The organism is Brevibacillus sp. M2.1A, assembly GCF_013284355.2.
Lineage (GTDB): Bacteria > Bacillota > Bacilli > Brevibacillales > Brevibacillaceae > Brevibacillus.
This window is the reverse complement of sequence record NZ_JABSUY020000001.1, coordinates 600,001-715,343: the sequence shown is the minus strand read 5'-3', so window position 1 is coordinate 715,343 and position 115,343 is coordinate 600,001. Positions and strand designations below refer to the sequence as shown.

At 47.3% G+C, this 115,343-nt stretch carries 120 protein-coding genes, 2 tRNA genes, 1 other RNA gene and 2 other annotated features (2 of these 125 only partly in view); of the genes, 20 read left to right on the top strand and 103 right to left on the bottom strand.

The window, feature by feature from the left end:
* Positions 1-92, top strand: partial view of a PCYCGC domain-containing protein gene (locus HP567_RS03390; RefSeq protein ID WP_047074514.1) — the 3' portion only. 400 nt of this gene lie to the left of the window's left edge; the window shows 92 of its 492 coding nt (coding positions 401-492); the start codon falls outside the window, past its left edge; the stop codon is at positions 90-92.
* A 377-nt stretch (positions 93-469) separates the two neighbouring features.
* Here HP567_RS03390 and nadA read toward each other — a convergent pair whose 3' ends face one another.
* The 27 genes from nadA to glmU all read right to left on the bottom strand — a co-directional run bounded on the left by nadA (position 470) and on the right by glmU (position 31,827).
* On the bottom strand, positions 470-1,414 hold the full coding sequence (nadA, locus tag HP567_RS03385; RefSeq protein ID WP_007729946.1) for a quinolinate synthase NadA: 945 nt from the start codon (positions 1,412-1,414) through the stop codon (positions 470-472).
* 135 nt (positions 1,415-1,549) lie between these two features.
* Positions 1,550-2,419, bottom strand: a complete 870-nt coding sequence (locus tag HP567_RS03380; protein WP_173612080.1) for an HAD family hydrolase — start codon at positions 2,417-2,419, stop codon at positions 1,550-1,552.
* 369 nt (positions 2,420-2,788) lie between these two features.
* The gene (gene ftsH / locus HP567_RS03375) at positions 2,789-4,747 is read right to left on the bottom strand and encodes an ATP-dependent zinc metalloprotease FtsH (RefSeq protein WP_173612081.1); all 1,959 of its coding nucleotides are present in this window, start codon (positions 4,745-4,747) and stop codon (positions 2,789-2,791) included.
* 69 nt (positions 4,748-4,816) lie between these two features.
* Positions 4,817-5,356: a hypoxanthine phosphoribosyltransferase gene (gene hpt, locus HP567_RS03370; protein ID WP_173612082.1), complete on the bottom strand. Its 540-nt coding sequence runs from the start codon at positions 5,354-5,356 to the stop codon at positions 4,817-4,819.
* A complete protein-coding gene (tilS, locus tag HP567_RS03365; RefSeq protein ID WP_173612083.1) occupies positions 5,353-6,780 on the bottom strand; it encodes a tRNA lysidine(34) synthetase TilS in 1,428 nt (475 codons plus the stop codon). Before tilS ends, hpt begins: the two co-directional genes overlap by 4 nt.
* Positions 6,752-7,204 (bottom strand): threonine/serine exporter family protein, encoded by a 453-nt coding sequence (locus HP567_RS03360; RefSeq protein WP_173612084.1) that lies wholly within the window; start codon positions 7,202-7,204, stop codon positions 6,752-6,754. The genes tilS and HP567_RS03360 overlap by 29 nt, the downstream gene beginning before the upstream one ends.
* Positions 7,205-7,209: 5 nt before the next feature.
* Positions 7,210-7,959, bottom strand: a complete 750-nt coding sequence (locus HP567_RS03355; RefSeq protein ID WP_048035581.1) for a threonine/serine exporter family protein — start codon at positions 7,957-7,959, stop codon at positions 7,210-7,212.
* Between the two features lie 15 nt (positions 7,960-7,974).
* A complete protein-coding gene (locus HP567_RS03350; RefSeq protein ID WP_229087877.1) occupies positions 7,975-8,910 on the bottom strand; it encodes a serine/threonine protein kinase in 936 nt (311 codons plus the stop codon).
* On the bottom strand, positions 8,900-9,661 hold the full coding sequence (locus HP567_RS03345) for a vWA domain-containing protein (RefSeq protein ID WP_173612086.1): 762 nt from the start codon (positions 9,659-9,661) through the stop codon (positions 8,900-8,902). The genes HP567_RS03350 and HP567_RS03345 overlap by 11 nt, the downstream gene beginning before the upstream one ends.
* Before the next feature lie 120 nt (positions 9,662-9,781).
* Entirely contained in the window at positions 9,782-12,256 is a 2,475-nt protein-coding gene (gene spoIIE, locus HP567_RS03340) for a stage II sporulation protein E (RefSeq protein WP_173612087.1), read from the bottom strand.
* Between the two features lie 253 nt (positions 12,257-12,509).
* The gene (locus HP567_RS03335; RefSeq protein WP_229087874.1) at positions 12,510-12,860 is read right to left on the bottom strand and encodes a S1 RNA-binding domain-containing protein; all 351 of its coding nucleotides are present in this window, start codon (positions 12,858-12,860) and stop codon (positions 12,510-12,512) included.
* Between the two features lie 41 nt (positions 12,861-12,901).
* Positions 12,902-13,210, bottom strand: a complete 309-nt coding sequence (locus HP567_RS03330) for an FtsB family cell division protein (RefSeq protein ID WP_173612088.1) — start codon at positions 13,208-13,210, stop codon at positions 12,902-12,904.
* Between the two features lie 18 nt (positions 13,211-13,228).
* Positions 13,229-13,801, bottom strand: coding sequence for a spore cortex biosynthesis protein YabQ (gene yabQ / locus HP567_RS03325; RefSeq protein WP_173612089.1), 573 nt, complete (start codon positions 13,799-13,801; stop codon positions 13,229-13,231).
* A complete protein-coding gene (gene yabP, locus HP567_RS03320; protein ID WP_007726414.1) occupies positions 13,798-14,082 on the bottom strand; it encodes a sporulation protein YabP in 285 nt (94 codons plus the stop codon). The genes yabQ and yabP overlap by 4 nt, the downstream gene beginning before the upstream one ends.
* Positions 14,083-14,267: 185 nt before the next feature.
* Positions 14,268-16,301, bottom strand: a complete 2,034-nt coding sequence (locus HP567_RS03315; protein ID WP_173612090.1) for a copper amine oxidase N-terminal domain-containing protein — start codon at positions 16,299-16,301, stop codon at positions 14,268-14,270.
* Between the two features lie 139 nt (positions 16,302-16,440).
* On the bottom strand, positions 16,441-18,576 hold the full coding sequence (locus HP567_RS03310; RefSeq protein WP_173612091.1) for a GDYXXLXY domain-containing protein: 2,136 nt from the start codon (positions 18,574-18,576) through the stop codon (positions 16,441-16,443).
* Between the two features lie 110 nt (positions 18,577-18,686).
* On the bottom strand, positions 18,687-18,980 hold the full coding sequence (locus HP567_RS03305) for an RNA-binding S4 domain-containing protein (RefSeq protein ID WP_012683879.1): 294 nt from the start codon (positions 18,978-18,980) through the stop codon (positions 18,687-18,689).
* Positions 18,967-20,439, bottom strand: coding sequence for a nucleoside triphosphate pyrophosphohydrolase (gene mazG / locus HP567_RS03300; RefSeq protein ID WP_173612167.1), 1,473 nt, complete (start codon positions 20,437-20,439; stop codon positions 18,967-18,969). The genes HP567_RS03305 and mazG overlap by 14 nt, the downstream gene beginning before the upstream one ends.
* Before the next feature lie 9 nt (positions 20,440-20,448).
* Positions 20,449-22,113: a putative polysaccharide biosynthesis protein gene (locus HP567_RS03295; protein ID WP_173612092.1), complete on the bottom strand. Its 1,665-nt coding sequence runs from the start codon at positions 22,111-22,113 to the stop codon at positions 20,449-20,451.
* Positions 22,114-22,221: 108 nt separating this feature from the next.
* A complete protein-coding gene (spoVT, locus tag HP567_RS03290) occupies positions 22,222-22,764 on the bottom strand; it encodes a stage V sporulation protein T (RefSeq protein ID WP_173612093.1) in 543 nt (180 codons plus the stop codon).
* 235 nt (positions 22,765-22,999) lie between these two features.
* Entirely contained in the window at positions 23,000-24,067 is a 1,068-nt protein-coding gene (locus HP567_RS03285) for a peptidylprolyl isomerase (protein WP_173612094.1), read from the bottom strand.
* A 40-nt stretch (positions 24,068-24,107) separates the two neighbouring features.
* Positions 24,108-27,656, bottom strand: coding sequence for a transcription-repair coupling factor (mfd, locus tag HP567_RS03280; RefSeq protein WP_173612095.1), 3,549 nt, complete (start codon positions 27,654-27,656; stop codon positions 24,108-24,110).
* A 146-nt stretch (positions 27,657-27,802) separates the two neighbouring features.
* Positions 27,803-28,033 carry an anti-sigma-F factor Fin gene (locus HP567_RS03275; protein WP_007726431.1) on the bottom strand — a complete coding sequence of 77 codons (231 nt, stop codon included), beginning with the start codon at positions 28,031-28,033 and terminating at the stop codon, positions 27,803-27,805.
* A 61-nt stretch (positions 28,034-28,094) separates the two neighbouring features.
* On the bottom strand, positions 28,095-28,664 hold the full coding sequence (pth, locus tag HP567_RS03270; protein WP_088910194.1) for an aminoacyl-tRNA hydrolase: 570 nt from the start codon (positions 28,662-28,664) through the stop codon (positions 28,095-28,097).
* A 106-nt stretch (positions 28,665-28,770) separates the two neighbouring features.
* Positions 28,771-29,379: a 50S ribosomal protein L25 gene (locus tag HP567_RS03265; RefSeq protein ID WP_173612096.1), complete on the bottom strand. Its 609-nt coding sequence runs from the start codon at positions 29,377-29,379 to the stop codon at positions 28,771-28,773.
* A 90-nt stretch (positions 29,380-29,469) separates the two neighbouring features.
* Positions 29,470-30,420, bottom strand: coding sequence for a ribose-phosphate diphosphokinase (locus HP567_RS03260; protein WP_007726399.1), 951 nt, complete (start codon positions 30,418-30,420; stop codon positions 29,470-29,472).
* Positions 30,421-30,441: 21 nt separating this feature from the next.
* Complete coding sequence (glmU, locus tag HP567_RS03255) at positions 30,442-31,827, bottom strand: bifunctional UDP-N-acetylglucosamine diphosphorylase/glucosamine-1-phosphate N-acetyltransferase GlmU (protein WP_173612097.1); 1,386 nt, start codon at positions 31,825-31,827, stop codon at positions 30,442-30,444.
* Positions 31,828-32,022: 195 nt separating this feature from the next.
* On the opposite strand from glmU, the gene HP567_RS03250 reads away from it, so the two are divergent.
* Positions 32,023-33,039, top strand: a complete 1,017-nt coding sequence (locus tag HP567_RS03250) for a CobW family GTP-binding protein (protein WP_173612098.1) — start codon at positions 32,023-32,025, stop codon at positions 33,037-33,039.
* 55 nt (positions 33,040-33,094) lie between these two features.
* Here the strand turns inward: HP567_RS03250 and spoVG are convergent, their stop codons facing one another.
* From spoVG to metG, 11 genes are all read right to left on the bottom strand, one after another.
* Positions 33,095-33,382, bottom strand: coding sequence for a septation regulator SpoVG (gene spoVG, locus HP567_RS03245; protein WP_007719936.1), 288 nt, complete (start codon positions 33,380-33,382; stop codon positions 33,095-33,097).
* 190 nt (positions 33,383-33,572) lie between these two features.
* The gene (locus HP567_RS03240; RefSeq protein ID WP_047074468.1) at positions 33,573-33,953 is read right to left on the bottom strand and encodes a RidA family protein; all 381 of its coding nucleotides are present in this window, start codon (positions 33,951-33,953) and stop codon (positions 33,573-33,575) included.
* Between the two features lie 6 nt (positions 33,954-33,959).
* Complete coding sequence (gene purR, locus HP567_RS03235) at positions 33,960-34,793, bottom strand: pur operon repressor (RefSeq protein ID WP_173612099.1); 834 nt, start codon at positions 34,791-34,793, stop codon at positions 33,960-33,962.
* A gap of 55 nt (positions 34,794-34,848) precedes the next feature.
* A complete protein-coding gene (gene ispE, locus HP567_RS03230; RefSeq protein WP_047074466.1) occupies positions 34,849-35,727 on the bottom strand; it encodes a 4-(cytidine 5'-diphospho)-2-C-methyl-D-erythritol kinase in 879 nt (292 codons plus the stop codon).
* Positions 35,728-35,943: 216 nt separating this feature from the next.
* Positions 35,944-36,123 (bottom strand): small, acid-soluble spore protein, alpha/beta type, encoded by a 180-nt coding sequence (locus HP567_RS03225; RefSeq protein WP_173612100.1) that lies wholly within the window; start codon positions 36,121-36,123, stop codon positions 35,944-35,946.
* 117 nt (positions 36,124-36,240) lie between these two features.
* Positions 36,241-36,513 carry a biofilm formation stimulator Veg gene (gene veg / locus HP567_RS03220; protein WP_005830485.1) on the bottom strand — a complete coding sequence of 91 codons (273 nt, stop codon included), beginning with the start codon at positions 36,511-36,513 and terminating at the stop codon, positions 36,241-36,243.
* 216 nt (positions 36,514-36,729) lie between these two features.
* Positions 36,730-37,623 (bottom strand): 16S rRNA (adenine(1518)-N(6)/adenine(1519)-N(6))-dimethyltransferase RsmA, encoded by an 894-nt coding sequence (rsmA, locus tag HP567_RS03215; RefSeq protein ID WP_173612101.1) that lies wholly within the window; start codon positions 37,621-37,623, stop codon positions 36,730-36,732.
* Between the two features lie 3 nt (positions 37,624-37,626).
* Positions 37,627-38,175, bottom strand: coding sequence for a ribonuclease M5 (gene rnmV, locus HP567_RS03210; RefSeq protein WP_173612168.1), 549 nt, complete (start codon positions 38,173-38,175; stop codon positions 37,627-37,629).
* Between the two features lie 170 nt (positions 38,176-38,345).
* Positions 38,346-39,443: a 3D domain-containing protein gene (locus tag HP567_RS03205; RefSeq protein ID WP_173612102.1), complete on the bottom strand. Its 1,098-nt coding sequence runs from the start codon at positions 39,441-39,443 to the stop codon at positions 38,346-38,348.
* Between the two features lie 358 nt (positions 39,444-39,801).
* On the bottom strand, positions 39,802-40,572 hold the full coding sequence (locus HP567_RS03200; RefSeq protein ID WP_173612103.1) for a TatD family hydrolase: 771 nt from the start codon (positions 40,570-40,572) through the stop codon (positions 39,802-39,804).
* 27 nt (positions 40,573-40,599) lie between these two features.
* Positions 40,600-42,627 (bottom strand): methionine--tRNA ligase, encoded by a 2,028-nt coding sequence (gene metG, locus HP567_RS03195; RefSeq protein ID WP_173612104.1) that lies wholly within the window; start codon positions 42,625-42,627, stop codon positions 40,600-40,602.
* 58 nt (positions 42,628-42,685) lie between these two features.
* Positions 42,686-42,941 (bottom strand) — a binding site (T-box leader).
* 447 nt (positions 42,942-43,388) lie between these two features.
* Here metG and HP567_RS03190 point away from each other — a divergent pair.
* Complete coding sequence (locus HP567_RS03190) at positions 43,389-43,637, top strand: AbrB/MazE/SpoVT family DNA-binding domain-containing protein (RefSeq protein ID WP_007719913.1); 249 nt, start codon at positions 43,389-43,391, stop codon at positions 43,635-43,637.
* Between the two features lie 59 nt (positions 43,638-43,696).
* On the opposite strand, the gene HP567_RS03185 is transcribed toward HP567_RS03190, so the two are convergent.
* The 13 genes from HP567_RS03185 to HP567_RS03125 form a co-directional block, all read right to left on the bottom strand.
* Complete coding sequence (locus HP567_RS03185; RefSeq protein WP_173612105.1) at positions 43,697-44,347, bottom strand: class I SAM-dependent methyltransferase; 651 nt, start codon at positions 44,345-44,347, stop codon at positions 43,697-43,699.
* A 130-nt stretch (positions 44,348-44,477) separates the two neighbouring features.
* Positions 44,478-45,350, bottom strand: a complete 873-nt coding sequence (gene rsmI / locus HP567_RS03180; protein ID WP_173612106.1) for a 16S rRNA (cytidine(1402)-2'-O)-methyltransferase — start codon at positions 45,348-45,350, stop codon at positions 44,478-44,480.
* Positions 45,347-45,622: a GIY-YIG nuclease family protein gene (locus HP567_RS03175; RefSeq protein WP_007719905.1), complete on the bottom strand. Its 276-nt coding sequence runs from the start codon at positions 45,620-45,622 to the stop codon at positions 45,347-45,349. Before HP567_RS03175 ends, rsmI begins: the two co-directional genes overlap by 4 nt.
* The gene (locus tag HP567_RS03170; protein WP_173612107.1) at positions 45,597-46,364 is read right to left on the bottom strand and encodes a tRNA1(Val) (adenine(37)-N6)-methyltransferase; all 768 of its coding nucleotides are present in this window, start codon (positions 46,362-46,364) and stop codon (positions 45,597-45,599) included. The genes HP567_RS03175 and HP567_RS03170 overlap by 26 nt, the downstream gene beginning before the upstream one ends.
* A 108-nt stretch (positions 46,365-46,472) precedes the next feature.
* Positions 46,473-46,844, bottom strand: coding sequence for a DNA replication initiation control protein YabA (gene yabA / locus HP567_RS03165; RefSeq protein WP_173605680.1), 372 nt, complete (start codon positions 46,842-46,844; stop codon positions 46,473-46,475).
* Positions 46,845-46,872: 28 nt separating this feature from the next.
* On the bottom strand, positions 46,873-47,688 hold the full coding sequence (locus HP567_RS03160) for a PSP1 domain-containing protein (protein WP_173612108.1): 816 nt from the start codon (positions 47,686-47,688) through the stop codon (positions 46,873-46,875).
* A gap of 3 nt (positions 47,689-47,691) precedes the next feature.
* The gene (gene holB / locus HP567_RS03155) at positions 47,692-48,672 is read right to left on the bottom strand and encodes a DNA polymerase III subunit delta' (protein ID WP_056495967.1); all 981 of its coding nucleotides are present in this window, start codon (positions 48,670-48,672) and stop codon (positions 47,692-47,694) included.
* Positions 48,673-48,688: 16 nt separating this feature from the next.
* Positions 48,689-49,135, bottom strand: a complete 447-nt coding sequence (locus HP567_RS03150) for a YaaR family protein (protein ID WP_007719898.1) — start codon at positions 49,133-49,135, stop codon at positions 48,689-48,691.
* Between the two features lie 92 nt (positions 49,136-49,227).
* On the bottom strand, positions 49,228-49,557 hold the full coding sequence (locus HP567_RS03145) for a cyclic-di-AMP receptor (RefSeq protein ID WP_007719896.1): 330 nt from the start codon (positions 49,555-49,557) through the stop codon (positions 49,228-49,230).
* A gap of 133 nt (positions 49,558-49,690) precedes the next feature.
* Positions 49,691-50,332 carry a dTMP kinase gene (tmk, locus tag HP567_RS03140; protein ID WP_173612109.1) on the bottom strand — a complete coding sequence of 214 codons (642 nt, stop codon included), beginning with the start codon at positions 50,330-50,332 and terminating at the stop codon, positions 49,691-49,693.
* Between the two features lie 39 nt (positions 50,333-50,371).
* The gene (locus HP567_RS03135; protein WP_173612110.1) at positions 50,372-51,844 is read right to left on the bottom strand and encodes an aminotransferase class I/II-fold pyridoxal phosphate-dependent enzyme; all 1,473 of its coding nucleotides are present in this window, start codon (positions 51,842-51,844) and stop codon (positions 50,372-50,374) included.
* A 104-nt stretch (positions 51,845-51,948) separates the two neighbouring features.
* Positions 51,949-52,131, bottom strand: a complete 183-nt coding sequence (locus HP567_RS03130; protein ID WP_007719893.1) for a sigma factor G inhibitor Gin — start codon at positions 52,129-52,131, stop codon at positions 51,949-51,951.
* Positions 52,132-52,191: 60 nt separating this feature from the next.
* A complete protein-coding gene (locus HP567_RS03125) occupies positions 52,192-53,187 on the bottom strand; it encodes a hypothetical protein (protein WP_173612111.1) in 996 nt (331 codons plus the stop codon).
* A gap of 208 nt (positions 53,188-53,395) precedes the next feature.
* Between HP567_RS03125 and HP567_RS03120 the strand changes: the two genes are divergently transcribed.
* A complete protein-coding gene (locus HP567_RS03120; RefSeq protein WP_173612112.1) occupies positions 53,396-53,923 on the top strand; it encodes a hypothetical protein in 528 nt (175 codons plus the stop codon).
* Between the two features lie 16 nt (positions 53,924-53,939).
* Here HP567_RS03120 and HP567_RS03115 read toward each other — a convergent pair whose 3' ends face one another.
* From HP567_RS03115 to HP567_RS03070, 10 genes are all read right to left on the bottom strand, one after another.
* Entirely contained in the window at positions 53,940-54,206 is a 267-nt protein-coding gene (locus HP567_RS03115) for a pro-sigmaK processing inhibitor BofA family protein (protein ID WP_007719887.1), read from the bottom strand.
* A gap of 12 nt (positions 54,207-54,218) precedes the next feature.
* The gene (locus HP567_RS03110; protein WP_012683849.1) at positions 54,219-54,449 is read right to left on the bottom strand and encodes a DUF2508 family protein; all 231 of its coding nucleotides are present in this window, start codon (positions 54,447-54,449) and stop codon (positions 54,219-54,221) included.
* A 15-nt stretch (positions 54,450-54,464) separates the two neighbouring features.
* Positions 54,465-55,442 (bottom strand): CPBP family intramembrane glutamic endopeptidase, encoded by a 978-nt coding sequence (locus HP567_RS03105; RefSeq protein ID WP_173612113.1) that lies wholly within the window; start codon positions 55,440-55,442, stop codon positions 54,465-54,467.
* 59 nt (positions 55,443-55,501) lie between these two features.
* The gene (locus HP567_RS03100; RefSeq protein WP_173612114.1) at positions 55,502-55,975 is read right to left on the bottom strand and encodes an SRPBCC family protein; all 474 of its coding nucleotides are present in this window, start codon (positions 55,973-55,975) and stop codon (positions 55,502-55,504) included.
* A 93-nt stretch (positions 55,976-56,068) separates the two neighbouring features.
* Positions 56,069-56,665 (bottom strand): recombination mediator RecR, encoded by a 597-nt coding sequence (recR, locus tag HP567_RS03095; RefSeq protein ID WP_017246916.1) that lies wholly within the window; start codon positions 56,663-56,665, stop codon positions 56,069-56,071.
* A 28-nt stretch (positions 56,666-56,693) separates the two neighbouring features.
* Positions 56,694-57,005: a YbaB/EbfC family nucleoid-associated protein gene (locus tag HP567_RS03090; RefSeq protein ID WP_026134079.1), complete on the bottom strand. Its 312-nt coding sequence runs from the start codon at positions 57,003-57,005 to the stop codon at positions 56,694-56,696.
* Between the two features lie 45 nt (positions 57,006-57,050).
* Positions 57,051-58,748: a DNA polymerase III subunit gamma/tau gene (gene dnaX, locus HP567_RS03085; RefSeq protein WP_173612115.1), complete on the bottom strand. Its 1,698-nt coding sequence runs from the start codon at positions 58,746-58,748 to the stop codon at positions 57,051-57,053.
* A 141-nt stretch (positions 58,749-58,889) separates the two neighbouring features.
* Entirely contained in the window at positions 58,890-60,323 is a 1,434-nt protein-coding gene (locus tag HP567_RS03080; RefSeq protein ID WP_173612116.1) for a PAS domain-containing sensor histidine kinase, read from the bottom strand.
* A gap of 238 nt (positions 60,324-60,561) precedes the next feature.
* Positions 60,562-60,826: signal recognition particle sRNA large type (gene ffs, locus HP567_RS03075), an RNA gene on the bottom strand.
* Between the two features lie 55 nt (positions 60,827-60,881).
* A complete protein-coding gene (locus HP567_RS03070; protein ID WP_173612117.1) occupies positions 60,882-62,645 on the bottom strand; it encodes an HD-GYP domain-containing protein in 1,764 nt (587 codons plus the stop codon).
* A 213-nt stretch (positions 62,646-62,858) separates the two neighbouring features.
* Between HP567_RS03070 and HP567_RS03065 the strand changes: the two genes are divergently transcribed.
* Positions 62,859-63,749 carry an EamA family transporter gene (locus HP567_RS03065; RefSeq protein ID WP_173612118.1) on the top strand — a complete coding sequence of 297 codons (891 nt, stop codon included), beginning with the start codon at positions 62,859-62,861 and terminating at the stop codon, positions 63,747-63,749.
* A 123-nt stretch (positions 63,750-63,872) separates the two neighbouring features.
* On the opposite strand, the gene HP567_RS03060 is transcribed toward HP567_RS03065, so the two are convergent.
* Positions 63,873-64,532 carry a DedA family protein gene (locus tag HP567_RS03060; RefSeq protein WP_173612119.1) on the bottom strand — a complete coding sequence of 220 codons (660 nt, stop codon included), beginning with the start codon at positions 64,530-64,532 and terminating at the stop codon, positions 63,873-63,875.
* Between the two features lie 12 nt (positions 64,533-64,544).
* Positions 64,545-65,144, bottom strand: coding sequence for a class I SAM-dependent methyltransferase (locus tag HP567_RS03055; protein ID WP_173612120.1), 600 nt, complete (start codon positions 65,142-65,144; stop codon positions 64,545-64,547).
* Between the two features lie 238 nt (positions 65,145-65,382).
* Between HP567_RS03055 and HP567_RS03050 the strand changes: the two genes are divergently transcribed.
* The gene (locus tag HP567_RS03050) at positions 65,383-65,691 is read left to right on the top strand and encodes a DUF4870 domain-containing protein (protein WP_173612121.1); all 309 of its coding nucleotides are present in this window, start codon (positions 65,383-65,385) and stop codon (positions 65,689-65,691) included.
* An 81-nt stretch (positions 65,692-65,772) separates the two neighbouring features.
* Here HP567_RS03050 and HP567_RS03045 read toward each other — a convergent pair whose 3' ends face one another.
* From HP567_RS03045 to HP567_RS03010, 8 genes are all read right to left on the bottom strand, one after another.
* Positions 65,773-66,405, bottom strand: a complete 633-nt coding sequence (locus HP567_RS03045) for an NAD(P)-dependent oxidoreductase (RefSeq protein ID WP_173612122.1) — start codon at positions 66,403-66,405, stop codon at positions 65,773-65,775.
* Between the two features lie 190 nt (positions 66,406-66,595).
* Positions 66,596-66,985 (bottom strand): rhodanese-like domain-containing protein, encoded by a 390-nt coding sequence (locus HP567_RS03040; protein WP_173612123.1) that lies wholly within the window; start codon positions 66,983-66,985, stop codon positions 66,596-66,598.
* A gap of 24 nt (positions 66,986-67,009) precedes the next feature.
* Entirely contained in the window at positions 67,010-67,276 is a 267-nt protein-coding gene (locus HP567_RS03035; RefSeq protein WP_173612124.1) for a metal-sensitive transcriptional regulator, read from the bottom strand.
* 89 nt (positions 67,277-67,365) lie between these two features.
* Entirely contained in the window at positions 67,366-67,848 is a 483-nt protein-coding gene (locus HP567_RS03030) for a DsrE/DsrF/DrsH-like family protein (protein ID WP_007719857.1), read from the bottom strand.
* An 84-nt stretch (positions 67,849-67,932) separates the two neighbouring features.
* Entirely contained in the window at positions 67,933-68,721 is a 789-nt protein-coding gene (locus HP567_RS03025; RefSeq protein WP_173612125.1) for a sulfite exporter TauE/SafE family protein, read from the bottom strand.
* Between the two features lie 339 nt (positions 68,722-69,060).
* On the bottom strand, positions 69,061-69,285 hold the full coding sequence (locus HP567_RS03020; RefSeq protein ID WP_173612126.1) for a sulfurtransferase TusA family protein: 225 nt from the start codon (positions 69,283-69,285) through the stop codon (positions 69,061-69,063).
* Positions 69,286-69,347: 62 nt separating this feature from the next.
* On the bottom strand, positions 69,348-70,499 hold the full coding sequence (locus tag HP567_RS03015) for an MBL fold metallo-hydrolase (protein ID WP_173612127.1): 1,152 nt from the start codon (positions 70,497-70,499) through the stop codon (positions 69,348-69,350).
* 13 nt (positions 70,500-70,512) lie between these two features.
* Positions 70,513-71,094, bottom strand: a complete 582-nt coding sequence (locus HP567_RS03010; protein WP_173612128.1) for a sulfurtransferase TusA family protein — start codon at positions 71,092-71,094, stop codon at positions 70,513-70,515.
* Positions 71,095-71,270: 176 nt separating this feature from the next.
* Here HP567_RS03010 and HP567_RS03005 point away from each other — a divergent pair, with 176 nt between their 5' ends.
* Entirely contained in the window at positions 71,271-71,699 is a 429-nt protein-coding gene (locus HP567_RS03005) for a DUF4275 family protein (protein ID WP_173612129.1), read from the top strand.
* Positions 71,700-71,779: 80 nt separating this feature from the next.
* Here HP567_RS03005 and HP567_RS03000 read toward each other — a convergent pair whose 3' ends face one another.
* Together HP567_RS03000 and HP567_RS02995 are read right to left on the bottom strand one after the other, a co-directional pair.
* Positions 71,780-73,081, bottom strand: coding sequence for a penicillin-binding transpeptidase domain-containing protein (locus tag HP567_RS03000; protein WP_173612130.1), 1,302 nt, complete (start codon positions 73,079-73,081; stop codon positions 71,780-71,782).
* The gene (locus HP567_RS02995; protein WP_173612131.1) at positions 73,065-73,595 is read right to left on the bottom strand and encodes an RNA polymerase sigma factor; all 531 of its coding nucleotides are present in this window, start codon (positions 73,593-73,595) and stop codon (positions 73,065-73,067) included. Before HP567_RS02995 ends, HP567_RS03000 begins: the two co-directional genes overlap by 17 nt.
* Positions 73,596-73,763: 168 nt before the next feature.
* Here HP567_RS02995 and HP567_RS02990 point away from each other — a divergent pair, with 168 nt between their 5' ends.
* Positions 73,764-74,207 carry a GNAT family N-acetyltransferase gene (locus tag HP567_RS02990; RefSeq protein ID WP_173612132.1) on the top strand — a complete coding sequence of 148 codons (444 nt, stop codon included), beginning with the start codon at positions 73,764-73,766 and terminating at the stop codon, positions 74,205-74,207.
* A gap of 63 nt (positions 74,208-74,270) precedes the next feature.
* On the opposite strand, the gene HP567_RS02985 is transcribed toward HP567_RS02990, so the two are convergent.
* On the bottom strand, positions 74,271-76,019 hold the full coding sequence (locus HP567_RS02985; protein ID WP_173612133.1) for a methyl-accepting chemotaxis protein: 1,749 nt from the start codon (positions 76,017-76,019) through the stop codon (positions 74,271-74,273).
* Between the two features lie 430 nt (positions 76,020-76,449).
* Positions 76,450-76,538 (bottom strand) — tRNA-Ser (locus tag HP567_RS02980).
* Positions 76,539-76,697: 159 nt separating this feature from the next.
* Here HP567_RS02980 and HP567_RS02975 point away from each other — a divergent pair.
* On the top strand, positions 76,698-77,417 hold the full coding sequence (locus HP567_RS02975; protein ID WP_048035529.1) for a pseudouridine synthase: 720 nt from the start codon (positions 76,698-76,700) through the stop codon (positions 77,415-77,417).
* 39 nt (positions 77,418-77,456) lie between these two features.
* On the opposite strand, the gene tadA is transcribed toward HP567_RS02975, so the two are convergent.
* Positions 77,457-77,939 (bottom strand): tRNA adenosine(34) deaminase TadA, encoded by a 483-nt coding sequence (gene tadA, locus HP567_RS02970; protein ID WP_173612134.1) that lies wholly within the window; start codon positions 77,937-77,939, stop codon positions 77,457-77,459.
* A gap of 184 nt (positions 77,940-78,123) precedes the next feature.
* Here tadA and HP567_RS02965 point away from each other — a divergent pair, with 184 nt between their 5' ends.
* The 6 genes from HP567_RS02965 to nagE all read left to right on the top strand — a co-directional run bounded on the left by HP567_RS02965 (position 78,124) and on the right by nagE (position 84,112).
* Entirely contained in the window at positions 78,124-78,621 is a 498-nt protein-coding gene (locus tag HP567_RS02965) for a ribonuclease H-like YkuK family protein (protein ID WP_173612135.1), read from the top strand.
* A 367-nt stretch (positions 78,622-78,988) separates the two neighbouring features.
* A complete protein-coding gene (glcT, locus tag HP567_RS02960) occupies positions 78,989-79,846 on the top strand; it encodes a glucose PTS transporter transcription antiterminator GlcT (RefSeq protein ID WP_173612136.1) in 858 nt (285 codons plus the stop codon).
* Between the two features lie 129 nt (positions 79,847-79,975).
* A complete protein-coding gene (locus HP567_RS02955; RefSeq protein WP_173612137.1) occupies positions 79,976-80,473 on the top strand; it encodes a PTS sugar transporter subunit IIA in 498 nt (165 codons plus the stop codon).
* Between the two features lie 36 nt (positions 80,474-80,509).
* Positions 80,510-80,767, top strand: a complete 258-nt coding sequence (locus HP567_RS02950) for an HPr family phosphocarrier protein (RefSeq protein ID WP_007719815.1) — start codon at positions 80,510-80,512, stop codon at positions 80,765-80,767.
* Between the two features lie 40 nt (positions 80,768-80,807).
* Positions 80,808-82,520: a phosphoenolpyruvate--protein phosphotransferase gene (ptsP, locus tag HP567_RS02945; protein ID WP_173612138.1), complete on the top strand. Its 1,713-nt coding sequence runs from the start codon at positions 80,808-80,810 to the stop codon at positions 82,518-82,520.
* Positions 82,521-82,672: 152 nt separating this feature from the next.
* On the top strand, positions 82,673-84,112 hold the full coding sequence (gene nagE, locus HP567_RS02940) for an N-acetylglucosamine-specific PTS transporter subunit IIBC (RefSeq protein WP_173612139.1): 1,440 nt from the start codon (positions 82,673-82,675) through the stop codon (positions 84,110-84,112).
* A 294-nt stretch (positions 84,113-84,406) separates the two neighbouring features.
* On the opposite strand, the gene HP567_RS02935 is transcribed toward nagE, so the two are convergent.
* Positions 84,407-84,619, bottom strand: coding sequence for a helix-turn-helix domain-containing protein (locus tag HP567_RS02935; protein ID WP_173612140.1), 213 nt, complete (start codon positions 84,617-84,619; stop codon positions 84,407-84,409).
* 166 nt (positions 84,620-84,785) lie between these two features.
* Between HP567_RS02935 and HP567_RS02930 the strand changes: the two genes are divergently transcribed.
* Positions 84,786-85,142, top strand: coding sequence for a helix-turn-helix domain-containing protein (locus tag HP567_RS02930; protein WP_229087872.1), 357 nt, complete (start codon positions 84,786-84,788; stop codon positions 85,140-85,142).
* 100 nt (positions 85,143-85,242) lie between these two features.
* Here the strand turns inward: HP567_RS02930 and HP567_RS02925 are convergent, their stop codons facing one another.
* Positions 85,243-85,590, bottom strand: a complete 348-nt coding sequence (locus HP567_RS02925) for a winged helix-turn-helix transcriptional regulator (RefSeq protein ID WP_173612142.1) — start codon at positions 85,588-85,590, stop codon at positions 85,243-85,245.
* Between the two features lie 196 nt (positions 85,591-85,786).
* Between HP567_RS02925 and HP567_RS02920 the strand changes: the two genes are divergently transcribed.
* Complete coding sequence (locus HP567_RS02920) at positions 85,787-86,197, top strand: DoxX family protein (protein WP_173612143.1); 411 nt, start codon at positions 85,787-85,789, stop codon at positions 86,195-86,197.
* Positions 86,198-86,264: 67 nt separating this feature from the next.
* Here the strand turns inward: HP567_RS02920 and HP567_RS02915 are convergent, their stop codons facing one another.
* A complete protein-coding gene (locus tag HP567_RS02915; RefSeq protein WP_173612144.1) occupies positions 86,265-86,873 on the bottom strand; it encodes a hypothetical protein in 609 nt (202 codons plus the stop codon).
* A 90-nt stretch (positions 86,874-86,963) separates the two neighbouring features.
* Here HP567_RS02915 and HP567_RS02910 point away from each other — a divergent pair, with 90 nt between their 5' ends.
* Positions 86,964-87,143 carry a hypothetical protein gene (locus HP567_RS02910; protein ID WP_173612073.1) on the top strand — a complete coding sequence of 60 codons (180 nt, stop codon included), beginning with the start codon at positions 86,964-86,966 and terminating at the stop codon, positions 87,141-87,143.
* Positions 87,144-87,214: 71 nt separating this feature from the next.
* Here the strand turns inward: HP567_RS02910 and HP567_RS02905 are convergent, their stop codons facing one another.
* The 3 genes from HP567_RS02905 to HP567_RS02895 form a co-directional block, all read right to left on the bottom strand.
* A complete protein-coding gene (locus HP567_RS02905; protein WP_173612145.1) occupies positions 87,215-88,396 on the bottom strand; it encodes a NupC/NupG family nucleoside CNT transporter in 1,182 nt (393 codons plus the stop codon).
* 140 nt (positions 88,397-88,536) lie between these two features.
* On the bottom strand, positions 88,537-88,944 hold the full coding sequence (locus tag HP567_RS02900) for a RidA family protein (RefSeq protein WP_173612146.1): 408 nt from the start codon (positions 88,942-88,944) through the stop codon (positions 88,537-88,539).
* A 21-nt stretch (positions 88,945-88,965) separates the two neighbouring features.
* Complete coding sequence (locus tag HP567_RS02895) at positions 88,966-90,603, bottom strand: hypothetical protein (protein WP_229087868.1); 1,638 nt, start codon at positions 90,601-90,603, stop codon at positions 88,966-88,968.
* 187 nt (positions 90,604-90,790) lie between these two features.
* On the opposite strand from HP567_RS02895, the gene HP567_RS02890 reads away from it, so the two are divergent.
* Complete coding sequence (locus HP567_RS02890; protein WP_173612147.1) at positions 90,791-91,216, top strand: DUF7832 domain-containing protein; 426 nt, start codon at positions 90,791-90,793, stop codon at positions 91,214-91,216.
* Positions 91,217-91,254: 38 nt separating this feature from the next.
* Here HP567_RS02890 and HP567_RS02885 read toward each other — a convergent pair whose 3' ends face one another.
* Positions 91,255-91,794 (bottom strand): hypothetical protein, encoded by a 540-nt coding sequence (locus tag HP567_RS02885; protein WP_370647954.1) that lies wholly within the window; start codon positions 91,792-91,794, stop codon positions 91,255-91,257.
* A 972-nt stretch (positions 91,795-92,766) separates the two neighbouring features.
* Between HP567_RS02885 and HP567_RS02880 the strand changes: the two genes are divergently transcribed.
* Positions 92,767-94,044, top strand: coding sequence for a hypothetical protein (locus HP567_RS02880; protein ID WP_173612148.1), 1,278 nt, complete (start codon positions 92,767-92,769; stop codon positions 94,042-94,044).
* A gap of 417 nt (positions 94,045-94,461) precedes the next feature.
* Here HP567_RS02880 and HP567_RS02875 read toward each other — a convergent pair whose 3' ends face one another.
* From HP567_RS02875 to guaB, 20 genes are all read right to left on the bottom strand, one after another.
* A complete protein-coding gene (locus HP567_RS02875; RefSeq protein WP_173612149.1) occupies positions 94,462-95,166 on the bottom strand; it encodes a hypothetical protein in 705 nt (234 codons plus the stop codon).
* Between the two features lie 470 nt (positions 95,167-95,636).
* A tRNA-Arg gene (locus tag HP567_RS02870) sits at positions 95,637-95,713 on the bottom strand.
* A gap of 98 nt (positions 95,714-95,811) precedes the next feature.
* A complete protein-coding gene (locus tag HP567_RS02865) occupies positions 95,812-97,464 on the bottom strand; it encodes a YcdB/YcdC domain-containing protein (RefSeq protein ID WP_173612150.1) in 1,653 nt (550 codons plus the stop codon).
* Positions 97,451-97,987 (bottom strand): RNA polymerase sigma factor, encoded by a 537-nt coding sequence (locus HP567_RS02860; protein ID WP_173612151.1) that lies wholly within the window; start codon positions 97,985-97,987, stop codon positions 97,451-97,453. Before HP567_RS02860 ends, HP567_RS02865 begins: the two co-directional genes overlap by 14 nt.
* 53 nt (positions 97,988-98,040) lie before the next feature.
* Entirely contained in the window at positions 98,041-99,558 is a 1,518-nt protein-coding gene (locus tag HP567_RS02855) for a YcdB/YcdC domain-containing protein (protein ID WP_173612152.1), read from the bottom strand.
* A 222-nt stretch (positions 99,559-99,780) separates the two neighbouring features.
* Positions 99,781-100,785, bottom strand: a complete 1,005-nt coding sequence (locus HP567_RS02850; RefSeq protein WP_173612153.1) for a histidinol phosphate phosphatase domain-containing protein — start codon at positions 100,783-100,785, stop codon at positions 99,781-99,783.
* Complete coding sequence (locus HP567_RS02845; RefSeq protein WP_173612154.1) at positions 100,779-101,579, bottom strand: DeoR/GlpR family DNA-binding transcription regulator; 801 nt, start codon at positions 101,577-101,579, stop codon at positions 100,779-100,781. Before HP567_RS02845 ends, HP567_RS02850 begins: the two co-directional genes overlap by 7 nt.
* Positions 101,563-102,582: an ABC transporter ATP-binding protein gene (locus HP567_RS02840; RefSeq protein WP_173612155.1), complete on the bottom strand. Its 1,020-nt coding sequence runs from the start codon at positions 102,580-102,582 to the stop codon at positions 101,563-101,565. Before HP567_RS02840 ends, HP567_RS02845 begins: the two co-directional genes overlap by 17 nt.
* On the bottom strand, positions 102,582-103,370 hold the full coding sequence (locus HP567_RS02835) for an ABC transporter permease (protein WP_173612156.1): 789 nt from the start codon (positions 103,368-103,370) through the stop codon (positions 102,582-102,584). The genes HP567_RS02840 and HP567_RS02835 overlap by 1 nt, the downstream gene beginning before the upstream one ends.
* Positions 103,367-104,212, bottom strand: coding sequence for an ABC transporter permease (locus tag HP567_RS02830; RefSeq protein ID WP_173612157.1), 846 nt, complete (start codon positions 104,210-104,212; stop codon positions 103,367-103,369). The genes HP567_RS02835 and HP567_RS02830 overlap by 4 nt, the downstream gene beginning before the upstream one ends.
* Before the next feature lie 36 nt (positions 104,213-104,248).
* Positions 104,249-105,082 (bottom strand): alkaline phosphatase family protein, encoded by an 834-nt coding sequence (locus tag HP567_RS02825; protein WP_173612158.1) that lies wholly within the window; start codon positions 105,080-105,082, stop codon positions 104,249-104,251.
* Positions 105,072-106,169, bottom strand: a complete 1,098-nt coding sequence (locus HP567_RS02820; RefSeq protein WP_173612159.1) for an ABC transporter substrate-binding protein — start codon at positions 106,167-106,169, stop codon at positions 105,072-105,074. Before HP567_RS02820 ends, HP567_RS02825 begins: the two co-directional genes overlap by 11 nt.
* Before the next feature lie 191 nt (positions 106,170-106,360).
* Entirely contained in the window at positions 106,361-107,650 is a 1,290-nt protein-coding gene (gene aceA, locus HP567_RS02815; protein ID WP_173612160.1) for an isocitrate lyase, read from the bottom strand.
* Positions 107,651-107,677: 27 nt separating this feature from the next.
* Positions 107,678-109,285 carry a malate synthase A gene (gene aceB / locus HP567_RS02810; RefSeq protein WP_173612161.1) on the bottom strand — a complete coding sequence of 536 codons (1,608 nt, stop codon included), beginning with the start codon at positions 109,283-109,285 and terminating at the stop codon, positions 107,678-107,680.
* Positions 109,286-109,345: 60 nt separating this feature from the next.
* Entirely contained in the window at positions 109,346-109,513 is a 168-nt protein-coding gene (locus tag HP567_RS02805; RefSeq protein ID WP_173612162.1) for a hypothetical protein, read from the bottom strand.
* Between the two features lie 191 nt (positions 109,514-109,704).
* Complete coding sequence (serS, locus tag HP567_RS02800; protein ID WP_106785127.1) at positions 109,705-110,985, bottom strand: serine--tRNA ligase; 1,281 nt, start codon at positions 110,983-110,985, stop codon at positions 109,705-109,707.
* A 55-nt stretch (positions 110,986-111,040) separates the two neighbouring features.
* Positions 111,041-111,266: a binding site (T-box leader), on the bottom strand.
* Between the two features lie 126 nt (positions 111,267-111,392).
* Positions 111,393-111,968, bottom strand: coding sequence for a pyridoxal 5'-phosphate synthase glutaminase subunit PdxT (gene pdxT / locus HP567_RS02795; protein ID WP_173612163.1), 576 nt, complete (start codon positions 111,966-111,968; stop codon positions 111,393-111,395).
* A gap of 10 nt (positions 111,969-111,978) precedes the next feature.
* Positions 111,979-112,863 (bottom strand): pyridoxal 5'-phosphate synthase lyase subunit PdxS, encoded by an 885-nt coding sequence (gene pdxS / locus HP567_RS02790; protein WP_012683798.1) that lies wholly within the window; start codon positions 112,861-112,863, stop codon positions 111,979-111,981.
* A gap of 106 nt (positions 112,864-112,969) precedes the next feature.
* Complete coding sequence (locus HP567_RS02785; RefSeq protein WP_173612164.1) at positions 112,970-114,286, bottom strand: D-alanyl-D-alanine carboxypeptidase family protein; 1,317 nt, start codon at positions 114,284-114,286, stop codon at positions 112,970-112,972.
* Between the two features lie 188 nt (positions 114,287-114,474).
* Positions 114,475-115,343: the 3' portion of an IMP dehydrogenase gene (gene guaB / locus HP567_RS02780; RefSeq protein ID WP_173612165.1), read on the bottom strand. The gene runs 592 nt beyond the window's last position; only the last 869 of its 1,461 coding nucleotides appear in the window; its start codon lies beyond the right edge, outside the window; the stop codon is at positions 114,475-114,477.

The following is a 115,343-nucleotide window of genomic DNA, read 5'->3' as shown; positions in this document are numbered from 1 at the left end:
AAGGCAAATCTACTAAAGAAATTCGTACCTACATAGACCAAACCTACGGGCAAGGCTACGGAAAACCAACTCCTACCCCGATGCCTTCCTAAGCACAGATAACAAGACTTCCCGGCGAGGAGGTCTTTCTTTTTTTCCTTTTTATGGAATAACATAGATTACCTTATGGGGCCAGGGCTTTGGTGCCTCTCTAGATGCATTGCCCGCCCTTGAGTCTGACTATATTTTTGGACCAAATGTAGGGATCGCCTTTTTCATTCTTGGCGTTATGCTGTTTCTTCGTTTGCTCCATGCCATCAGACGAGTAAAAGATGTTTACGGATCCTTGCTGTTATCCGGTATGATTGTACTCATCCTGAACATTTACCGACGAAAAGACATCCAGCCCTTAACCAAAATCTCCTAATAGAAAAAGGGAGTAAAAAGCCCCTGCGCTCTACTCCCTTTTTGCATTTGATCAGTCTGCCCCTTAAGCAGGCGCTACCGCAAGCATGCGCTCCAAGGAAGCACGTGCCGCATCTGCAACATCTGTCGGAACAAAAATCTCAGGCTTCATATTCTCCAGCGCCTCGACGCACTTCTTCAGGTTGTTCACCTTCATATTCGGGCAAACGAGGTACTTGGAAGCGAAAATGAACGTTTTGTCCGGGCTGTCCTTTTCCAGCATGTAGCGTGTGCCGTCTTCCGTTCCAATAATAAACTCTTTGTGCGAAGACTCACGGCAGTATTTCAAAATTCCGGTCGTGGAACCAACGTAGTCAGCCAGGGATACCACTTCTGGGCGGCACTCCGGATGAACGACTACCACAGCCTCTGGGTGCTGCTGCTTCAACGTCATGATGTCTTCTACAGACAGTTGGTCATGCGTGTTGCAGTACCCTTCCCAAATAATCATTTTCTTGTCCGTGAATTGGGATACATAGTGGCCGAGGTTTTTGTCCGGCACCCAAATGATCTCATCGCTGTCGATCGACTCGATCACGCGCTTCGCGTTGGACGACGTACAGCAGATGTAGGTTTCTGCCTTAACATCCGCAGAAGTATTGATGTAAGCCACTACCTTAGCATTTGGATGTTGTGCTTTGAGCTTGCGGAGCCCGTCTACGTTCACCATGTCCGCCATCGGACAGCCAGCCCGTTCATCGGGAATAATGACGGTCTTTTGGGGATTGAGAATTTTTGCACTTTCCCCCATAAAATGAACCCCACAGAACAAAATCACATCGGCATCCGTTTCTTTCGCTTTCTGCGCCAATCCAAAGGAATCGCCAATGAAGTCAGCGACTTCCTGAATCTCGGGACGTTGGTAAAAGTGAGCAAGAATGATGGCATTACGCTCTTTCTTCAACTGTAGCAGTCGTTCACGTAACTCAGCGTTGCGCTGGGCTTTTTTTTCTAACGCTAAAGCGTCCATGGAAAAAATCCCCCTACGGTGGTGTCATAATTTACGGTCATTGTAAGCGTATAACCTCACCTTGTCAACGTGGTACATTTTGAGCGAAAAAGCAGAAACCGGTCCGTACAGACGCAGCTTCTGCTCTTCATTCCCTTACTCGCCTTTTTCTCCCAGAACACGCTCCCGAATAAAGCGGGCAACGCCTTCCTCATTATGGTGTGGGGCGATATATTTGGCTACCTGCTTGATTTCGTCAGAAGCGTTTTCCATCGCGACGGAATATCCTGCGCCCGTTAATGCTTCACGGTCGTTTTCTGCATCGCCAAATGCCATTACTTTCTCTGGGGAGATTCCCCATTTTTCACAGAAGTATTGAAGACCTTCCCATTTGGATACCCCTTGAGGAATCACTTCGACATTCTGCTTTCCAGATGAAGTGATGGTCACTTGCTCGCTCCAAGGCTGTAGCTGCGCTTTCACCCACTCCAGACGATCCGGGTCATGATGCCAGATGAAGAACTTGACGATCTCTACTTCCCCGGACTCTACTTTTTCCAACATCTCTGCCAATGGCTCTATGCGAGCGAGCCTATAGTAAGGAAAATTCAAGATCGAGAATCCTTCCACAGACGCATCCTCACTCATGGTCGCTTCCAAACGTTCACGGTCTTCTTTGACCATCCAGCGATTGCTGTTGGTATCATGAAGCTCATAATAAATCGTTTCTTGCCTCAGTGCATGGATCGTACCGATTATCATCTCAGTAGGAAGGAGCGATCGACGGACCAGCGTGCCATCTCCTTCGAAAATAGCACCGCCATTGCTACAGACAAAGCCGTCAAAAGGAAAGGAATCGATCGGAATTTGAGCGGAGCCATACATCCTGCCCGTAGATAAAACGAGTTTGCAGCCTTGCTGTTGCAATTGGCGAAGTGCTTCTTTCGTGCCTTCTGTCAGCTTTGAATCGTGAGTCAGTAAGGTTCCATCCATGTCAAATGCAGCCATGCCTGGTGTAAGCAACATATCCAATCCCTCTCATTCGTTTTGGGTTTGCCTTTAAGTATGAGTCAACAAAGTGGAGGAGAAGAAAAAGCGCAGTTCTCTTCGACTCTGACACGCCAGCAAGGGGATTCACTGGCCGTCTCCACTTAAAAAAGGGGACCGTCGAGCCAAAGCCACCCTACGGGCGGAAGTTTCTCAAGGAAGAAGTGTTCGACAAGCGTGGTCCCCTTTTTTAAGTTCCGACTGGGGTGGCCTGTCAAGGTCTACGAGCCCTGCGCTTTTTCTTCTCACTAGCTTTATCGGTTCATCGACACCTTTAAAACTTAGGAGCTAAATACCCACAATATTTATACTTTCCGATATTGCAAAAAAGGGCACCTGAGGCGCCCCTTATTGTTTCGGTTCTTCGTTTGTATCTTCTTGTGTATCTTCTTGCTTTGGTTCTTCTTTTACTTCTTCCAGCTTCGGTTGAATGTTCACGACCACATCTTTATTTGCATCTGGATCGTTATCCATTTTACCTGTTTCGATCAATTGCTTGATCTGCTCAGCATCGAGAGTCTCTACACGGAGCAGCGTGTTCGCAATCAGATCGAGCTGATCACGGTGCTTCGTCAGCAATTCTGTACACTTTGCGTAGCACTCGTTGATAATATTTTGCATTTCGAGATCGATCTCGTAGGCAATCTTATCAGAGTAGTTACGCTCATTGCCATAGTCGCGGCCCAGGAATACCTGACCTTGACTCTTACCGAATTGCATCGGTCCGAGCTTGCTCATTCCGTATTCGGTAATCATGCTGCGAGCGATAGCAGTCGCGCGTTGGAAGTCATTATGCGCCCCGGTACTAATATCCCCGAGCACCAATTCTTCCGCAACACGTCCACCCAACAGGCCGACGATTTTGTCGAGCAGGTCTGATTTGGTAGCAAAGAAACGGTCTTCCTTCGGCAGCATCACGGTATATCCGCCAGCTTGGCCGCGCGGAATGATTGTTACCTTATGTACCATTTCTGCATTTCTCAAGTGGTATCCGATGATCGTATGACCAGCTTCGTGGAAGGCAACCAGACGGCGTTCGTCTTCGCTCACTACGCGAGACTTCTTCGCTGGACCCGCAATCACGCGGTCAATCGCTTCATCTACTTCGGTCATTGTGATTTGCTTTTTGTTTCTGCGGGCAGTCAAGAGAGCCGCTTCGTTCAGCAAGTTCTCCAAGTCTGCGCCCGTGAAGCCCGATGTACCACGAGCAATCACGTCCAGCTTCACGTCTTCGCCAATCGGCTTGTTGCGGGCATGAACCTTGAGCACCGCTTCACGGCCTTTGATATCAGGACGATCAACTGTAATTTGACGGTCAAAACGTCCCGGACGCAAGAGAGCCGGGTCGAGAATGTCAGGTCGGTTGGTCGCAGCGATCATGATGATCCCTTCGTTTCCACCAAAACCGTCCATCTCTACGAGCAACTGGTTGAGAGTTTGCTCGCGTTCATCGTGGCCGCCGCCGAGTCCAGCTCCGCGTTGACGACCCACGGCGTCAATCTCGTCAATAAAGATAATGCAAGGAGCATTTTTCTTAGCATTTTCAAACAGGTCACGTACGCGGGATGCACCCACCCCAACGAACATTTCCACGAAGTCAGAACCGGAGATACTGAAGAACGGCACACCAGCTTCGCCTGCAACAGCGCGCGCGAGCAAGGTTTTACCTGTACCCGGAGGACCTACGAGCAGTACCCCTTTTGGAATCCGAGCGCCAACCGCATTGAACTTACGGTTGTCTTTCAGGAAATCAACGACTTCCTCCAGCTCAGCCTTTTCTTCGTCCGCTCCTGCTACGTCGTCAAAGGTAACGCGTTTCTTTTCTTCGTTGTAAAGCTTCGCGCGGCTTTTACCGAAGTTCATCACTCGGCTTCCGCCACCTTGGGCATTGTTCAGAAGAAAGAAAAACAGGATGAAGATGATGACAAAAGGAATGATTGAGGTCAAGAACGTGAGCCAAATACTGTTGCCCTCCGCAGGATTGAACGCTACATTCTTCATCTTTTGTGCATCAATTTTCTCTTCGACTAGCTTTACAACATCTGAATCATACAAAGGAACATTGGTAAAAAATTTGTTGCTTTCCTGTCCCGGAATAGCTTTTGCCAACGTACCCTCAACCCTGTAAGTACCATTCTCTGGTCGAAGCGCCAACTCAGTGACGTTGTCAGCTTTTAGCTGTACCCGGAATTCCTGATATGTAAGTTTCCCAACCTTATCAGTACCGGAGAGGATGAAATTCACGATCCCGACCGTGACAAGAAAAATCAGTAGGTAGAACCCGGTATTACGAAAAAAGCGATTCATTCCTTACCTCCTCTCACGAACAGACACTTTTCACATTTTATCATAGAAAGTACGGTCTCCACAACAAACCTACTTCGTGTAGACCTCAGGCTTCAATACACCGATATAAGGCAGATTACGGTAGTGCTCGGCATAGTCCAAGCCATATCCCACAACGAATTCGTCTGGAACATCGTAACCCTTGTAATCCGGTGAAATATCCACCTTGCGACGCTCTGGTTTGTTCAAGAGAGTCACCACTTTTACAGAAGCGGCTTCCCGATGGCGCAACAGCTCTACCAAGCGGCTCAGCGTCAGTCCACTGTCCATGATGTCTTCTACAACCAGTACGTGTCTGCTTTGCACAGATGTATCGAGATCCTTCAAGATTTTCACCATGCCAGAGGACTCTGTTCCACTTCCGTAGCTGGAAACTGCCATGAAGTCCATTTCGCACGGAATGTTCATGTGACGGATCAGATCAGCCATGAAAATGACTGCGCCTTTCAGCACGCAGATGACCAATGGATTTTTATCCTTGTATTCTGCAGCCAGCCTCTCACCCAATTCTCGAACCTTTACCGCGATATCCTCTTCTGATAGCAAAATCTTCTCGATGTCTTGATTCATGAAAAAACCTCCCGCCAATCTTCTCCAAACTCTACCCGCACGTGTAGAAAACGCCTGGTCTGTCCATTGACAGGCGCTACGGCGGAACGGCGCACACCTGGTACCAAAATCACCTCTTCGCCCGCCGTCAAAAGCGGAAGTTTGTCACGCCATGCTCGCGGAAATTTGGCATCGATTAATAAATCCTTTAGCTTCTTTCCATCTGCTGAGCCAAACAGGGTGATGCGGTCTCCAGGTTTTCGGTTACGCAAATACAGCGATCCTGGCAACTGATCGGCATCAAAGACCGCTTCATTCGCAGGGAGTCGCTCCCAATCCATGGGACCTTCCAGGTAAGTAATATGTACCGTGGCCTTGCTCTCGTCGATCCAGGTTACACCGGGAACGGCGAGCTCGTAACTATACGTATGTATGCGATCCTGTCGCTTTCTACGACGAAAAGTGATTCGCCCGTACACCCGGTCCACTACCAGGCCATTTGGCAAATGCAATTCCGCAGAAGGGCGACTTCCCCCTAGCATGTGCAAAACGGTCTCCACATGTTGCGAAGACCATTCGGTATGTTTTGAGAGATAACTTAATATTAGAGTAATCATTCTCCTTTGTAAAGCAACGTCACAAGTTTGAAACTTGTCATTGTCCATCAAAAATGCTTCAGGTTTTTTCTCAATCGTTACCTCTTTCAGCTGCTCAATCGCCAGCCTCATTAAAAGCGCTTCGTCCTGCCGGATTGCCTCCGCGGTAGCCAAGATATGCTCCCGATATTTGTCATTCACTTTTTCCAATAAGGGCATGACATCCAGACGCAGCAGATTGCGCGTATATTTGCGCGATTGGTTGCTGCTATCCTCACGGGGGACGAGTTGATGTTCCCGACAGTAGCCTTCCAGTTCTTGACGCGTTTTATGCAAGAGCGGACGCACGAGCTCAATCGGGCAATCCGCAAGCATTCTCCGCTTCGGCATCCCTGTCAGTCCATGCAACCTGCTGCCTCGTACAAAACGAAAGAGAATCGTTTCCACCTGATCGTCAGCATGATGGGCCAATGCCAGCTTGGTCGCTCCTTGCGCCAGACCTACCTCTCGATACAGCCGATAGCGAATGTCCCGACTCGCCTCTTGCCCGCCCAGACCCGTTTTTTCCATATAAGCGGGGACGTCATACTCAAAGAGGTGGAAAGCCACGCCGAGTTCGCGGCACAGCTCTTCTGCATAGCGTGCGTCCTGCCTTGCTTCTTCCCCACGAAAGCCGTGGTTCAAATGGACAGCATGCAGCTTCCAATGATACTGGTATTGTTTATTGAGAGAAGCCAATATATGCAACAGTGCGGTAGAATCGTTGCCACCGGATATCCCGACGACAACGGTCTCACCTGGAAGCAAAAGCCCCTCGGACTCAATCTCGTTGCGCACGCTTGCCAGCATAGCGGGCTCCTTTCCAAATCGTCAGAACCGAAATTCCAAATATAAGTCCAGAAGCAATCGCGCCGGCTACCATCAATGTTTTGGTCGCCTGGGTAATTCCTCCGACATAGTCGTTGTTTACAAAAGCAAGCATGGCTTTGTAAGCCAACGATCCCGGTACCAGTGGAATAATGCCCGCAACGCTAAAATTCGTAGAAGGAACTCGCAGTATAATAGATAAGAGCTGACTGAGCAAAGAAACAGCAGCAGCAGAAACAAACGTCGACAACAAGACCTCTGCACCGTAGATAGGAAGAATCGAGTAGAAGAGAAAACCGACCACTCCGGCTAAACCACCCGCTACGATTGTTCGAACCGGCACATTAAACAGCACACACCACGCTACTGAAGAGGCGAAGCTAAGCGCCAATCCTTGTAACAACATCGTACTCACCTCGTAAACGAAAGAATAATGGCTGTGGCTACCGCTACGGAGACAGCTGTCAGCATGGCTTCTACTCCGCGTGAAACACCTGCAACCAAATCACCAGCCATCAAATCCCGAAGCGAGTTGGTGATGGCGATCCCCGGAAACAGTGGAAGCATCGCACCAATAATAATGATGCTTAAATGCAACTGCGGAAAGATCGTCACAGTCAACAACGCGAAAAGTCCTCCTAGTAAAGCGGCAGAGAACTCTGTAAAAAACTTCATCCGGACAAACTGTTCTAAATATTCCTGGCTCAGGTTCACAATCAAACCGGCCATCGCAGAAGGAATCAGACTGCCCCAATCTCCCCCTGCAAGCATAGAAAAGGAGCCGCTAGCCGTAGCGGCTGCCAGATGCTGCAACCATTTCGGATAGATCTGCTTTTTCTGATCGATCTCACGCAGCGTCCGATAGGCTTGCTCCAAATTAATTTTCCCACCGACAAACTGTCGGGAAACATCATTCACGAGCGTTATTTTATTGAGGTTAGTCGTACGTTTGGGGGTACGAACCATTCTTGTATGATCGAATCCACTGCAACGAAAGGACAGGATGATGCTCGTAGGCGTAGCCGAGCTGTTGACATCATCCATCCCCGCAGCCTTCGCAATCAATGCCATTGTCTCTTCCGTTCGGTAAGTCTCTCCACCGTTTTTCAAAATAATCGAGCCTGCCAACAAGCAAGTATCCATCACCAAATCTGAGGACACGAACCGTCACATCCTTCACATAAACCATGCGTAATACAAAGTGCCAGCCAATAGGAGCAACGAGGCGACAAAAAGACCGCTAATGCCCGCCCCTGCATTCCCTTTCTTCCGCGCTTTCTTTTGCGACTTTTGCGGTTTGGCGACCATGCTATCTTGCAAGACTGCCAACAGCTCCGCTCGCATTTCTTTCGCGGTCGCAAACTTGCCGTGAAACGCCTTCAATAAAGGCTCCCGGTAAGGGTACAGGCTGTCACTTTTTCGTATTATATCACAGAGTAATATCGTGTGACGTGGGTCACCAAGGCTGTTTTTCCACGTTTCTGCTCCAACCGTCAGACGCACCATCATCACGGCTGTCGAGAACAGGTCATAACTTACTTCAGCCCGTCTATCACCTGCGTGCCAAAAAGCTCGATCATACTCTTCTGTAAACTGCCGAACGGCGTTTCCCAGCTTGGTCACTCCACCAAAATCAATCAAGCGTACCTGCTTGTCCGTTTGGGTCACCATCACATTCTGCGGCTTCAAATCACCAAAAATATAGCCATGCTGGTGCAAAACATCCAGTCGCGCCAGCAATTGAACCATCATCACGGCCACCCAGTCCGTACCCTCTTGCTTGATATATTCATCCAATTGCAAGCCTTGAAGATACTCCATGGCATAAAACGTACAGGCCTTCCCGTTTACAACGAGATCGTCCACGTCGCACAGGAGCGGTCCCACTTTGGAATCCCGCCCCTGCTGTGTGCTTTTCAACACATTCACTTCCATTAAAATGTCTATGCCCTCCACACCGACCTTAACCGCGCGCTGTACGCCACCTTGGGATACCAAGTACACGGTCCCGTTTGCACCACGCCCCAGCTCCCGTAAGACATGGTACGATTTTTTGTTCCATTTGCCTGTAAAGTGCTTGGGCAGGTCGGGGGTGGCTGCCTTAAAAGACATGGTCACGCAGCATTCCGTTCGAATCGTCCTCTTCGTCTTGGTCGATGTAACGCTCTTGCAGCGTGCGTGGGAGCTTGTCCTGCTCAAACAGGGCAATTGCCTCTACGATGGCGGGGCCAGTAGGAGTAATTCCGCTCATCGCCAAATCACTCGTAATTTGATGGGCCTGCTCGACCTTTTCTGTCCACGGAATGCGGATATCGAGATGCTTTTGTTTCCCCGGAAATGAACCGACTGCCATTCTGCTATGGCCACTCCGCGAATGGAGACTGATACTGAAATCGTGAATCGCTTGCTGAACAGCCGACAGCTTTGGCTTCATACTTCCTGAGGTATCGACCAGCATCACGACGTTCAAGCTGCTTTTTTCACCCAACTCGTCAACCATTCCGGCAACCTGCACTCTTTTATCAGGTGCCAGCTCTTCTATTCCGGAATCGCCCAAAATCTCTTTTAATTCTTTATTAACTACTTGATGAATGGTGCGCGTCATTGCTTTTCGCGTCAGCATTTGTACCGTTTGTGCAAGCTGTTGGGGGTATACGATGTCGCAGAGTCCACCACCTGCTTCCGCAATATCCCTGATTTCCTTCTCCCCTTTCTCACCCAGCTCACTCTTGTCGATTACGCCAATCACATTGACCGTAATCCCTTGCTCTCTTGCCAGTGCCGCCGCAGCAACGGGACTCATCCCCGAGTTGGAGCAGCCGTCTGTCACTACCAGTATTTGACGAAGTGTCGCTTCTTTCACAATAATCTCCCCATTCGATCTGTTTTGTCAGTCCCAGCTCCGTGTTGCGAACGTTCATCCACTTCACTTCGCAGGATATTTTTAGCAACAGTATCGACGGGTAATGGAGAAAACATACTCCTAACTCACAATCCGTGGACGCTCGAGCTTCTCCATGCCATGTACCGCGATGGCAGCCCACTGTGGTACAAAGCGGTCAATTCGCGCCACCAGCACGGTCATGTCATCAACAATTTGTCCAGAATGCTGGCGAATGACTTTTTCCAATAGTAAATCAGCGACCTCCTGTGGATCATTCGTCTCCAGTTCGCTGATGATTCGCTTCATCCACGCTTGCCTGTTTTCAATATGGCGCGGCGCTTCATAAATGCCGTCGGACATCATGACGAGCAAATCACCCGGCTTGAGCATACGAGATACAACATCCACCTCGATTTCTTCCAAAATCCCTACTGGCAGGTTGTTGGCGGTGATCGTGATGACATCTTTATTTCTTTTGACAAAGCTCGGGGTGGAACCGATTTTTACAAAACGGGTATGAGCGGTTTGCAAATCGATCAATGCCAAGTCCACCGTCGCGAACATTTCCTCCTTGGAGCGCAGGGCGAGCACGGAGTTAACGGTTTTGATTGAAATTTTTTCGTCCATACCAGAACGCAGAAGCTGCTGGAGCATATCGAGGGCGGATTGACTCTCTATGGATGCCCGCTCGCCATTCCCCATTCCATCGCTGATCGCCAGCGCCATTTTTCCATTCCCCAAATCCATTGTCCGGAAGCTGTCACCGGATAATAGCTTGCCGTCTTTGGCTGCCCCTGCGACCCCGATATCGATTTCATACGTTTTGGCGGAAGCAAGGCACATTGTGCATGAACCGTCTTTTTGTGCTTCACAATGCCTCTCGCGTACCACAATGTTTTCTCCCAATATCTCCGTGAGCATCGGAGCCACGATTTTCGCGCATTCATCACGACCATAGCAAGTCGGCTGACTGATTTCGATATCGACCTTCCCTTCTTCCAAGCTGTGTATTTCTACGCGGCGTACCGACAGACCCAAGCCCTCCAATGCTTGTGAGACCTGCTTTTCCTGAAAGCTCAGCTCCATTCCCTCTCGCTGTATTTCCCGGGCAAAATCACTCATGACCCGAGAGACTCCCGATAGCTGGTCAGCTACGAGCATTCGGCTTTCCTTTACCTGCTTTTTCAATTGGTCAAACGACTGCTGGCGATCGTATTCCTGCTCCATCACAGTCATGACCTTTTCGGTTTTGACACACTTGCGCTCCCAGTCACGCGGCGGCGTAACGCCGGCCAAGGTACCGTTCTCGTACACTTTTTCCATTAAAAAGCGCATTCCCTCATAGGTCGATTGCGTATCCTTTTCCCAGCATTGTTCTTTTTTCCAGCATTTCTGGCAGGTGAATTCAGATACACGGCTGAGAAAGGCGTCTGCCTGTTCTTCTATTTCTTCAGGATCGGCTGTCTGGGCAAAGCTATGGGAGAGTTGCGTAAACAAATCGGAGAATTGCTGGATTTTGCCCGCGGTCACATCGCGAACTCTGCGCATGTATTCTTGATGGGATTGTAGATTCTCGGGAGTCCCGGGGATAAATCGGGCTACTTTTTTCCAAAGAGCAGCAGGGGTCAGAATGAAGAGAACAATCGCCAGAGAGGTTTCGATCAAGGAGTAGTAGAGTGTCTCTTCTGCTCCACCGTAAATCGCAAGAATAGCCGTACCAATCAACAAGCCTGCGGATACACCCACTTTGCCGCCTTCCTTCAACAAGCCAGCAAGAAGACCTGAAAAGGCAAGCAGATTGATTTGTAAAAGAGCACTCACATTAGCCAGACTGAGGATGAGACCTGTGACCACGCCAACAGCCGCACCAATCGTGCCACCACCGACAAAAGCAAAGATGAGCAGCAAATAGCGTGAGAGTACATGCTCCATCGAAATGCCTTCGACCATCCAATCCACGGTACCCGTCATCAAGGAGGCCAGTAAAATCACTAGCGAAACGATCTCTTCATTTTTGAGAGGCTCATAAGGCTTCGCCAAATGAATGATCGATAAGGACTGAATGAAGATAAGCGTCAGTACAAAGCCAAGAATCGCTTCTACTGCTACCATCACGAGCTCGTAGGTCGTTACCTGATTGGTCAGAACCGCATACAACAGACGGCTGATGAAAATCGTCCCGACAACCAGCAACGGCGTCCGTGAAAAATCTTTCTTACGCATTTTATTCATCAGCTTGCAGGCAAACAGAGCAAGTATCACGCTCAAGGCGGTTTCCAGTCCAACAGGCACCGACTGGGTAAAAGCACCGATAATAAGAGCCATCCCCGTGACAAGCAAGCAATCTCGACGAATATAAAACATGACAATGAAATACGGTATAGCAAAGGGGGTTAGCTCCTCCACGATCAGAGCTCGTCCTAATAAGAAGCCCATAAGGATGGGGAGAACATTCCACTTCTCTATGAAGTCTGCTACTTTTTCTCCCCACGTCTGGGCAGTGGTACCCATTCGATCGGACACTTGCCGCGTCCAAGCCTGTCCGGCTTGTGTTACGTTTTTGTTCGCAATCATTTCGCTCCACCCCGTTCTTGGTCAATGTGTTTCTCCATTATACGGAGGGGGCATTGTAAAATTTGTCAAAAATCCAACGTACATTCACAGAATCGTGCGACAAATTCAGTAACGAAAATGGACAAAAAAAACCGACGTTATGGCGGATAACGTCGGCTGACAGGTGATTCGCGCTTTGCGAAACGGGCTTAGGATACTTTATTCGGCAAGACTTTGAAATGACCTTCCTGTTTTTACAGTCAAAATGCGCTTTTCACGAAGAAAGAAAAGTCATAATTTTCCGAATCATATAGACCGACCGCGGCCCTTTTTCTCTACGCTTTTCTTCAAAGCCTTCCCTTCGCTCCCGCTGATTGCGGGGTGGCCGTTCCTTTTCCATTGTTTTTTTGATAGAAAGCCCGATCTTGCCCTCACGGAGGCTGAGGACTTTTACCTTTACCGTATCTCCTATTTTTAAAAATTGATGGATGTCCCGGACATAGACGTCAGCAATTTCACTAATATGCACCAGTCCGGTCACATCGCCTGGCAGCTGAACAAACGCTTCGAATTTCGTAATACCCGTGATTTTTCCTTCCAGTATGCTCCCGACCTCGATCTCCATGACGCGGAATGCCTCCCTCTCGTTGAAGATCAGATGTATACTCAATCCGGAATGATATAGATGCTTTCGCCTTGCTTGGTAAACAAAATTCGCTTACGTACCAGCTCTGCCAAGTACTCCTGATCGTTTAGCCGGCTTGCTTCATAGGTCAGATCGTCTTGCTTTTGCTGCAAGACCGCTGATTCTTGCTTCAAGACTTCCAGCTCTGCCTCCTTCTTGGACAACTCGCCACTTTGCAAAAACAAGGTATAGCTAGTCCAGACGAAAAAGCACAGGATCACAAAGAAAAAAAGACGCATTCGCCTTCTTTGCCCTTTTCGGTTAATGGAAGAGGTTCTTGCTTCCTTCATCAGTACGCCACCTCGAATCTACTCCCGCTTTTTCTTTGAGTGAAACCAATTCTTCCAATTGGTCCAAAATCCTGTTGTTTTTCCATACATTTTTTTCCCCAAATGTTGACCCCATCTGGCAAAAGGAGAGGTGACAAAACGCGTCACTTTCCACAAAAAGCCGAGGATCGCGAGCAACACGGAATACAAAAATGTCAGCACCATGATGATCACCCGGAAAAGAAAGAGCACAGGACGTACTAGCAGGATGTCTATAATTTTTACGACCGTACGGTAAAACCACTGACAGAATTTTATCACGCGGTGCAAGAAAAGGATATACTTCTTACTACCTATTAAGAAATACAACCACGCGCCAAATATCATTCCAAAAAATATCGGAAACCGAATAATCCCGTCGTTCACTTTCACCAAAATCAAGAAGACAGCGCCCATACTGCCCACCCAAAAAAGGATGTCAAAGAAAAAGACCAACCAGAGTGGCAGCCTGGCCTTGCCCTTAAATACATGGTACGTATCGAATCCCATACCCATCAGGGCACCACACATCGACATGGCCAATACCGTCTGCAACTGAATGGCGATGTTCACTTGAATAACTTGCCGAAGAATCCTCTCGACCGATCGCCGGCCTGCCCTTGCTCCAGATAGGCCATCTCGTGAACAAGCCCCTCGATCGCTACTTCTCCGGTTTCCAGACTCAGATTTTTCATATGCAGGTTTTGGCCTCGTATGGTTAAAAAGCCGCCGTCCGTCTCCAAGAGGAATTCTTCGCTGTCAAAGCTTTCGACGTTTTTTACTCCCGAAATCGCTAAGCTGCGACGATTAATCATCACGACTTCATGACGTGGCCGTCTCGTGTGATCGTTCATAATTACTCCCTCCTCACGTACCCTTCTTGTACTATCGTATGGGGAGGGATGTCCTCTTAGAACAAAAACGGTCAAAGCCGTTTTTGTTGACCGCAAGCGGACGCATTAACTCTAATGAAAAAACATCGAGATGTTTTTCACAAAAGAAACCCCGTACGTATACGGGGCTTTTGCCAAACTGCTATTTACTTGTAAACAGTGTAGTTCCCGTTCACATAGATGATTTTGTAACCGGTACGCTCCGTGATGGTTTTTAGAGGCAGGGTAGGAACGTTGTTTTTCAGCTGAACCGCTGCAGGTAGTGTTACATTTTTGCCATTGACGGTCGCTACGTTTGAACCGACCTTGAATTGCATGACTGTATTGCCGCTCACAACTTTTGCAGTTGTTTTGGTGTAGCTGATTGAAAATCCGAGGGCATCACGGAAAAACGTAGTTGGCATTAGCGTGTTGCCATTTACGGTATACGGTGCCACTGCGAGTCCGGTTGTTTTACCAGCCTTCGTAAAGGAAGCGACGCTCTGCTTGAAGCTCACGCCATTCAGCGACACGATGGTCGCCGGACGGGAGAATAGCAGTCCTCTCTCCTCGGAGTTGTAGACGCCAATGCTGTACACACCTGGAGTAGCCGGATTCACAATGCCAGCTGTCTCGGCGATATTGACCTGAGCTGCTGTTTTTGCCGGAATATCCTGGGCAGGAATAATAATCAGATTTTGTCCGCGTACACCAACAAAGCTAGCGGCCACACCGTTTACCGTTACTGTGTTCGCTGGCAAGTAGGCTGGAACACGGAATCCAACTGGGAGTACGACTTCAATGAAGCCCTGATTGCGAACAATCGGAGCACCCATTGCTTTGATGCCGATTGAAATACCAGCAGGAGTAGAGGCAGTCGCTCTCGTCAGCCCAACTGTTGCCAATGTATTATCCACCGCGACTGGTGGAGTCACTCCGGAAACTTGAAATTCCTTCGACTTATAGGTCTTGTTGTCGACTTTAGCCGTCACGGTATACGTTCCCGCTGTTCTCGGAGTGGTCAAGTAGCCTTCGAATGCAAACTTGATGCTCGCGCGATTCGTACTAGTGAATCCGTAAGGTGTGCGGAAATAAACCTTATTCCCCAACACGCTTACATTCGTCACTTGAGCACCGTTTACGGTGACGTTGTTGCTGGTAAGAATCGGCGGCACGGATACCCCACTCGGGAATTCGACCTCGATTTCTACGTTCGACCCCAGCTTGGAGGAAAGATCCATATCAAACGTATAGCTCGTACGCGCCCCCGCTGAACTGTCCGACAAAGAAACGGTGAATGGCGTATTGCTTGTGTTTGTAATCTCTACATCTTTTGACTTGTATTCCTTGCTGTCATATTCAACTTCATACGAATAGTACTTGTCTGGCTTCGACGGGTTTACAATCCCCGCAGAAGAGGTAAACTCCAGCTTTATGTAGCTATCTCCGTCTGCACCACTCGGAATCTCAATTCGAATCGAGTCGCTGTCGAGAATCGAGACGTAATCCGGTTTGTACCCGTTTACCTTCACATCAGATTTGCTGATGCTCTTTGGCAGCATGTCCTTGGAGGGGAAATTGACATAAATGTATTTGCCCTCTTTCAGCTTGCTTTTCGAAGAGAGATTAAATTTTCCGAGCGTTAAGGAGATGGTGTCCTCGGCATTTTTACTGCTATGGGAAGCCTCGAAGTCACCCTTGCTGCTGCTACTGCTGCTAGACGAAGATTTGCCGATTGTTATCTTGTCGCCCTTGTAGCTGGTTTCCGAACTTGTTTTTACTTCGATTTCGTAGCTGCCCTTGTCTTCCGGGTTGGTGATATTATCAATGGTCAGTGTAAGTACGGTACCTTTTTTGATCTTCTCATCGACTTCGATCTCGACCACATTCTTGCTTACATATACGCTGTCGATCGAAATTTCGTCATCGTCATCATCTTCTAATGTGACGTCCGATTTTTTCAATTTTTTGTCGACCGAATATTCGGATGGGAATCTAACGAAAATACTGTCTCCCGATGATAGGTCCTTATTGATTTCAAACTCAATCGTATATTCTGTTTCCTCGTCCGCACGTGTACTGTCTGCAGAAACATCCTCGATAGAGAGAGCATAAGCCGCTTTTGGCTCGAGCATCAATGGACTTGCCAGTACCGCAGTGGCCAGCAGCACTGAGATCCCTTTGTTTACGCTTTTGTTCAACGGTAACGCCTCCTTCTCTAAAGTTCCCTACTATGATAGGAAATGTTCGGCAGGAAAGGGTTACAGACTGGTAACGAATGATTTCCTTCACGCAAAAGAAGCTGCCCGATGACACAGGCAGCTTCTTCTTTTGAAATGTCTACTGGTTCGACAGGCTCTCCAGAATGGCATCGCCTTTCTCGCCAATTTTTACGATCGCGTATTTGGCATTCCGCTCGACATCAAGTCCGGTTCCTTCTGGGACAAAATAGCTTTCTATGCCATATTCCACTCGATCGCCACCGATTGTGCTTCCATTGATGATCACATCCGCTGGCTGAGGATCGTAGGCCCGATTCCATCGACCATTAAGCTCATAAAAGCCACTGTAGCTGTGCAAGCCATTTGCTTGTTGGCGGAGTACGACTCGAATCTTATCCCCTGAGTCAACCTGTACATGGTCCAATGTAGATATGGTGTAGCCAAGTCTGACGTAATCACCTTGGAGCAACGAACGCGGATCGATTGGGACTAGCTCCAGCTTCACTGTTTTTCCGTTGGCCAGGATTGTCTCACTGCTCCATACTTGATAGCCAATCAAAGCAAATTGCAGCAAAATGACAGGAAGCAACACAAGCGCTTTTTTCACGAAAAGGGGAGGCTCGCTTTTCGGCCACTCGATTTTTGCCCTTCGATCCCACCACAGAGTAGCGATAAAAAACACCAGGCTGAGCAGAAGCAGGCTCAGTGACTTGTGCAGCAAGCTCCATAGCATGTCGTAGTACTTCATGAGGAGAAAGGCAAACCAGAAACCGAGCACGATTCCGAATCTCACCTTATTTTGCTGATGCAATGTCCGGTACAGCAAATACGTGCTGACTGTGAAAAAAGCCAAATTCACGACTACATCCATGGAGCCCGATTGAAACCCTTCCTCCGTCAGGATCAAAAGCGAGAGTAAGGCGTACACCAACGAGCTATTTTGCAAAACGACCGGCAATTGCTTTACGTAATACATCGCCAGCTGCGCAACAAAGATGATCAAGAGTACATATTCAAAGGACGGCAGGTACTCATTCAGCTTCGTAGCCAGGACGACTAAAAAAGTCAGCTGTGTCAAAAGCCGCGCCGGAATGGCAGAGACAGCTTTCCAGACGTATAACAGTACCAACAGGAAAACGATCCAGTACGCTCCTTCTAAAAACAGAACAGAACCGACACCCAATATATACCCCATTGTGAGCAACGTATATCGTACCGTTGCATTCATCCGGCTCATAAACACTACAGGACCAATAAAGCCAATTAATGAAAGGAAAAACAGCAAATCAATTACTGTTTCTTCTTCAATGAGTAGAAAAAGCAGACCTGCTATCGATATAGCTCCAATGGATGCGGCGATAGTGGTGACGAGAACCGTGAATGCCTCTTGAAAAAACACCACCCATTTGCTTTTTTGATGCGCTGATTCCTTGCGCAGCCAATTAATCCCTGCAACTGCTCCCCAAACAATGAGTACAGTCAGCAGCAGCATCAAAACAAAGAAGCTCTCTGAGAAATACTTCACCATATAGGATATAAAATTAACAAGTACAAACAGCGAGAGCAGCGAGGCCGTCACAATCAGAAACCCGCGACTCGGCACCCATTTTAAAAACGTAACAAACAGAATCCCGCCCGTCAGGACATATAAAACCTCAGGGAGCGGACCATATACTTCGGTGAAGGATGAACCGAAAAGGCTGAGAGAAAACGTCAGAAACGATAAGTAGCAAATCGGCTTGGAATGCCATTTCCCCGTAGAGGTTAACCAAAACAGGACCATATTCCCCAACGCAATCAACCAAAAAATCATGAACCACCACTCGTCTTCACGCGCTACATGAATGACGGATGGATGGAGAAAGAAGTAAATCGCCAAATGAGCAAGGACATAGCTGATGACATAGAATGGCTGATAGCGCGTGAAAATCGCGAACAGCAAATTCGGTATGAGCCATACGACGAACAGCATATAGCTGTCGGCATGTGAATTGTATATTTGCCCCAACAAAGCCACACTGATGCCAAAAGCCAAGCCTCCAGCCACCAGTAGCCAATTGCTCAAAAACGAATGTCGTTTGATGAAACGCAGTCCATAGGATAATACATAAAAAAGAACGAGGATTGCCACACTGACGCCGATTTTTTGTTCCCTGACCATAAGCGGCCAGTTCGAAGCAAAAAAGTATAGGATAGATGATAACAGAAGCGAAATGGACAAAAAGTAACCCGTTCGAACCCCATTTTGTTGCATACAGCACACATCCCTTCGGAAATGCCTTCAGGTACTCTCATTATATCCTTTGGTTGGGAAAAAAGCCTAAAAAAAGACTGCCATCCCGGCAGTCTCTTTTCGTTTGAACATTACCCTTTGAGGTAGGCGTCTTCTTCTTTTTCATCACGCGGAACGGGAACTTCGCCGATGACGGTATACAGCGAAGCCGCTTCTTCCTTGCGCGGGTTTTCTTTGATGTCCTCTACTTTTACCGACACGATTTTTTGTCCGAAGCGGATTGCCAGCTTGTCGCCGATTTTCACGTTACTGGACGCCTTTGCAGGACGATCGTTGATTTCCACACGCTGTTTGTCGCACACTTCTTTTGCAAGCGTGCGTCGCTTGATCAGTCGAGACACTTTCAAATATTTATCGAGTCTCATGTTTGGCTTCCTCCCACCATTTGTCCATCTCTTGCAGGTCCGTCTGCTCAAAGGTACGGCCCGCTTCTTGCAGCTTGCTTTCAATATAGGAAAAGCGCTTCTTGAACTTGTTGTTGGTCAATGCGAGGGCTTCCTCCGGATCGAGCCCGAGGAAGCGCGCCAGATTGACTACCGCAAATAGCAAATCACCCAACTCGCCAGCGCGTTCTTCCTCTGATGCTTCTTGCAGCTCGCGGTATTCCTCTTCTACCTTTTTGTACACATCTGCAATATCGTCCCAGTCAAAGCCGACTTGGGCTGCTTTCTTCTGCAGCTTGTACGCATACATCAGTGCTGGCAAGTCGCGCGGTACTCCCGCCAACTGTGATTGAACCGTTACATCGATGCCTTTTGCTGCTTTTTCCTGTGCTTTGATTTCCTGCCAATTCGCCAGCGCTTCCTCGGAATCATTCGCGCTCTTTTCCCCGAATACGTGCGGGTGACGACGAACCAGCTTTTCATTCAACGTCGCGACAACATCATCTACCGAAAAATATCCGTCTTCGGCTGCCATCTGCGAATGGAGCATGATTTGCATCAACAAATCACCCAGCTCCTCACACATCGCATCTGGATCATCGTCGTCGATCGTCTCCAGAACCTCGTATGTCTCTTCAATCAAGTTTTTGCGGATGCTTTGATGTGTTTGCTCGCGATCCCACGGGCATCCATCCGGACTGCGCAGGATCGCCACGATCTCCTTCAAGTAGGAGAATTGGCGGTACGATACCTTCTCGTCCTTCGTCGGGGGTACATACACCAGAGACAAATTCCCGAAATGATCGAGTCTGTCCAGTTCATACAACGGCACTGTCTCAATGATTTCTTGCCCCGCTACCCCTACGGCTGTCGCTACCGTCACCTCGTAATCGTCCGGCAGCACTTCCATCAAGGTCAGCTTTACATCAGAGGCCACAAACGCATCGTACACTTGCGCGATAATCGTATGCAGACCCGGTGATACTTGATGAGCAGCGAGTGCGGTCCCATCCAGCAAAGAGAATCCCTCGATCGGGTCGATATGTAGGCGGGCAAACAACGGATCGATAAAGCTCTGTCCGCCGCCAATTTCGATTTCTACGCCACGGTTTGGTCCCTCTGCCAACAACAGCTGCACAGTACGTTCCGCCACCAAAGGATGACCTGGCACGGCATAAACAAGACTGCCCGCTTCGTTTACCCGTGAAAAAAGCCGCTCCACAATATCGGTGTACACATCGGAAAATGTATCGTGCTGCTCATATACGTCGTCAAAGGACTCAATCGTGATGCCTTCTGCGATCAACTCGGCTACAACTGGATGCTCTTTCGTGCGCAAATACAGCTGTTTGGCAGCTCTGAGCGTACGATAGATGCCATAAGGGAGTTGGTCCAAATCCCCGGCACCAAGACCGACTACGGTAATGGTCTTATTCTTCATTTCCACTTGTCACGCCTCCTTTTCGTTCATTCTTGCTTTCTCCGCTGGGAGGAGCTTGTATTTCGTTAACAGCGAAGCAATTCGCTTTCCTTTTGGCAAAAATTGAATATCGTTTCTCGTGAGTCCGCCTGTTTTCAAAAGCGCCAGCAAATAGACCAATGCTCCTGAACCGACAGCAATCAAGCCTACCAGCGTATAGAACAAACGATTTGAAAGTCCGGCACTGCCGAGCACTGTATTAGCGAGCCACTCCACAATCAGCACGACAATCGACATCACCACGACAGACACGAATGGCCTTTTCACCGTTTGGCGGAATCCGATGTGTGCTCCCGTGTATTTGATGACCGCTAGAACGTTTAGTCCCATGGCGACTAAATAAGCTAAAACGGTGGACACTGCTGCACCAGAGATACCCCAGAACGGGACGAGCGCGAGATTGAGGATGAGCTTTACCAGTACACCAATAAACAGGTTGCGGGCAGGTCGCATTACACGTCCCAAGCCTTGCAAAATACCCGCGCTGGCAATACTCACCGTAGCGAAAAGAATCGTGAAGGACTGTACAGCGAGGGCCTCAGTACCGTTGCTGTCTCCGTAGAGCATGACGTTGATCGGCTCCGCCAACAGAGCAAGTCCAAAGGAAGCAGGCAATCCCAGAAGGAAGGTCAGTCGAATCGCGACTTCGGAACGGTGAGAGATCAATTGATGCTGACGCTGGGCAACAGCTTCACTGATCGCAGGCACTAATGCCAGCGACAAGGACGTGGCGAAGAACGTACCAAACTGAATGAGTGGCTGACCACGGTCAAATGCACCTTTCAAAAGCTTGGCCAAATCCTCCGGGGTCCCGCTCCATTGCAACATATTGACGACGGTCATCGAGTCTACAAGCGGAACAAGCGGCAGAACCAATGCGCCCATACAAATCGGAACGGCATAGGTCAAGAGATGACGCAGTATTTGACGATTGGTCCATGGTTTCGCTGCCGATTGCTGAACTTGACCGACGGACAGCTGCCCCATCTTTTTGTCCGCTCTCCAATACCAAAGCAAGACGAGAATAGCAGCAATGGCACCTGGAAAAGCAGCAAAAACGGCACCTGTACCAGCCAGGTAAGGGTCCTGATACACGTTCATCGCCCAGAATGCAGCAACCAGAATGAAAATTACGCGAATGAACTGCTCAGCGACCTGAGAGACACCAGTCGGCATCATATTTTGATGCCCTTGAAAATAGCCGCGCAAGATCGCAACCATCGGCACCAATGGCAGTGACCAAGCCACTGCTCGGAGCGGGGTAATCAAATGCTCATCACCCATCATACTGGCAATAATAGGTGCCCCTCCATATAACAGTAAGAAGAAAAAGATCCCGAGAACGACCAGCGATATACTGGCTACTCGAAACGCCCTGCGCGCCCCGATCGCATCTCCGACAGCGACGCGCTCTGAGACGATCTTGGAGATGGCAATGGGGAAACCCGCCGTCGCTAGAATCAACAACGCGGTGTACAGCGGGTATACTTGCATATATACGTACAAGCCGATATCTCCGGCAATGTTTTGGTATGGGATGCGGTATACAGCGCCTAAAAGCTTGGAGACAAGACCGGCAATTCCAAGTATCGCCGCGCCTTTCACAAATTGAACGGAAGCCTTTTCTTGAGCCATGTGCGTGAAATTTCTCCTCTCCAACCTAAAACTTCGTTCATTATACCACAAGGCCATAGGCACAAGAAAAACAGCCCCGGGGTACGAGGCTGTTTTTGCTGAGCTATCCTACTGCTCCATCTGCTTTGCCAGGAAACCGGCCGCTGTTTCCGACATTTTGATCTCCAAATCACTCATCTTGGTTGACTCGTTTTTGTTGAGGAGGATCACGGACCCGATTGGATCGCCTCCTGCAACAATCGGTGCGATGACGAACGAGCCCATCGCCTCGTTCAAATCACGACAAATTTCATAAGAGCCTGCGTTTTTCTCCAGTCTGGTCTTTCTTTCCTCCAAGCATTTCTCAACAATGCTACCAATTGGTTTCTCCAAGTATTCCTTTTTGGAGGCCCCTGCCACCGCAATGACAGTATCCCTGTCTGAAATCAGTACGGTATGATTCATGCTTTCATACAAAGAGTCGGCGTATTCTTTTGCAAAATCACCCAACTCTCCAATCGGTGAATACTTTTTGAGAATGACTTCTCCGTCACGATCCACAAAAATCTCAAGCGGGTCGCCCTCACGAATGCGCAGTGTACGACGAATCTCCTTAGGAATCACGACCCGACCGAGGTCGTCAATTCGACGAACGATACCAGTTGCTTTCATGTCTTGTTGCCTCGCTTTCCCTGAGAAGTGGGTAGTGAATAGATGGTGGTTGGTTAGTTGTATTTTTTCCTCAAATTCTAATTTTAACTATGGGTGATGGTATCAATTTTTGCCAGTTACTTCAATTACTCTCCCCCGGGTGGTAGCGAGTGATAATAGTATTTGCCCACGTTTGAAGAATATGCGAGAAAACGAAAAAACAGGGAAACGAATTCCCTGTTTTTCTTTGGACTTCTTATTTCTTTGCCGGAGCATCATTTTTGGACTGCGGGATGTTGAATTTCGTAATGAGCTTGTCCAGCTCGTTCTTGCCGAAAGTATCGTACGCTTTCTCCAAAGAACTTGCGCGGAGCTGTTCTTTCATCTCATCAAAGGTCTTTTCTTTGCGATTCTCGACCTTAATAATATGGTAACCAAAATTAGTTTTTACTGGCGGGCCAACTTCACCGACTTTTTGTGTCAGGGATGCTTCTTTAAATTCTGGCACCCATTGCGTTACATCCGCATTTTCGTACAAGCCCCCAGACTGCTTGCTGCCTGGGTCATCTGTGAATTCTGTTGCCAGCTTCGCGAAGTCTTCACCCTTTTTCAGGCGCGCTTCCAAGTCGTTGGAGATTTTCAACGCCTCTTCTGGTGTGCGCTTTTCGGTAGAGATCAGAATGTGGCGAACAGAAGCAACTGTACGGGAAGCTTTGTCCATTTGATCATAGGTTTGCTTCAGCGTAGCATCATCGATATTCTTTTTCATTACATTGATGGACTGGTTGATCAGGTCCATCTGATTGACGATCATATCCTTGGTTACGCCTTGGCCTTCCATGAGCTTGGTGAACTTAGCTTCATCCTTGCCCAAAAAGCCCATGTACTGCGTTTTGATTTTCTCGAAAGTTTTCTCAGCGAGTTCTTTGGACTCTTTTTTCATGGCATCGTCGGAACGGCTAGCCAAAACCTTGGTAGCTGTATACTCACGAGCAAAAGCCTTCAGTGAGTTGCTATCAGCCATTTCAATCATGGTACCTTGTTGTGGGTTCATGAAGTTAATGACACGCAGGAACTCTTCGAACTCTTTTCCTGTTACAGTTCCTCCTTGATACTCCACAACGACCGCTTTCTGGTCTGCTGCGTAAGGCAGAGTGAGTTTAGGGAATTGTACCAAAGGATCGTTAGCAGCTTGATTGCTGCCATCTGTCTGATTCGCTGGAGTTTTTGTTTCTTGTTTCGCTTCTTCTGCTTTTCCGCCGCAACCAGACATGAGTGCCACGACCAGAACAGCCGAAGATAGAATCGCTACAGAACGTTTCATAAATAAGGTTCTCCCTTCCCGGGCAAGCCCATTTTGTCAGTTATGACACAGGACTCTCCGTACCGGTGTCTCTTCGCACCTGGTGAAATTGACGCAGCAGCTTTTCAACCAACTGCACGCCCTCATCTTCCTTTAACCCCTTTACTTTAACAGCAATCGTGATCTGTTGTCCACCCGACAGCCCTACCCTCTTGCTCCAGTTACTGGTAAGCGCAAACAGCGCTCCACCATCGATGTTGTTGTTCTGGCTAGGGTGCAGGACCAATTTTATCTCGTCTGGATTCTTTTGGCTAATTTCGGTGATGTGGTGCTTTAAGGCATACACACGCAAACGGGAAATGGTCAGCAGATTATCAACTGGCTTCGGAACTGGTCCAAAACGGTCTAGCAGCTCTTCTGCCAAATCGTCGACGTCCTCCAATGTAGACACCGCGACAAACTTTTTGTACATCTCGATTTTTTGTCGGCTGTCCGTAATGTACATCGACGGAATATAGGCATCCAGTTGCAGATTGATCTCCACAGGTGTGACAATTTCTTGTTTGACTTCGCCCTTCAGCTCATCAATGGCTTCTTTCAGCATCTGGCTGTACAAGTCGAATCCGACCGTATTAATAAAACCATGCTGCTCCGCGCCCAGCAAATTACCAGCTCCACGAATGGACAAGTCTCGCATCGCGATCTTGAAACCAGAGCCGAGCTCGGTAAATTCCTTGATGGCTTGCAGACGTTTTTCCGCTACCTCTGTCAGCACCTTGTCCCGTTGATACGTAAAGTAAGCGTACGCAATTCGATTGGAACGACCTACACGTCCACGCAGCTGATACAGCTGGGACAAGCCCATTTTGTCTGCATTGTAAATAATCAGCGTATTGACGTTCGGGATGTCCACCCCGGTCTCAATGATAGTTGTGCTGACCAACACGTCAAAATTCCCTTCCAAAAAGTCGAGAATGACGCCTTCCAGCTCGCTTTCGTTCATCTGTCCATGCGCTACAGCGATGCGCGCGTCAGGAACGAGCATGGAAATCTGCTCCGCCATCTGTTCGATTCCCTGTACTTGGTTGTAGAGGAAGAACACTTGCCCATCACGAGCCATCTCGCGCTCAATCGCTTCGCGAACCAAAGCAGGGCTGTAATCCATCACATACGTCTGTACCGGAAAACGATTTTCTGGCGGCGTTTCAATGACAGACAAATCACGCACACCGAGCATCGACATGTGCAAGGTACGTGGAATTGGCGTAGCGGTCAGAGTCATGACATCCACATTCGTTTTGATTTGCTTCAGCTTTTCCTTGTGACTCACACCGAAGCGCTGCTCCTCGTCTACGATTAACAGACCAAGCTCGCGGAATGTCAGGTCTTTGGAAAGCAGACGGTGCGTACCGATGACAACATCGACTGTGCCTTCCTTCAGTCCTTTTAGTGTGGCGTTCTGCTCTTTGCGCGAACGGAATCGACTCAATACCTCCACGCGGATCGGATACTCCGCAAAACGCTCACGGAACGTCTCGTAATGCTGTTGCGCCAGAATCGTAGTTGGAACCAAAACGGCTACCTGTTTTCCGTCCATGACAGCCTTGAAGGCAGCACGAATCGCAACCTCTGTCTTCCCGTAACCCACGTCTCCACAAACGAGGCGATCCATCGGGCGTTTGCGCTCCATGTCCGCTTTCACTTCCGAAATCGCGCGGAGCTGGTCTTGTGTTTCCTGATACGGGAACATCGCCTCAAATTCACGCTGCTCTGCCGTGTCGGGAGAGAATGTATGACCGACAGCCGATTCGCGGGCTGCATACAGTTTGATCAAATCTTCGGCGATATCCTTTACAGACGACTGGACTTTGTTTTTGACGCGTTTCCATTCGCTGCCGCCCAAGCTGTAGATCTTCGGCTGTGCCTCTTCGCTCGCCACGTACTTCTGCACATGGTCGATTTGATCAATCGGAACAAACAGACTGTCTCCTGCTGCGTATTGAATATGAAGGTAATCTTTATGAATTCCGAGAATTTCTTTGGTTTCAATTCCAAGGTATTTTCCAATCCCGTGATTCACGTGCACGACGAAATCACCGGGCTTTAGTTCGAGGTAGTTTTTGATACGCTCCGCGTTGTTCATCGTCTGCTGAACTTTGCGCGCCTTGCGCTGTTTCGCGGTAAATACTTCACCTTCCGTAATAACAACCAGCTTGTTTAGCGGCAACTCAAAACCTGTCTGGAGGTTTCCTAAAATGATCGTAGGACGCCCTGGAGGCACCGTTTCCACTGCTTCTGTTAAAACATCGGCTTCCATTTCGTAGTCATGCAGGACACGCTCCAGTCGCTTCGCACGCTCCAAATCAGCTGCGACAAAGACGATCTGATCCTGAGACTTCTTCCAACGGGCCAGCTCTGTTTTCAGCACGTTCATCTGTCCGTGGAAGTTTTGCATGGTACGGCAAGTCAGATTTACGATGTTTTGCGGCTGAGTCTTCGGTGATTGTCTCAAAAACAGGGATAGGTAAACAATCTGGCGCTTTTTCGTCGACACGATCTCGTCGTACGTACGCGACAGGCTGAGATTGGACATATATTCGCCCTGGACGATGCGTCCTGTCAGCCATTCCCCTTCTTCTTTTTGCAGTTGCGCTGCCGTATCCAACACGCGAGAAGGCTCATCAACGATCAGCAAGGTATCGGAAGGCATATAGGACAATAATGTATCGCCAGTCGGGTAAATGACAGAGATGTACGAATACAGCTGCGCAAAACGCTGTCCCTGCTTCATTCTCTCTGCATCAGAGCCGATTCGCTCCATGACTTTTTCCTTGGCAGCCCCATCCTTCAAATTAGCGAGGGTTTCTCCCAGCTTTTGTTCTAGGCGAACAGCCGATTCCTGCAATAACGGAGTCGAAGCAATCATTTCTTTCGCTGGACCAAGAACATACGTCTGGACGGATTCCAATGAACGTTGAGAGAGCATGTCAAATGTACGGATCGAGTCGATCTCCACATCAAAAAGCTCAATCCGCACCGGCCACTCTGAATCGATCGGATACAAGTCGATAATTCCACCGCGAATACTCATTTCTCCCTTGCGCTCGACCATGTCCACTCGCTCATAGCCAAGCTCAATACATCGGAGCAAAAAGGATTCGATATCAAGCTCATCACCGACGGACAACTGAATCTGTGCTTCCTTCCATACCTGCGGAGGAACGACCAAACGACGCAAGCCAGCAAAAGGTGCAACCAAAAAACCCGTAAAGCCTTGGGCCAGACGGTTGAATACATGAATTCGCTGCGCCAGCATTTCAGGGCTGGCAATGGCAAGCTCAGAGCCAATCAGCTCATTACCGGGATAAAGCAACACCTGATCAGAGGGAACCAACTCGATCAAATCTTCGTATACTTTTTGTGCTTGGTACATGTTATGCGTCACTACGCAGACCGGACGATCTGACATTTGTTGCAATGACGCCATCAATACTTGTCGCGCGGAACCAGCCAAGCCAGAGACAAGCTGCTCATGTAGCCCCTTCTCCAAACCAGCCACGATTGTCCCGACGTTCGTGTCCTGTTTCATCGGGTTAATGATGACTTGCATTCACTAATCCCCTCTCTAATTCTTCTGTCAACTAAAATCAGAGCTTCGCTTACGTTCACAACAACCGCAGGTCAGCCATGCGAAAAGAAGCCTTAGCTCCCCAAGCTAAGGCCTTGTCAGTGCAAGCCTTCCTAATGCGTATCCACTTATTGAAGTGGGTTTCCGACTAGCGAAAGCTCTGGATGCTGAATCAGCGCTTCACGGCAATAGTCGCACGTGATGCTGACGACCGTATCTCCACTTTGTTCTCTCGATATTATAAGAGCACGTTCCTCCGGGGTCAAGGAATCAAACCCGAGCTGCGCTTCCGTTACTTGCGATTCGTCAAATTCTGCAATCTTCATGCCGCAGCAGCGACATGTATAGCGTATGCTCATGCACATACCACCCCCATACTGTTCCTATCGCTTAGTATGGACGATTGGGTGGGAAATCATACTACTTTTTCAAGCTGTTGTAATGGTTCATGACCTTTAAAAACGACTCTCTTGTCCACATGGCGCATGCGTCAGCCGCCAAGCTCACCGCTTCTTGAATATCGGCTCTTTCTGACACTGGAAACGTATTCAAAACATAGTCGCTGACGCTCCGCCCTGGTTCAGGACGACTGATTCCTACCTTGATTCGTTTAAACTCCTGTGTGCCCAAATGCTGAATCATCGACTTGATGCCGTTATGCCCACCAGCGCTGCCTTTTTCTCGCAGGCGAAGATGTCCGGTCGGCAAATCAAGATCGTCGTAGATGACGACTAGATCGTCAGGGATCAGCTTGTAAAATTTGAGTACTTCCGCTACCGATTCACCGGAGAGATTCATGTACGTCTGCGGCTTCACCAGCAGTACCTTCTCGCCCTCGATGCGGCCTTCGCCCACGAGTGCACGAAACTTGTTTTGCGTAACAGGAATTCCCCATTTGTCGCTAATCTTATCTATGGCCATAAAGCCAGCATTATGTCTGGTATCTTCATATTTTTTGCCGGGATTACCCAATCCGATTATGACTTTCACGCTTATTCCCTCCTACTCTCTCCCCATTGTACTCGAATGGTTACGTGAACAAAAGTAGAAGGGCAGAGATGAAATCACCTCGCCCTTCTTTTTTCACGCCCTGATTTTATTCGTTCGCTGTTCCTGCTTTTTCAGCCACTGCTTCTGCTTCTTGTTCCGCATCGATTGATTCTTCGGACTTGGCCTTCACTGGCAGTACACTGATCAGCACTTCCGTGGATTCGAGCCCCAGATCTACTCCGGGTGGGACATTCAGATCGGAAACAAGCACGACATCCCCAATATTCATTCCATCGACATCGACCAAGAAGGATTCTGGTATATTACCTGGCAAGCAAGTCACTTCCACACTGTGGCGGATAAGGGTAGCCACACCCAATTCCGGATCTCCTGTCATGAGGACAGGGACAGACGTGTGTATTTTTTCATTCATATTGATCTTCTTAAAATCTGCATGCAAAATGTTCCCCTGCAAGGGATGCCGTTGCAGCTCATAAACCATGACATCGTGCGTGTTCCCGTCTACACTTAACCGAAATGGCTTGTTTGTTGACTGGTTACGCAGGGCCGCATCCAGCTCTCTTCCCTTGACCTGAATCGGCTTATTGCCCACTTCGCTGCCGTAGATAATACCAGGAACCCAACCTTCGTTACGCAGTACCTTTACAGCATTGCCTGTCTTTTTTTCGCGAGACTGTGCCTGTAATTGTTCCACAAAAAAACCTCCTTCGGACCGCTAGTAAAAGTTTCCTCACTAGCTTGTCCATCGGAGGTTTAGTTCAATCCCCTAACAGGGGATTGTATATTAATCGAACAACTTGCTTACGGAAAGCTCTTCGTGAACACGAATGATTGCTTCACCAATGATTGGCGCTACGGAAAGAACGGTAATCTTATCGATAATTTGTTCTTCTGTCAGCGGAATCGAGTTGGTCACAATCAGTTCCTTGATCTTCGAGTTTGCAATACGCTCGATAGCAGGACCAGACAGAACTGGGTGCGTGCAGCATGCATATACTTCACGTGCGCCTGCTTCTACAAGTGCACTTGCAGCCAGTGTGATCGTTCCAGCGGTATCGATAATATCGTCGATGATGATCGCTGTTTTGCCTTCGATGTTCCCTACGATGTTCATTACTTCGGCTACGTTTGGTTCTGGGCGACGTTTGTCAATAATGGCAATAGGCGCTTCCAGACGTTCTGCCAATTTACGAGCACGGGTCACGCCACCGTGGTCTGGAGATACAACAACGATGTCTTTCAGACCTTTTTCAGAGAAGTGTTTACCCAAGATAGGCACACCCAGCAGATGATCTACCGGAATATCGAAGAAGCCTTGGATTTGTGTTGCGTGCAGATCCATCGTAATCACACGTTGTGCACCCGCTGTCTCGATCAGGTTCGCAACCAGCTTAGCCGTGATTGGATCGCGTGCACGTGCTTTACGATCTTGACGAGCATAACCGTAGTAAGGAATAACCACGTTGATACTCTTAGCCGAAGCGCGCTTCAATGCATCGACCATGACCAAAAGCTCCATCAGATGCTCATTAACGGGAGCAGATGTTGGCTGAATGACAAATACGTCACAACCGCGAACACTTTCATTGAGTTTGAGTTGGCATTCGCCATCACTAAAGCGCACTACTTGTGCGTTTCCGAGTGGTACGCCGATGTGTTCGGCGATTTCTTTTGCCAGTTCCGGGTTTGCGTTGCACGTAAATACCTTCAGTTTTGGGTCGCGGTAGTTAGCCATGATCTTCTCAAGAACCTCCCGTTATGATTGCTTTTTGCCCTTGCGAGGCATTTTGTTCGCGTAATCGATTTTATTTACTTGACGCTCACGTGCGATCGCAAGCGCATTATCTGGCACATCTTGATTAATGGTCGATCCTGCAGCTACATAAGCATTTTGTCCAACTGTAACTGGCGCAACCAGATTGCTGTTGCATCCGATGAATGCTCCATCTTTTACTGTTGTTTTATGCTTCACTGCCCCATCGTAGTTGACGGTAATCGTTCCACAGCCAATATTGACTCCGTCTCCGATTTCCGCATCTCCTACATAGCTGAGATGTGGAACCTTCGTACCGTCACCAATTTTCGCATTTTTCAATTCCACGAAATCACCGATTTTGGCATTGCTTCCAATCTGTGATCCTGGTCGAACATAAGCAAATGGCCCAACAGATGAGTTACTTTCGACACTCGAATCAACCATCACCGAGTAAGAAATGGTCACGCCACTCGCTACTTCTACGTTCGTCAGATCCGCTTGGGGCCCGATTACACAATCGGCTCCAATAGTTGTTTGTCCACGCAGGAAAGAACCTGGGTGAATCACGGTATCTGCCTCAATCTTCACATCAGTTTCGATGTACGTAGAAGTTGGGTCGATGATAGTCACACCATTTCGCATGTGACCAGTCATAATACGTTTTTTCATGTAGGCTTCTGCTTCCGATAGCTGCACACGATCGTTCACACCCATTGTTTCCTCCGGGTCAATCGCTTCGTATCCGACTACCTTTTCACCTGCATCACGCAAAATACCGACAACGTCTGTTACATAGTATTCGCCTTGTGCGTTGTCATTTTTCACTTCCGCCAAGGCTTTCCATAATTTTCGGTTGTCATAGCAGTATATGCCCGTATTAATTTCTCTGATCGCCCGTTCCGCTTCCGTAGCGTCTTTATGTTCCACGATTCGCAATACTTCGCCCGCCTCATTGCGCACGATACGCCCATAACCTGTTGCGTCAGGTAACACGGCGGTCAATACAGTTGCAGCCGCTTGCTGCTCCTCGTGATAGGTCAGCAAGGCCGACAACGTAGTCGCTGACAAGAGGGGAACGTCTCCATATAAAAGAAACGTAGTTCCTTCTTTATCCTGTAAAAACGGCGCTGCCTGCGAAACGGCATGTGCCGTCCCCAACTGTTCTTCTTGCAGAGCATAAGTGACGTCCTCGCCTAGCTTGGCACGGACAGCGTCAGCACCATGACCTACGACGACAACGATATCCTGAACCTGCATGGACGCCATCGTATCGACTACATGCTGAACCATAGGCTTTCCGCACACAGGGTGCAGGACTTTGTACAGCTTCGATTTCATCCGTGTACCCTGACCAGCAGCCAGAACCACGGCATGGATCTTAGACATGTCAACCCTCCATCGTAGAAGTTCCACAATGACTATATCCTAATTCATATGTGAATTTCAAGACAATCGATACAGGATTATGGTTGATTCCTTGCATTGCCAGTAGTTAGACATATGGCAGACAACATTTAATTTTCTGACAGAAATGTGATATATTGTTTGGCGAAAGGGGTTATTTGAAGGAGGTAGGATGAGATGAGCGCAGAGGTATACTTGCTGACTGGGTATTTAGGAAGCGGAAAAACCACCCTTTTGCAAAAGTGGCTGACTCATTTGCGCATCACAGACCAGAAAGTGGTCGTATTGATGAATGAAATGGGGGAGGAAGATATTGACGGGGAACAATTGCAGGGGTTTGGCTTTCCTGTCAAAAAAATGCTCGATGGCTGCATATGCTGCTCGATCAAGGGCGAACTGACGGAGGGCTTGAAAGATATTATGAACGCCATTGCGCCAGACCGAATCCTCATCGAAACTACTGGTGTAGCCGATCCACTTGATGTCATCGATACGATTACCCATCCAGAGCTGTATGATCGACTGGAGTTAAAAGGGACCATTAGCGTTGTCGACGCCTCTCGCTTCCTGGACCTCAACTCACGATTCTCCTCGACTGCCACTCTGGTCAAAACGATTCGAAACCAGGTGCGTTACGCAGACCTGCTTCTGTTGAACAAAACCGATTTGACTAATCCTGATGTCGTAGAGCGGGTTCGTCAAAAGCTCAGCGAAATCAATCCGACTGCACCCATACACGCTACTGTTCAGGCAGAAATAGAAGTCTCCCGGCTTTTATCAGTCAAACGAACCGTTCATGAGCGACCGCTCGACAACGAGGAAAACCGCCCCATTGCCGTACAGAAAAGCATCGGCCGAATGTCAACGATGGACAGGCTCAAGCAATCCCTTGGCCTGAAAACAAGCCAACCCTCTCTCTACAATAGTATCGAAACGTTTTCCTATGTATTTACCGGACCCGTAGACGAGAAAAAATTCGAGGACTTTCTGTACGATCTCCCTAAAAACGTCTATCGGGCAAAAGGCTATGTCCAGTTCCACGGAAAGCCCGAGCTAATCTCGTTTCAACATACCGATAATCAGGTGCTCCTGTTTCCATTTGAAAATTTCGGGCCGAAGATGGTAGCTGTCTTCATCGGAGAAGGAATGGATCGAGAAATTATTTTAAACGATTTAAAAAAATGTTATGGTTAACGGACGCCGAAGCACCCTGCCGAAAGTGACAGGGTGCTTTGAGTATCAGGACTTTTTAAGCACCAGCTTCGATAGTGCTTTCTTCCTCTTGACCTACGCGGTCGTATTCTGTGAGAACTGCTGCCTGAATCTTTTCACGGGTAGTCGAAGAAATCGGATGTGCAATATCACGGAATTCTCCGTCTGGTGTACGCTTGCTCGGCATAGCTACAAACATACCATTGTTTCCGTCAATGACACGGATATCATGAACCACAAATTCATGGTCAATTGTAATGGATGCAATCGCTTTCATCCTACCATCCGTATTCACTCGGCGAAGTCTTACGTCTGTTACTTCCATCTAGTTCACTCCCTTTATCTATGTAACGCGTTTAGGATTATTTCCACCTGCTGGGTAAATATTCCTGCTTATCATTATGTAATTTTTGAAAAAATATATAAATATGTTTATATGTCATTTTTTGGAAACATTTTCTGCAAGTACAAAAACAGCCCAATGCGCGTGGCATCAGGCTGTTTTCCATTTTTTTCTATCCGATATAAGCTACGATTTCGATTTCGACTTTTACATCGCGCGGCAGTCGTGCCACTTCCACAGTGGAGCGAGCTGGCTTGTGATCGCCAAAATATTGGCCGTACACTTCGTTCAGTTGACCAAAATCATTCATGTCCTTGATAAATACAGTCGCTTTCACTACATTCGTCAGGTTGCCACCAGCTTCTGCCAGTACCGCTTGAATGTTGGAAAAAACCTGATGGGTTTGCTCCACGACGTCACCTTCTACCAGAGTGCCGTCTGCACGCAGTGGAATTTGACCGGATGCGAAAAGAAATGGACCTACCTTTGCAGCTTGGCTGTAAGGACCAATAGCGGCAGGAGCCTTGTCAGTTGAAACAAAAGAGATTGCCATACCTATCTACTCCCCTCTAATTTCAAAAAAACTGCCTAGCTCTATTTCAATTTGCTTGCCCTTGAAGTCTACATCCTGCAGTTTTGCAAGTGATACGTATTCATCTACCAAACGCTCAGAAACATCCGCTGTCGTTTCTACCAGTACGCCGCATCCCACTACGGTTGCACGGAATTCCTGCAACAAATCAATCATGCCCCGCAGCGTCCCGCCAGCTTTCATAAAGTCGTCCACAATGAGGACACGAGACTGCTCGGCCAAACCGCGGCGAGCGAGTGACATGGTTTGAATTCGTTTACTGGAACCAGATACATAGTTAATGCTCACTACTGAACCTTCCGTCACCTTGTTGTCACGGCGCACAATCACAACAGGCACATTCAAAAACATAGCCGTCGCATACGCAAGTGGAATCCCCTTTGTTTCCACCGTCATGACGACATCCACATTTTTATCCGCATAAGCGGTTGCAAAGAGCTTTCCGATCTTCGCCATCGTTTGTGGATTTCCGAGAATGTCGGACATGTACAAGTATCCACCTGGCAAAAGTCTCTCTGGATTAGCGAGTTGACCGATCAGTTCGCGCATGAAGTGAAGGGCCTCTTCCGTTTTGACCTGTGGAATATACTTCACTCCGCCTGCCGCTCCCGCCACCGTTTTCAACAAGCCTACCCCTTGGACTTCAAAAGCCTCTTTGATGATAGACAAGTCTTCACTGATGGATGATTTCGCTGCGCCGTATTGTTCCGCGAACAGAGTGAGAGGAGTCAGCGTATGGGGATGGGCGAGCAAGTGCTGCGTCATGTCAACCAGACGTGCACTTCTGCGCAATTTCTTCATGGCTCTTCCTCCAAAACCGAATATTATGCTGATAATGTATCATTTCCATACGGGTTTATGCAAGTATTTCCCCTTCTTTGGCGCCTAACATTCGGACAACAAACACATCTTTGACAAAACCTCGCAACGCATTGTAGATCCGATGTACTTTCGCTTCCTTTTGCACAAGAGCAAACACGGTAGGACCGCTGCCAGACATCAGGACACCGTCTGCCCCCGACGCGACCATGAGATCCTTGATCTGTCTTACTTGTGGATGGAGCGAGAGCGTGACATTCTCCAACACATTCCCAAGAGATTGGCACATGAGTGAAAAGTCTTGGGTCGCAATAGCTTGCAGCATTTGTTTGGTATCGGGATGATTATCGATCTGGGCCACACGCAGGTTTCCGTACACATCCGGGGTAGATACTCCGATAGGCGGCTTGGCTAGAATGACCCAGCACGGTGCAGGCGCTCCCAGATGCGCAATCTGTTCGCCACGCCCCGTCGCCAGTGCTGTTCCACCGTAAACGCAAAATGGCACATCAGAGCCAATCTCCGCTCCGATTTTAGCCAACTCATCTCTGGTCAACCCGAGATTCCATAATTGGTTCAAGCCGCGCAGTGTTGCCGCTGCATCACTGCTGCCACCTGCCAGCCCAGCCGCAACTGGTATTTGCTTGTCGATATACAAGTGTACGCCTTGGCGTACTTGAAATTTTTCTTTCATGAGCGTTGCCGCTTTATATGCATGGTTACGGATATCATCCGGTACGAAGCTGGCAGAACAGTCCAGCGTAATCTCACCATCTTCGCGTAGAGTCATGTCCACACGATCTGCCAAGTCTACGGTTGTCATCACCATTTCCACTTCGTGATAACCGTCCGGCCGTTTGGCAAGCACGTCGAGAGTCAAATTAATTTTGGCCGGAGCTTTGACCGAGATACGCACGTAATTCACCTCTGCCTACTTTCTAAATTTCCTAGTCTCTTATTGTAGCATAGGCAAACTCTCCCATGCCACTTGATCAATTAAAAAGAATAGGATCGAGATCATTATGGGTATTTCGAAAATTCAGCTCTCTTTACAGAAAAAAAAGCCGGGCTGCCCCGGCTTTGTCAACGAGTTTTATATGGTGAGAAACGTCCGTTCGATCAAACCCAAACGTTACAATCGCTTAGCGGCTAATGCTTCCTCAGCAAGCTGAACAGCGCGCTTGACCATGTTACCCGCGTCACGTGTCGTGATGCCTCCCCAACCCTCGGATTTTACCGTATCGTAAAACCCAAGCTCTTTGGCCAGTTCCATCTTTAACTGCTCTGACATCAGTCCTCGTCTGCGACCCATAGCACCCTCCTTCTCGTCGACAAGCTTAGTGTGCTCCATGCCGCTCATTTTATTGCCTCAACCAAATGTTCAGAGCTTTTCGATATAAAAAACAAAACAGTAGAACCCAAAAGGGCTCTACTGTTGTACAAATGTGATGCGGATGTGCTCGTTTTCGCGGCACACCGTCAATTCTACTGTTTCCGTCAAGATGTCAGCATAGCTGTAAGATACCCGCTCAAAGAGTTGATCGTCATCCAGCTTTACCACAAACACAGATGGGTAAGTTTCTTCGAGGATGCCACTACGTTCAACGGTTTTGCGGCGACCGCCATTAGCCTTCAGCAGGATGCGCTCACCAATGTGTCCGTCTAAACTACGTTTAATGTCAAGTAACGCGTTTCTTGCCATTGTTCCATCCACCTCGCTTACATCTATTATAACAGCTCCCTTATATTTTGTCAAAGAAATAAAAAATTATAGCAACCCTGCAGATATTTTGTCAACGGGGTTTTTTTCATAAAAAACGTAGATATTTGTCAAATGATATGCATAAAGGGCATTAATACGCAAAAACCCCCATTCTTGGGGGATCTCGCCCAAAAATAAGGGGGTCGTCTACACGATTTACGTAATCAGTCCGCGGCGCATACCTTCGTTCGCTAGGCGGGCAAATTCGTCCAAGCTGAGTGTTTCACCACGCCGGGTCGGATCGATCCCGATGTCATTGAGCATCTGTATTACTTCATCCTTTTGGGTTTTAGGAAACAGTCCGTTCATCAGGTTGTTCAACAATGTCTTACGGCGCTGCGCAAACGAGCTGCGTACCACCCGGAAAAACACATCCTGATCGTCTACTTCCACTGGCGGACGATCTCTTACCTTTAAGCGAATCACTGCTGAGTCGACATTCGGACGCGGAACAAACACACTTGCAGGCACAATCATCGCTACTTCTGTATCTGCATAGAATTGAGCTGCGACTGACAGAGAGCCATAGTCTTTCGTTCCTGGTTTGGCTGCAATTCTCTCTGCCACTTCCTTTTGAATCATAACCACGATGTTTTCGAGGGGCAATCTCTCTTCCAGCAGCTTCATCAGGATCGGTGTCGTCACATAGTAAGGCAAATTCGCCACTACGCTCAGCTTTTCCACTCCTGTCATCTTTTCTTCTATTAACTTCTTCAGATCCAGCTCCAGTACGTCCCCGTGAACGACTTCAATATTTTCATAGGGTGACAGCGTGTCCTGCAAAATAGGCAAAAGACGCTGGTCGATTTCGATCGCCATCACTTTTTTGGCTGCTCGTCCCAATTGCTCCGTCAGCGCACCGATACCGGGGCCAATTTCAATCGCTCCCTTTTCCTTGGTAAGGTCTGCTTCTGAAACAATGTTATGTAAAATATTGGTGTCTATCAGGAAGTTCTGACCCAGACTCTTCTTAAAAGCAAAGCCGTACTTCTCCACTATCTCTTTTGTGCGCGTAGGTGTGGCAATATCCTTGCCCGCTATTTGGGTCATGGCTTACTCCCTCTCTTTGTTGATGGCCGCAATGGCCGCTTCGAATTCTTCTCGACTGATTTGGAAAGCATTGAGTCGCTGCAGCATTTGCTTTGCGTTGGCGTATCCGATCCCCAATGCTTCTCCCAGCTTGATTCTGCGTTCTTTGGCATCTACTCCGGACGTCAGGCCATTTGCCAACAAATCGTCAGAGGTAATCTCTCCAGCCGTTTCCGCCATTTCGGTACGCACTTCTGAGAGCGCACGAATAATCACGTCAGGTGTCGCGTTTTCGACGCCGATGTCGCCCTTTTTGGTCCCATCCTCCTGGGTAATAAATGCGTGCTTGCAGCCTGGAACCGACTTGCTGATAATTTTTCGGATGCGCTCCCCTTGATAATCAGGGTCTGTGAAAATAATAACACCGCGTTTTTGTTGCGCCAGCCTGATTTTTTCAATCGTTCTTTTATGAATGGCAGAACCGCCAGTTTCAATCGTATCGGCATTAACCGCACGCTTGATTGCTGCGGTATCGTCTCGACCTTCCACCACGATGACTTCCTTGATCTTCATCATGTGCCTCCACTTTCGTACAAAGTCGGTACGATACTAGTGTTCCAAAAAAACCGTACCTCAAGCAAAAAATACATGAAACATTTGGTAAAACAGGATCGTCTAACTAACAAACAGCTTATCATAATAACCTTGGAGGAAACAGAAGAACAGGAGCAATCGCTCCTGTCCTAAGGCTTCTGTGGTCCAATGATATATACAGTTTTGTTTCGCTTGCGACCGAATTTCCTCGCCTCGGACTCCGTGCCTACGAATACGTCGATTTTGCCACCTTTCATGGCGCCACCCGTATCTTCAGCTCGACGATACCCAACACCTTCAATGTACACCCACCATCCATACGGAATGACTTTAGGATCTACAGCGATTGTGTGACCTGCCTTGGCTTTTACCCCTGTCGATGTGCGTCCATATCCTGGAGAGCTTGGGTGTTTGCCACCTCCCGAAGGAGTATATGCAGTCAGGGTAACCCCGTTCAGTACTTTTTTCGGCCTAAACACTTTTCCACCACGCGAGACCGGACCCGCTGCAGAAGCAACCAGGACCCGATCTGGCTGACCCTTTTTCTGCAACATTGGGACTGCGGTACCCACGGCTACGACATTATCTTTCTTCGGTACAAGTACATCTCTTTTGACCAGATCACGGGAGACTTCTTTTCCATCTTCCATGATCAGCTTGTAGTGTGCAATTGCCTTACCTTCTTGCCCGCTTTGTAATACGCGGGTTTTACCTTTTTCCAGCGCTGGATCATTTTTGCGTATTTCTTGAAAGGTGACTCGCTCATCGACTTTTACCATTTTCTCAACAACCCGCTTTACGCTGATCGAGGAGTCCTTGGTAAGTGTAGCGGTCAATGCCGGTTCTACCCGGTCCTTCTCACCTAGCACGATGCCGCCGTCCTTCAACGCACCAGCAACATCACGACTAAGTGTCTCTATCGTTTTTTTCTGCCCGTCAACCTGGATTGGTATGGACCAGGTTGTATATAAAGTAATGAGTGCTCCGTCTTTTAGCTTCGTCTCTAGTGTCGGTTGAAGGGAATCCTTTTCCGTTACCGTAATGTTTCGCTCGGTTAAGAACTGCTCAACGGTCTTGGCTTTTGTAGCGACCGTCTTGCTTTCTCCGTCCAACGAAAAAGTGACCTGTTTTGGCTGAGTAGCCTGGGCAGAGAAATAGCCAATCATGGGAACGAGCACAAGAGCAAGGCAGCCAAACATGACTAGCCCACGATTCTTATACCTTTCCCATATCGCGCGTAACTCCATTTCCCACACTCCTTTTCCTAGAAAAGCACAAGGCTCTTCTTGTCTAGCCAGGTAAGGGTCGATGTAATTGCACTAATATTCTGGAAGTGGCCGGTACTTCACAAGGTCGGCTTTGATTGTATTTCACTTTCTCGGCTTTGTCAAATTTACCCTCCCTTTTGGCTGAAGAGATAATGGTATCAGACTAGCAAAATAGGCTTGGCGAATGGTAGCAGAAACCTGTCGAGAAGCCATGTCGGATGGACAATAATCGTTCGACACATTGTTCATCGTATGCTTCGACAAAATGGAGTAGAACCTGGTTACTTCACACAAAAAAACGGGAAATCACGTGATCAATCGTGATTTCCCGTTTTTATTAACCATTCATGCGAAAAAGACGTCTTGCGTTGTCTGCAGTAATTTGCGCCATTTCCTCGTAAGACAAACCATGAATGTTCGCCATTTCCTCACAGACGTAACGCACATATCCACTCTCATTTCGCTTTCCACGGAAAGGATGCGGAGTGAGATACGGGCAATCCGTCTCTATCAACAGCTTATCTAGCGGTACCTTCGCCGCTACTTCTTTTGGCTGCTTGGCATTTTTGAACGTAAGCGGACCACCGAACGAAATATAAAAATTCATATCGAGTGCCTGCTTCGCTGTTTCCCAGCTGCCAGAGAAGCAGTGCATGATTCCGCCAACATCTGCTGCCTTCTCTTCCTTCAGAATCGTCAAAACGTCATGGTGCGCATCGCGATTGTGGATGATGATCGGCATGTCGAGCTTGCGAGCCAGACGAATCTGCTTCCGGAATACTTCTGCCTGCACATCACGTGGCGACGTATCCCAGTAGTAGTCCAAGCCCATTTCACCCAAGCCCACTACTTTTGGATCACGACTGAGTTCCTCGATCCATTCCAGGTGTTCGTCTGTCATGTCCTTGGCGTCTTGTGGATGCCAACCGATAACGGCGTAAATAAAGTCATACGCATGAGCCAAATCCATGCAGCTTGGAATTGTTTCAGCGTTGAATCCGATGTTCACAATCGTACTGACGCCATTTTCTTGCGCACGAGCAATGACCTCAGCACGATCCTCATCGAATTCCTTCGCATTTAGATGAGCATGGGTTTCAAATAACAAGATGGGTCCTTCCTTTCCTTGCCCTCGTTACTTCACGATTGCCCCGTTTGGCATACTTGGGTCAACAGTTGCAAGTGTCAACTGATCTCCTGCCGATGCTGCCAAGATCATTCCTTGAGACAGCTCACCGCGAAGCTTCACTGGCTTCAGGTTGGCTACGAGGATCACTTTTTTGCCAACCATATCTTCTGGGGAGTAGTATTTTGCGATACCAGAAACAACCTGGCGCTTCTCGTAGCCGAGATCCAATTGCAGAACCAACAATTTGTCTGCATTTGGATGCTTGGCACATTCCACTACCTGTGCGACGCGCAGCTCTACTTTTCCAAAATCGTCGATGCTGATTTCTTCTTTTGCATCAGCTGGCTTGGCAGTTGCTGCTTCTGTTTGGTTGGTGTTTGTTTCACTCACAGGTGCTTCCCCTTTCAAAGCTGCTTGCTTTTTCTTGTTTTCCTCCGCTTGGCGACGTGCTTCTGCTGTCGAATCGTCGATGAAAGCCAGTTCCGCTTGAACATCCAGACGAGGGAAGAGTAGTTCCTTGCGGCTAACGGTGCTTCCAGCAGGCAATCCACCCCATACACTTGCAGATTCCCAGCTCGTTGCTTCTTCATTACCCAAAATACCCAGTTGGTCCCAAATTTTCGCTGGGGCTTTGGTCATGAACGGTTGGATCAGCACGGAGCTGATGCGGATGCTTTCCACCAAATTGTACATAACGGTTGCCAAGCGACCTTTGGTTTCTTCGGATTTTGCCAAATTCCAAGGCATGGTCTCGTCGATGTATTTGTTTGTACGTCCCACCAGTTCCCAAATGTGAGCCAGTGCATTGGAGAAGCGCATTTCTTCCATGTGCTCTTCCACCAACGCCTTCGTTTTCATCGCAAGGCCGATCAGGCTGTCATCCGGCTCTCCTGCATCCTGTGGAGCTGGAACGATACCATCGAAATATTTCTCAATCATCGTAGCGGTACGGCTCAGCAGGTTTCCGATGTCATTAGCCAAGTCGTAGTTCAGGCGCTGTACGAACGATTCTGGCGTGAAGATGCCATCCTGACCGAAGTTGATTTCACGAAGCAGGAAGTAGCGAACGCCGTCAGAACCGTAACGGTCGATCAAAACCTTCGGGTCAATGACATTCCCCTTGGATTTCGACATTTTTCCATCTGGCATCAGAAGCCAGCCATGACCAAAAATTTGCTTTGGCAACGGAATATCCAGTGCCATCAACAGGATTGGCCAATAGATCGTATGGAAGCGCAAAATGTCTTTTCCAACCATATGAACATTGGCTGGCCAGAAATTACGGTATTTGCTGTCGTCTTCGGACAAATAGCCGAGAGCAGAAATATAGTTCGTCAATGCATCGATCCATACGTAAATGACGTGCTCTGGATCGCTCGGCACCTTGATTCCCCAGTCAAATGTACTGCGGGATACGGACAAATCCTGGAGGCCTGGCTTCAGGAAGTTATTGATCATTTCGTTGCGGCGGCTCTCCGGTTGAATAAATTCAGGGTTTGCTTCGATGTGTGCAAGCAGTCTGTCCTGATACTTGGACATGCGGAAGAAGTAGTTTTTCTCCTTCACTTTTTTCACTTCGCGACCACAGTCCGGGCAAGCATATCCGTTGTCTGTTTTCGCTTGGGTTTCTGTCCAGAAAGCTTCGCAAGGCACACAGTAGAAGCCCTCGTACTCACCCAAATAAATATCACCTTGGTCGAGCAGACGCTGGAACACTTTTTGTACGACTTCTTTATGACGAGGCTCAGTGGTACGGATGAAATCGTCATAAGAGATGTCCAGCTTTTGCCATAGGTCCTTTACCCAATCGACAATCGGGTCGATGAATTCGAGTGGTTGTTTGCCATCCTCGGCTGCACGCTCTTGGAGCTTTTGACCATGCTCATCTGTCCCTGTCAGGTAATACACATCATAGCCGCGCAAACGCTTATAACGAGCCATGGCATCACACGCGATTGTGGTGTAAGCGTTACCGATGTGGAGTTTGTTACTTGGATAGTAGATCGGTGTTGTGATGTAATAAGTAGGTTTCATTGCAACTATTCCCCTCCTGTTTACGTTTATTAAAATAAGGAAAAGCCCACCCCAAAAAAATTGGGGCGAGCTCTATCTCGCGGTACCACCCAAATACTCCGTCCCCTCACGGAAAACGGACTTGGTGAGTCAAAACATGACTCTACCCGTAACGTGGGCATACGTCACAAACTACTAAGGTACGGTCAATGCCGTTACTGTTCATCTGCAAGACTCAGGGGCCATGTTCAGCTTGCTCGCTTATACCGGTTTTCAGCTACCCCGGCTCTCTGAAATAAGGAGGATCGGCTTACTCTTCCCATCATGGTCGTTTGGTATCATTTGTTGCTGCATTTATCCTCTATTGTACACGACCAACCTGTTTTGTAAACATCCTCGGCAAGCCCATTTTCCTAAGGAATTTTATCGCTGGCTTCATACCAACTTTACAAATTACCAGCAGAAAAGAGAAAACTTGGAGTTTTTGTCGAATCGCCATGTTTCGTTTCGACATTCGTCGACTTATTCGACACCAATACTCCCAGTAAATTTTATCCATAAAAATTTCCATATCGATGCCAACATTTTGAGAAACACCGATTTAACAGCATTTTCGTTTTGAAAAAACATTTTGCTTTTCAAGGAATTGTCAAAATCATGTTGACACCTTTGGGAATGGCTGGTATGATAATCCCAACAGAAAATGTCGAATATTGACGATAAATGATGAGCGTATAACAATAGCATCGACATATACAGACTTTTGGGAGGAGATTTTAACTATGATGAAATCAACCGGTATCGTTCGCAAAGTAGATGAATTGGGTCGTGTTGTTATTCCAATCGAATTGCGCCGCACTTTGGGTATCGCTGAGAAAGATGCTTTGGAAATCTACGTTGACGGAGAGCGCATCATCCTGAAAAAGTATGAGCCTGCATGTATCTTCTGTGGAAACGCTGATAAGGTATCTCACTTTAAAGGTAAAATTGTGTGCCAAGATTGCCTGACAGAAATGCCTGTTAAACGCTAATTTCATTTGATTACATAGACATGCCTTTGTGGGACGAGCCTACAAAGGCTTTTTGTTTGCTATTTTTTCTTCAGCAGCGCTCGGAAGAAGTACAGCCTGGGCACATACAAATCAGAATAGACCACATCAGCTGGCATTTCAAAGGATACGTCGCCAGAAAACTGCAATCCAACCTCCACCAAAACTTGCTGCAGTCGCGCTAAATTGATCAGCGGGTAATCAAATGTGAGTACAAGCTGCCCATCGTCTTTTAACACTCTATGAAATTCGCGAAATGCTTCCACCATAATCGGGTCTTCAAGATGCTCGAGAACAGAGATGCAAAATACAGTATCAAACTTTTGATCCGAGTACGGCAAGTAAGTCAAATTTGCTCGACAATAATAAATACCGTCAAAATAATGCGCAGGCAAGCTATCTGCTACTCTTTTCCCAAATACGTCCACAATATCTTGATAGATCGCTTCCTTAGACAGTATCCGATTATCGAGATCACAAGCGTGTACTTCTCGACAATGATCGGCCAAATAAAATTTGAATGGGTGGCAGATCCCGCATGCCGAATCAAGTACAACGTCATTCGGCCTGGCAAACTGTTTGGCCCAGGCATATTCGTACGGTCTACTGTTCCATGTAACCGGCAGCGTAAAAATAAAATGATCGTCTTTTTCATCTGTTTTCACAATAAAACGAGAATCACGAATACTCACAGCTGATTCCCCCCTTCCTTTCCTTCCGAAAACACCCTCAGCGCCCCTTACCATCGTATTCACCTGCCACGTCGAGATGACGAAAAGAAAAAGCCGACCGTATCGGCCAGCTTTGCTCCCTCTTTAACTTTTATTCACGATGATATTCGTTGTAAACATCTCGCTTGGATACGTTTCGATCATCGGCTGCTTGCTTGATGGCTTCCTTTTTCCCCATGCCTTGTGCGCAGTAATGATCCACGTGTTCCACAATACTCAGCGATTGCCACCAGGTATCATCGACTTCCGCTTCCAGCGGACCGGTGTTCCCTTCGACAATCACACAAAATTCACCACGCACCTCGCCGCTTCTAAGCCATTCCAACAGCTCATCCAACGTTCCACGCACAAATTCCTCGTAACGCTTTGTCAGCTCTCTTGCCAGGACAGCTCGTCGATTCCCCCACGCTTCCCGCATGGCAGCAAGCGTCTTTTCCACCCGATGAGGAGCTTCATAAAAAATCAGCGTTTCAGGATATCGTTTCAGTCGCTCCAGCTCTTCGCGTCTTTCTTTGTTTTCGCGTCCCATAAATCCGCAAAATACAAAGCGATCCGTAGGAAGACCGGAAGCAATCAAAGCTGTTAACGCCGCATTGGCGCCTGGAACGGGGATGACAGAAAATCCCGCTGCGGTCGCATCTCGTACCAGCTCCGCACCCGGGTCGGAAATAGCGGGCAAGCCAGCGTCGCTTACCAAAGCAATCTTCTTGCCCTCGGCAAGCCACTGCAGCAACCCATTCCCACTTGCTTCCTTATTATGCTCGTGATAGCTGACCGTACGTTTTTCAATTTGAAAATGGTTTAGCAGCTTTCTCGTCTGGCGCGTATCTTCACACGCGATGACATCGACTTCACGCAACGTATTTAGGCACCGCACCGTGATATCATCGAGATTGCCAATGGGTGTAGCCACCAAATAAAGGACTCCTGCTTCTTCTGACGCAAAACTGCGTTGCACATTCATTCGGAGGCCCCTCCAATCAATTCTTCTTTTTTCTTGCGCGTTAATCGTTTGATGCTCTCTTCACGCTTGAGACCCCAGGAACGGTCTGCTCCTTCTTCCCAATAGAGCAGCTCCACTGGCCCGCGGCCTCTCGTATACTTGGCACCCTTTCCTTCATTATGAGCAGCCAAGCGACGGATCAGCTCTGTCGTATATCCGGTGTAGAGTGTCCCATCCGCACAAGAGAGGATGTAAACATAATGACTCTTACTCGAGGGAATCTCGTCTGCCATAATAGATTTCCTGTAGTTCTTCACAGTATTGCTCTCCATTTTCATACACAATCAGCGGCGGCTGAATTCTCAGCTCCGGCTTTCCACCCCTTATTCCCTCGATCAGAACCATATTTGGCTCTGCTTCCCTGCGCGGATAAACCAGGCGCATCCGTTTCGGCTCGATGCCGTATTGGCGCATAAGCGAAATGATGTCGATCAAACGTGTGGATCGATGCACGAGCGCCAGCTTCCCGCCATTTTTTAGCAGTTGGCTCCCCACGCGAATGACATCTTCCAAGGACAGCATAATCTCATGACGGGCAATCGCAAAGTGCTCGCTGATGTTTTTCTCCCCACTGGTCGCAGGCATATACGGCGGATTGCATGTGATCAAATCGTACTTCCCATGCCCGAACAGCGACACCGCATCCTTCACATCGCCGTGATGCATCGTAATTCGTTCGTTCAAGCCATTCAATGTCACATTGCGGCTCGCCATACTGAACAAACGCTCTTGAATTTCGATTCCATCAAAACTGGCTTCTGGCGTACGCGTGGTCATAATGAGCGGTATAGCCCCATTGCCCGTGCACATATCCAATACTTTTCCGCGCTTCGGCACAGATGCGAATCGCGCCAAAAGAACAGCGTCCATCGAGAAACAAAACACTTCGTGGCTCTGGATTATTTTCATTTCATGTGTCAATAAATCATCGATGCGCTCTGTTTCATAAAGCGGCACGTTGGTGACAGGTTCCATCTGTGGCTCGTACTCCCTTTTGTTCTTGTCTTATTATTCCTATCCGGAAAAAAGCGACCTGACACGTGGCCCAGGTCGCTTTTTCATGTGGTGCTGGTTACTCACCGCTTATTTTTGAGGGCCGCCGCTCAGGAATGAGAGACAGAACAGGCAATCCCCTTCTTTTCGCAGGCTGCCGAAATGCACATTGCAGATATGAAATCCTTCCGCGTACAAACGGGCGAGGTTGTCATATCCTTCTCCGACCACTGCCTTTTTGGCTTTTTCCTTCGCGACAGGGCTTGTTCCCTTTTGTTTTGGTTGGGAGCCGGTCTTCTTCCTGTCTAGTCGGTTGCGAAGGTGCTGGTTTTCAACGAGTAATTGGGCGTTTTCCTCCATCAAAACAACGATGACGTCTTTCAGTTCACCAATTTCCTTATAAAGGTCGCCAATACGTTCTTCAATGCTCGCCATCTTGACGAAGATTTCCCGTTTGTCCACTAGCTCACCTCTCCCCTACCCCCACACTTTATTCAAAGGTGGGGAGACCTATCGCAATCTCATCCAATCCGAACTCGGTGACGCGTTTGTCGATTGAAAGCTCTACTTGGACAGATTGGTCAAGTACGTTTACGGAAACGACTCGTCCATTCCCCATCGGGGTGTTGACCATTTTGCCGATGTCCGGCATCTCATCCTTCGAGCTTTCATAGTTGTCGTTCTCGTATTTTAAACAGCACATCAGCCGGCCGCACAGACCAGAGATTTTGGCTGGATTCAACGAAAGATTTTGGTCCTTGGCCATTTTGATCGAGACAGGCTCGAAATCGCCGAGGAACGTCGAACAGCAAAGCAACCTGCCACAAGGCCCGATCCCGCCAAGCATTTTGGCTTCGTCACGCACACCGATCTGGCGAAGCTCAATCCGGGTGCGGAATACGGAGGCGAGGTCTTTTACCAGCTCACGGAAATCAACCCTGCCGTCAGCGGTAAAATAAAAAATAATCTTGTTGCGGTCGAACGTGTATTCCACATCGACCAGCTTCATATCGAGCTTGTGCTCTTTGATCTTCGTCTGACATACAGCAAAAGCATTCTTGGCGGCTTGCTTGTTTTCGTCCACCTGTTTTGCATCTCGCTCGTCTGCCATCCGAATGACTTTTTTCAGCGGCAATACGACATCAGACTCAGCCACTTCTTTTTTGCCAATGACGACCTTGCCAAATTCGACCCCTCGCGCCGTTTCAACGATGACGGTGCAGTCTTGCTCAATCGGCAGTCGGTCAGGGTCGAAGTAATATATTTTGCCCGCTTTCTTAAAGCGGACCCCAACAACCTCGTACAAGGGTTATCCCTCCTGGAATTGAAGAACCAACCGCTCAAGAGCCAACTGTGCGTTGGCATTTCGCTCTATCCGATTTTTCGTCTCCATGACCAAATCTATCCCACGCAAGAGCTCAGCTTTTGTCCATACCAGTGCTTGTCCTTGCAGCACATCCTGTTGGTCGCTGTTAATGAGATGGGCATGCCTGCCTACTTGCAAATACAGGATATCGCGCAGCCAAAGGATGAGCAAATCTAAAAAGAGGGGTAGTTCCTCTTTACTTTTGTCGCTCTTTTGCAACATATCATGGATCGTTAAGAGTGCAGATGAATTGCGCTGTTTGCACTCCTGCACCAATTGTATCACTAGATTTCTTAGCTGTGCAAACGATTCTGATTGGCTGAGTGTCATGGCTTCTTCCACATTTGTCGTAATGTGGGAAGCAACCTGCGCCATTCCCGCCAAAACGCCCTCTGCACGCAGCTTTTCCGCAATCGATTCTGCAGAAAGTGGTGAAAATTGAACGATTTGGCATCGCGATAAAATCGTAGGAAGAATCGCATGGCTGTGCTCTGTCAAAAGAAGTGCCAGTACACCAGCGGGCGGTTCCTCCAGAAACTTGAGCAGACTGTTGGCAGCCTGTGTCGTCATTTTATCGACGTGCTCGATGATATACACCTTGCGTGACGATTCGACGGCGCGCATCGCCATTTCTTTTTGCAGCGAACGGATCTGATCGATCTTAATCGAAGCCCCATCAGGCGTAATAAACAACACATCCGGGTGATTGCCACCCTCTATGCGCCTGCATGTAACACAGGCCCCGCAGGCGTCTGCCTCCCTTTCCGTACAAAAAAGGGACTTCGCCAGATGCAGGGCCATCTGCTTTTTACCTGAACCTTTGGGACCCGCCAGCAAGTAGGCGTGTGCCAATCGTTCGTTGCGCAAACTATGATACAGCAGTTCCTGTGCTCGTGGCTGCTGAGAAAAACGGGTCCATGTCATGATGGTTTCACACCCACTAAAAATACAAATTGATCAACATGCCGCGGATTTCGCCAATCCTGGCTAACAAATCAATCGTTGGTGCCTGCTCGCTCAAGAGCTCATCTGTCAGTTTGAGCAGCTCTGCATCCACCTCTTTGACGATTTTATACAGCCTGCTGCGGCCACGCCGATTCATTCCTCGTCTGTCATCTAAGGCTATGCCGAACTTCACAGCTTCTTCCATGAACTGCTTGACGAGATTTTTATAAGCATAGAAGTCACGAACGGCCCGGGAACGAGCAAGAATCTGTCCCTGCCTGTCTATGTCTGTCAGTAGCCGGGTAAGCTTCTCCTGAGACATGCGTTCGTCTTCTCCTTGAATCATCGTGCCAAAATTCAGCTTTTCCAGTTGAGGATTCTTGCGTGAATCCGTCGTTTTGATCAAGTCCAGTTTAGGCCGTAACCCATCACTGATTTTCATATCGCCACCTCCGTCGCCCGATCCAATACAAGGTTTGTCCCCGTGAGATCAAGTATATACGAAAGTTGCGAAAAAAGAGAGAAGGAACCACGTTAAAATGAGTGGAACTCTCCGACATCCAATACGAATACTGCCGCTCCACCCACCTGTACCTCCAACGGATATGGCATGAACGAGTCTACAGCATTGCTGAGTGGAGAGACGGGAGTGACCATTTGTTTGCGGGATTTGCAATTATGCGCAATGATGTCGATTACTTCCGGCACGCTTTCGTCAGACGTACCGATCAAAAAAGTTGTGTTACCGGCGCGTAAAAAGCTACCCGTACTAGCCAGCTTCGTAGCACGAAAACCTTTTTTCACCAGTTGCTGAGACAGACGACCACTATCTTTATCTTGGACGACCGCAACTACCATTTTCATCGGCTATCACCCTTTCTCCCATGATCAATTCCCAATTTGACTTCTTCATTGTATGAAAAACACGTAGGCTTGGTACGTTATTTTGCTTAAACATATTATACAGCATGTACATCATCCTGCGGTACAGGGAACCTTACAATCTGTCTAGCAGTGCCTGGAGGGCAGATTGATATACTTGTTCCATCGGCTGCTCGGCATCAATCACGACAAAGCGCTCTGGGTCGCGTTCCATGACCAGCTGATACCCTTCCCGAACAAGCTCATGGAAACGCATCCCTTCCAAATCAAGACGATTCACTTCACGTCCACGGGAGGCATTAATCCGGGCCAATCCGGTTTCGGGCTGTACATCAAAGAACAAGGTCAATTCCGGCATACAGTCACCAACAGCAAATCGGTTAATCTGGTAGACAGCATCAATGCCCAATCCCCGCGCATGTCCTTGATAGGCAAGGCTACTGTCAATAAAACGGTCGCACAGTACCAGCTTGCCCTCTGCCAAGGCTGGTAACACCTTTTCCGCCAAATGCTGGCCACGTGCTGCCGCATACAAGAGGGCCTCTGTTCTTTTATCCATCTGCGTGTGGGCCGGATTCAAAATAATTTCCCGAATTTTTTCGGCGATATCAATTCCACCGGGCTCACGAGTCAAAAGCACATCGACTCCCCGCGCTTTCAGCTCTTCGTACAGCTTGGCGATGACGGTGGATTTCCCAGCCCCTTCTCCGCCTTCTATCGTTATAAATCGGCCTTTTTTTCCTGTTGCCACTTCCATACTCCTTCCACCCCTGTTGTAGCAGGCCAGTTGCTTTGATTATCGTAAGACCTGTATCGTTTGTAGCTGGTCGTCCTGTACGCCATGGAATCGGGTTTGTCCTCTCGCCAATTCCTTTAGCATCGCCAGACTTTCTTCATCGATCCGCTCGCCTGGCACCAGCACCGGAATCCCTGGCGGATATGGAATTACCATCTCTGCCACAATGCGTCCAAGAGCCTGCTCCAAAAGAATCGACTCCCTCGGGCAGTCAACGGCTTCATGCATCGGCAATGCCTGCTCGCGCAAATAATGGGAAGACACGACTCCCGTCAAAAGAATGCGCTCCTCCCCCGGTTCTACTTGTGGCGCCATCGATTCAAGCAATCTCCACAAAGCTTCCAGGTCACGGGAGGTTGTCCCTGTCGAGGCTGCGAGGAGCACATGAGAGTCATCCGCCAGCTCCGAGAAAATCCCGTGCTTTTCCATCCATTTTTGCAACTCAAATCCACTAAATTGGGCCGTTCGCAAATGGAAAAACAGCTTCAGCGGGTCAAGCGTAGCGTATACGCTGTTCGTGGACAGCCGCGGCCAATCCAGCCAGTCCAGTCGATCAAGTCGCTCCCGAAACTTGTCCAAAAGCGGCAACAACCTGTTCCATTCCTCAGTCGCCTCCAACACCAGATGACGTCTGGCTACATCGAGTGAAGCCATCAGCACATAGGATGGGCTGGAAGATTGAAGCATGGCGAGATGGCGGAACAACCGCTCACGATCAATTCGCTCTCCCTGAATATGCAGCATCGAGGACATCGTCATTGCCGTTCCCATTTTGTGTGTCGATTGGACCGAAACATCCGCACCTTCCTGCATGGCAGAACGAGGAAAGGCAGAATGGAACCCGTAGTGGGCACCGTGGGCTTCGTCTATCAAAAGCGGTACGTCAAACCGGTGGACCGTAGCCGCCATTTTCGCCAAATCGATACCCATTCCATAGTAGGTAGGATTCGTCAAAAAAACTGCCTTGGCATCGGGGTGTGCAAGCAGCGCACGCTCTACATCTTCGCGCCTTACACCCGCAGCGACTCCTGTTGCCAGATCGACGGCAGGTACTAAAAAGATCGGGGTTGCTCTGGCCATCATAATGCCGTTGAATACAGACTTATGGCAATTGCGTTGTACGAGTATCTTGTCACCCGGTCTGCATACCGTCATGATGAGGGCGATATTTCCTACTGTACTTCCTCCGATCAAAAACTTGGTCTGTTCCGCATGGAAGGCTTGCGCCGCCAAATCCTGCGCTTCTGCAATGACACCCTGTGGCTGATGCAGGTCATCTGTCCCGCTAATCTCCGTTACGTCCAGCTCCAAGATGTCTTGAAAGCGATTTTTCGCATGGTTGTCAAAGCTGTGGCCCATTTTATGTCCTGGCACATGAAACGGATGCGGCCGATGCTTGGCGTGCCGTTCAAGCTGTTCATAAAGGGGCGCACGCTTTTGTCGCTCCCGAAATTCAGCATCTCTCTCCAACACGCGCGACTCACGTCCTTTATTTTTATTCCCCTATTTTAGCATGATTTGGACACGCATGAATCCAGCAAAAAAAAGACACCGGAATGCACCGATGCCTTCTTTCTTCACGCATCTTTTCGCAACCAAATGCGTCTCATCTGATGAATAAAAAACGGGTACTTTTCATCCTGTACATCGGTATTGACCATTTCCTGTTCGCACCGTTGACAGATAAACTGCTCACAAATGGCGATTCCGTCATTCTGCTCCTGTTCACAGACGATACATCGCTGAGCAACTTTTTCCATAGTGAAAACGCCTGCCCTTTTCCTCAATATACCAACCATTATACCCCATTATAATCAGCATCATTCCCAAATGTTCGTGTTTTCGCCGATAGCTCGGTAGGCTTGGAAGTAGGACCGGGCTTCCTGCACAGGGAAGCAAGCTGCAGCATCAATGGCATAGGAATGCCTCATTCTGTCAACTAGCTCTGATAACGGCAGCTCTGCAATGGTCGTTCCTGCGGCATTCCCGATCACGAGCAAATCCGCATCCTTTACAGCTTCCTGCCACGAATCGTATAGCGTCCAACCCGTCCTCCTTTTGTTCGGAATTGGCTTGTCCTCTCCCGTGTACACCGCAACGTCTTTTTCAGCCAACCATTCAGAAGGCATATGCTCCCATAGTGAATCCTCTCCCCAAAGTACGATCCGCTGTATATTGGCTTTTTGTAGAATGAGCCTGCATTCTTTTTCAAGCCATTGAACGATGAGGGAAGAGTCTTGGCGGGAGGGGTAGAGCCAGCCGTGACCGATTCGTTTGTCCATACCGAGCGCGCGACTGACTTGGAGCAGAGAAATTCCTTTCTCATCGCAGCTTGTACCAAGTTCGATGTAAAACTGCTCCTTCCACGCCAAATAGCGAGGGAATTGCCGAAGTGCTTCGTCCACCTCGCGCATCCCGCATACCATCGTCACCAGTGAGTAGCGAGCGAGTTGCTTACAGAGGAACCGCATCCATCTCCCAGTAGGTTCCCCTCCAAGCAAAGCACGCTCGTGGGTAAATAACGCCATGCGAATGACCTCGTACTCCCCGGTGTGCTCGTATTGGGTATGCAGGGTATTCGCCCAGTCGTATGGCACGTCGCTTCCGTAAACAAGTGCGAGCCATGGCCCCGTTCCCAGCTGTTGCATCCTTTCCTGCAAAAGCTTGCCATCACTCTCTTTTGTCAGCAGAAATCCATTGGCGCCTTCATCTTCTTGTACGGCATCTCCGCTGCAAACAATCATCTCTATTCCACACGCTCCTAGCTCATTTCCGAATCTGGCTACGACCTCCTCTGAAATGACCCATAGCTTCACGCTCTCTTCCCTCCTCCTCACGCCCTAACCAATCAGATCCCCTATCATTCCTTTTATCCTGCCCATAACAAAAAACCGTCAGTCTAATCAGGCTAGACAAACGGCTTATTTCATTCGTTGTATGAGCTTTCTCAAGATTTGCGACTGTGCGATAATGGAAACGCAGACTTTCAATCATCCAGACCGCTGTAAAAGGAAGTGACTTCTCATGAAGGAAACCGCCGCCCATACGATCTATAGCTACAAGCTGCTCTATCGTTTTCGCTGGCGATTCGTCGGCTACCTTTTTCAACTCTTGTTAATAGGCTTGTCCCTTATTTGGCACTCATTCATGCTACAAGTCCCCGCTTATACGCTGATTGTGACGTTAGCGATTCTACCCGTGATACCGATCTGTCATTTGGTCTTATTTCGACTGTATGCCCTTCTGCGCAGCCATAAGCCAAAGACAACTGCCGATATGCTCGTCTCTCCGTGGTGGGGGGCAGGCTATCCTCTTCCCATCCCGCTCTCTGTCTATCGGGGAAGTGAGCTGACGGTAATCGTGGGAAGTATGGCGATAGCAGCCGGGGCTTATGTGTGGCTTTCGGAAGGATACGGGCTCACCTTGATCACCGGAACGTTGATCGTCGCGCTGCCACGCCTTCTCGCCCTCCTTGCTTCCTTTCGCCAGCCAAGTCGTAGCCGTGTGAAATACGAGGATCGCGGCGTTGCTTTTTTGCTTACCGATGGATAACCGAATCGATACACCTTTACATAACCCATAGCTTGATGACAATCAACGCCGCCAATCCAGGCAAACGGAGAAGTCCGACGAGCAGAGCCGTCACCGGGTTGATCGGGATGTGAAAGTTAGCCAACTCTCCAACCAGATTGGTGAAAAACAGCAATAATGCGCCAATCACGACTTGCATGATCCCAAATCCAATCCACCTGATCGGGCCCGTGACAGATTTGCTGGCGGCTATCACCAGCAAAATTCCAACTACAATCAGTGCTATAACCCACCCTGTAGTCATCGGCTTTTCCTCCTATGCCTGTTGGCGATTCCTCTCGCGCTTTGCTTGCGCGAGCAAATACATATACCGCTTTTCGGTCACGTGCAAATAGTAAATGACATCATCCAAACCGCCATCCGGTTCACTGATCTCCACAAGATGGCGGGCATGCTGCCAGTCCATTCGCGCCTGATTGACTGCCACATCCAAGCTCGCTTCATTCCATTCCACCACGAACCTCGCTTTTTTTCTCCACCTACTCACCTGCAAGCTTCCCCCTCAATGAAAGTAGTAAAGTACTCCTGTCATGTTGTTCAACGCATGCAGCAAAACGGCTCCCCAGATTGATTGGTACCGATGTCGAACGAATCCGAGTATAAGTCCGATGACAAAAAGTGGAGCGAACAGAGCGATATCCATATGCAAGAGCCCAAACCAGAGACTGCTCAGCAAGATACCCAAAACGGGCCCGATTCTCTGAACCAGATAAGTCTGAATCACGCCTCGAAACAAAATCTCCTCCGCAATCGGAACCAATATGCCAATGACCAGAAGTGAGGTGAGCGCCGCCAAAATATCCGTTTCTTTCGCCTGCACGATCTCTTTTTCGATCTGCTGCTCTCTCTCTGAGGACAGAGACAGTCCAAACCAGTCCGCAATCGGGTTAGTCACCACCGTATCCAACACCAGTGCAATCAAAAGAAACAGAGCAGCTAGCATCAGCAGCATCCGGCCTAGTCGTACAGGTCGGCGAACGCCGATTTCCCCCAGTCGCCCACGAAACCAAAACGGAATCAAAATCAACAGGAACAGTTGAAAAATAGCTGATTCCAATATCCCTCCGATCGTACCAGTGGAAAAGAAGGTACCTTCCAGCAAAAACCCATACAACAGTAGTACGCCTGTTTGAAAAACATGCAGCCAAGCTACAATATGCAGTACATCATTCCCTGTAAACTCGTCATATTGCCATAGCCATGACGTCGGCTGCCGTCTTTCCCTTAGCAGACTCACAATGAAACCAACGGTCGCAATGAAGCTAAATACCGTCACTGCAAATGCAAGTAATCCTAGCCATACCTCCGGTTGCCCGACGGTGGTAGCGATCCACTTTCCGTCTGCCCCCTTGTGAAAACGAATCATGGATAACTCCGCAGCAAACATGAGCCAATACCCAATAAACAGCATGATCGCCCATGGAGTGGACTTCTGTCGCCGTATCCCACTCGCAAGCGACAGTCCTGGTCCTGTCAGCATCTCCTCACGCTCCTATTTCACTGTATGTCTCGTCCATTCAAAAAAGTCCGGCATTTCTATCAAGATCGCAAAGCTTTGATCTGATCTTCTGCTACTTGCTTGAGATATTCATTTCGCGTCCGCAAAAACCGCGTCATATACGCCTTCAGGAACAACCAATCCGCGAGCTTTCCCAAAATACCCAGCGGAGATGTGTAATCAAAAATATCAATCATCCTCGTCTGATTGTCCGTTATTGGAATAAACTCATGCGTATGATGAAAACGTTTGAATGCGCCGGAAACCATCTCATCCACAAAATAGCGCGGTTCCTCCATCTCTGTGATTTTCACCGTCAAATTCTGCTTGATACCGAAGTGAACGGCTTCCCAGGTAACCGTCTCCCCCTGGTATATCAGTCCGCTCGTTACTCCTCCGATCGCTCTCTCCTTCGTGCTGGCGGTCGATTCCATATGCAAATCTATGCTTCTGGCAGCATCGAAGCAGACCTGTCGCGGAGCATCTATCAAAAACTCCATACGAATAACTGGCATCCTGCATCCTCCTCTTGAAACGAAAAAAAGACAGGCAGCCCCCGTCTTCTTCTCTCTATATCGTACTCTAGGATGGTATTTTTAAAAATTCCTTTACAGGTCGCGTCTGCCTTCCAATGCTTTGGTCAGCGTCACTTCATCGGCGTACTCCAAATCTCCACCGACTGGCAAGCCATGGGCGATACGCGTCACGCGAATGCCAAAAGGTTTAATCAGCCGGGAAATGTACATCGCTGTCGCTTCCCCTTCGATATTTGGATTGGTCGCCAAAATGACTTCCTTCACCTGCTCATCACCGAGGCGCTTCAACAGGTCAGGAATGCGAATATCTTCCGGACCGATCCCATCCATAGGAGAAATTGCCCCGTGCAAAACGTGATAATACCCTTCAAACTCTCTCGTCTTCTCCATCGCTACCACGTCACGCGGCTCTTGCACCACACAGATGACTGAACCGTCACGGCGTTTGTCTCGACAAATATGACATGGATCGAGATCGGTAATATTGTTGCAGACCGAGCAATAATGAAGCTGACGCTTGGCATTGACCAATGCTTTTGCCAGATCAAGCACGTCGTCCTCTTTCATATTGAGCACAAAAAAGGCAAGCCGCCCAGCCGTTTTGGGACCGATGCCGGGCAATTTCATAAAACCATCAATGAGCTTTGAGACCGGTTCTGGATAAAACATCGCCTACTCCTCTTTTCCTGCCCAATTTTTAGAACAGGCCTGGGATGTTCATGCCTCCGGTAAACTTGCCCATTTCCTTGCCTACCATTTCATCGGCTTTGCGCAGTGCATCGTTCACAGCAGTGAGCACTAGATCTTGCAGCATTTCTACATCCTCAGGGTCTACTACTTCCGGCTTGATCACGATGTCTTTGATTTGTTTATGTCCATCGATTTTCACAGTGATAGCACCGCCACCAGCAGAGCCTTCCACGATTCTCTCTTTCAAGCCTTCTTGCGCTTTTTGCATTTCTTCCTGCATTTTTTTCACTTGCTTCATCATTTGTTGCATTTGCTGCATGTTTTTCATTGAGGTATCCTCCCTAAATGGTTATGGTTGTATGATTTAGTCTTTGACTTCAACAAGATCTTCTCCGACGAGCTTGATGGCTTCCGCCAAAAATGGGTCCTCTTCCGGCTCATCAGAAGCGTCCTTTTGACCAACCTGCTGGTCTACACTTTGCCACTCTTCCTCCATGACAGACAAGAGCTGCAAGGGCCTGCCCAGCACCGTAGACATAACGCGCTCGATCACGCTCCGAAGCTCTGCCTCCATCGTCTTATCGCAATGGATGGCACTGTTGAAGGTTACGACAACAGCTTCATTGCCGGCAGCTACCGGTTGACCATTGACTAGCCAAGCCTGGTACTGAATCTTGATCTTTTTCAGTTCGGTCAAAATTTGACTCCACTGCCCGCGCACCTGTCTCGTCAAATTCTCATCCATGGCCTTCGCGACTTCCCTGACTCTATTCATCGGGGTTCGCGAACCACCAGAAGCCGCAGCTATGCGCCTTGGCTCGTTCTTGCGCGTTTCTTCGGCCTTTTGCTGGCCGGGAATGCTCACCTGACCTTGCATCACTTGAACCAAACGCTCTTCCAAAACGCGGATACGATTGGACATCGCGGTCAGTTCCTCGCTGTTAACGGGTGAGGCTCCCATAGATTCCGTCGCATTCGCATTAGGCTGGCACATTTTGACAAGCGTCAGTTCAACCAGCACCCTTGCATAGGTCGACCATTTTAATTGCGACAAAGCCTGATTGCAGGTCTCAATCGCTGCATAAAGCACCGGAAACGAGTACAGCTTTGCAACCTCTGCAAACTGATCATCAATCATGGTCCGCTCGACAATCTCTTCCAACTGCGGCGCTGTCTTCAATAACAGCATATCGCGGTAATAATAGAGGAAATCGTGCAGGAACTGCTCCGGGTCTTTCCCTTGCACCATGACTTTATCAAATTGCTCCATGACCTGCGCAATATCATTTTCGGCAATATGTCGCGCAAGCACAGAAAAGTAAGATTGGGCAACTGTGCCCGTAATCTGCATAATATCACTAGCACGAACCTCGTCCTTGCTATAGCTAATCGCTTGGTCCAACAAGCTAAGAGCGTCACGGGCTCCACCTTCAGCCATCTTCGCTACGAGCTGCAGAGCCTGCTCCTCCACCTGCACCCCTTGTGATTGGCAAATCCTTTGCAAAAGATCGACCATCACTCTCAGAGGAATTCGGTGAAAATCAAAGCGCTGGCAACGAGAGATAATTGTAGCTGGCAGCTTGTGTGGCTCTGTCGTCGCCAAAATAAAAATGACGTGGGACGGCGGCTCTTCGAGGGTTTTTAACAAAGCGTTAAATGCCTCTGTCGTCAGCATATGCACTTCATCGATGATGTACACTTTATACCTGACGTCACTCGGGGCAAATTTCACTTTGTCGCGAATGTCGCGGATCTCTTCAACACCACGGTTGGATGCCGCGTCGATTTCCAGCACATCCGTTACAGAACCGTTGGATATGGCTCTACACGTATCGCATTGATTGCATGGCTCACCATCTATGGGCTGCTCGCAGTTCACTGCTTTCGCCATAATTTTGGCTGCACTTGTTTTTCCCGTACCTCGGGGACCGTTGAATAAATAGGCATGGGACAGCCTATTTTCGCGTAAAGCATTACGCAAGGTTGTCGTAACATGCTCTTGTCCGACTACGTCTTGAAAAGTCTGCGGTCGGTATACGCGGTATAGCGCGGTATAAGCCATGTTCGTGTGACACTCCCCATCTGCACAGTCCTCTTCTATATCCTATTCAGTATACACGATTGCCACCGTTCGTACAAAGTGAACGGGCAAGTCTCACTTAAAAAACGCCCCGTTCACAATTGTGCGGGACGCATTCTACTCCTAATACGGCAGCATGATATGGAAGGTCGTCCCAAACCCTTTGGAGGAGACACGGATTTGACCGCCAATATCGTGAATGATTTTTTGGCAGACAGACAATCCGAGCCCAGTCCCTTCCTCTTTTGTCGTAAAGAACGGATCAAAAATTTTATCAATAATGTAAAGCGGGATGCCCGGACCTGAATCGTGAATATCGATACTGACTTTGTCGCCATCCTGATCGAAATGATGGGAAATCCGAAGCGATCCTTGCTCTCCCATTGCTTCTATTCCGTTTTTGCAGATATTAATAAACACTTGCTTCAATAGCTCGTTATCCCCGACGACCATTGGAAGCTTACCGCAAGAGGCAAACTGAACATCAATTCCATACAGATTCGCCTGTGACACGACGATCGGCAAAATTTCCTCAAAAACGGTATTTAAATCGACCATGGAATATTGAATATTACGTGGCTTGCTCAATAGTAGGAATTCACTGACTAAAGAATTGATGCGATTGATTTCGGTGAGCATGATTTCGGTGTACGTTTTCTCCCGCTCCATGCCGCTGTCAGCGAATGACTTGAGGAACATTTGCAGAAATCCTTTGATCGAGGTGAGTGGATTACGAATCTCATGTGCTGTACCAGCAGCAATTTGCCCGATCATCGCCAAGCGTTCATTCCGCTCGAGCTTTTGGGCGAAGGATCGCAGGTTTGTTATGTCTTTGAAAAGAATAAACGCCCCCACTGTTTTCCCTGACTCGTCTTGGAGTGTATTGGCGTCGACAATCAGCTCATAGCGTTGGTTGTCATTGGTCCAGGAAGTCGCGACATTTTGCAGCTTTACGCCTTCCAGCAGTTCTTTTTTAATGAACCGATGCGGTTCGGGAATGCCGCTAAATACTTGATCGACGTGCTTATTGATGACGTCCAGTCTCTCCATACCCAACAGCTTGCACGCAGTTTGACTGGCTTCGATAATGATCGATTTCTCGTCGAGGATAAACAAGCCCATGCTTGTATCATAGGTCAGTTTGGTCAGCAGTCGCTGCGACAAAAGCTGATCGCTTTCTTTTAGGAGTTGGGGAAAATGAATCATGTACAGAAGTTCTTCTGCTTGCTGTGCCATGATCATGACAGGTGTGCTCCTGCATCTTCCCTGTTTATCACACCATTCCAGTTCAACCTCGCCTTTGGTTCCCACTTCTTCTTCCTTTCGCAAATATTCCTCATACATGAGCTCTATGGAGCCTCGATGGGGAAGAAGAGAGCTGATAGGCTGATTGACAAGTTGATCGCGTGAATATCCGGTTACACGAAGCAGTTGTTCGTTGACCTCCACGATACTACCCGCTTGATTCACCAATAAAACGGCAGTAGGCAGTTGATGCATGAACCGCTGCAATCGACCGGACGAGCCAACGAGATGTAACGAAGAAAGTGCACCCATAGCTTGTCCCTCCTGGCCTATGACGTATTTTGAAAGGAAAGAAAGAAATCCTTTCCGCCTATTATGAAAATTCGTGAAAATACCCGTAAAACCTTCATTCTATCTACCCGAAAAGCATGGAAATGTTTCGCTAGTTATCGTCAAATTCCAACAAAAAATAATTGGATCGTAAAATAAACATAAATAAAAATAGCATGCTTCCCTTCGGAAACATGCTACCTATCATTCGTGATAAGTACCGTGCACCTATCTTCGATAATCCTTATCCGAGCGTTACTTATGGTAGCAGCTCAGAGCAGGCTACCCTGCGGCACACGCGATGATCCACTTATGGCTGCTTCCTTCCGGACCTGACCAGATTCATGGGTTCGCGTTGCACAGGACCCGCTCCTCAACACCGCCGCCATAAGGCAGCCTCACATAAGAAAACCTAGGATAGGAATTCAACCCTGCTATTGCGGATTGCAGGTTACAGGGCACCGCAACCTCCCCGTCTAGCACGGTAGAACTAGAATACCAAAGTTAGTAGCCGATAGCAAGGAGTAAACCTATCCAGTGCTAGGAAATCTCTCTATCCTTACTAACTCTTCCCTTGCAATCCGCCGATTGTGTTATCTGAATAGCTCCATCCTCAAAAGCCTTCTTAAAAATCGAAACAATAGATGGGTCGAACTGTGTTTCTTGGCATCGCAGAATTTCTTCGTATGCGTCATTTGCTGATATGGCTTTGCGATAGGAACGTGTAGATGTCATCGCATCAAACGTATCTGCAACGGCAAGAATACGCCCGATCAGCGGGATTTCTTCTCCTTTGAGCTGATCCGGGTAACCTTTTCCATCCCATCGCTCATGATGATGCCTTACTCCTGAACTGATATGAGACAGGTTTTCTATCTGCTCCACAATTTTTCCACTGATGATGGAATGAGTTTTCATGCATTCATACTCGTCAGGCGATAGCTTTCCTGTTTTTAAAAGGACGTGATCAGGAATGGCTACTTTACCGATATCATGCATTAATCCAGCATAACGTAAATCATCTCGTGAAACGGCAAGCTGCTCCTGTTGCTGTAAATAATCGTAAATGATAAGGGCATAGTGTGTAACTCGTTCTGAATGTCCTGCTGTATAAGGGTCCTTCATCTCTACGGCTAAGTAAAAGCTGCGAACGATTTGATCCAGGCTCTGTTGCGAATACTCCCGCTCCCGGGTAATTAACGAATGCATTTGTTCTGCCATCGTGTTGAACTTATTCTCCAGTAGCGTTATTTCTTTCATCCCCTGTATCGGGACGCGTATGGAAAAATCACCTTTCAACAAGGAGTCAGTAGCGGATACCAAGCTATAGATCGGCTCACCAATCCATTTTGATAAACGATGAGCCACATAACAGGCAAATAAAACAACGATAAAAATGGTGAAAAAAAAGATGAGGTTCAATCGTTGTAATCGTTCATTAATCCCCTCTCTCGGCAACCACTCAAAATAAGCAGCACCGCTTTTTTCAGATACTTGACGGTATACGTAAATGTCTTTTCCTTCGATGAGCAAAGAAAAGAGTCCTTTTTCATTGGATTGTTCCCACTGATTGCGTACCATTTCATAATGAGGAAGCCCCGAAACATGATTTCCAATCATAGCTTTATCGGTGTGAACCATAATGGTTCGGGAGGGGGAAAGGACCATCATGCCATACTCTTTTGGAACGACGTAGGTACGGATCCAGTCAGTCAGTTTATCCAGATCGATTTCCACCAATAAAAGTCCCGTAGCTTCTGGATTCGAACTCTCCAGGCGCTTCTCGAGAAAAAATGATCTTGGATACTTTTCTTGCTCCCTTTTGGTAAGAAAATCTACCCTGCTTTCTCCGGTTCCCCATTGCTCTCGTTCCATAAATTGATTATCCGCACTCCAGCTCTTATCTTCGTGTAAGGAGAAAACTCTTCCATCCTCACCGAGAAAAACAATATTGCCTACCACGTTTTGATTGCGGGAGAAACGCTCAAATAGATTTTGGACGGCTTGTTCCTGCGATGGCCATTCACGCCGGATACCATTTTTATTTCCTTCGACAAAAGATGGTCCATCTGTTACACGCACAGTCAGCCTAATCGCCAATTCATCGGTATCCTTTTGGATAGACTGAAAAAGAGACAGAAGTCGTTCATCGACGAGCCCTATATTCGCATCCATATTCGTCTTGTACAGCTCAAATACTGCCTCTTTGGCTTGATCATAAAAAAGGAAGCAAATAAAAATAGTAGGCCCCAGAATCAATAGTAAAAATGTGGAAAACAATCGATCCCTCCACTTTAGGTACACAAGCCTCCCCCTTTTTCTAAGCTGTTCACCAAACCTATAGCTACACCATTTGTAGTTGGTACGATTATATAGTGTCACTTCACTATTTCCCGCTGGGATCAATCGTAAACCTTTGTTCGAACCAAAAATGGAATCTTTTTCATCCATAGACAAACGGACGCTGTCGTAATATTCTAGCTAAGAATTATTATCGTATGTGAGGAGATGCATCAGATGAGATACATCCTCCTGGTTTTTCTCGGAGCATGTAGTTACGGCATACTATCAACCATCGTAAAGCTTGCCTACAAGCAAGGCTATTCCCCCGCAGAAGTAATTGGTGGGCAAATGTTTTTGGGCTTTGTGCTGACCTGGATACCCGCGCTTTTCTTCCTGCGGACCAAGCCTCCCCTTCGCCAGTTGCTACTATTGGTCGTCGTAGGTCTGACAGTCGGTTCGACGGGAATTATGTACTACAATGCCCTGCAATATATCCCAGCCTCGATCGCCATTGTCCTTTTGTTTCAGTTCACATGGATGGGCGTACTGGTTGAAGCTGTGATGACTCACAGGATGCCTGGAAAGGAGACGATTTTTTCCCTCCTCTTGCTGTTGACAGGAACCCTTCTTGCAGGGGGAATTTTTGAGAGTGGTGGATTGGCCCAATTTCATATCATGGGTGTCATATTCGGTCTTCTCTCTGCCGTCTCTTTTACGTTGTTTATTTTGTTCAGCGGGAAAACCGCCATTGCTGTTAATCCGTGGATTCGTAGTTCCAGCATGGCGACTGGCTCTGTTTTGTTGGCCAGCCTGATTTACCCACCCGTTTTTCTATTCAACGGAGCATTGTTGGACGGGTTGTTTCCATACGTATTTTTGCTCGCCTTCTTCGGTATTTTCATCCCGACGGTTTTTTTCAATTATGGTATGCCGCACATCGGACCGGGGATGGGAGCTATATTAGGAGCAGCTGAGCTACCTATGGCTGTGCTCTCCTCTTATATCATTCTGAATGAATCTGTCTCTATACTCCAAGTGAGCGGTGTCGTGATCATTTTACTCGGAATCATCTTCCCGGAATGGCTCCGCCAGCGAAACATTCGAAGAAACAAGGTTACCTCATAATTGTTGTCCAAAGCCCATCCATTGTGCCTCTGCCGCACATATGGACGGGCTTTTTATGATAAAAAGCAAAAAACCTCTGCTCCACGCAGAGGGTTGTTAACTTCAATCATTATTCCATTCGGGTTACTCTTTTCGATCACGCTCGATCATCAGAGGCTGTGGCGCAGTTGCCATGCTTTTTTGTTTTCTCCAAACAGTAAATCCATAATAAGCAGCAGCAATGAGAACCAGTACGCCTAAGACAGAAAAAATGACGGTTCGATTATTCAATAAGGCCACATAGGAAGTAAGCATCTCCACTTTGTTTCCCATAAAATGACCGAGCAAAAACAAGATCAATGTCCATACAAAGCCGGTTGTGTACGAAAACAGGGCGTACCGTGGAAACGTCATTTTCCCGATCCCGACCAAGTAAGGAACCACATGCCTGACGACAGGAAAGAAATAGCTGATACAGAGAGCGTAGCTTCCGTAACGATCGAGCAGCGACTGCGCTTGATCTACGTACTTGTTCATTCCTTTTTTGCGACTAATCCAGTTCAATGCAGGTGCACCTAGCCATCTCCCGAGCACATACCCCAATGACAACCCAGACACAACCCCCAAATAGGTCGCAATAAATGCAGGAAAAACATGCAGAATCCCCATCGAGGTCAGCACTCCCGCAGACAGCACGATTACCTCGTCTGGAATCGGCATACCAACAATCCCTAGCCATAACATAAAGAAAAGAGCAAAATAGCCAAACTGACCCACAGACTCGGACAGCATATCGACAATCATTTAAAAATCCTCCTAGCCGACACCCTTGCCATCATCCTTCCGGCAAATGTAGACAAAGGCAGGTGGCAGATTCAATGGAACCATTTTCACCGATACTTGCTCAAATACAGAGGAAAGCTGCTTTTTCATTTGCAGCGAATATTGAAAGGCGACAAATACTCCGCCTGGTTTTAGCGCATGATATACCTGATCCATGATTTGATCGCGCAGCTCTTGTGGGAAGTTGGCAAACGGCAATCCCGACAAAATACAGTCGGCTTTACCTAACCCCGCTTCCGTAAGAACCCGATTCAAATCTACCGCATCTTCGTGGAATCGTACATCGGGAAATAGTGGTTCCAACCTTTTGCGCATCTTGGTCTCCTTTTCAAAGGATACCAGTACGGCTTCCGGTTTTTTCTTTTGCTCGATCCACTTCGTAAAAATCCCCGTTCCCGCTCCTAATTCCACAATTGTATGTGCTTGCTCCCAGTCGATGGGTGCAACCATTTGTTTACAAAGCGCACGGGAGCTAGGAGTAATACTCCCTACTTGGCCAGGTGACCGCAAAAAATTATAGAAGAACATCATCCGATCCTTCATGCTGGATGGATGATGGCAATCGATCATCATGTCTATATACTCCCTTCTCAGTTCTTACTTATCCAATTATCATATCCAAAAAACATTACGAATTATCTACCAAAAACGAAAGATTTTCTTACTACTATAACAGTAAACGAATGGAAATAAAAATTCCTCCGTCTATAGTCGGAGTATATAATCACGCTCATGATGGTTTTTTGAGTGATTTCTATACGTTACAATGACAGTAGATCAAGTTTTACATCTAATCAAGGAGGACTTATTTATGGATTATAGAGGTGTAAAAGTCATCACGCACGCTAGCACATTTTTTGCACCGATCCTTGTGCCCATTCTTGTCTGGCTACTCGTACAAAATCGTGACGCCAAAAATATGGCTCTGCAAGCTTTGTTGTTCCACATCATTATGACGGTGCTTATCGCTATTTCCTGGTTCTTCGCCTTCTTGTTGATTGGGATTCCGTTCCTGATTGTGTTTGGACTGATGGCGATCTACTACCCGGTTAAAGGTATCATTTATTCCTTAAATGGACGCCCGTTTTCCTACCCATTCGTCGGTGGGATTGGCCGATAATCTCGATACACAACAAAGACCAGCTATCCTTTTGTAGGAAGCTGGTCTTTGTATTCAGGTAGAGCCTAATTCCAATTGAGATTAGGAGCCTACTGTGAAGCGCTCATTTTGATGCTTCGGATTTTCGATTTCATCGAGCATCGCCACTGCGTAGTCAGCATAGCTCACATAGCTCTGTCCGCTAGCGTTCACTAACAGATAGTCTTTTCCGAGTCTGTACGCGCCTGTTCTCTCCCCTGCTGGGTCAAAAAAGGCAGATGGACTGATATACGTCCATTGAATGCCGTTTGACTCTTCCAATACACGCAAGTACTCACCATGCTTTTGTGCAGTTGCCAAGTAAGCCTTAGGGAAATCAGGAGTTTCTACAAGGCGCAGTGTTTTGGCTTCATCAACAAACAAACTGCCTGCACCACCTACAACGAGCAAACGTGTAGAAGGAGCACCCTTCAACGCTTCAATCAGTGCCTTCCCTGACTCGACGTGCAGATGCTCTTGACCTGCTGGTGCGCCAAAAGCGTTCACGACTACGTCAAAGCCGTTCAAATCTGCGGCTGTCAGGTCAAACACATCTTTCTGAATCACAGCTACATCTTTTTGCTCGATTTTGGATGCATCACGCACAATCGCTGTCACTTGATGACCACGATCCAACGCCTCTTTCATAATCACCTTACCTGCTTTACCGCTTGCTGCTACAATTGCAATTTTCATGATAATATTCCCTCCGTTTTGTATGTTGTTGATGTAACTAAATTAGTTACAACACTCTCAAAAAGAATAGGCGTTTGTCGCATCGCCCTGTTGTAATCATTTTAGTTACAACAAAAAGAAATGTCAACCCTGTTTTTTCATCGCAGTAAAAAAGCACCCGGGTATTCAAACCTACACCAGGTGCTAGCTGTTACTTCTTTTTCGTCGGACCATTCCAGGTAATGAACCCGCCTTGCAGATGGGCCATCTGCGGAATGCCGTGTTTCTTTAAAATTTTTGCTGCCTGCTTGCTACGCATCCCGCTCCTGCAGTACAGCAATATATCGTTTTTGCTGGAAATTTCTTTTGCACGTTGGTTGAGCTGAGACAAAGGGATGTTCACCGCTGATGGAATGTGACCCGCTTTGTATTCGTGCGGCTCACGTACGTCGATGAGGAGTACCCTGCTTTTTTGGTTGACCCGTTCCTTGAACTGATCTGACTTGAGATTTTCCAATCCCTTCACAGGAACGAAGCGAGAGATGATATACCAAATAATGACCGCATAGGCGATCAGCAAAAGAATCGTAGTGAAACTCATAGGAAGCTCCTCTCCAAAATCGGTTTAGCGACTCTTGACCAAAAGCTCTACGGCTTCTTTCACCAGCTTGCTCGTGTCTCCCCCAGTAGCCTGCTCCTCTAGCAAACAGCGTTGCAGGTTTTCCGCTACAATCTGGGCAATCGCCTTGTCTGAAGCGTTGCGAACGGCAGAGAGCTGTGCTACTACGTCTTTGCAGTTTTTCTGGTCGTCCATCATTTTCAGTACACCTCGGACTTGTCCTTCGATTCGTTTTAATCGTCTTTTGATATCGTCACTGTAGTTGTAATCCATATGAATTCCTCCTGCTTGGAACTACTTTACATACAGGTATCTTATGCGAAATACAGGCAATGTCAAGCGAAGCGCCTACGTGAGCTGTTTTAAATAAACAGGTTTACTTTTGCCTGTGTCGCATCCCCCAAATAAGCAGCTACACCTGCATACTCCATTCCGTCGAGCAGTTCTTCCTGCTTAAGGCCGAGCAAGTCCATCGTCATCGTACAAGCGACCAGCTTCACCCCCTGCTCCTGAGCCAGCTCGATGAGTTGCGGAAGCGTCAGGGCATTGTGCTTTTTCATGACATGCTTGATCATCTCTGGCCCCATGCCCATCATGTTCATTTTAGACAGTCCGAGCTTCTTGGCGCCTCTTGGCATCATCCAACCGAATGCTTTTTCAAGCCAACCCTTTTCTACCTTCACGATCTCGTCTTTGCGCATGGTATTTAGTCCCCAGAAGGTGAAAAAGATCGTGACATCATGATCGTAAGCCGCAGCTCCATTCGCAATAATAAAGGCCGCAATCGCTTTATCCAAGTCACCGCTAAACAACACAATTGTCGTTTTTTCTTTTTGTTTTTCCATGTAAGAACACTCCTTAGAAATACTTATACTTGTATAGGTATAAAAATAAGCGAAAGAAGCTTTTGCCAAGAAAAGCATCTTTCCTTATAGAATGTCACTCCAAATCTTGATCGCCGTTCCACAGATCAGCACAATCAGGCCATAACGCAAATATCTCACATCGCTCTTGGCGCTGACCATACTGCCCACCGGCGCCCCCAAAACACTTCCGATGACCGTATACAAAACGGGCAAGAGCGGAATTTGCCCACCCGACAGCTTCCCGATCACACCACCTATTGCGGAGATGAATACAATAGCCAAAGATGAGGCAATCGTCACCCGCGTAGGTATTTTCAGCACGGTCAGCATGATCGGAATGAGGATGAACGCTCCCCCTGCACCGACAATCCCAGATACGATTCCTACGGCAAACGCTGCACCAGCAGCAATGAAGCGGTTATACGCAACTTCCCCTGCTGCCTCTTCTGTCCCTCTATTTTTCACGAGCATCAAAATCACGGCGATGATCGCCAGTATCCCGTACACCACATTGATGCTTTCATTCGACAAGTATTGGGAGAGAGCTGCACCAATCAGGCTGCCCCCCAAGATGCTTCCCCCCATATCTCTGACGAGTCCTCTATGAATCAGGGGCGAGTTTTTCCCGTTTCTTTTGCGGAAAGCCAGTACGCCAGACAGCGACGCGAAAAACACTTGAAACATCGATATCACCGAAACTTCCTGGGCGGAAAACTGCGCCACCCCTAGTGCCGGTGGGATAAACAGAAGCATAGGATAGCTGATGATCGCTCCGCCAATCCCGAGCAATCCGGAAAAAAAGGAGCCGACAAAACCGAGACAGACCATGAGCAGAAGCAGCAAAACGTCCATATATCCTCCTTGCATTCCTACCTAACACATCGGAATGCTCAAACCTCTTTTCAAATGAGTCAGCATCAAGTAAAATTAATCCCAAGTAAATAACTGTGAATAAGGTGATTTAAATGGTCCGCTTTTTCAAATCCATTTTTCAGCATCGGTGCCCCACCTGCCAAGAACCTTTGCGCTCACACAAAAATGCCTTGTTCAGTGAAAAGCAATGCCCAAATGGCCACTACAAGGAAGAAATCTACACGCACCTTGGCGTACGTATCGTTTATGAAAATCAGGAGTAAGCGAGCACTACACGAACGTTAGCGGCTTGGTCCAAAAGTGCTCGCTTCTGTCTCCCTACAGCTTTTTCACCAAAAATTTGTACACACCGTTCTCAACCTCATGGGAAACCAGCTCATTCCCGGTTTGCTTGACCCAAGCGGTGAAGTCGTTCAAAGAGCCTTTGTCTGTCGAGAGTACTTCCATGGTTTGACCGGATTGCATTCCGTCCATTGCTTTTTTGGCTTTGACGATTGGCATCGGGCAAGCCAGACCTTTTGTATCTACCACAAGATCCGCCATTTTTCATTCCTCCTGTTATATAAGCGCGTGATCAAAAGACGATTTTTTGAACTACCTCTTGGTTATTTATCGTGAATGGCGCAGCGATTTGGCCCTACTTCCATCTCTTGTTGTTCCTCTTCGCTCGGTTTTAATTTCCCCATGTTCACTTGACGAATCTCTTGATACGCATTCGGCTGCGGCGGCAAATGATGCGTAACGATATGCCGGAATTCACTTTCATCCGCAATCGTTAGCCCTGGATTATTGCGATACAAATCACCCAAACGGGCGGATACGACACCCATCGAACCAATCTCCGTGTAGCTGCCAAAATGAGCAGGCAACACGACTAAATGCTCGGGAAGCTCTTTATATCGATTATACAAGGTGTTGTGCAGGTCTCCCACCCAATCTTCTGCTTTCCCGGCCAAATCCGGGCGCCCGATCGAAGCGACAAACAAACTGTCTCCCGTGAGAAAAAACGTATCATCGACAATCAGTGACGTACTCCCGATGGTATGTCCGGGGGAATAGATCGGCAAGATCGCAATTTTGGTTGCCCCCACTTGGATTTCCTGCCCTTCCTCTAGCTTACGATAGGAATACGTAACTTCTTCCGCATCTTTTTCTGGAAGCCAATACGACGCATCGAGCTGATCTGCCAGCCTCTTTCCACCGGAAATATGGTCGGCATGCAGATGGGTATCGATGGTGTGCTTGATCGTCCATTGATGCTTGGCTGCAAATGCTTCGTACACATCCGTCATTCGCAATGTATCGACGACAGCCGCTTCTCCTCCTGATACGATCATGTAAGACAAGCAGCCTTTTCCAATGCGGACAAACTGATAAATCGCACCGCCTTCACGGAGGTCTCCCACCTTCACTGGCTCCAGATGCTCACTCCACGCTTTCATTCCACCTTGCAGGTAAGAAACGTCTGCAATGCCCGCTTCTGCTAGCATCTCTGCGACAAAAATGGACGAGCCCTCTTTTGCACAGACGACCAACACTTTTTGATTCACAGGGATTTTCTCCAGAACACTCTCCACCCCATCCAGCAAATCAAAGTAAGGGATGTTCATGCTCACTACTCGATGCCCTTCGATTCTCCAATTCTCGTAATCGCTCGTATTGCGAACGTCGAGAATAAACAATTCCTCCTGCGCAAAGAGAAGCTGCGTTAGCTCGTTTGCCGTCATCGCCTTCACACCTGTTTGTTGTTCCATCATCTTTCTCTCCCCCTTATTGTTTTTCTGCCGGGCCATTCCAGCCAGACATACCCGGTACTACATTGGTGATTTTGGTAAAACCTTTTTCGGCCAGCAACTGACAAGCCATGTCGCTGCGCTTGCCAGATCGGCAGATGATGTAAATGTCGTCATCGGGCTGTAATTCATCCAAGCGCTGCTCTAATACTCCCAGGGGTATTGAAATGGCTATAGGAATGCGGTGAAAAGCGTACTCCGCCGGTTCTCGCACATCAATGAGCGTCAGCTTCTCGTTGGCTTCCAGCTTTTTTTGCAGTTCTTCATTAGAAATGGTTCGCAAGAAATTCGTCTCCTCTTTCACCTCATGGGTACTCGCTTTTCGCAGGAAATGCTTCCACACTTTCCCTTCCTGAACCGTACCCAAAAATTCATGCCCGGTATTAGTTGCCCAGCTCTTCAGGTCAACCAATGACCCTTTATCCGTCGCCTGTACCTCCATCACTTGACCCGGTAACATCTCTTCCATCGCTTTTTTTGTGCGTACGACAGGCATTGGACATGCCAACCCTTTGCAATCTACTGTTTTATCAGCAGAAAAATTCGATTGTACAGACATGCTGTCTACCTCCTACGTTTTTGAATGGAAATGTGATCGATCAATTTTATACGTATACCCCTATGGGTATTATAATATGCCCCTCGTTTCTCTTTGTCAATAGTCGAAACGTGACCGACCCACTCTTTCATACGTATCTTCTTACAAACGAACTTGTACCAACATGGAGGCGCCCAATGAAACTAGCTGACCGGATGAAGGAAAAGAACACGAAGACAACAGAGCTGTCAATTTGGGGACCATACTTACGGGAAGAATGGGAAAAGCATTTTGCGAGCCATCTGACCGAAGAGGATAAAGAGAGGATTTTTCTCAAAAATAAAGACGGCTACCAGGGGTATCTGTGGCATTTATTCAGCAATAAGCTGAGGGATTGTCTTGAACGAGAGGAAGCGGATGAGGCCTTTCAGCAGGTAGCCCATGAGTCGTACTATGTGTTTTACCAGCTTGCTAACGAAGTGCTGATCTTGGAAAATGCTGCGAGGTTTTCTGTCGCGGACTTGGAAAAGGAATACGATGTGTACGTCGTGGATAAGGACTTTACGTGGACGTATGTGAAGACCCATGAAACCAAGTGGTGTGGGCCTTATTTTTGTAGGAAATAGGATGAGGGAAACAAAGAGAGGAAGCATTCGGATACCTTTAGGGGTATGCGTTATGCTTCCTTTTTGGATGGATGAGCTGATTATCGTTGTTGGAGATACTGCAAACTGTTTACCATGATCTCTTTGAAAGGGGGAGCAACAATTTCTTGTCCCCATAATTTTACCCAGAGGTCTGTATTCGGGTTATCAACAGCTATGTAAACCAATAGCTTTGGATCATCGCTTGGTGCAAATCCGATAAACGAATACGTATATTTTCCTTCGATAATGTTTCCTTGCTGGTCGCGTTTCTCTGCTATTCCTGTGCGCCCAGCGACTGCATAATCTTTTATGGAAAAGGCTGTATCTGAGCCTGGTTTGTTTTTTACTATCACTTCTAAAACTTCTCGAACCTGTTTGGCTGTTTCTTCTGATATGACTCGACGCCCTTTGTCAATGTGATTCCGCTCCTCCCTCGTGACATGGGGTTTCATCAATTCACCCCCGTTGGCGATGGCCCCGACAGCAGCTACTTGTTGAATGGCAGAGGCAGAGCCCCCAAGTCCATAAGCTGCCATTGCCTTATCATAGGGAGTATCCATGTTAGGTATCTTTCCAGGCTGTTCATTGATTTGTTCGATGCCGGTTTTCGCTCCAAAACCGAACCGTTCATAATATTGCTGCAACGAATGATTGGATATCTGTTCACTGAGCTTGGCAAAAGCAACATTGGAAGAACGTTGGATACCTTCTAAATACGTAATCTGCCCCCACCCTGCACCATTATTGTGGTCTTTTATAAACTTGCCCGGGGTAATCTCGTAGGTGCCAGACTCGTAAGTCTCGTTGTCCTCATACTTCCCCTCTTCAATAGCAGCCGCCAACGTCACGATCGGAAATGCGGCCACAGGATCTGGTTTCGCTTTTACTATGTCTGGAACCCGGTCATTGGCATCCTGTTTTTTCAGATTCATCCCAAGAATTTCTCCGGTATTTGGATCGGTAACGATTACCGTCATATTTTCGGGCTGATAAGCTTTGTTGGTCTTATGTATCGCTTCTTCTATATACTCCTGAATTTGTGAATCGAGGGTCAGAACCTTATCTGTTTGGGATGTCGGTCCTGCGGCTTGTGCCTTTTGATCCTCCTCTATATTCATCTGCTGTGCGCTCGGCACGGCCTCCGAGGGCATCCACTGATACGCGATAAACAATAAAGCAAAGGAAGCAAATGCGCCTCCAATTACCTTGGCATATTTTTTGCGCTTTTTCATTTGTACGAGTAGCTCCCTTTCTCGACGGATATGACTCGCGATATCACGTCGTTTGTCCTCGTCCAGCTGAAGCGACGGAAATGATTGAAGCACTATGCTTATCTCTTTTTCTTCAAAAGATGGCGTCATGTAGATTGACCTCCCTGCCGCTATTGCCCATTTGTTTTTGCAATTCCTTGATAGCTCGATGGAGCGTCGTGCTGACTTTTGCTTCACTCCAGCCCAAGATTTCTGCTGTCTCTGCTGTAGATACTCCCTCGATCAACCGCAGGATGAGAACTTCTCGATACGAGTTTTTCAAATGATTCATCGCTTCATATACTTCTTGCAATTGTTCCTTTAACACCAATGCCTTCTCAGGTGTGCGTTCTTTGGAAGTGAGGAGTCGGAGGACGTTTTCGGGGAACCAGTCCATCATTTTTTGCTTTCGCCTATAATCAATCGCTGCATGGCGTGCGATAGTCAGAAGCCATGTCTTGGGCTGTGCCCTTCCTTCATAGCCAGATAAGGCTTTAAGCGCCTTTGTAAAAACCTCCTGGACTAAATCCTCGACATCTCTACGTCCGGTAAAATACGCGAGGTAATTGTAAATATCATTTCCGTATTGCTGGAACCATCGCTCTATTCGGTCATCGGAATCCATTCGTACGCTCCTTTATGAAGTTTGTATCTTATTAGACGCAAAATTAAAATTTGCTTACAGTTTTTGTGATATAAAAAAGAAAATGCCGGCCCACTTGAGCTATTATCTCGGGGGACAGCACCTTTTGGCGATAGAAATTGGCTATCAAACAAGTGGAGGCGTTCAAAAATGGAAGAAAAGAGTATTCGAGAAATTAGGGTCACGGATTATCATGGTATTTATTTGTTAAACCTAGACTTTAACCCGAATCTGCATCTATTTACTGAAGAAAAAGTAAAAGAGAAGATTGAAATCATCACAAAGAAAACAAACGACATCATCTTTGTGTGTGAGCAAAACAACGAAGTAATCGGATATATCCATGGAAGTCCCTATGAATTGCTTTTTTCCGACTCTTTCGTAAACGTCCTAGGGTTTGTTGTGAAAGAAAAGGATAGGAATCAAGGTGTAGGTAGCATGTTGATTGAACATCTTGAACAGTGGGGAAAGAAGAATGGATTTTCTGGGATGAAACTGTTGTCCCACCCGAGTCGCATACATGCTCACAGGTTCTATGAACGACGTGGCTATCGATTTACAAAGGATCAGAAAAATTTTATAAAAAAGTTCTAAGCTAATGAAAAAACGCTTCTCCTGCCGCCCAGGGCAGCAGAAGAAGCAGTCTAATGTTTTAATCTATACTTTGAACTTGTTAATCTGCTCCTGAAGCTCCTCAGCCATCTTGGAGAGGGAACCCGCAGACGAAGCGATCTCCTCCGTGGAAGCCAGCTGCTGCTCCGTAGCGGCAGAGACGTTATTCACGCCGCCCGATGCTTCTTCCGCAATCGCTGAAATCTTCTCCACGTAATGGACGACCTCGTCCGTGCTTGCCGCCATCTGTTCCGCGCCTGCGGATACTTCCTGAATCTCGCCCGCGACCTTGTTGACCGCATTCGAGATGTTCTCAAATGCCTGTCCAGCTGCTGTGACAATCTCCATGCCGCTTTGCGTTTCGTCGCTGTTCATTTTGACTGCCTCAACCGCCTGCCTTGTATCATTCTGGATCAGCTGCACCAGGTCAGTAATGCGCTGCGCAGACAATGAGGATTCCTCGGCCAGTTTCCGAACCTCTTCGGCAACGACAGCGAAGCCGCGGCCATGCTCTCCAGCTCTTGCGGCCTCAATCGCCGCATTCAGTGCTAGCAGGTTCGTCTGACTCGCCAAATTATTAATGACCTCGGTGATCGTTCCGATCTCTGCCGAACGTTCTCCCAGTCCCGTAACCAGCTCCGATAGGGATGTGATAGAATTACGGACAGTATTCATCTGTTCGACCGCTGACTTGATGATCATATTTCCTTCCGCAGACTGGTTGGCTGCGTCAACGGCCGATATCGATACGCTCTGTGCCAACTGTGCGATCTGTTCCGAACCCAAAGCCATTTCGCCCATGGCCTGAGAGGAACGCTTGACAATATCCACCTGCTCGGAGGTACCCGTAGCCAATTCCTCCACTGTTAGGGTAATTTGCTCGGATGCCTTCGCATTTTGCTCTGCGCTGGCTAACAGTTCTTCCGACGAAGCTGCTACTTGCTCAGAAGTCGTAGCTACTGATTCAATCATAGCGCGCAGATTCGCCGTCATCGTGTTGAAGGATGCCGCCAAGGTGCCCAGCTCGTCCTTGTTACGCAGCACAATCGTCTCGCCCGTTAGATCGCCACTCGCAATCCGGACAGCGGCCTGATTTATTTGCTGGATTGGCTTTGAGATGATATGTGCCATGAAGAAGGCGATAAGCAGCGCAATGGCCGCCGCTACGAAAGTAGTCACAAGAATGATGACAAACGCTTGCTGGGAAAGCTCCGAAGCGCTTTGACTAACCTTTCCGGCCCCCTCATTGTATATATCGATTAATTTGACAATATTATCATTGGCCGTGTACCACAAAGGGTAGGCCGCGCTATGTAACTTACTTGCCTCATCATATTTGTTTTCTCTGCCCAACTTCACGAACACAGGCATTTTTTCCAAATAAGCATCGTATTTGGTGTTAAACTCTTCAAACAGATTGACAATCTCACTGCCTTCCGCATTGCTGGCATACACAAGCGTCTTCAGTTGTTTCCGTTCATCCTCAATCTTGGCAAGCAGTTGATCCAGAGCCTCCTTCTGCTTCGTGAGCTCCTCCTCGTTCTGTTCAACGATAATGTTGAGCGCAAGACGCTCCACGTCGGAAATGTCTCCATTCACCGTGCCAAGCAGGGTTACCGCTGGCATCCATGACTTATCGATATCCCCGGATATCATGGTCAAATCTCTGATCTGGCTTAATGCAAATGTACTCACAAATGCTAGGAGCGCAACAACTGTAAGAAACCCCGCCAGTAATTTGGTGCGAAGTGTAAGCCCTGTTTTTCCTGTTGCATTTCCCAACTTGCCGCTCATAATCCCCACTCCCCCAGCTACAAATAAATAAAATATATAATATATCTAATTAATATATCGTCATATAACACAATGAAGTATAGAGTGAAAACCGAATTTTATTGTTTATACATTAACAAAATCTACGGCTTTAAGTACGACTAAAAATTGCTTCATGCTTTTGCAACACGGCTGTAAGGGGTAATTATTGTTAAACCCTCCTGCTCAGCCATGTAGACCAGTATACTCAAGAATTGATCAAGGGTTTTGGAATGAAAAAGAGGGTATCTCAAAAGTCGATTTTCCGACTTAGAGACACCCCCTTTTTCTGTGAAACATTATATACAGGCAGAGCTGATGTTGAAGTATATTCTTGCCAAAAAAAAATGGAAGCATATCTCCGCCTCATCGGCAAAAATATGCTTCATTCTCTTCTATCGAAGAATCTAAGCGGAGAGAGTGGGATTCGAACCCACGCACGCCTCACGACGCCTAACGCATTTCGAGTGCGTCCCCTTATGACCACTTGGGTATCTCTCCATATTTGGTTTGTCAGAAACATTACTTACTATAGCAAAATACAGTCAAAAATGCAAGAGTCATTCCTTTGCATGCCCCTTGATTTGCGCGGCTCATTAGGCCAAACTAATAACAGCACACACGATTGGTATCCGATCAGAAGAAAAGCGAGGAACATATATGAAACGTGAACGTTTGGACAAGGTGCTGGCCAATATGGCAATCGGCACGCGCAAGGAAGTGAAAGCATTAGTGAAACAGCGACTGATCGTCGTAGACGGCGTTGTCGCAACAGACCCGGGGATGCATGTCATTGCCGAGGAACAAGAAATTCTTGTGGATGGAGAACCGCTAAACTTTAAGCGCTGGGTATACGTTTTGCTGAACAAACCGCCTGGAGTCGTTTCTGCTACAGAGGACAATGTCCATGAAACCGTAGTGGACTTGCTCCCGTACGAGTGGGCAATCAAGGTGCACCCGGTGGGCCGACTGGATATTGACACAGAGGGTCTCTTGCTCTTGACCAATGACGGTCAGCTCTCCCATAGCCTCTTGTCCCCGAAAAAGAAAGTGGACAAGGAGTACTTTGCCCGCATCGATGGCCGGGTCACTGAGCACCATGTACAGGAGTTTGCCAAAGGCGTGGAATTAGAGGACTTCACTACCCTGCCGGCCAAGCTGGAAATTATCTCTTCGGGAGAAACATCAGAGATTCGCGTCACCATCATGGAAGGAAAGTTCCATCAGGTAAAGCGGATGTTTGCTGCCTTCGACCTGCAGGTCACCTATCTGCAACGGATTCGTATGGGCCCCCTTCATCTTGACCCGTCACTCGCCCCTGGTGAGTATCGCGAACTGACCGAGGAAGAGCTGCACATGCTGCAAAATGTAAACAAATAAAAACCGCCTGCATGTAGACGGTTTGTCCAGACAGCCCGGTCATTCCTGTACCGGCTGTCTTTTTTTGCGCAATCCACGAAAGAAGTCCTTGAGCATCTGCCCGCATTCCTCTGCAAGAACGCCCTCTATGACTGGCACCTGATGGTTGAAGCGCGGTTCTTCAAGCAGGTTCATTAATGTCCCGGCACAGCCCGCCTTCGGATCGCGAGCGCCATACACGACCTGTTCGATGCGGCTTTGAACGATTGCACCCGCACACATTGGACACGGCTCCAACGTCACGTACAGCGTACACCCAATCAAGCGCCATCCACCCAAACGTTCACTTGCCTCCCGTATCGCGATCAATTCCGCGTGCAAGGTAGGGTCTTTTTGTGTTTCCCGCAAGTTGTAGCCGCGACCGACGATTTCCCCTTCGCGCACGATGACCGCACCGATCGGAACCTCGCCAATCGCAGCCGCTTTCCGGGCCTCTTCCATGGCTTGTTTCATATAATAATCATGTTCATTTGCTTGTATCACGTTTCCCTAAAGCTCCTTCAAAAACAGTCTTTCGTCCCGAACAAACGGACCCTTTTACTCAAAAAAGTGGATTCAAGAAGTTTTTGTCCCTACCCGTTCACATACTATCTGAGAGATTACATACATTAATGATGTAAGGAAGAAGTATGCAAATCATTGTTAGCCTCTTTCTGGAGGGATGTGAGTGGGCTTAACCTCTGCAAATACGTTATTTGATCGCTTTCACAGTCCGACTAGAGGTCTACTGGCAAAAGAAGAAGTGTTTTCCCACATCGAACATACCATCTCATCAATAGGTGGTCCATTTGAAATTATTGTGGGGGCCGACTCTCAATTAAAAAGCCGCGGGACTTTTTTTGCCCTTGTTATCACAGTGATCCGTCCCGGGCATGGGGGTACCTTCTTTTATCACAAATTTCAGGAACGCCGGTACTCATCCTTGCAACAGCGTATATTTCAGGAAGCGATGTACGCAGTCGGACTTGCCACAGAAGTACGCAAATATTTGCGGGACCACCACTTAGATACTCCCATCCGCCTGCATTTTGATATCGGCACGAATGGTCCTACCCGTAAGTTTATCCAGTCTTTGTTGAGCTTAGCAGAAACCAATCACTTTCGTGCCGAGATCAAACCGAACTCCTTCTGTGCATCTACGATTGCCGACAAGTACACCAAGTGACAAAGCGAGCGGATTGCTAATGAGGCGTCCGCTTGGCTTTGTTTTGCCCTTATCCTGTCGGTTCAAACAATTCGGGACAGGCTGCTGGTTCTCCTGCCCGCCGTGTTTTTCCCGTTCACAGAGTGATTGACAATGTACGAGACGTGAGCTATTATAAGCTTTAATTGAAGCGTTTTCACAAGGCGTGTTACTGGTAATGCAGGCATGAGCCGAGAAGATCTTTTTCTTGTTAAAAAGGTTTTTTCGGCTCTTTTTTCTGATTAACGTCATGGTTCATCGGCGTTTTTCATTAAATTGGATGTGACCGCTTGCGGTAAGCAAAAACGGTCATGGACCGTTTTTGTCTATCTAAAGGTGGTGGAATGGATTGTCCCGTGAAAAGGAAAAAACGTACGCTATTACGCGTGTGTTGAACCATAACGTCGTACTCGTGGAAGAACCCGGATCTGGACAAGAAATTGTCCTGTTCGGAAAAGGAATCGGATTTGGTGCAAAAACAGGGAATACCATCCCCGCCCATGATTTGCGAGTGGAAAAGCGCTTCAGGCTCGAAAATGAAAATCATCAGAAGCAGTATCAGAACATCCTGAGCCAAGTAGATCCTGCTGTCGTAGGAATTGCGGAAGAAATCATCGCTCTCATTGCGAGTGAGATCACGCCAGAATTGAACGAACACGTCCACGTTGCCTTGCCTGACCATATCCAGTTTGCCATCTATCGGCTCAATAACGGGATGGAGATCGTGAATCCGTTCTTGTTCGAAATCCAGACGCTGTACACGAAGGAGTACGCACTGGCGAACCGGGCAGCGGATATGATCAAAAACGCATTCGACCTGGACATTCCCGATAGTGAAATCGGATTTCTGGCCTTGCACATTCATTCCGCGATTAGCTACGTCCCAGTAAAAAAGGCAGTCCAATTCACCAACATCATCACCGAGTTGGTAAGCCTGATTGAAGAGCGAACAGCCATTACGATTGAACGCAGTACCATTGATTACGTTCGTCTCATCACCCATTTGCGCTTTGCCGTTGAGCGCATCCGTCAACAAAAATTCATCAAGAACCCGCTTCTGGACCGAGTCAAAACGACCATGCCAGAAGCCTACCAATTGGCAACAGAGCTGGCTCAATACATCTCCACCCGTCTCGAGATTGCTGTACCGGAAGACGAGGTTGGTTACATGGCTCTGCACCTTTATCGCTTATTACAACAAAATTAAATCATAATCCTGCGTGTTACTAGCTCGACTAGGCATGAGCGGTGAGATCATACGGACATAGTAAGTATGTCGTCGTATGAATTCAACCGTCTCATGCCTTTTTTGGTTCAGACGCAAAAGGAGGATACTATGCTACGCAGTCTTTTTTCCCGGAAAAAACAACAACAAGAGGTAACCTTTCTTGCACCATTAACAGGTACCGTACTCCCTCTGTCCGAGGTTCCTGATCCTGTGTTCGCAGGTAAAGTCGTCGGTGATGGTGTAGCGATTCTGCCAAGCGCAGACACTCTCGTCTCCCCTGTCGATGGAAAGGTAACGCATCTTTTCCCTACTCACCATGCTATCGGGCTGTCGTCTGAAAGTGGTCTTGAGATATTGATGCATATTGGAATCGACACCGTGAAATTAAACGGGAAAGGCTTTACCCCATTTGTCTCTGTTGGCGATCAAGTAAAAGCTGGCGACAAGCTCATCCAATTCGACAAGAGTGTACTGGAGGATGCGGGTTGTCCGATCGTAACACCGATCGTTATTACAAACGGTGAAATGGTTGCTGAAAAAAACGTAGTGGCAAAAGCAACTGTGCAAGCAGGTCAAGAGCCACTGATGACTGTCGTCTTAAAATAAAGCGAAGCGCATGGTTGAGGGAGGTAGAGGTACAACATGGTTCAATTTGAAGTAACCGTCAATGTAGAGGGCGGGCTCCACGCGAGGCCAGCAGCTCTACTCGTGAATTGTTCGTCGCAATCTCAGTCAAAGATTACGCTGAGCAAAGGGACAAAACACGCAGATGGCAAAAGCATTCTCGGCATCATGACACTGGGTGTTTCCCAAGGTGACACCCTGACCGTTCAGATCGATGGAGCGGATGAACAAAACGTAGCCACTGCGATTCAGCAGCTATTGGAGCAATCCTCGTAAATCATACCGTGTAAACGACGGACAGGAAGGTGAAGGACGTATGTTAAAAGGAATCCCGGTTTCCGCTGGCATTTCGATTGCCCCTGTTTTACGCCTCACACACGAAACTGCCATCACGCAGGCAGAGTCCACCACTCCAGTGGATGCAGCTCAGGAGCTAGGACTACTTAGCAAAAGCGTAGAGCAAGCACGCGAACAACTGGAAAAGCTAAAGGAACAGACAGAGGAACAATTAGGTTCGGAAAAAGCGGCGATCCTCTCTGCTCATATTGCCTTTCTGGATGACCCGGCATTTGTCGGGGAGATGAGTGCGCTCATTGAAAATCAACAACTGGCGGCATCAACCGCCGTCTCGCAAGTAGCCGATCAATTCATTGCCCTCTTTGAGAGTATGGACGATGCCTACATGAAAGAGCGCGCAGATGATATTCGTGATGTGAGCCGCCGTCTGATTCGAAATATTTCAGGTGGTGACACCGTCATCTCCTACCCGGAAGAGCCTTTTATCCTGGTTGCATGGGACGTCACCCCATCCGAGACGCTTCAGCTTCCACTCCAGCATGTACGAGGAATTGTTACGGCAAAAGGTGGCGCTACCTCTCATGCAGCCATATTGGCACGCTCTCTCGGAATTCCCGCTGTCATGGGTGCAGGCGATACCTTGATGGAAAAAGTAGACTCCGGAAGTTTGCTGATTATCGATGGAACCTCTGGACAGCTGATTGTTTCGCCTGATGCGGATACACTGGCTGCCTATCAGGAAAAAGCCGCGCAGGAAGAAAAGGAGCGCCAATTGTACGAAGCCATAAAGGAACTGCCTGCCGAAACCACCGATGGACATCGTGTTCACCTGATGGCAAACATGGCTGTGCCAGAAGAATCTGATGCACTGATCGCATCTGGTGTAGCAGGAATCGGGTTATTCCGCTCCGAGTTTTTGTTCATGGATCGCACCACCCTTCCCGATGAGGCCGAACAATTTGCTGCATACAAGCATGTAGCCGTTGCTTTTGGCGACAAGCCGGTCATCATTCGTACCTTGGATGTTGGCGGCGACAAGCATTTGCCAGCACTCGCGCTTCCGCAGGAGGAAAACCCGTTCCTTGGCTTCCGCGCCATGCGTATCTCCTTAGCCAGACCGGAATTGTTCCTGGTGCAATTACGCGCGCTCTTGCGTGCCAGTGCATTCGGTCGCCTGCTGATTATGTTCCCGATGATTTCCCATATGGAGCAACTGCGTGAAGCTAAACGATTGCTGGAGCAAGCAAAAGCAGAGCTGCGAGCAGAAGGGGTCGCTTTTGACGAGAAAATCGCCGTAGGCATGATGATGGAGATTCCAGGCGCTTGCCTGCAAGCAGATGCGTTTTCGAAAGAGGTAGACTTTTTCAGCATCGGCACCAATGATCTCGTTCAATACACGCTGGCAGTAGACCGGATGAATGCCAATATCGCCGAGCTGTACAGCTACTACCATCCAGCCGTATTACGACTGATTTCCCAAGTTATCGAAGCTTCCCATCGGGCAGGTATTTGGACCGGGCTGTGTGGGGAAATGGCGGGAGATCCGTTGGCAACCAAGCTCTTGCTCGGATTGGGGCTCGATGAGTTCAGCGGTGCCGCTTCGGTCATGCCAAAAGTCAAAGAACGCATCCGCTCCACCAGCTTAGAGGAAGCGAAAAGATTGGCTGAACACGTCCTTACACGCTCTACTGTAGACGAGGTCGTTCAGTATCTGAAAGACAAAGCCTTATAGAAAGGTTTTGTCGCCCGAGTAGTGTAAGCGCTTCCAATATATCGATCAGAATGGTCTCTCTCCGGTTTATTCCTTGTGCCCTCATCATTTTGCATTTATCCGGAGAGCGGCTTCCCTGATAAATTCATCCCATTCCAAGGAGGTTTTATCCTATGCTCGCTTTTCTGCAAAAGATTGGGAGAGCCCTGATGCTCCCAGTCGCAACGTTGCCAGCCGCAGCGATTTTGCAAAGCTTTGGTCTTCTCAAATTCGAGAAGGACCTCAATCTCGGTGCCTTTGGTGCCTTCATGGACTCGTACATCGCTCCGCTTTTGGCTGCTGGCGGTGCAGCTATTTTTGACAACCTGGCATTAATCTTTGCTGTCGGTGTTGCCATTGGCTTGGCTGGAGATGCTGTTGCTGCTTTAGCCGCTGTCATTGCCTACGTCGTATTGACGAAAGTACTTGCTGCTGTTCCTGCTGCCATGCCTTTCATCGCAGATGATTTAAAACTGAACATGGGTGTCATCGGCGGTATTATGGCGGGTGGTATTGCAGCATTTTTCTACAACCGCTACCATTCGATCAAGCTGCCAGAATGGCTGGGCTTCTTCGGTGGAAAACGCTTCGTCCCAATTGTCACTTCTCTCTCCATGGTTGTCATCGGCTTGATTTTTGGGATTATTTGGGGACCGATCCAGATTGCCCTTGACTCATTGGGCTCTTGGATCGTAGGTCTCGGCGCAACAGGTTCTTTCTTGTTCGGATTCTTCAACCGATTGCTCGTTCCATTTGGTCTGCACCACGTACTCAATGCGATTGCCTGGTTCCAAATCGGTGACTTTACCGATGCGACAGGAAAAGTGGTACACGGCGACCTGCATCGTTTCTTTGCGGGAGACCCGTCAGCAGGAATGTTTATGACTGGTTTCTATCCGATCATGATGTTCGCACTTCCTGGAGCGGCATTCGCTATTATTCACTCAGCGCGTCCTGAAAAACGCAAAGTAGTTGCTTCTATGTTTATTGGTGCAGCTCTCGCTTCGTTCCTGACCGGGATTACTGAGGTAGTGGAATTTGCGTTTATGTTCGCTGCCCCACTCCTGTATTTTGTCCACGCGATATTGACGGGTGTGTCCGGGTATATCGTGACCTCTCTCGGCATCAAGCACGGCTTTGGATTTTCAGCGGGTCTGATCGACTACGGTATCAACTACCACCTCTCTACGAATGCCTGGATGATCATCCCGATTGGTCTGGCATTCGCCGTGGTCTACTACGTCCTGTTCCGTTTCCTGATTGTGAAGCTGAACCTCAAGACACCGGGACGTGAGGATGATGAAGAAATGACAACTACAGCTACGGGAAGGAACAATTCGATGCAGGATAAAGCGATCCAAGTGCTCACTCACATTGGTGGAAAAGAAAACGTCGTTAGCGTAGACGCCTGCATCACTCGTTTGCGTCTCGTCTTGAAGGACGACAAGAAGGTCAATGACAAAGCCTTAAAGGACCTCGGTGCAGCCGGTGTTATGCGACTGGGTCAAGGAAGCGTGCAAGTCGTCTTCGGAACCCATTCAGAGCTGCTAAAAGAAGAGATAACCAAGCTATAAAGGAAAACGAAAGCCCGGTCACGGTGAAATCCGTACCGGGCTTTTTTCTGTTTCCTGAATGGGTAACGGACGCGACCCGGCATCATTCCCATCATGTGTCGTACTATATGGGCATCGCGCGTTGTTTTCCAACTCCTTTTCAAACATGACCAAGCGCTCAAGAAATCCCTCGCAAGCCGGCATACTCTGTGGCGCCATCATTTCAATTTCGTAAGCGACGGTCTTTCTCCATATTTCCAGCTGCCTTCTATTTGCCTCCCTAGCGTTCAACCCATCCCACCCCTTTTTGCTAAATCAGCAAACGATTCTGATAAAAAGATCAAGCATGCTGCATCGTAGTTTTTTAGCCAACACTGGCAAATGATTGGCCTTGAAGTCATATTCTCCCTTCTCGTACTTCAAGTATGTCGAAGCATTTCGAAACCCGAGTGCTTCCGCCATTTCTTGCAAGGTCAGCTTGCACTCATTACGTCGTTGCGCGATAAACGGGAGGTTGAGCCGTTCCACCAGTTATCCCCTCCTGATTTGCAAAAATGGCAAATATTTATAGTTACATCATATCCTTTCAATTTTAGCAAAGTCAATACAGATTTTGTCATATTAGCAATCTTGTTTTTTCCGTAATGGAAAATTGTTAGAATGGAATTGCCAAAACGATAAAGGTGGTCTCACGATGTCCATAGTTGGTCAACGCATAAAATGGCTGCGCGAACAAAAACAATGGTCACAACTTCAATTAGCTGAAAAGCTGGGCATACATAATACGGTACTTTCGAGGATCGAGTCAGGCGAAAAGAAGGGCGTCGATTTTCATCTGATTTCCAAAGTCGCAGATTTATTTGAAGTATCCACCGATTTTCTCCACGGTCGCACGGAAGAACCATCTTGGAAACGCGGTTCTGTCCGGGAAACACCAGCGACCTTTTTGGATGTCGATGGCCTGACAGAGAAAGATCTGATTGAGGTCAAGCGCCATATTGAATTTTTAAAATGGAAGGCTTTGCAGGAAAAGAACGAAGACCCTTCTTGAAGATTCATTAACGAATAACAGAAAAACCCCTGTCTCCAGGGGTTTTCATCGTGGCAAGCGTCAGGCGTACTCTCCTGATGCTTTTTTTATATAGGCTGTGTTATTCTTCGCTGTCGTTAGCCATTTCGTCTGCATTCAACTCGATCCAGCTCTGCGACCAAGACTCAATTCCCTTGAGCACTGGAGTCAGAGCTTTCCCCATCTCCGTTAAGGAATACTCTACGCGGACAGGAGCAGAATCAGTAAACACCTGCCGATGCACGAGTCCTTCCTTCTCCAAATCCTTCAAACGCTCAGAAAGTAGCCTTCCGCTTACTGGCAGGGCCTCTTCCAATGCACAAAATCGCTGTGGTCCCGACAACAACTGGTATAGGATTAGACCTGTCCATCGCTTCCCCAACAACTGCATACCTTTTTCGAACTTGGGACAGAGGGTAGACTGTTTCATAGGTATCACCTCATTCTCCTTCCAGTATACCGCTCTTTGTTCAATCCATCAAAACCAATGATGCGAATCACCCTTGAAAAATACACTTGCCAACTGTTGGGATTTTATTGAATCACTTGACTTAGGAATTTATTATTGTATACTTACTAACGAAAAGTAACTTTGTTACGCATTTAAATTTCGGAGGGATTCATACATGTCTAATCGTTTTGAATGGAGCGCACTTATTCTACGTGTGATAGCTGGACTTACTTTTGCCATTCACGGAGTGGCCAAATTCCAAATGGGGCTGGAGAATGTCGCTGGTTTCTTCGGGACCATGGGACTCCCTGCATTCATTGCTTACCTCGTAACCTTCTTGGAGGTAGTAGGCGGTATTGCCTTGATTCTTGGTCTGGGTACTCGCGTGTTCGCAGGTGCGTTGTCTGTTGTCATGATTGGTGCAATCTTTACAGCCAAGCTCGCTGTCGGCTTCCTGGGCGGTGAAGGTGGGGCTGGTTATGAATTGGATCTGGCCTTGCTTGCGATGTTGGTTTCTCTTGGAATTAGTGGCAGCACCAAGTTCGCACTGGACACTATCCTGTTTGGAAAAAGATCGGTTGAATAATCCATTGTTTCACATATAAAAGCCAAGCCTGAAGGTCACATTTGAGCCCCTTCTGACTTGGCTTTTTTTATTCTTTTTGCGGTGATTCCTCGATCATTTTTTTATTGATGATCCTTATTTTATCTGCTGGTGATTTCTCGTCCTTTGCACTAATAAATACGGAGTTATCTCCCGCTTCAAAAAACATGACATAATCCTGATCGGCCATACTCTTCTCTTCACTGACAGGCGCTCCCAGATTTTTACGGATTGTGTCCAGATTCGTTTCATTAAGATGAAGGCCGGCCAAATCAATTCCATATACGCGATCTTGCCCATCAAAATAAATGAGTGCCGTCTCTAGCTTCTCAAAGACTTCATAGCGCCCGCCATCCCAATAATCCTGTTTCGTTACCTTGCCGTATAGCGCAGAAACTTCATCCCGCTTCATCCCGATGTGGATATCGAATCCACTGATTTCGTTTTTGGCGAGCAGCTGCAAAAATTGCTCATTGAGAATCATTTGACGTGCGGTAGCGGTTTGCTTCTCTTGCTTTTGGTCGCCACCGCTGTTTCCCGCCTCTTGCTTCTGCTCGGTTACAGGCTGTGGTTTTGTATCTGTTGATACGTTCGTGTCAGGTGAACAGCCTCCTGCAATCAAGCCTGCCATTACGGTCATACACACCCATTTTCTCATCCGAATTCGCTCCTTTTCTTCCTCTTGAATGGTTTCATCGCAACTTCATCACGGGTATGACGTATCTTTTAGTAAAAAGTGAGGTGTTGTATGATGCCACTCTGGTTACTCGTCGTATTTATTTTCGGAGGTCTCTTGCTGATTGGAGCCATCATCGATTGGATTGCCAAGCGCCGGAAGCAGAGAATCCTCATAGAGCGTAACAATCGTGATTCCCATTCCTTTAATGAAGGATACGATCCGAGAAACAAAGACGAATATCTCAATTGATAGACGCAGATTACCATCATTTGGTTACCAGACCGAACCTAACAAAAAAAGACCCCAAAAAGGGTCCCCCTTCACACCACAATGCTGATGATAATTCCTGACAAAATGCTGACAAGTGTTGCCCCATATAACAGCCTCAATCCAAACCGGGCGACGACATTTCCTTGTCTTTCATTCAAACCTTTTACCGCGCCAACAATCGTCCCGATCGAGCCAAAGTTCGCGAACGAGATCAAAAACACAGACACGATGGCAATTGTTCTTTCGCTCAACTGACCTTGAATCTTCGTAAAGTCGAGAATGGCTACAAACTCGTTCGCTACTATTTTGGTGGCCATGATACTTCCTGCTTGTACAGCTTCGTGCCAGGGAACCCCCATAAGAAAGGCGAGCGGGGCAAAAACGTACCCTAATAACGCTTGGAACGAAATACCGAATACTGCACTGAATAACCCGTTCACCATCGCAATGAGTGCAATAAATCCGAGCAACATCGCGGCAACGACCACGGCTACTTTAAACCCATCCAGAATGTACTCTCCGAGCATTTCAAAGAAGGCCTGTTTCTCTTCTTTTTCTTGATCGAGCAAATCATCTTCCGGCTTTACTTCATACGGCGTAATAATGGAAGCAATGATAAAACCACCAAATAAGTTGAGTACCAATGCAGCTACCACATACTCCGGTTTGAGCATGGTCATGAAGGAGCCCACGATCGACATAGACACGGTGGACATTGCAGAGGCGCACAGCGTGTACAACCTGTTTTCCGGAATGGCACCGAGCTGTTTTTTCACCGTAATAAACACTTCGGATTGCCCGACAATCGCCGAGGCAATCGCATTATACGACTCCAATCTTCCCATGCCATTCACTTTGCTCAATACGAGCCCTACATACTGAATGAATAATGGGAGGATCCTCGTGTACTGCAAAATGCCAATCAGTGCAGATATGAAAACAATCGGTAGCAAAACTTGCAAGAAAAACGGCGTCGCACCCGGATTCGCAATGCCACCGAAAACAAAATTAATCCCCTCGTAGGCATACTTCAGGAGTATGGAAAAACTGCTGGCAATGCCTGATATGAAAATAAGTCCAATACTGGTTCGCAACAGCAGCAAGCCAAACACGATCTGAATCAGAATCATGATAAGGATAGGACGATACCGAATGTGCTTTTTATCACTACTTGCCAGCCAAGCAAGCAAAAATACGGTAATCAAACCTATTCCTGCGATGATATAATTCATGCAACCAACTCCAATAGCAAAAGATTTAGAGCCGACACGTACTATTACCGATCTGCTTGTCTCGCTCCATAATCTTCCCAAAAGAGCACAAAAAAACCCTCCTGAACGATGAATAATCGAACAGAAGGGGGATGGAACAACTAAGCATCTGCCACGGCGATGGCCTCAATCTCAATTAGCAGCTCGTCCCTGATTAGTCTGCTCACTTCAACGGCAGAGCTCGCTGGCGGGGTTTTTGTATTCACGTACTGATCTCGAATCTCTCGGACAATGTGAATCTTGGAGATGTCGGTCACGAAAAAAGTCAATTTCACTACATGATCAAAGCTGACTCCTGCCGCTTCTAACGCGAATTGGATATTTTCGAAAACTTGCTTGGTCTGTGCCGCTAAATCACCTGTGCCAACCACCTGGCCTTCTTTGTTGAGAGCCACCTGACCCGATACGTAAATCGTCCGGGCGTTCCGAACCTCTACCGCATGGGTATAGCCAAACGTAGGTGGCATTGTTTCAGGGTTAATGAATTTGATTCGCTTATCATTTTGCATCACGACACGCTCCTTGCTTTTTTACTGATTTCTATTGGAGGAATTAAATTGATTAAATAGTCCGCTTCCAGAGCTTCTTGGCTGTTCTTTTTTGTTTGTGGCTTCAAATTGCTGAAAAAGTCCGCCGTCATTCTTCTTTTTTTCTTCTACTCTTATTTCTTTCTTTTTGGGTAGGGGTTGTTGAATTGGTGTTCTTTCTGGCTTTACAGGCTTTATGGGCTCTACATTCTTTTTCTTTCTCGTACTTTTCGTGTTTTTCGTAATGATCTTGTTAGGGGTTTGCTTCTTCTTCTTTCTTTTTCTGGTCATATACCAATAGGATAAAGGGAAAATACCGAGCATAATCGCACCGGCTGTAATCAAATACAGCTTCCAGATCGATTGCCTTTTCTCTTCCTCCTGTTTTTCTTTCCGTATCTTTTGGACAACCTGTTCGAAATCGAGAACCTTATAGTCTTCTTTAACAGACGACAGATCCTTCACAAACCCAACGGAACGGCTTCCATCGTAAATAAAATTTCGCGGAACGTTATTTACTGTGAGCTGGTATATGAATCCTGTGGGGACCCCTGAATTTTGGATTTTTTCTTCTATCTCATCCAGAAGATCAGCAGAAGTCGGATCAATCATTTGGTCATATTCCAAAACTTCATAGTTCTTACTTTCTTTTTTTCCTATTAACTGAACATTTTCTTCATTGTTAAACAGAAAATACCTCGGAATCTTTTTGATATTCTTCCGATAGACTTTGTTTTTCGGGAAATGATGCAAGGCCATTTCGTTGCTATGCATTTCAAGTGTCTTCTCTGACAGCAGTACCTCTTCTGCTTCTATGATGGGAAGGTTTGTCTCAATGGCTTCATATTTGGGAAGCCATTGAATGGTACCATCCGAGCGCAAAAACAAGTAAATATCCTGATATTGAAAGGATGTCACATAGATTTGATCCGTTGGTAGGTTATGAAGATAAAACTCTTTTTCAAATGGTGTTGGATCGAAATTGTATGGGATGTTAAATACTGTTGACCCATTTATCTCACTCTCATCCACCTCTTCTATCTGTCCGTTATTATGTACGGTAAAGTATAGGGAACCGTCATGAGTGGATTCCCCCCATATCGTCGTTTGATAAAATTGATTGGGTCGTAAATGGTATGGTCCAATACCTCCATCAATTTGAAATAAGATTTCTTCCCGTTTGATTCTTTCCTCTTCCGCAGCGGCTTCTTCGCTCGTCTCCTCTTCTTGACTAGCCTCTTCTTCCTCGAATTGCTCTTCATCATCGTCGTCATCGTCATGCTTCTTGATTTTAACCGGCTTGGATGATTGGAAACCGCTTGACGGTTTGGCCCTTTTTATCGTGGAGCTTGAGCTTTTACTGGTTGAGGCTGAGCTTTTTCCTGAAGAATATGAGCTTTTGCTTGAGGAGGATGAGCCTGTACTAGATGATCCCGAGCTTCTGCCCGATGAATAGGAGCTGGTACTAGATGACCCTGAACTTTTGCCGGACGAATAGGAGCTGGTACTAGACGACCCCGAGCTTCTGCCTGAACTACTGGAGCTAGATGAACTTGAGCCTCTAGATGACGCAGGTTCTACTGGAAGGATAACTAGACTAATCATTACAGCGCTAAGAAAATAGGCAAGCAAGTTCCGCATGAAATATGACCCCTCTATGAACCAATCAATGGTTCTCTCTTTCTAACAGTTAAATACTACCACCTCGTATCATGAAAATGCTACAAAATTCCTACCCTTCCTTCTTCACCCTCTTATTGCTTTTTACCAAAAAATCTATCCTGTATAATTTTTGGGAAATAGGGAAATAGAAAGAGAGGTTTTGCTAATGACAACGGTATACGATAAAGCGAAATATCATTACGAAAACTTTGAGGAGGACCTTCCTCAAAAACAGGCATACGTACATACAGGCTTTTTCATTGGCTGGTTGATTGAAAAGGATATGGTTAGCGAGGATTTTAAAAAGAGTTTCGAAAACCTAATCGCTGATTTTAAACAAAGGCAGATTACTGGTCCTGAAGTTTATGAGAAGACGGGTGGGGTATTTGCAAAAGACATGTTGAATGAAGAAGGAAACCAGTTCGCGATGTTTTACTTCGATTTCGATACGGGGGAGTATCGGTATCATTATCTAGAAGCGTTTGATTGCGAGCCAAGTGTGTATCACGTGGAAGATACTTGGGAGAATTATGATCATATCAAAAATTGGATCGACAATGAGTACGAGTACTGGTGCGAGAAAAATGAATAAGACCGCGTGAGTACGCGGCCTACAATCAAGTCGCTATTTTACTTCTTCAGGATGAAATCAGACATAACTGCCTTTTCCCATTGAACTCCTTTTGGACTCACATTGGTGTAAAGCGATATGGAGTCCGAATCTTCAATTACCGCTTTCAAATGAAAATTCATGTCCTTGGGCTGCAAATATTCATCATACAGCTGTTGGTAGTTGGGATCGTTCTTTTCTTTTGCCGCTTTGATGTAGTCCACGGTGTCAGGGTCTTTCTCAAAGTTTTTGTATTTCACTTGATATCCGAATGTCGCTTCTACTTTTCCGTCAACGGTTTTCTCTTCATAATCTGACAGGGTAAACTCGAGCAGCTCATAGTGGGAGGAGAAAGCTTTGTTGCTCTCTTCTTGCAAATAGCCCGCAATTTTGTCAAAGCTTGAAGAGCTGTCTACGGATTGTTTCTGGTCTGTGCCAGTGTTCGTTACCTCTTTTGGAGGTGGCGTAGCAGTCGGATTTTGTACGACCGCGTCTGAGCTACAGCCGCTGATGAAAACAGCCAATACCATAGCCATACATCCTACAATCACTTTTTTCAAAAGAAATCCCCCCTTATTTCGTTCATCATTTGATATACGTTATTCATTTCAAGCATGCTACACGTCTCAACAAAAAAACACCCTGATACACCAAGGCCAAGGTTTCGAGAAACCCCCTTCCTGAATTTCGCCGATTGGGCAGAAAAAATTTGACCTTCTAGAATCGCTTCCAAGGCGTTTTACGATGGCGGGGAGACATATTTGCCCCCTAAAATGGCACTAAAAGTCCCCTTTTTTACGAAAGGGGACTTTCTCTACACTCTGACCTTGATGCACCAGGGCTTTTTCTTCGATGGCGTCCCCGAGAGGATTCCAACCTCCGACCTGCAGTTTAGGAATTATACGAAATGCGCCTTACCCTCTCCGTGGCCAACTATCCGCCCCTGAAAAACCTTATGATATCAGGTTTGAAATTTTGCGAGTTTTCCCACAGATAGCTGTGTACTCGATTTATCTATCGAACTCTCAACCACAAAAATTGCATTTTGTTCATTACCGTCTACCGAAATCTAATCAAGATCATAAACAATACCTATTGTTTTTTGGTCTTTGTCCCAACATCTTATGTTCCTCCAACAAATGCCCCAAACAGAACTGCAAATAAGCCCCGCCTTTCTATAAGTAAAGTGGCGGCTGTAATCTATATTGTTTCAAGTTAAAAAAGGTAATTCCGGTCAATCCACTGACTATCCTTATAGTCAAAGTTTAATTCTTCCGTCAACTTAACTACCTCCTGTAATACTAATAAATTCAGCAATAGTTGCCAAGCGCTCAATGATCTTATCTATTCTAATTGCTATATAAGCTGAACTGAACGCTATTACAACGAAACAAACAGTAATTATCCAAGACTGCACATTATTAAACGACATAATGAATCACGCCTTTACTTTTTTGTTGATTATCCATTTTTTGGTTGTAGATACTTATTCTTCATGGTAAATTATACCATAAAAAGGGAGGTATATTAAAATGTCCAAAAAAAATATTAAATCATCTATTACTAGCCTCGTTTTGGCTGGTGTTTTAGTATCTACTGTAATGTTACCAAATTTTTCAGTTCAGACTGCATTTGCAAAAACATCTAAAGAGTTACTGTTTTCATCCGGAATGGATTCTGAAAATACGGAAGAACAATTGGATTTCAAACACGAATCTCTGAAAAGTGTCAAAAAAACTCTGGAGGATAAAAAAATCCAAGTAAAATTGATAAATCCAGATGATAAAGTGGATTTATCAGAGTACAATTCTATTGCATATAATTATAAAGATGTAGAAAAAAACAAAAAGCTACAGAAGGAATTACAAGAAGAACTGCAAAATGGTAAGAAAGTGTATTTATTTGGCGGGCTTACTATAAAAGAATACTGTGATCTGCTAGGTATTGACAACTTGTATACTCAAACAAAAATAGAAAGTGGAGAAACTCAAGAATCAATCGAGCTTTCTTTCTTTAATGAAAAGGATGAGAAAAAAGAAAAGAAGAAGAAAGATGGCACTGATAAGAATAAGGATTCCGAGAAACACGAAATCATAGGTTACACATTAGATGAAGATGCCCCTTATAAAGTCTTTATTTCAGATATAAATAGCTATGATGACGAGGGTAAAATTGAAATTGAAGATGAAATTTATCTCGCAGAAATCTTGCAGCACGAAAATAAAATTATTGAAAAGAGTAACTCTGAGATTTCTACTAGATCAAGCCGAATTGTAGATAGTGAATATGATATTATTGCCTCCGCTTACTATATAACAAAAAAAGCCGGACAAATTAATTCACAATGGAAACTGTACAAAGTTACCGATGAAGACGATAAAGAATATGACTATTTCTATGTAAAAGATACAAGCACTATTGAAACATATGAATGGCTTTGGGATGCGGAAGAGTTTACTATTAGACACGATCTGGTATTTGATAGTGACGAATTAGATGATGCTGAACCAAATGATACCTCCAGTAACCCGTATAAAGTAAGTTTAGGTTACCCTTATAGCATTGGTTTCGAATATGAAATTGACACAGAACCAGACATGGATCTCACATTGAATAAATCAAATGATTATGCAAAATGGAATGTTACTGGAAGTCAATTAGAATCATCAGATGACTATGAATTCGTAACTGCATGGGCTGCTACAGGTAGCTACACTAAACTGGATATCAGCCATAAAGTTAATTTTTATGCAGGTATTGACGTTGAAACAGATGCAGACCAATCTATTTCTATTAGTTACAATTACTAATATGCCTTAATTACTTTGTTATTGTAGTTCATATTTTACAATTTGACTCACAAGTTAATGCCCTCCCCCGGATTGTTCCGATGGAGGGCTTCAAACTTTTCGGCTAAAACTTTAAATATCCATTCAGGAAAACAGTTGTATTACTTACCGTTCAATTTATGAGGGTCAACTTAAGTTAATAAGATTCTATCCCTGCAAATCTCGCTTCCAGACGAGTCGGAAAAGCGAAGCGTTGTCCGCGTCAGCCTGCACCGAGCCAAGGCTCTGTAATTATGGCGAAGAGTATTAGATAGCGATACTACTGAACTGATAAGAAAAATCAAAAAACTAATACAAGTTAATTCATAAATAGTAATAAAAACGGGAGAACCTATCAGAATTGATTCTGTTCGCTCTCCTTAAATATTTGGAATTTATTCAGCCTACTAACTTCTTAGACACAAGTCCCCATTTGTCTTCTGTTAATTCTCTTACCAAATGAAATCCGTTTTTACCCAGGTAAAAATTGTACAACTTATCTTTTTTATGATAATCGACTGTAGAAAGGGAAGCATTTACACTCTCTATTCCCATTCCTTTTAAGATAATGCAGAGATTCTGCACAACAAAAGAGCCAATCCCACGATTCTTAAAATTCCCACAATTAATATCTCCTATTGTGGCTTTTACCTGCCCTGCAAAAATACTATCCATTAATAGTGGCATTTCTTTCTTTCCATCAACAAACACAACGCATTCTAGCTTCCTAGAATATTTCAACGGGCTAATGTTTCTTTCATTAAGTTTTTGCTGGAGTTCTTGGTTATGCTCCAACTCTTCATCGAATAAGATAACGATTTTTTGCCCTTCATCAAGATTACAAATAAAGAGATGTCTTTTAAACTCATCCTGTTGTTTATAATTCAAAGCATTTTGTAGATTTGATACCGACAATTCCAATTCTTCAATTGCCTTTTCATCCTCATTAATTTTGCCACGCAAGCCTTGGTTCACTTCATGTAATCTTTCATTCATTTCCCGATAGAACTTTGAATCCCATCTTAAACTTTTCATCGTCTTCCAGAGTATACCTCCAAGAATGATGAGAACTACTGTAATTGCTACATAACACTTGATTTCCAAGTCAGCATCACCTTTCTTTGTTTTAATTTTTGAGTTCACTTTACCAAACGTATATTCCCACGTAAATACTTACACGGTCTTAGTCGGTTCTAGCTCACATATACAGTTCTTAACAGAAGTAACGACAGAACATCGCATGAAAAAAGCACCCATCCTGAAATTTTAGGAAGGGTGGCTAATATACTTACTGCACTTATTGCTTGATTTTGATACGCAGTATTAAACGTTCAATTTCACTGCCATATATGCCGTTTCAACTACAAGAATAGGGAATCTATCTCCCCTACTCGAAGACGAATAAAGAACGAGTCCTAATAGCTCAGAGGCTAAGTAATTGATGTAAGACCGAATCAATGAAGTGGAAACGTCTTTCACGTATAGTCTACCTAGTTTCAAAAGATAAACTGTTGTTCATTAAAGCGCCTATGAAAAAAGTGAAAAACCTTGATACTCCAAGGTTTTTCCTACAATGGCGTCCCCGAGAGGATTCGAACCTCCGACCTACAGTTTAGGAAACTGACGCTCTATCCTGCTGAGCTACGGGGACATTTTACATTCACTTCCATTATAGTGAAATCGCTCGATTTTGGCAATTGAGGACCAGGGTGACCATGCCCGGTCCTCCTTTATTTATTTGTCATTTGATCATGATTCTTCCTGTGCCCGTTCCAGTACAGCTCCGGTGATCGCATCAATGGATGTTTCGATTCCTTTTTCTTTGTACACACGGTAGACAAGAAGCGCTTGCTTGTCAAATGTATCCTTTTTACCCGTCAAAATATACGTAAGCTCCAGAGGGTGATTTCTTCTTAGTGTTGCCTCAGCAGCTTGCTTGGAAATCACCTTTGCAGGATCGGGAAAGCTCGTGGCCCCCTGTCCAAATGCACCTGACATGCCGACAACTTCTCCTGTGTTCGTATCCACAATCACTTCATAGGAGCGATCCACTACGGGAATGCCCTGATACAGCTTGGTAAATCGAAAGCGAACCTCTGCTGCTTCTCTGCTGATGCCTGTCAGCTCCATCTCTTCGATTGTCTTGTCCAAGTAACGCTGCAAATGCTCAATCGCAGGCTGCAACAAGGCTTCCGGCGAAGGTTCCCGATTTTTGCTAAAAGAGGACCTTGCCTCTTGTTTGCTATTCAACCGATAAGATAGCAATTGCCCATTTTCATGTACCCGAGCCGTCAGTTCTTTTTCTTTCTCTTCCCACTGGTACTCCCGTATCCCGTCTCTCCCTACAGATGTCGTCCCTTGCCAATTGTCCACAGCAACTGGCAAACCGAATTCCTTTGCGAGCAAGGAAAGCATCTCTTCACTTGAACCGGCTTTTAACGTTCTCCCCTCAGCCGATATTTGTACGATGCGTTTTCCCTCATATCTCTGTATGGGAACGCCTTTGCTATTGACCAAAGCTCCTGTATTGGCATCAATGAACCCGGAAATGTCAGTCTCGTAGTGTAAGGAAGCTACTTCCCCTTCCTTTTCCCGGTAAACCAACCGCAATGTCGAAGCAAGCGCTTCTTCCGCCTTTTCTTTGGATAGTACGGCCGTTGGTTTGGGAATCTGCGCAAGAGACTGAAGTTGATCGGAGTCCTGAAGGATTTGAAAATTGGATACCTGATCGTCATTCATTTTAACAGTGTAGCTTGCTTCATAAAAAGGTATGCCATGAACAACCCGACTAAACCCAATGGTTCCTCGTTTTAGATCAGACTGGGAAGGATTATATTGGTAATGCTCTCCTTGTTCTCCCAACAACTCCAGCATGTATGTTTGTGCTTTTTTCACCAAGGGAGGGATTGAGATTGGATCGGTCACGGCATCAGTCTGCTTGAGCGAGGAGGTAGCTACTGGTGGTAAAGCCTTTTCTGGCTGTTTTTTGTGCTCAATACGTACAGTAGTCGTCTCTGACCGATTCATTTCGGGAGGACGATTCAAGACTTTATTCTCTTTGGTCGTGTTTGCTGGAGGAGGAAGCGGCGGCGGCTTTATGGATTCCGGAGTGGGTGCAGGAACAATGGTTGCAGATGGTTGCTCGTGCTTCATTGTATGCTCCCAAAGAGTTTGAAGACTCTGCTGCCCACTCTCTGTGGACGCCCATCCTCCCAACAAAACGATTGCTGCAACGCCAGCCACCCGATTTGCCACACGTTGAAAATGCAAACGACGCTTCAGTTGATTTGTACGTAATTGTAAACGCCGTTGAGTCTCCCTGACGTATTCCGGGCGAGGTGGCGATTCCGTTTCCTTTAGCCGTCTCAGTTGTTTTTCCAGCTCTTCTTCATGCCAGCTCATGTGGAATCCCCCCTTTCACCGAATCCTTCAGGAAGTGCTGAAGCTTTTTCAGCGCCCGATGATAAACCACCTTGACCTTGGCCTCCGAAATAGCCAGAAGTTCCGCCGTCTCCCTGATGCTGTACCCTTCCACACTGCGCAAGATGACGACCATACGATAAGATGGTTTCAGTCTTTGCAACGCATCCTTGATCTCCCGCATTTCTTCCTTGTTATCCAGCTCTACTTCTGGTATCCCTTGCTTTGCTGTTAGCCGCATTAGCCAGTTTTCAGAAACCAGCTCATACAGCTTCTGCTTGCGATAATGGTCGATAGCAATATGCTTTGCGATGGAGAATAGCCAAGTCTTTACTGCTACTCGTCCGTCGTAAGTCGGCAATGCTTTCACGACACGGGTAAACACCTCTTGTGTCAAATCTTCGGTTTCATTCTGATTGCCCGTGAAATGCAGCAAGAAGCAGTAAACAGCCATGTAGTGCTGTTCATAGATGCTCCCCATTTTCTCATTGAGGTCGTCATACATGCGCGCCCTCCTTTCTCCGTGTGTCTTCTATCCCTTGGTCAGGATCAATCGGCTTATTGGTCCTCATCCTCCTGAACAATCTTTCCCGTTAACGCATCAATTTGTTCATTTACCGTTTGATAAACTGTGGCCAGTTTGTATACCAAAAGTGCCTTATTCCCGTTATTTTCAGGATAAAAATACTCCAGTTGAAATTGCTTGAGGAATTCCTGCGCAGCCTGTTCCGCCGTTATCCCAGCCTTCAAATCAGGTAACTGTTCGGTGAATTTCGCTTTGCTAGCCGTGTCTAATCTCATGACCTTTCCGTTAACGATGTAGACATAGAAGCTTCTGTCCCGTACGGGTATCCCCTGATGCACCTTGACGAACTCAAATTCGAAGCTCCCATCTTCTTCGCCTTTGATATGCTTTGAATTACCGATTTCCATCATTTCTTTCGTATCAATGGGTAGGTATTTTTCCATTTCCTTGATTGCTAGCGCGCGTGCTTCTTCCCTCGTCTTACTATCTTTCTTTATGATTGTCACTTCTTTAGAAAAAGACAGAATCTCTCCTGTTTTCTCCACAACAGTTACTACCGTTTCATCGTCAGTTTCTTCTCTCCATGTAAATACCTTGATCCCCGTTTTCGGAAAACTCTCTTCCTTCCATTCCTCTGCTTTTAGGTCTACGTTAAATTCCTGTTTCACATATGAGGAAACTTCCTCTTTCGTTTTGGCTGTCAGTTTATTCGTTTTCGGCGCAACTTTCACGATTTCTCCGGGCAGGTAGTACTTCTGTTCCGACACGTACAAGGACTTCCCTGTCGTTGCATCCAGATATCCGGAAAACATGGGCTCATACGCAAGCAGCTTCCGATCGGCCCAATAGGACAATTTCATGTGGGAAGCTACTGTTTTTGTCATTTGTTCCTTTGCCATTGCTTCTTTGGGATCGGGGAAAGAGGTCTTTTCGATTGAAGGGATCTCATAGGGAAAGCCCCCATTTGGTCCACCGGAGACAACCTCACCTTTGGCATTCAACTCTAGGCGTGTACTCAAATTCGGATAGAGTAAACCATTTACGGATTTGGAAAACACAATACCGTGCCCACCCTCTTCAGTGAAGAGCTGATTAAGCTGATAACCATCCATATCTGGACCGTACCACTCTTTTAGAAAAGCGGTTGCCTTTTCTTTGGACTCCTGCCAGGTTGGTTTCTTTTCATCTTCTACTTCCTCTGTCGCTAACCTGAAACTTATTAATTTCCCAGTTTTCGCTTCAAATTCGATGTCTACTCTCGGCTCATTTTGGTCTTTTTCTTTTCTTAGCTGAACAAAGATAATGTTCGGTCTCTTTTTATCAAGCGTTACCGTCTTGAACGTAAACTCCTTGAGATACGGCAATAGTTTCCCCGCTTTGACCAGAGCTTCGTCTACTGTTTTCATGACATCATCCGCTACACTTGCTTGATTTCCTGCTGATAACGTTGCTTGCTGATACTCTCCTTGGGTGGCTAAAGCTACAGGTGTGGAGGCCAGGACACACATGGCTCCCATCAGACATACAGCTTGCGAAATTGTTTTCCTCATAGGTTCTCTCCTTTGTATTGGTTACTTGGATGCTGCTTGCTATTTGTGTACATTGACTTATTCGTAGAAACGAACAAAAGGTTACGCTTTCCAGAAAAAACATAAAAACCCTGTTACAGTGGTCTTCCCCCTGTCAAGCAAACAGAACTAAAAAAACCTTGGCAATCCAAGGTTTTTTGCATCTCAAATCATATTTTGCTCAAGACATGCTGTTTTTCACAGTCAAGCATAACGGATTGGCTTCATGATCCGTTGACGACCGGAAAAAGTAGCAATCTCCGCTACCTCTTTTGAACGAAGGACTTCCAGGTTCTCCGCCACGTATCTCCCAATATCGTCGGGAAAGTGCGCGTCGGACGAGAGTGTCAGTGGAACGCCATGCGCCACCAAAACGTCGAGGAAAGCAGGACTGGGGCACATTTCCTGAACGGGATAGCGGTAGTACAGGCCCGCATTGATTTCGGTCGCTGTATCCGTTTCTTTCAAAGCAGTTGCGATTCGATGGTAATAGGGAACAAGCTCCGATTCCTCTGGGCGATGGGAGAACACTTTCAGATTGTCCAGATGAGCAACAAAATCAAACAAGTTGCTCCTAATCATAGATTCAACTGTATGGAAAAAGTCCCCGTATAACTGTTTCAAGTCGTGCTGCTCAAACAGATGGCGAGTCTCGGGATTGTCAAAGCCCCATCCTTGTAAAAAATGAACAGAACCGATCACATAATCCCACGAAGCGCCTTCGAGCAAGCTTTCCAATTCTGCTTCCCCGCCGATAAAGTAATCCGCTTCGATCCCCAGCCGCAACTCCACACCGCTTGCGGACCAACGCTGCTTTGCTGCTTCAATGGCGACACAAAAGTCACTGAGGCTCTCGGTGCATACTTGATCAAGCCACGTTCGCTGCAAGCGACCCAAATCGGTGTCACCCAGGTCCATATACCGTTCAAAGTAGGGACGGGCTTCACGAAAGCGGTATAAATGATCGACAATCCCCACTTCCTTCAAGCCTTTGTTTAACGCTTCACGCAAATACAGATCGATCCAAGACGGGTCGTATGCTCCCAAAGACATCCGGTTATTTAATCGCGCAAGACTGTCCAGCAGCCAGGCGCGGGTATGTCGAGGTTCAGTTAACGGATAAAAGTGGTCGAGGGCTATATTGGTACGGTTGAGCCAACGCAATGAAAAAGGCCCTTCTTCCAGATGAAGATGATAGTCGATCAGCATGTGAAGTCTCTCCTTCCCGGATGTTCGCATATCCAGGTAGTTTGTATGCCAGACGATAGCCATTCATCCGGCATCGGCTGGTCACAAACAACCGCGCTGACATCCTGCCAGCCGCAAATACGAAAAAATTGCGTTTGATCAATCTTGGATGTATCTCCTAATACATAGACTTGCTCCGACCGCTGTACCATCATGGTCGAGCACAGCGTTTCTTCCATGTCATAATCGGTGAAGCCATCAGCCGTCATTCCTCCACAGGAAATAAAAGCTTTATCAAAATGAAAGCGGGAGAGCAGCTCGCAGGTAAACGCCCCAGCAACCGATTTTTGGGCCGGATGGGTCACCCCCCCCAGCATAATGACCTGACCGTTGAATTGATTGGCTTCCAACAGCTCGTTTAGTAAAGAAGCGGCGGGGAGCGAATTCGTGACAATCGTTAATTGATTGAGGCCCTTTATCGCACGTGCCAATTCCAGTGTTGTCGTCCCGACATCGAGCGCGATAGTATCCCCGTCAGACAAAAGTTCTGCCGCGATTTGCCCGATTTTCGTTTTTGCCGTCTGTTGGATCGCCTGTTTCTTTTCAAAGTGCGGCTCACGTTTCGCCAAATGAAAAGGGATTGCTCCTCCGTACACTCGCTTTAACAAACGTTGCTGTTCCAAATGGTCAAGATCACGTCGGATTGTCTCCGGTGTTACTGCCAGGTTTTTTGCCAGGCTCATCACCTGAATTTTACCGTGGCGGTTCAATTCGTCCAGAATCACTTGCTGTCGTTCTTCAGGCAATAGTGTCATAAAGCGGAATCACATCCTTGGGACTTACATACAATGTTTTTGTTGTGCCGATCTGCTCCTGCTCGAAGGACAGGTGAAGTGTGTCCACCAGTACAGGAACATCCCGCATGTTCAGCTCGTAACGGGTAATGTTGCCGAGCATGGTTACCTGAGCGATATTCCCGGTCAAACAGATGTCCTCCCCAGCCAACCGCTGTTCGCGAAACGTCTCAGGACGGATTGCGAATCGTTCAACTGCTGGATGAGACAGATTAGGCGCGATTCGGTTAAGCTGCTCGGCAGTCAGCACGTTGTAATTGCCGATGAAGCGAGCAACAAATTCAGAGCGAGGTCGCGTGTAAATCTCTTGGGGACTGCCGTGCTGAACGATTCGTCCACCATTCATGATGTAGATGCGGTCACTGACAGCCATGGCTTCTTCCTGATCGTGAGTAACCAGCACAGTCGTCATGTTTAACTCACGTTGGATTGTGCGTAGCTGCTTTTGCAAATTTTTGCGAATCTGGGCATCGAGTGCACTAAGCGGCTCATCCAGCAGAAGCACTTTTGGCCGAGTAACGAGAGAACGGGCGAGTGCCACACGCTGCTGCTGGCCGCCAGACAATTCACGCGGGTAAGCCTGCTCCTTTCCCACCAATCCCACCAGCTCAATCATTTCTTGGACACGCAGCCGAATCTCCGTTTTCGAGATTTTGTTCATTTCCAGACCGAAGGCAATGTTTTGACTGACCGTAAGATTGGGAAAGAGTGCGTACGATTGGAACACCATGCCGATTTGCCTATTTTTCGGCGACACGTCCGTCACGTCTTTGCCGTCGATGTAGATCATGCCTGTATCCGGAGCCGTCAAACCACTGAGGATGCGTAATAGCGTACTTTTTCCACACCCGCTAGGGCCAAGTAAAGTGACTAGCTCGCCTTTTTCAATCGCAAGATCGAGTTGCTGCAACACGTGTTGACCGTGAAAGGTTTTGGACAAGTGTTCGATTTTGACGTAGCTCATTAGGGGACCTCCTTGCGTGCGAAGCTTCGGCGCGTGAATTTTACAACCAGGCCAGTGATGATAGCCATCAGGACAAAATAAGTGACAGTAATCGCGCTGGCGACATGTCCGCTTGACGATAGCTTGGCGTACAGATACATCTGCAGAGTTTCGTATCTTCCTCCCACCAGGATGTTAATCAGAACGAATTCACCAAACAAAATGGAGAACGACAAGAGCGAGGACACGAAAATTCCAGACATGATATTCGGAACGATAATCCGTACGAACGCCTGCCAGTGGCTCGCACCCAATAGCTCGGCTGCCTCCATCAACGAACGTGCCTGCATCGCAAGCAGACTATTGCGCGTTCCCTGATAAAGATACGGAAGCAAACCGACCAAATACGCCCCGGCGGTGATGATGACCATTGGAATTCCGTTTCCTGAATAAGTACGGATCAATCCGACGGCCATAATAACACCCGGAACAGCATAGGTCAGCATCACCAAAATCTGAACCAGCCTCTCCATCCGGGGAGCGTAGACGATAATGGAGAATACAGCAGGAACAATAATGACCACGGCAACGACAGTCGTCAGAAAGCTGAGCAGAAAAGAACGCCCGAATGCTTGCAAGAATCGAGGATCAGAATACAGCTCTGCGAACCATTTTCCTGTGAGTCCTTCCGGCAAAATCGTACTGTTCCACTCGGTTGCCAGTGAGTAAAGGATGGTAGCCGCTACTGGCAAAAACAAATACAACATGACCAACGCAAACGACAAGGATGGCAAACTGATCCGCTTCAAGACAAATCCCTCCGAATCTTCCGCGTCAGCCACTCGTTCACGAGTAAGGCTCCTGCAAGCGTAAGGCCGAGCAGTACAGCGAGAGCGCTACCCAGCTCGGGTCTGGCAAAAATGTCGCCAGATACTAGCGCGCCAATCCGAATGGGTACCAGATTGTAGTTGCTCCCAGTGAGCGCATAGGCAGAAGCATAGGCACCCATTGCATTGGCAAACAGAATGCTGAATGTGCCGACGATGCCTGGAAGCAGTACCGGAAAACCGATTCTCAGCCAAAACTTCCATGGACTTGCCCCAAGCAGCTCGGCCGCTTCCATCCATTGTTTCTGAATGGCATTGTACAGGGGATACAAAAGCATTACCGCCAGGGGCAGTTGAAAATAAATATAAACAAGCGTCAAGCCGCTCCACGAATACAGAGTAAAGGACTCACCAAAATCAATCCCCATTTGCTTCGCGAGCAAAACAAACAATCCACTGTTTCCCAACAGGACAATAAAGGCAAATGCGAGCGGAATTCCCGCAAAATTGGAGGTTAGATTGGTAATGACAAGCACTCGCTGTTGCAGAGATTGCGGGAAACGGGTAATCGCATAAGTGGCGAAAACAGCAACGACGATTCCAATGAGAGCAGACAGGAACGAGATGAGCACGCTGTTCTCAAAAGCCTGCAAGTAATACGGATTTGAAAAAATCTCACGATAATGACTAACGGTAAAACCGCCGCCCCCCTCGGCCTGAAAGCTCCCTCCAATCATAGAAAGCAATGGGACGAGGAGAAACAGAGCGATCATTGCAAAGAACGGAATCGTCGTGACCCAAAGCATACTGACAAATCGTTTCATCGCAAAAACTCCTTTCTTAGAGGAAAAGACGCCCCCTTAGGGAGACGTCTTACTCAGCCCTCCTACGTTCAATGACTGCATCTCTTTCGAGGGGGAGATGCCGAGCAAATGGCAGGCAAGCGGAGCCACCTGCAATTGCGGAATTTCCTCCTCGCGAATACCGGGAGATATCAGGTCGCTGATGACAAACAAGGGAACGTCCCGGTCAGCGCTAGAAGTACCACCATGATTTCCATCGGCTGTCATCCCGTGATCGGCTGTTACGATGATTTGATAACCAGCATCGATCCACGTAGGAAGCACATTTGCCAGTATCGAATCTGCCGCCAGAACGCGATTTCGATATCGCGCGGAATCGGCCGTATGCTTATGTCCGTCATCATCGATATTCATGGAGTGGACGTAAAGAAAATCCGGATTGTATCCATTCAGCAAAAAGTTGGCGTCAGCAAACAAGTGTGTATCTGGATAGTGATCTTCCCAGTAGAACATTCCGTTTTGTATCGGCTTGTCGGTGTTCAATTGGATTCGGTCGTAAAACGGATTGAACGGAGCCTTGTTATAAAGCTCACTTACCCAGCAATAAGCCGCAGCAGCGTTGGACAGTCCGTTTTTCTGCGTCAGGTGAAAGAGACTCTCCTGGTGCGAAAGCCGAACCGTCTGATTGCTGGAAATACCGTTCTTCCACACAGGGGTTCCCGTTAAAAGAACCTCGTACAAAGGACGAGAGAGACTGGGTAGTTCTGATCGCACCTGAAAGCGGGCCGCAATGCCGTACTCAACCAGGTGATGCAGGTACCCCATGTGCGAGACGGCTGTATCAAATCTCAATCCGTCGAGCACAATCATCGCGAGCTTGCTAGCGCACATGGATTAACACCTTCTCCTGCCATAACTGCGGCAACTTTTTAGCCGTCTCTTCCCAAGCAGTCAAATCGCCCACCGGACGTGCGTTTTTATACATGTCATCCGGGAGCAGCATGGCTTTAGCGGATTCATCCAGCTTGGCGTTAGCGCGAATCGGTCGTGCATAGCCGCGAGCCAAATTGGACTGTCCAGCGTCGGAGAGAATGTATTCACGAGCCAGCATGGCAGCGTGTGGGTGCTTGGTGTACTTGTTGATAACCGTAGCGTATCCGCTGCTGACTGATGCTTCTTCCGGGATGAGGACATCAAAGCGGTTTTTGTCGATTTTGTCCCGATACCCGAGCGCGTTGAAATCCCACAAGATAGCAACTTCGACCTCACCCTTTTCTAGATTGGCAAGACTCGGATCGCTCGTACTGAGCCGCTTGTTCTTTGCCAGCTCAGCGAAAAAGTCAATACCGGGCTGAATATTTTTCTCATCTCCCCCATTAGCATAGGCGGCGGCCAGAACGGCAAATTGCGCCTGATTCGCTTTCATGACATCGCCAATCGCGACCTTGTAGCTTCCGTTTTTCAAATCTGCCCAGGACTTGGGAGGATTTTGCACCTTTGTCTTGTCAGTGATAAAAGCCAGTGTTCCCGTATAGCCCAGCAGCCAATGTCCTTCATCATCTTTTGCCCAGTCGGGAATGTCGTTCCAGTAAGAGGTTTTGTAAGGCAGCGTCAGCCCTTTTTGCTTGGCTAACGGTCCAAAAGCGATGCCTACGTCACCGATGTCTGCTGTGGCGTCTTCTTTTTCCGCTTCAAACTTAGCCAATTCTTCTGCGCTCGACATGTCGGTGTCCGTATGCTTCAAGCCATATTCCTTTGCAAGATTGCTCCAGGTCTCCCCCCAGTTTGCCCACGTGTCCGGCATTCCCACGGAGTTGACTTCTCCCTCCTGCTTCGCTTTTTCCACGATTTGATCCAGGGTCAATTGCGACGTATCCAGAGAAGTGCCTGATTTCGTCTCGGTGGCACATCCCGCAAGCAGAAAAACGGAAGTCATGACAACAACGGTTCGTTTCCAGCTTAACTGGTTCCCTCTCATCTTTAAGGCCCCTTTTCGTTTTTATTTGTGTTTGATCTCTTGCTTTTTTCTAACCCAATCGTAAACAATCAAAATGAAACTGATATAAATGCGTTGTTAAAAAGCTATTAAGACTCTATGAAAAATAGAAGTGAACGCAAAAAGTGGTCCTCTGAATACCAGAGAACCACCTAGTCCTTCGTTTTTCCTGTTTAATTATGCGCGAATTGCTCCTCTTCCGTCGATCCGCTGAGTGCAGTCGTAGAGGAATTGCCGCCAGAGATGACCTGCGCAACCTCATCGAAATACCCGGTACCCACTTCACGCTGATGACGAGTGGCGGTATAGCCATGTACTTCGCTAGCAAACTCAGCCTGCTGCAATTCAGAATAGGCAGCCATTCCGCGGTCACGATATCCCCGCGCCAATTCAAACATGCTGTAATTCAGGGAGTGGAAGCCAGCGAGCGTGACAAATTGGAACTTGTAGCCCATCTCGCCGATCTCTTCCTGGAAGCGAGCGATAGTCTGTTCATCCAGCTTCTTTTTCCAGTTGAAAGAAGGAGAGCAATTGTACGCTAACAGCTTGCCCGGGTATTTGGCATGGATCGCTTCGGCAAAACGGCGTGCTTCCTCCAAATTCGGCTCAGAAGTCTCGCACCAGATCAAATCTGCATAAGGAGCGTACGCAAGGCCACGGGCAATCGCTGCATCCAATCCGCCGCGTAGACGGAAGAACCCTTCTGCTGTTCGTTCACCCGTCAGGAATGGTTTATCCTGCTCGTCGATGTCGCTGGTGATCAGGAAAGCGCCATTGGCATCGGTACGTGCCACGATAATTGTTGGGACTCCCATCACATCTGCCGCAAATCGAGCGGAAATCAGATTACGTACAGCCGCCTGCGTCGGAATCAGTACCTTTCCGCCCATATGGCCGCATTTTTTCTCGGAAGCCAGCTGGTCTTCAAAATGCACACCTGCTGCGCCCGCTTCAATCATGCCCTTCATCAATTCAAAGACGTTCAATGGCCCACCAAAGCCCGCTTCTGCGTCAGCCACGATCGGAGCAAACCAATTCGTATCGGTACCACCTTCTGATTGATCGATCTGGTCAGCGCGTTGCAATGCCTGATTAATTCTTTTTACGACTTGAGGAACACTGTTTGCCGGGTAGAGGCTTTGATCAGGATACATCTGACCAGACAGATTGGCATCGGCCGCTACCTGCCAGCCACTCAAATAAATCGCTTTTAATCCTGCCTTTACCTGCTGAATCGCTTGATTCCCGGTCAAAGCCCCCAACGCTTTAATATGGTGCTCGGTATGCAACAAATTCCATAGACGCTCTGCTCCCAGACGAGCCAGTGTATGTTCGATTTGTACGGAACCGCGCAGACGAACGACATCTTCTGCCGTATACGGACGTGTAATTCCTTTAAAACGCTCACCCTGCCAGCTTTGCTCCACCTGTTGAATCGCTTCCTGTTTGTTTACTTTTTTCATTTTCATTTCCCCCACTCATTTTTATTTTTACAAATAGCGATAACCCGGTACCGTTAGGAAGTCTTCAAAATCTTCTGTCGTTACCAATTGCAAGAACAGATCTCCAGCAGTCGGATACTTGCTTTTGTCGTATCTCTCCTGGCCAATTGCTTGCTTGATCGCTTGCAACTCCTCACTCAGCCACTGCTTCACCAAGCCTTCCGTCACCTTTCTACCATCCTGCAAGACTCCGTGACGATGACGCATCCATTGCCAGACTTGTGCCCGCGAAATTTCTGCTGTAGCCGCATCCTCCATCAGATTGTTGATCGGCACAGCCCCAGAGCCTCGCAACCAAGCCTCGATGTACTGCAAACCTACGCTTATGTTCGTACGGACACCCGCTTCTGTAATCGTGCCCTCTGGGACTGCCAGCAGTTGACTAGCAGATACGTCTACGTCTTCACGTTTGTACCAAATTTGGTTCGGCTCTCTCATCAGGCGATCGAACACTTCCATGGCTACCGGCACTAGCCCAGGGTGAGCAACCCAAGTCCCATCATGTCCATCATACGCTTCCCGCTCTTTGTCAGCGCGCACTTTGGCAATGGCTTCTGCGTTTTGTACCGGGTCATTTTTCACCGGAATTTGTGCAGCCATTCCGCCAATGCAAGGCGCCATCCGTTTATGGCAAGTCTTCACGGCCAGCGTTGTGTAAGCTTTCATGAACGGAACTGTCATGGTTACTTGCGCACGATCCGGTGTAATCACATCAGGCTGATTCCGCAGCTTTTTGATATAGCTGAAAATGTAATCCCAACGTCCGCAATTCAGTCCTGCACTATGCTCGCGCAGCTCATACAAAATCTCATCCATCTCAAAAGCTGCGAGAATCGTTTCGATCAATACTGTCGCGCGAATCGTGCCGCGTGGAATATTCAATTCATCCTGCGCGAAAAGGAAGACGTCGTTCCAGAGTCGAGCTTCCAAATGGCTCTCCAGTTTCGGTAAGTAGAAATACGGTGCTGTTTGATTCGCGACAAGAGCATCTACGTTGTGGTAAAAATAAAGTCCGAAGTCAAGCAGGCTGCCGGAGATCGGTTTTTGATCGAGGAGGATGTGCTTTTCTTCAAGATGCCAGCCACGAGGACGCACGATCAAAACCGCTGTTTTTTCATTGAGGGTGTATGATTTGCCCTCCGGACTGATGTAAGAGATATTGCGGCGTACCGCATCCTTCATGTTGATTTGGCCTTGGATGGTGTTCTCCCAGGTCGGTGAGTTCGCGTCCTCAAAGTCAGCCATGAAAAGCCGAGCACCCGAGTTCAGTGCATTGATGACCATTTTCCGGTCACCCGAAGGTCCTGTAATCTCCACCCGTCTGTCCTGCAAATCTTTGGGCAATGGAGCAACAGTCCAATCTCCTTTGCGAATGTCCGCTGTTTCCTCTAAAAAATCGGGTAGTTGACCTGCATCAATCTGCAATTGGCGCTCCACGCGCTTCGCCAACAATTGTTGGCGTCTGTCGCCAAACCTTTGCTCCAGCTTCATCACGAATTGAATCGCTTCTGGTGTCAGGATATCTTGATAACCAGGGTGCATCTCACCGGAAATCTGCACCTCCAGCGGATATGGATTCGTTGGTACAGTAGTCAAAACAGCTCCTCCTCCCTCACTTGAAAGTTATTATGGTACAGATCGATAAAATGTTTTTTATTATATAACAGCGATAGCAAAAAAAATGTCCTTACTCCTGATACCCGCTGCCACTGCAATGGCTGCAGCATACATGACCGTCTCCCAAGCAATTGTGGCAAGCCGCTCCGTTGGCATCACGACCAACGCCTCCACATCTTGGGCAATTTTGTTCTCCGTTACCTTCACACCGATAGCAGTCCATTCTCCATTCCTCCATTTCTGTATTAAAACAATTTTCTTAAAATTTGTTTTTATTATATAACAGAGATTAGTACAGTGCAACACGTTTTTTTAAAAATATATCTGTATTAGTACACAATATAAAACAGCCCTTGACCCGTTATGGATCAAGAGCTGTTTTCCAAATCTCTCGCTTATTACTTCGGTGCGATCTTATCTACTCCGCCCATGTACGGACGAAGAGCTTCTGGAATTACGATTGTTCCGTCTGCCTCTTGGTAGTTTTCCAAGATTGCTGCTACTGTACGTCCAATCGCCAAACCGGAACCATTCAATGTATGCACAAATTCTGGCTTTGATTTCGTATCGCGACGGAAACGGATATTGGCACGGCGTGCTTGGAAGTCTTCAAAGTTCGAGCAAGACGAGATTTCACGGTATGTGCCGCCGCTTGGAATCCAAACTTCCAGGTCGAATTTCTTCGCAGCCGTAAAACCAAGATCGCCTGTGCACATGCTCAGGACACGGTATGGCAATCCAAGCAGTTGAAGCACCTTTTCAGCGTTTTTCACCAGTTTGTCGAGTTCGTCATAAGACTCTTCTGGTTTCACGAATTTCACCAGCTCAACTTTGTTGAATTGATGCTGACGAATCAACCCACGCGTATCACGGCCAGCAGAGCCCGCTTCCGAACGGAAACATGCGCTGAAAGCAGTGTAGTAGCGAGGGAGATCCGCTCCATCCATGATCTCATCACGATGCATATTGGTGACGGGCACCTCTGCTGTTGGAATCAGGAAGTAATCTGGTCCCTCGATTTTGAATGCATCCTCTTCAAACTTAGGCAATTGCCCCGTTCCCGTCATGCTCGTACGGTTGACGATATACGGTGGGATCACTTCTTCATAGCCATGCTCATTCGAGTGCAAATCCATCATGAAGTTCATCAATGCGCGCTCCAGACGTGCGCCCAAGCCTTTATAGAAAACAAAACGGCTTCCTGTTACTTTTGCCGCGGTTTCAAAATCGAGGATGCCTGCTTGGCTAGCCAGCTCCCAGTGAGGCTTAATCTCGAAGTCAAACGCACGTGGCTCTCCCCATGTCCAGGCGATCACGTTATCGTCTTCAGTCGTACCGATCGGCGTGCTTTCATGCGGAAGGTTTGGCAGGCTCAGCAAAATGAACTCCAGCTGTTCATCCAGTTGGCGCAGCTCTTCATCCAAAGCCTTGATGCGCTCATTTACTTCTTTCATTTCAGCGATCAGATGGTCTGCATTTTCCTTATTGCGTTTCATGACAGCTACTTGCTCGGATACCGTGTTACGCTTATTTTTCAGCGCTTCTGCCTCTTGGATGACTTCGCGACGCTTTTCATCTACTTCTACGAATTGATCCAACGCAGAAATATCTTCATTGCGGTGAGCCAAACGGCGTTTTACTTCTTCTAAATCCTGGCGTAATACTTTTACGTCCAACATGTGTAAATCCCTCCGAATCGTATTGAAAAAAAAAACAAAAAACACCCGTCCCCTGGTAAGGGACGAGTGTTGTATACCCGCGTTGCCACCCTCGTTGACATATGCAGCAATCCTTCATGCATATGCCCACTCTTCCGTCATAACGGGACGGTTCCGGGCAAAGTTGTTGTTCCTTTGCCACTCCGAGATGGATTCCCTCACATAACCGGATCGGTTTGCACCTACCACCGACTCTCTAGGCCTGGCTCTTGTGAAGTACTTGTTCTCATCATCGCATTCTCATTCATGAATACTATTATTGTTAACTGTACTACAGGTTCTATACGTATGTAAAGAGCAGCCCATCCTGATCTGTACAGAAAAAAGAAGATCGGCACCTTTTTACGGCCGATCTTCCGGTATGACAGCTAGCTTCTGTATTCCTTGACCATGTCGAGGAAGTATTTGTGCAGTCTTGTATCTTCGGTCAATTCTGGGTGAAAGGCTGCTGCCAAATAATGACCGCTTCGGGCGACAACAATCTTGTCTTCATGCTTGGCCAAGACTTGACCATTCTCTCCCACTTCCATAATATACGGAGCCCGGATGAACACTGCCGGGTAATCTGCCGCTACACCCGCAACAGGCATCAAGACTTCAAAGCTCTCCTTTTGGCGACCAAAAGCATTCCGCTCGACTTTGGTATCCATCAAGCCTAAATGGTAATCGTCTTGTCCTTGAATCCGTTTCGCCAGAAGAATCGCTCCTGCGCAAGTTCCGAAGATCGGCTTGTTCGCCTTACCGAATTCTTGAATAGCCTCCATGAATCCGTACTTGTGCATCAGCTTGCTAATCGTGGTGCTTTCTCCGCCGGGAATGACCAGTCCATCTAGGGCATCCAGTTCTTCTACTTTTTTGACCGGGACAGCTGTCGCACCAACCTCTTCTAGCATTCGCAGATGTTCTGATACAGCTCCTTGTAGAGCGAGTACGCCGATTATCATGCTACTCACCTTACCAGCCGCGCTCTTGCATGCGATCAGCTTCACGAATTTTGGAGATTTCGATTCCTGGCATTGCCGTTCCCAAGCCTTTAGATACGCGAGCAATCAGTTCGTAATCTGTGTAGTGAGTGGTCGCTTCCACAATCGCGCGAGCAAACTTCTCTGGATTCTCTGATTTAAAGATACCAGAGCCAACAAACACGCCATCCGAGCCGAGTTGCATCATCAGGGCAGCATCCGCTGGTGTTGCTACTCCGCCTGCTGCGAAGTTTACGACTGGCAGCTTACCTGTTTTGTGTACCTCTTCAAGCAGTTCGTATGGAGCACCCAGGTTTTTGGCTTCTGCCATCAGTTCATCGTAGGACATAGCTTGCACTTTGCGGATTTGGGACATCATCGTGCGCATGTGACGAACAGCCTCTACAATGTTTCCGGTTCCTGGCTCACCTTTTGTGCGGATCATGGATGCACCTTCCCCGATACGGCGGAGAGCTTCACCCAGATCACGGGCGCCACATACAAACGGTACAGTGAACTCTTTTTTATTGATATGGTACAAGTCATCTGCCGGAGTGAGCACTTCACTCTCATCGAGATAATCTACACCCAGAGACTCGAGAACACGCGCTTCAACAAAATGACCGATACGAGCTTTTGCCATAACAGGGATCGAAACAGCATTCAGTACTTCCTCTACAATGCTAAGGTCCGCCATGCGAGCAACTCCACCTGCTGCACGAATGTCAGACGGGACACGCTCCAAAGCCATTACAGCAACAGCACCCGCTGCTTCTGCAATTTTCGCTTGTTCAGCATTCACGACGTCCATAATGACGCCGCCTTTTTGCATTTCAGCCATACCTCTTTTAACGCGGGATGTTCCTACTTGTACCATTAAAAATACCCCCTACATCATGAGTCAGAACCGAAACTGTTATGCGGTGTTATGGTTCCTGTTACCGTCATTGTAAACGATAGATGTAGGGGAAAACAATAGTTATTTAATTTCCTGTTCCACTGCTAAACAAATTGCTGAAAAACTCAATGATGCTGCGGAAGAACAGACGAATCCAGCTGGCTTCCTCTACTGCCTGTCCTGCTACGATATCCACGCCTGCTTTTGCTGCGTCTTCAGGCTGCAAGTAATCCGATTCCTTCATACCTTCTTCTTTCAAAACAATCTTACCGACAACTTGTCCTTGCTGGATCGGTGCGGTTAGCTCCTGGAAGGTAACTGTTGGCGTGTATTTTGCTTCCGTACCGGTTTTGGTGATCATGTTTACTTCACTGCCTGTAACAACTGGCACAGTTACCTCTACACCGTTTTTCACAGGAGCTGTTTCAAATCCTTTGACTGGTACATTCTTGTCCATTTGTTTTGTGAGCTTGAAATTGGCAAAACCGTAGTCAAACAGTTTTCTCGTCTCAGCAAAACGCTTTGACTCGGAGCTAGTTTTCATCACGACGCTAATCAAACGCATGTTGTCGCGAACAGCCGTACCTGTAAAACAATAACCTGCTGCATTTGTATGCCCCGTTTTTAATCCGTCTACACCTGGGTAATAGCTAATCAGGCTAGGCAGCATCCAGTTATAGTTTTTCTTGCTCCACTCTTTTGGTGTACCTGTACGGAAGGTGAAGATTGGTTTTTTGGAGGTCTCCAACGCATCCGGGAAATCGTGAATCAGCGCACGGGCAAGGATCGCTGCATCACGAGCAGACATCAGGTTTTCTGTTTGATCGGTCTGAACAGAGTATGGACCCAACTCATTGGCTGGTAATCCAGTTGAAGTGACGAACGAAGTATTTTTCATACCAAGCTCTGCTGCCTTTTTGTTCATCAATTCAACAAAGGCTGCCTCACTGCCTGCGATCTTCTCAGCCAAAAGTACAGTAGCGTCATTGGCTGATACGATTGCCATCGCTTCATACAATTGTTTAACTGTAAAGGATTCGCCTAAATTCAAATACACACCAGACGAATCAGAAATTTTAGCAATATAAAACGCATATTCACTTACAGGGACGACATCATCCCATTTCATTTTCTTTTGCTTGATGGCATCATGAACCAGATATTCGCTCATCATTTTACTCATACTCGCAGGCGGAAGTGCTACATCAGGATCTTTACTATAGAGAACCTTTCCCGTCGATGCCTCAACAAGAATGGCAGACTTCGCTTCCAATTGTAAATTCGCTTGAGATGCTACAGGGGCAGCTTCCACCTTTGAAACCGATCCTCCCATTGCTGTAGCAAAAACAGCGACAGAAAGGAACAGACCTGTCAATCGCTTTGTCCATGTCTTTCGCTTCATGTAATCTCTCACTCTCCTATTTCTGTCGATTTCTTTTTTCATGAAACAAGCACACAATTGTAAGTGTACCATAGGTTGCAGGGTGGCTTGAAGCGAGATTCCTCCTATTTCCACATGTTAGTGGCTAGTAAAAATCCCCTCTCTTTATAAAAGAAAGGGGACGTAGGTCTTCTTTACCACTTTTTCGCTTAAGAAATCGAGTAGTTAGGTGATTCTTTTGTAATTTGTACATCGTGTGGGTGGCTCTCACGCAAGCCAGCGCCGGTAATGCGAACGAACTGGGAGTTTTGAATCAAATCTTCGATAGTCTTCGCTCCGCAGTATCCCATACCTGCACGCAGTCCACCAATCAACTGATACGTGACATCCGCCAATGGGCCTTTGTAAGGAACACGGCCTTCGATCCCTTCCGGAACGAGCTTTTGTGCGTTCTCTTGGAAGTAACGGTCCTTACTGCCGGCTTTCATCGCGCCAATCGATCCCATTCCGCGATATACCTTGAAACGACGCCCTTGGAAAATCTCGAATTCGCCCGGGCTTTCTTCTGTACCAGCGAACAGGCTTCCGATCATGATCACTGAAGCACCTGCACCAATTGCTTTTGGCAAATCACCGGAGTATTTAATGCCGCCGTCGGCAATAATTGGAATATTGTACTCTCGTGCTACCTGTGCACAATCATGGATCGCTGTAATTTGCGGAACACCGATACCTGCTACAACACGAGTTGTACAAATGGATCCAGGACCGATACCAACCTTCACCACAGATGCGCCAGCTTCGATCAGATCGCGAGTAGCTTGTCCAGTTGCAACGTTTCCTGCGACGATGGTGAGCGTTGGGTATTCTTTGCGAACTGCTTTTACCGTTTCAATTACGCCTTTGGAATGCCCATGAGCCGTATCGATTACCAAAACGTCTACGCCAGCTTGTACAAGTGCTGCGGCACGCTCAAACGTGTCTGCTGATACCCCAACAGCAGCACCACACAGCAAGCGGCCTTGGTTATCTTTTGCTGCATTTGGGTATTGGATTGCTTTTTCAATATCTTTAATCG

What these genes read in the sequence shown, in the direction of transcription:
- nadA (WP_007729946.1), bottom strand. Translation starts at nt 1,414, where the DNA reads ATGGACGCTTTAGCGTTAGAAAAAAAAGCCCAGCGCAACGCTGAGTTA.
- HP567_RS03380 (WP_173612080.1), bottom strand. Translation starts at nt 2,419, where the DNA reads ATGTTGCTTACACCAGGCATGGCTGCATTTGACATGGATGGAACCTTA.
- ftsH (WP_173612081.1), bottom strand. Translation starts at nt 4,747, where the DNA reads ATGAATCGCTTTTTTCGTAATACCGGGTTCTACCTACTGATTTTTCTT.
- hpt (WP_173612082.1), bottom strand. Translation starts at nt 5,356, where the DNA reads ATGAATCAAGACATCGAGAAGATTTTGCTATCAGAAGAGGATATCGCG.
- tilS (WP_173612083.1), bottom strand. Translation starts at nt 6,780, where the DNA reads ATGCTGGCAAGCGTGCGCAACGAGATTGAGTCCGAGGGGCTTTTGCTT.
- HP567_RS03360 (WP_173612084.1), bottom strand. Translation starts at nt 7,204, where the DNA reads ATGTTGTTACAAGGATTGGCGCTTAGCTTCGCCTCTTCAGTAGCGTGG.
- HP567_RS03350 (WP_229087877.1), bottom strand. Translation starts at nt 8,910, where the DNA reads ATGTCTTTTAAGGCAGCCACCCCCGACCTGCCCAAGCACTTTACAGGC.
- spoIIE (WP_173612087.1), bottom strand. Translation starts at nt 12,256, where the DNA reads ATGATTGCGAACAAAAACGTAACACAAGCCGGACAGGCTTGGACGCGG.
- HP567_RS03335 (WP_229087874.1), bottom strand. Translation starts at nt 12,860, where the DNA reads ATGGAGATCGAGGTCGGGAGCATACTGGAAGGAAAAATCACGGGTATT.
- HP567_RS03330 (WP_173612088.1), bottom strand. Translation starts at nt 13,210, where the DNA reads ATGAAGGAAGCAAGAACCTCTTCCATTAACCGAAAAGGGCAAAGAAGG.
- yabP (WP_007726414.1), bottom strand. Translation starts at nt 14,082, where the DNA reads ATGAACGATCACACGAGACGGCCACGTCATGAAGTCGTGATGATTAAT.
- HP567_RS03310 (WP_173612091.1), bottom strand. Translation starts at nt 18,576, where the DNA reads ATGCAACAAAATGGGGTTCGAACGGGTTACTTTTTGTCCATTTCGCTT.
- HP567_RS03305 (WP_012683879.1), bottom strand. Translation starts at nt 18,980, where the DNA reads ATGAGACTCGATAAATATTTGAAAGTGTCTCGACTGATCAAGCGACGC.
- mazG (WP_173612167.1), bottom strand. Translation starts at nt 20,439, where the DNA reads ATGAAGAATAAGACCATTACCGTAGTCGGTCTTGGTGCCGGGGATTTG.
- HP567_RS03295 (WP_173612092.1), bottom strand. Translation starts at nt 22,113, where the DNA reads ATGGCTCAAGAAAAGGCTTCCGTTCAATTTGTGAAAGGCGCGGCGATA.
- spoVT (WP_173612093.1), bottom strand. Translation starts at nt 22,764, where the DNA reads ATGAAAGCAACTGGTATCGTTCGTCGAATTGACGACCTCGGTCGGGTC.
- HP567_RS03285 (WP_173612094.1), bottom strand. Translation starts at nt 24,067, where the DNA reads ATGAAACGTTCTGTAGCGATTCTATCTTCGGCTGTTCTGGTCGTGGCA.
- mfd (WP_173612095.1), bottom strand. Translation starts at nt 27,656, where the DNA reads ATGCAAGTCATCATTAACCCGATGAAACAGGACACGAACGTCGGGACA.
- HP567_RS03275 (WP_007726431.1), bottom strand. Translation starts at nt 28,033, where the DNA reads ATGAGCATACGCTATACATGTCGCTGCTGCGGCATGAAGATTGCAGAA.
- HP567_RS03260 (WP_007726399.1), bottom strand. Translation starts at nt 30,420, where the DNA reads ATGGCTAACTACCGCGACCCAAAACTGAAGGTATTTACGTGCAACGCA.
- glmU (WP_173612097.1), bottom strand. Translation starts at nt 31,827, where the DNA reads ATGTCTAAGATCCATGCCGTGGTTCTGGCTGCTGGTCAGGGTACACGG.
- HP567_RS03250 (WP_173612098.1), top strand. Translation starts at nt 32,023, where the DNA reads ATGAGCGCAGAGGTATACTTGCTGACTGGGTATTTAGGAAGCGGAAAA.
- spoVG (WP_007719936.1), bottom strand. Translation starts at nt 33,382, where the DNA reads ATGGAAGTAACAGACGTAAGACTTCGCCGAGTGAATACGGATGGTAGG.
- HP567_RS03240 (WP_047074468.1), bottom strand. Translation starts at nt 33,953, where the DNA reads ATGGCAATCTCTTTTGTTTCAACTGACAAGGCTCCTGCCGCTATTGGT.
- purR (WP_173612099.1), bottom strand. Translation starts at nt 34,793, where the DNA reads ATGAAGAAATTGCGCAGAAGTGCACGTCTGGTTGACATGACGCAGCAC.
- HP567_RS03225 (WP_173612100.1), bottom strand. Translation starts at nt 36,123, where the DNA reads ATGGGTCGCAGACGAGGACTGATGTCAGAGCAGTTAAAGATGGAACTG.
- veg (WP_005830485.1), bottom strand. Translation starts at nt 36,513, where the DNA reads ATGGCAAGAAACGCGTTACTTGACATTAAACGTAGTTTAGACGGACAC.
- rsmA (WP_173612101.1), bottom strand. Translation starts at nt 37,623, where the DNA reads ATGACCCAAATAGCGGGCAAGGATATTGCCACACCTACGCGCACAAAA.
- rnmV (WP_173612168.1), bottom strand. Translation starts at nt 38,175, where the DNA reads ATGAAGATCAAGGAAGTCATCGTGGTGGAAGGTCGAGACGATACCGCA.
- HP567_RS03205 (WP_173612102.1), bottom strand. Translation starts at nt 39,443, where the DNA reads ATGGAGTTACGCGCGATATGGGAAAGGTATAAGAATCGTGGGCTAGTC.
- metG (WP_173612104.1), bottom strand. Translation starts at nt 42,627, where the DNA reads ATGAAACCTACTTATTACATCACAACACCGATCTACTATCCAAGTAAC.
- HP567_RS03190 (WP_007719913.1), top strand. Translation starts at nt 43,389, where the DNA reads ATGATGAAATCAACCGGTATCGTTCGCAAAGTAGATGAATTGGGTCGT.
- rsmI (WP_173612106.1), bottom strand. Translation starts at nt 45,350, where the DNA reads ATGAATGTGCAACGCAGTTTTGCGTCAGAAGAAGCAGGAGTCCTTTAT.
- HP567_RS03175 (WP_007719905.1), bottom strand. Translation starts at nt 45,622, where the DNA reads ATGGCAGACGAGATTCCCTCGAGTAAGAGTCATTATGTTTACATCCTC.
- HP567_RS03170 (WP_173612107.1), bottom strand. Translation starts at nt 46,364, where the DNA reads ATGGAACCTGTCACCAACGTGCCGCTTTATGAAACAGAGCGCATCGAT.
- holB (WP_056495967.1), bottom strand. Translation starts at nt 48,672, where the DNA reads ATGACATGGACCCGTTTTTCTCAGCAGCCACGAGCACAGGAACTGCTG.
- HP567_RS03150 (WP_007719898.1), bottom strand. Translation starts at nt 49,135, where the DNA reads ATGAAAATCAGTGATGGGTTACGGCCTAAACTGGACTTGATCAAAACG.
- HP567_RS03145 (WP_007719896.1), bottom strand. Translation starts at nt 49,557, where the DNA reads ATGAAAATGGTAGTTGCGGTCGTCCAAGATAAAGATAGTGGTCGTCTG.
- tmk (WP_173612109.1), bottom strand. Translation starts at nt 50,332, where the DNA reads ATGGAAGTGGCAACAGGAAAAAAAGGCCGATTTATAACGATAGAAGGC.
- HP567_RS03130 (WP_007719893.1), bottom strand. Translation starts at nt 52,131, where the DNA reads ATGGAAAAAGTTGCTCAGCGATGTATCGTCTGTGAACAGGAGCAGAAT.
- HP567_RS03120 (WP_173612112.1), top strand. Translation starts at nt 53,396, where the DNA reads ATGAAGGAAACCGCCGCCCATACGATCTATAGCTACAAGCTGCTCTAT.
- HP567_RS03115 (WP_007719887.1), bottom strand. Translation starts at nt 54,206, where the DNA reads ATGACTACAGGGTGGGTTATAGCACTGATTGTAGTTGGAATTTTGCTG.
- HP567_RS03105 (WP_173612113.1), bottom strand. Translation starts at nt 55,442, where the DNA reads ATGCTGACAGGACCAGGACTGTCGCTTGCGAGTGGGATACGGCGACAG.
- HP567_RS03100 (WP_173612114.1), bottom strand. Translation starts at nt 55,975, where the DNA reads ATGCCAGTTATTCGTATGGAGTTTTTGATAGATGCTCCGCGACAGGTC.
- recR (WP_017246916.1), bottom strand. Translation starts at nt 56,665, where the DNA reads ATGTTTTATCCAGAACCGGTCTCAAAGCTCATTGATGGTTTTATGAAA.
- HP567_RS03090 (WP_026134079.1), bottom strand. Translation starts at nt 57,005, where the DNA reads ATGCAGCAAATGCAACAAATGATGAAGCAAGTGAAAAAAATGCAGGAA.
- dnaX (WP_173612115.1), bottom strand. Translation starts at nt 58,748, where the DNA reads ATGGCTTATACCGCGCTATACCGCGTATACCGACCGCAGACTTTTCAA.
- HP567_RS03080 (WP_173612116.1), bottom strand. Translation starts at nt 60,323, where the DNA reads ATGGGTGCACTTTCTTCGTTACATCTCGTTGGCTCGTCCGGTCGATTG.
- HP567_RS03065 (WP_173612118.1), top strand. Translation starts at nt 62,859, where the DNA reads ATGAGATACATCCTCCTGGTTTTTCTCGGAGCATGTAGTTACGGCATA.
- HP567_RS03060 (WP_173612119.1), bottom strand. Translation starts at nt 64,532, where the DNA reads ATGATTGTCGATATGCTGTCCGAGTCTGTGGGTCAGTTTGGCTATTTT.
- HP567_RS03055 (WP_173612120.1), bottom strand. Translation starts at nt 65,144, where the DNA reads ATGATGATCGATTGCCATCATCCATCCAGCATGAAGGATCGGATGATG.
- HP567_RS03050 (WP_173612121.1), top strand. Translation starts at nt 65,383, where the DNA reads ATGGATTATAGAGGTGTAAAAGTCATCACGCACGCTAGCACATTTTTT.
- HP567_RS03045 (WP_173612122.1), bottom strand. Translation starts at nt 66,405, where the DNA reads ATGAAAATTGCAATTGTAGCAGCAAGCGGTAAAGCAGGTAAGGTGATT.
- HP567_RS03040 (WP_173612123.1), bottom strand. Translation starts at nt 66,985, where the DNA reads ATGAGTTTCACTACGATTCTTTTGCTGATCGCCTATGCGGTCATTATT.
- HP567_RS03035 (WP_173612124.1), bottom strand. Translation starts at nt 67,276, where the DNA reads ATGGATTACAACTACAGTGACGATATCAAAAGACGATTAAAACGAATC.
- HP567_RS03030 (WP_007719857.1), bottom strand. Translation starts at nt 67,848, where the DNA reads ATGGAAAAACAAAAAGAAAAAACGACAATTGTGTTGTTTAGCGGTGAC.
- HP567_RS03025 (WP_173612125.1), bottom strand. Translation starts at nt 68,721, where the DNA reads ATGGACGTTTTGCTGCTTCTGCTCATGGTCTGTCTCGGTTTTGTCGGC.
- HP567_RS03020 (WP_173612126.1), bottom strand. Translation starts at nt 69,285, where the DNA reads ATGGCGGATCTTGTGGTAGATACAAAAGGTCTGGCTTGCCCGATGCCA.
- HP567_RS03015 (WP_173612127.1), bottom strand. Translation starts at nt 70,499, where the DNA reads ATGATGGAACAACAAACAGGTGTGAAGGCGATGACGGCAAACGAGCTA.
- HP567_RS03010 (WP_173612128.1), bottom strand. Translation starts at nt 71,094, where the DNA reads ATGTCTGTACAATCGAATTTTTCTGCTGATAAAACAGTAGATTGCAAA.
- HP567_RS03005 (WP_173612129.1), top strand. Translation starts at nt 71,271, where the DNA reads ATGAAACTAGCTGACCGGATGAAGGAAAAGAACACGAAGACAACAGAG.
- HP567_RS03000 (WP_173612130.1), bottom strand. Translation starts at nt 73,081, where the DNA reads ATGACGCCATCTTTTGAAGAAAAAGAGATAAGCATAGTGCTTCAATCA.
- HP567_RS02995 (WP_173612131.1), bottom strand. Translation starts at nt 73,595, where the DNA reads ATGGATTCCGATGACCGAATAGAGCGATGGTTCCAGCAATACGGAAAT.
- HP567_RS02990 (WP_173612132.1), top strand. Translation starts at nt 73,764, where the DNA reads ATGGAAGAAAAGAGTATTCGAGAAATTAGGGTCACGGATTATCATGGT.
- HP567_RS02985 (WP_173612133.1), bottom strand. Translation starts at nt 76,019, where the DNA reads ATGAGCGGCAAGTTGGGAAATGCAACAGGAAAAACAGGGCTTACACTT.
- HP567_RS02975 (WP_048035529.1), top strand. Translation starts at nt 76,698, where the DNA reads ATGAAACGTGAACGTTTGGACAAGGTGCTGGCCAATATGGCAATCGGC.
- HP567_RS02955 (WP_173612137.1), top strand. Translation starts at nt 79,976, where the DNA reads ATGCTACGCAGTCTTTTTTCCCGGAAAAAACAACAACAAGAGGTAACC.
- HP567_RS02950 (WP_007719815.1), top strand. Translation starts at nt 80,510, where the DNA reads ATGGTTCAATTTGAAGTAACCGTCAATGTAGAGGGCGGGCTCCACGCG.
- ptsP (WP_173612138.1), top strand. Translation starts at nt 80,808, where the DNA reads ATGTTAAAAGGAATCCCGGTTTCCGCTGGCATTTCGATTGCCCCTGTT.
- nagE (WP_173612139.1), top strand. Translation starts at nt 82,673, where the DNA reads ATGCTCGCTTTTCTGCAAAAGATTGGGAGAGCCCTGATGCTCCCAGTC.
- HP567_RS02930 (WP_229087872.1), top strand. Translation starts at nt 84,786, where the DNA reads ATGTCCATAGTTGGTCAACGCATAAAATGGCTGCGCGAACAAAAACAA.
- HP567_RS02925 (WP_173612142.1), bottom strand. Translation starts at nt 85,590, where the DNA reads ATGAAACAGTCTACCCTCTGTCCCAAGTTCGAAAAAGGTATGCAGTTG.
- HP567_RS02920 (WP_173612143.1), top strand. Translation starts at nt 85,787, where the DNA reads ATGTCTAATCGTTTTGAATGGAGCGCACTTATTCTACGTGTGATAGCT.
- HP567_RS02915 (WP_173612144.1), bottom strand. Translation starts at nt 86,873, where the DNA reads ATGAGAAAATGGGTGTGTATGACCGTAATGGCAGGCTTGATTGCAGGA.
- HP567_RS02910 (WP_173612073.1), top strand. Translation starts at nt 86,964, where the DNA reads ATGATGCCACTCTGGTTACTCGTCGTATTTATTTTCGGAGGTCTCTTG.
- HP567_RS02905 (WP_173612145.1), bottom strand. Translation starts at nt 88,396, where the DNA reads ATGAATTATATCATCGCAGGAATAGGTTTGATTACCGTATTTTTGCTT.
- HP567_RS02900 (WP_173612146.1), bottom strand. Translation starts at nt 88,944, where the DNA reads ATGCAAAATGATAAGCGAATCAAATTCATTAACCCTGAAACAATGCCA.
- HP567_RS02895 (WP_229087868.1), bottom strand. Translation starts at nt 90,603, where the DNA reads ATGCGGAACTTGCTTGCCTATTTTCTTAGCGCTGTAATGATTAGTCTA.
- HP567_RS02890 (WP_173612147.1), top strand. Translation starts at nt 90,791, where the DNA reads ATGACAACGGTATACGATAAAGCGAAATATCATTACGAAAACTTTGAG.
- HP567_RS02880 (WP_173612148.1), top strand. Translation starts at nt 92,767, where the DNA reads ATGTCCAAAAAAAATATTAAATCATCTATTACTAGCCTCGTTTTGGCT.
- HP567_RS02865 (WP_173612150.1), bottom strand. Translation starts at nt 97,464, where the DNA reads ATGAGCTGGCATGAAGAAGAGCTGGAAAAACAACTGAGACGGCTAAAG.
- HP567_RS02860 (WP_173612151.1), bottom strand. Translation starts at nt 97,987, where the DNA reads ATGTATGACGACCTCAATGAGAAAATGGGGAGCATCTATGAACAGCAC.
- HP567_RS02855 (WP_173612152.1), bottom strand. Translation starts at nt 99,558, where the DNA reads ATGAGGAAAACAATTTCGCAAGCTGTATGTCTGATGGGAGCCATGTGT.
- HP567_RS02850 (WP_173612153.1), bottom strand. Translation starts at nt 100,785, where the DNA reads ATGCTGATCGACTATCATCTTCATCTGGAAGAAGGGCCTTTTTCATTG.
- HP567_RS02845 (WP_173612154.1), bottom strand. Translation starts at nt 101,579, where the DNA reads ATGACACTATTGCCTGAAGAACGACAGCAAGTGATTCTGGACGAATTG.
- HP567_RS02840 (WP_173612155.1), bottom strand. Translation starts at nt 102,582, where the DNA reads ATGAGCTACGTCAAAATCGAACACTTGTCCAAAACCTTTCACGGTCAA.
- HP567_RS02830 (WP_173612157.1), bottom strand. Translation starts at nt 104,212, where the DNA reads ATGAAACGATTTGTCAGTATGCTTTGGGTCACGACGATTCCGTTCTTT.
- HP567_RS02825 (WP_173612158.1), bottom strand. Translation starts at nt 105,082, where the DNA reads ATGTGCGCTAGCAAGCTCGCGATGATTGTGCTCGACGGATTGAGATTT.
- HP567_RS02820 (WP_173612159.1), bottom strand. Translation starts at nt 106,169, where the DNA reads ATGAGAGGGAACCAGTTAAGCTGGAAACGAACCGTTGTTGTCATGACT.
- aceA (WP_173612160.1), bottom strand. Translation starts at nt 107,650, where the DNA reads ATGAAAAAAGTAAACAAACAGGAAGCGATTCAACAGGTGGAGCAAAGC.
- serS (WP_106785127.1), bottom strand. Translation starts at nt 110,985, where the DNA reads ATGTTGGACGTAAAAGTATTACGCCAGGATTTAGAAGAAGTAAAACGC.
- pdxT (WP_173612163.1), bottom strand. Translation starts at nt 111,968, where the DNA reads ATGATAATCGGCGTACTCGCTCTACAAGGAGCTGTATCAGAACATCTG.
- pdxS (WP_012683798.1), bottom strand. Translation starts at nt 112,863, where the DNA reads ATGGTACAAGTAGGAACATCCCGCGTTAAAAGAGGTATGGCTGAAATG.
- HP567_RS02785 (WP_173612164.1), bottom strand. Translation starts at nt 114,286, where the DNA reads ATGAAGCGAAAGACATGGACAAAGCGATTGACAGGTCTGTTCCTTTCT.